The sequence below is a fragment of the Leifsonia sp. NPDC080035 genome (assembly GCF_040050925.1).
In the GTDB taxonomy this organism is placed as follows: domain Bacteria; phylum Actinomycetota; class Actinomycetes; order Actinomycetales; family Microbacteriaceae; genus Leifsonia.
This window is the reverse complement of sequence record NZ_CP157390.1, coordinates 3,199,189-3,312,729: the sequence shown is the minus strand read 5'-3', so window position 1 is coordinate 3,312,729 and position 113,541 is coordinate 3,199,189. Positions and strand designations below refer to the sequence as shown.

Below are 113,541 nucleotides of genomic sequence, written 5' to 3'. Positions count from 1 at the left end.
ACGTCTCCCCATCGCGGGCGAGCGCCCGGCTCTTGCGGAGCGCATCGTCCGCATCCGCCCAGATCGCGAGCCGCGCGTGCGCGACGCCCACGCGCGAGAGCGTGCCGCATCCCTCGACGATCACCGGGGCGGGGCCGACGACCGGATGCCACTCGGCCGGCCGGTCGTCCGCCCAGTCCCAGCGCCGCCAGCGGCCCTCTCCGGTGCGCGCGAGCGGCTCCAGCAGCTCGGCGGCGACCGCCTCGCTCGCCGCGTCCAGACCGTCCCAGCCCGGATAGAGGTCGTCCATGCGCACCAGCGTCGGTGCCGCCGGGCCTGGCCACTCCGCCACAAGGAGATCGGCGAGCGTGCTCTTGCCCGCGCCGCTCGGTCCGTCGATCAGGATCACGGGAGTCTCGCCGTCCGGGACGGCGATCGCCGTCCGCACCGCGGCGAGCAGCGCCTCCCGCGCGGCCGCCGACTCAGGATCCCGGGACATTCCAGCTCCCCACCGCGATCGCAACCGCCGCCGCGGTACCGGCGACGACCGCGGCGACGCCGAGCGCGACCCAGTCCCTGCCGCGGAACTCGGACGGGCGCGCCCAGGTGCGCGCGGTGCCGGTCGCGCCGAATCCGCGCGCCTCCATCGCCGTCGCCAGCTTGCTGCCGCGGCGGATGGAGAGCACGAAGAGGGCGAACGACTGCCCGAGCAGCCGCCGAATGGCGCCGGACTCCGCGACGCCGCGCGCGCGGCGCGCCAGAGTCAGCGCGCGCCAGTCGTCGACGAACAGCCCCACCAGCCGTAGGCCGGCCAGCCCGCCGAGGACGAATCGCGCAGGCAGCCGCAGGATCTGCGCCAGCCCGTCCGCGAGGTCCGTCGGGTCGATGGTGATGAACAGCAGCACGGCCGGCAGCCCGATCGCCAGGATGCGCAGCATCGTCGCGAGTCCGAGCTGCAGCGAGCCCGCGCTCACCTCGACGACCCACCAGTGCACGAACACGGTGCCGCTGGTGCGGCCGTACAGAGCCGTCGTGAGGCCCGCGAGCGGCGCGGCGACGAGGATCGGCGCCAGCCGCGGCAGCAGCGTCCGCACCGGGATGGCCGCGAAGCAGAGCAGCACGAGCTCGAGCCCGAGGGCGACCGCCGCCGACACCGGGTCGATCGAGACGATGAGCACGGCGGTGACGATGAACGCCGCGCCGAGCTTGACGACCGGGTTCAGCGCGGCGAGCGGTCCCTGCCGGACCGGTTCGAGGACGCTCATGCCGCCACCTCCGCGGCTTCGAGGCGCAGCTCGGTCGCACCGACGGCCTCGACGAACTCGGCGTCGTGCGTCGCCGCGACGATCGCGTGGCCCTCCGCGCGCAGCTCGCCGATCATCCGCACGAGCCCGAGCCAGGTGGTGGCGTCCTGACCGAACGTCGGCTCGTCGAGCACGAGCAGGCGCGGGCGGGTCGCCAGCGCGGTCGCGACCGACAGCCTCCGCTTCTGGCCGCCCGAGAGCGTGAAGGGGTTCGCCGCGGCCAGGGCGGAGAGCCCGAGGCGTTCGAGGAGCTCGTCGACCCTGGTGGCCGTCTCCCGATCGGGGAGACGGAGGGCGCGCGGGCCGGCCGCCAGCTCGTCGCGCACCGTGGAGGCGACGAACTGGTGCTCCGGATTCTGGAAGACGCTGCCGATCCTGGTCAGCAGCTCGGTGGAGCGCCAGCGCGACGGCTCCGGGACGGCATCCCCGGCCAGCGCGGGCTCGGCGGCCACGTCGCCGGCCAGCGGGGCCAGCAGTCCACCGAGCGTCAGCGCCAGCGTCGACTTGCCGACGCCGTTGCGACCGGTCAGGGCGATCGCCTCGCCCTCGGCGAGAGCGGTGTCGACGCGCAACGGCAGCGCCAGGGCCCGCGCGCGCTCGGCGGCGCGCGCGACGGCACGGGCGGAACGCCGGCGCGAGATGCCGGGGCCGCGGCCCACCTGGAGCCCGCGCGCGGTCAGCAGCGGCGCGCCCGCGCCCACCGCGGTGGCGGCAGGAACGCGCGACTCCGGCAGCCACACGCCGGCGGCGCGCAGCCGGCCCGCGCTGTCGGCGAGCACGCGGTCGGGGGCTCCATCGGCGAGCACGCCGCCGTCCGCGTCCAGGACGATCACCCGGTCGACGAGGTCGCGCCAGACCGAGACGCGGTGCTCGACGACCACGAGGGTCGCGCCGGTGGACGCGACCGCGGCGCTCACCGCATCCCGCACCTCCAGCACGCCCTCTGGATCGAGGTTCGCCGTCGGCTCGTCGAGCAGCAGCAGCCCCGGGCGCATCGCGAGCAGGCCCGCGAGCGCGAGGCGCTGCTTCTGGCCGCCGGAGAGCCGGGAGGTGGGGCGGTCGGGCGGCAGGTCGAGGCCGACCGCGGCGAGCGACTCCGAGACGCGCCGCCAGATCTCCTGGCGTGGGATGCCGAGGTTCTCGCACGCGAAGGCGACGTCGTCACCGACGCGGGCGAGGATCACCTGGGCGTCCGGGTCCTGCAGCAGCAACCCGGCACGGCCGCGCGAGTCCGTGGGTCGGCCGCCGTCCAGGAGCAGTGCGCCCTCGGTCTCGCCGTCGTCGTCGCCGCCGAGCACGCCGGCGAGGCCGGCGAGCAGGGTCGACTTGCCTGCGCCCGACGCGCCGAGCAGCAGGACCCGCTCCCCCGGCTCGATGGCGAGCGTGAGCCCGCGGGCGGCCCAGGCCCGTCTGCCCGCGTAGCGCCAGCCCCAGTCGTCGACCCGAACGGCGACCGGGGCCGGCCGGCCCGGGAAGGATGCCGTAGAGATGATCAGACCCGCCCCGTGACCTCGCGGCCCGCGGCGAAGCGGCTGAGCGCCCCCGTCCTCGCCAGCGCCTTCACCAGGAGCCACGAGCCGAGGCCCGCGAAGACGACGCCGGAGACGGTCGTGGTGATCGTGTACGTGACCGCGAACGCGGGCGTCGATCCCGGGTAGGAGTAGAGCAGGTCGAGGATGGACTCGGCGAGCCCGGCGCCCGCGCCCGCGATGAGCGCCGGGATCAGTCCCCAGCTCGTGTAGAGGAACAGCGCGAAGACGATCTCGGCACCGAGGCCCTGGACGACGCCGGAGAGCAGAGTGGCGAAGCCCCACTGCGTCCCGATCAGCGCGGAGACCACCGCGGCGACGAGCTCGCCGTAGAGGGCGGCGCCGGGCTTCCGCACGATGAGGGCGGTCAGCACGCCGGCGAACAGCCACGGTCCGTTGAGCAGTCCCTGGAAGCCAGGGAGGACGGCGGTCACCGGACCGGAGATCGGGTTGTAGGCCTGCCCCCAGACCCAGAAGACGACGCCGGCGGCGACGGCGACGACGCTGGCGACGACGATGTCGACGACCCGCCAGCGGAGGACGCGCGCCGGGCGCGCGGAGATGGACGTTGCTGTTGCGTGCACTGTTCGTGCCCCTTCTCTCGAGAAATGAGGGCACGGGATGTGAGATGCCTCCCTGCGCTGGCATGACCCAGATCAGGTTCGACGGTCGAAACTTGGAGAAGCTTCCTCTCAGCCCGGCTCACCGGACTCCCGTGTTCGCCGCCAGTCTAGCGCTTGAGCGCGCGGATGATCCGCGACCACGCGTGACCGGCGACCCACACGAACGGGATGCCGACCGCGAGCAGCGTGATCAGGTTGGGCCGGAAGCGCACGCCGGTCTCGTCGCTGATGTACGCGCCGAACGGGATGGCGACACCGCCGCCGCCCGCTCCGCCCGGCGCCTCCTCGCCGTCGCCGGCCGAGCCGGCGCCGAAGCCGAACTGGGCGGCGGCCACCGGGACGATGGTGGTCCCGTCGACGACGATCGGCTCGCCGTAGACGGACTTGATGCCGGAGGAGCTGATGGTCTCGGCGAGCTTGAGCGAGATGTTCGTCATGGGTTCACCGTACCCGCCCGCTCCCAGGCTGGCCAGGGCAGTTCGCACCCGGTGCACAGCGTTCACGCCGGGTTCTCAGGAGGTCGGCCGGAATAATCGATCGGGTGTCCTCGTCCCGCTCCCGTCGTCGCCCCCGCGGCGTCCTGACCGGGATCGCAGCCCTCGCCGTCGGAGCGCTGCTGCTCTGGCACGGGCTCCTTCCCGACGCGGGCGGGGCGGCGTCGCTGGTGGAGACGTTCCTGCCGTGGGCGGGCGTCGCGCTGGTGCTCCTCGGACTCGCGGCGCTGGTACGGCTCTCGCTGTTCGCGGGGCTGGCGGTCGCGGCGGCGATGGCGGTGTGGTGGGCCTCGTTCGGCACCGCGCTCCTGCCCGCGATGGCGGCGGGGACGCCGCGGTTCACCGTCGTGAGCGAGAACATCCACGCGGACAACCCGCGGGCGGCCGCGGTCGCGAAGGACCTCGCGCAGCGCTCGCCCGACCTCATCGCCCTGCAGGAGCTCGATGCCGCCTCCCGCGACGCCGTCGAGGGAGTCCTCGACGGCGCGTATCCGCACCACCTGGTCGTCGGGACGGTCGGCCTGTGGAGCAGGTACGATCTCCACGACGGCCAGGGTCTCTCGCTCGGTCTCGGCTGGCAGCGCGCGCTGAGCGTGGATGTCGACACCCCGGGCGCGCCGACGCGGGTCTACGCGGTGCATCTCGCCTCCGTCCGGCCGGGCGAGTACGAGCAGCGCGACACCATGCTCGGAGAGCTGGCGAAGACCGTCGCCGCCGACGACGCGGCGCACGTCCTCGTGGTCGGCGACTTCAACGCGGCCGGAAGCGACCGCGCCCTCGCCCCTCTGCTCTCTCGGCTCGGCGAGGCGCCGGACGGCGCGCTCGGCCTCGGCTTCACCTGGCCGGCGGCGTTCCCCGTCGCCCGGCTCGACCACGCGCTGGTCCGCGGGCTCACGACGGCCGAGAGCGAGGTCCTCCCCGCCAACGGGAGCGATCACCGCGGCATCGCGGTCGGCCTGCGCTGACGACCAGGGCGGCGCGCATCCGGCGCCGAGCGGCCGCGACATGCCGCCATGGCACGGCCCAGGCGGCGTGTCGCGACCGGTCGAGGCCTCGGGACGCTAGTCGGTCAGCCAGCGGGGGTTGCGACCGTCGCGGGCGGCCTCGTCCGCGTCGCGGGCGCGGCGGACGAGCGAGGCCGGGCCGATCGCGCCGCGGCCGAACCGCGCACTCACCGCGTCCAGGGTCCGCTCGGTCTCGCGCCACTCCTCGTCCGGATCCCACAGCGCGAGGGCATCGCCGCCCGCGTCGAGCAGCTGCTCCGCGCGCACCCCGATCAGCCGGATCGGCGTCGCGCGCAGATCGATGCCGATCGACTCGAAGACGTCCCACGCCTCCTCGAACAGCCGGCGGCCGACGTTCGTCGGCTCGGCGAGCGTGCGCGAGCGGGTGATGGTGCGGAAGTCCGAGAAGCGCACCTTCAGGGCGACGGTGCGCCCGACCATCCCGTGCGTGCGCAGCCGCTCGCCGACCCGGCCCGCGAGGCGGAGCAGCTCGCGTCGCAGCTGGTCGGCGTCCTCGACGTCGACGCCGAAGGTGTTCTCGTGCCCGATGCTCTTCTCGCGCGTCTCCGTGATCACGCGGCGCGGGTCGCGGCCGTTCGCCAGCTCGTGCAGGCGACGCGCGCTCGCGTCGCCGACCGCGCGCTGCAGCACGGCGAGCGGCGCGTCGGCGAGGTCGGCGACCGTCCGCATCCCCATCCGCTCCAGCGACGCCTGGGTGCTCGCGCCGACGCCCCACAGCGCGCCGACCGGCAGCGGGCGCAGATAGGCGACGGTCTCCGCCGGAGGGATGACGAGCATCCCGTCGGGCTTGGCCCGGCCCGAGGCGAGCTTGGCCATGAACTTGGTGCCCGCGACGCCGACCGAGCAGGTCAGCCCGGTCTCCTCGAAGACGCGGGAGCGGATCAGCTCGGCGATGCGCTGCGGTGCCCCGAGCAGTCTTCTGGCGCCGGACACGTCGAGGAACGCCTCGTCGATGCTGAGCGGTTCCACGATCGGCGTGACCTCGTGGAAGATCTGCATGACCTTCGCCGAGTACTCGGTGTACTTCTCGTAGTGCGGCGGCAGGATGATCGCGGTCGGGCACAGCCGCAGCGCCTGCGACATCGGCATCGCGCTGCGCACGCCGAACCGGCGCGCCTCGTAGGTGGCGCTCGTCACGACGCCGCGGCCGCCGGCGTGCCCGACGATCGCCGGCTTGCCGCGGGCGTCCGGACGGTCGAGGAGTTCCACGGAGGCGAAGAACGCGTCCATGTCCACGTGCAGGATGGTGGCGTCCGCGTCGTCGACGGGCGCGGTCGTCACCCGTCTGTCGCTGCCGTCCGCCTTTCCCACCGTTCAAGGATGCCACCTCCGGCCGACAGCCGTGCGATGGCGGGTAGCGTGATGCCATGGAATTCAGATACCTCGGCAACAGCGGCCTCAAGATCTCCGAGATAATCTACGGCAACTGGCTCACCCACGGCTCCCAGGTGGAGAACGACACCGCGACGCAGAGCGTCCACGCGGCGCTCGACGCGGGCATCACAACGTTCGACACCGCGGACGCCTACGCGAACACCGTCGCGGAGCAGGTGCTCGGCGACGCCCTGAAGGGCCAGCGCCGCGCATCCCTCGAGATCTTCACGAAGGTCTACTGGCCGACCGGTCCGAAGGGGCCGAACGACACCGGCCTCTCCCGCAAGCACATCATGGAGTCGATCGACGGCTCGCTGCAGCGCCTCGGCACCGACTACGTCGACCTCTACCAGGCGCACCGCTACGACCACGAGACGCCCCTCGAGGAGACCATGCAGGCGTTCGCGGACATCGTCCGCGCCGGCAAGGCGCTCTACATCGGCGTGAGCGAGTGGACGGCGGACCAGCTGCGCGCGGGCCACGCGCTGTCGAAGGAGCTCGGCTTCCAGCTGATCTCGAACCAGCCGCAGTACTCGATGCTGTGGCGTGTGATCGAGAAGCAGGTCATCCCGGCCTCCGCCGAGCTCGGCATCTCGCAGATCGTCTGGTCGCCGGTCGCCCAGGGCGTTCTGACCGGCAAGTACCTGCCGGGCGCGCAGCCGCCGGAGGGCAGCCGCGCCGCCGACGAGAAGGGCGGAGCGAACGCGATCAAGGAGTTCCTGCGCGATGACGTGCTGGAGTCCGTCCAGCGTCTGAGGCCGATCGCCGACGAGCTCGGCATCACCATGGCGCAGCTGGCCGTGGCGTGGGCGCTGCAGAACCCGAACGTGGCCGGCGCGATCGTCGGCGCCTCCCGGCCGGAGCAGGTCGCCTCGAACGCGGCCGCTGCGGGCATCCGGCTCTCCGGCGATGTGCTCGCGCGCATCGACGAGGCCGTCGGGGACGTCGCGGAGACCGACCCGGCGAAGACGGTCTCCCCGCCCAAGCGCGTGGCCTGAACCGGCCGCCGGCCGTAACCGCCGTCCCGCTCAGACGAGCGCGGCGACCAGAGGCCGGAACCAGGCGCGGAAGGCGGTCGAGTCATCCCGCATGGTCGTGCTGACCGCGACGGTGTGCGGGCCGACGATCCACGCACCCGCCTCCGCGAGCGGGAGCACGTCGATGTCGAGCCGGAAGTATCCGGCCTGGCGTCGCAGTTCGTGCTCCCGCTCGCGGACGACGTCCACGATGTCGGCGGCCCTGACGGCGTGATGCTCCAGGCTGGCGCGGGCGTACTCGGCGTGCCGGTCGCGCGCCCAGCGAGCCGCGACCTCGTAGTTCGCGATCACGACGTCCTGCAACTCGATCGCGCGATCCAGCGCGGAGAAGTGCGGCGGCTGCAGGAGAGGCGTGAGCGCGCGGTGCTCGCGGTCCGCCGCCGCCTCGAACAGCGCGAGCCACTGCCTCTCGAGCAGATCGCGGCGCGGGCGGGTCGCTGTCATCGTCGATCGCGCGCCGTGCAGGACGGGAACAACGGCGGGCGAGAGCCGCGGAAGCACCGGCTCGCCGATGGCGCCGAGCCCGGCGAGGTCGCGCAGGGCGAGCGCCATCAACAGGTCCCAGGGGCAGTCCTCTGTCACCTGCCATCGAAGGGTGCCTTCGACGAACATGCCGTCATTGTAGGTTTCCCCGCCGCCCAGGAGAAGGGCGTCGGGACGCGCTATCCCCTGCGGTCCAGCTCGGCCAGGATGCGCTGCACGGTCCGCTGGTTCCGAGCCGTGGCGACGGGCCCGAGCGAGCGCCAGAACGACGCGGGCACACGCGACTTCGACACCCCGAGCGGGCACCACTGGTAGACGGCCCGCGTGCCCAGGCGCAGCTCCTCCGGAGCGAGCCCGTCGGGCTCGGGCACGTCGATCCCCCTCGGCACCTCGTGGTCGAGGAAGGTGACGACCAGGCGCGCGTCGTCGTCGCCGCTCAGCGGGTTGGCGGCGGCGATCCTGCGGAATTCCGGTCCGGTCAGCAGCACGACGCCGGCATCGACGCCCGAGCGCCTGCGCAGCTCCGCGGAGACCGTGGCTGCGTCGGCCTCGGTGGGCGCAACGTCCGCGGCGAAGACGACGTTGCCGCTCTGCAGCAGCGTCACCACGTCACGGAAGCCGGCCTGCTCGAACGAGGCCGCGAGGTCCGCCTTCGCCACCCGCGTGCTCCCGCCGACGTTGATGCCACGGATCAGCCCGACGCCCAGCATCGTCACTCCCACTCCCCCGCAGCCAGGTCCCCCGCCGGCTCGTCCGCCACCGGCTCCGCGGCCACGAGCAGCGCCGCCGGGATGGCCGCGCGCTCGAACGGACCGCGCCCGTCACGCGTGCGCTGGGGCTCGGAGAACGCCACGATCCACCGGGTCAGACCGTCCGGCGGCAAGCCGACGGAGCGCAGGCCGCGGTCGCCCGGCGCGACGATGACACCGGTCGGCTCCCCCGGCCAGTCCTCGCCCGTCGCCGGCGTCCGCTCGGTCACGTAGACCTGGACCCCGACGCCGAGCGCCGTGCCGGACGGGTCGTGGACGGGCCGCTCAGCTCTGCGCCGGAACATGCGCGAGGCATCCCATCACGATGGCGTCGACCCATTCGCCCTCCCAGAGCAGCGCATCCCGCCGCCTGCCCTCGGTGACGAAGCCCGCCTTCTCGTAGGCGCGCTGGGCGCGCGGGTTGAACGCGAACACCTCCAGCTCGACGCGGTGCAGGCCAGCCGTCCCGAATGCGTGGTCCAGCACGGCCCGGGTCGCCTCGGTGCCGTAGCCCCGCCCGAACCAGCGCGGCGCGCCCAGGGCGATGCGGAAGCCCGCCGACCGGTTGTCCTCGTCCAGGTCGTTCAGCACCGCCTCGCCGATGTGCTCGCCGTCCTCCGCGCGCAGGATCGCCCAGTCGGCGCGGTCGTCGCGCGAAGCCAGCGAGGAGAGCCAGTCACGCACCCCGTCCTCGGTGAACGCGGCGTGGGTTCCGGTGAGGCGCATCACCTCGGGCTCCTGCAGTGCCGCCCAGGTCCGCGCGATGTGCTCGGGGCCGAGCGGCACCAGCCGGAGGCGCTCGGTGGCGAGTTCCGGGACGGGTGTCAGTGCGATGTCGATGGCTGGGTCCCTCTCCGGTCCGGGTCGAGGACGCGGCGGAGCACGAAGCGCTCCACCACCGTCCACGCTGTCGTGGTCAGAATGTACACGGCCGCGGCCAGCGGCACGAACGCGGCGAACACCACCGTGACGTACGGCAGGAAGGACAGCGCGCGCACCACTCCCGTCGGCGCGGGCGTCCCCTCGGGCCGCGGCAGGGCGAGGACGCGCCGCGACACCGTTGTGACCACCGCGATCAGCGCGAGCACACCGATGTAGACGGTGATGGCGGGCCAGACCGAGGAGCCGAGCCCGGTGAGGGCGACGAAGCTGGTGCCGAGCGGCGCGCCGAGGACCGACTCGCCGAGGAGGGCGTTCGGGTGCCCGGCGATGTTCGCGTGCGTGAACACCGCGTAGACGAGCGTGACGACCGGGATCTGCGCGAGGAGCGGCAGCATCCCGGCGAATGGCGACGTGCGCTCGTCCTGGTAGAGCTCCATCGTCTTGCGGGCCAGCAGCTCGCGGTCGTGGCCGTGCCTGCGCTGCAGCTCCGCGATCTTCGGCGCCAGCCTGCGGCGCGTGTACTCGGCGCGCACCTGGCTGACGCCGACCGGGAGGAGGAGCGTGCGCACCAGCACGGTGAGCACGGCGACGGCGACGAGGCCGGAGGCGGCCCCTGCGAACGGTTCGACGCCCTCGGAGAGGGCGGTGACGACGCGGTAGGCGAAGTCGATGAGGGCCGCGACGGGCGGCCAGGAGAAGAAGTCCATGGGTGTCCCTGCTGTCTGTGAGGAGTCGGCTGACGTCGACCGGCCGCGCCGGCGCGTCGCACGACGCCCGTCACACGGCCGGCAGCAGGATGCCCGGTGCCCTCGGGCGGGGGTGGCCGTCCGCGTCCGGATCGGCTTCGCTCTCCACAAGCCAGCCCGCGGGCGGCTCGGCGGGCGTCGACCAGGACGCGCGCACGCGCAGCGAGGCCGCCAGCGCGGCGACCGAGCGGACCGCGGCCGTCGCGATCGCCGCGACGATGCCGATGGCACCGACGAGACCGGCGAGGGCGACGAGCCCGGAGGGCGAGAGCGTCGACGGCGTGACAGCGGACGCGAAGACGCGCCCGATGAGCTCCAGTACCGCCGACATGGCTCCGACGCTAGTGCATCCCGCCGTCGACGCGCGAGAAGGTTCGCCGTGAGCGGACCGGCGCCGGAGAGGAGCAAGATGGGAGCATGTCACGAATCGCGATCGTCGGAGCCCACGGAAAAGTCGCCCAGCAGCTCATGCGGGTGCTGTACGACCGAGGGGACGACTTCGTCGGCCTGGTCCGGGCCGACGAACACGCGGAAGACGTGTACCGGCTGGGCGGCCAGGGCGTGCTCCTGGACATCGAGCGCGCCGACACGGACGCCATCGCCGCCGCGTTCGAGGGCTGCGACGCAGTCGTGTTCACCGCCGGAGCCGGCGCCGGGTCCGGCATCGAGCGCAAGCGCACCGTCGACTACGAGGGCTCGGTGAAGTCGGCCGAGGCCGCGGCGAAGGCGGGCATCCGCCGGTTCGTCCAGGTCTCGGCGTGGGGCGTCGACGCCCCCCTCCCGGAGGACACGGAGCCGGTCTGGCGCGCCTACGTCGAGGCCAAGCGGGATGCGGACGCCCGGCTGCGCGAGTCCGGCCTCGACTGGACCATCCTGCGACCGGGCGGGCTCACCTTCGACGAGGGCACCGGGCGCGTGCAGCTCGGCGAGAGCGTCCCGCGTGGCTCGATCGCGCGCGAGGACGTCGCGCTCCTGATCGCCGTCTGCCTGGACGAGCCGGCGAGCATCGGCAGGACCTGGGAGGCCGTCTCCGGTGACACCCCGATCGAGGAGGCGGTGCGGTCGCTGACCGCTGCGCCGTAGGCTTCCCGTGTGAGTATCTACAGCGAACGTCCGTGGCTGTCCAGTTACGCCCCGGACGTGCCGGCGGACGTGGACGTGCCGGCCGGATCCCTCGCCCACCTGATCGACGAGTCGGTCGCGACCTACGGCAAGCACGTCGCGCTCGAGTTCTTCGGGGCCACGACGACGTACGCCGAGCTCGGCGATCAGATCGCGCGCGCCGCCGAGGGCCTGCGCAAGCGCGGGGTGCGCAAGGGCGACCGCGTCGCGCTCGTGCTGCCGAACTGCCCCCAGCACGTCGTCGCGTTCTACGCGGCGCTGCGGCTCGGCGCCGTCATCGTGGAGCACAACCCGCTCTACACACCGCGCGAGCTCCGCCACCAGTTCGAGGACCACGGCGCCACCGTCGCGATCGTCTGGGACAAGGTTGCCAAGACGGTCCAGGAGCTTCCGGCGGACCTCGCCGTCACCACCGTCGTCTCGGTGGACATCACCCGAGCGATGCCCGCGAGCAAGCGCTTCGCCCTCCGCCTCCCCATCCCCGCCGCCCGCAAGGCCCGCGAGCAGCTGACCACGACCGTCTCCGGCACGATCACCTGGGAGACGCTGGTCGCCTCGCGCCGGCTGAAGGCGTCCGTCCCCCGGCCGGAAGGCGACGACCTCGCCCTCATCCAGTACACCTCCGGCACGACGGGCACGCCGAAGGGCGCCATGCTCAGCCACAGCAACCTCACCGTGAACGCCGCACAGGCGCGCGCCTGGGTGCCGACGATCGAGCGCGGAACATCGGTGGTCTACGCCGTGCTGCCGCTGTTCCACGCGTACGGGCTGACCCTCTGCCTCACCTTCGCGATGAGCATGGGCGCACGGCTCGTGCTGTTCCCCAAGTTCGACCCCGACCTCGTCCTGGATGTCGTGAAGAAGCACCCGGCGACCTTCCTGCCCGCGGTGCCGCCGATCTACGAGCGGCTGGTGCAGGCGGCGGAGAAGCGCCGGGTCTCGCTGTCGGGCATCCAGATCGCGATCTCGGGCGCGATGAGCCTCCCGCAGTCCATCGTCGACCTCTGGGAGCAGAAGACCGGCGGCTTCCTCGTCGAGGGCTACGGCCTCTCGGAGTGCTCGCCCGTGCTGATGGCGAACCCGGTCGGAGCGACCCGCCGCCCGGGGACGGTCGGCCTGCCGCTCTCCAGCACCGAGCTGCGCGTCGCCGACCCCGACGACCCGTCCGTCGACCGCGCGTTCGGCGAGGAGGGGGAGCTGCTGGCCCGCGGACCCCAGGTGTTCTCCGGGTACTGGCGCCGCACCGAGGAGACGGCGAAGGTGCTCACCGCGGATGGCTGGTTCCGCACCGGCGACATCGTCACGATGGACGAGGACGGCTTCGTCCGCATCGTCGACCGCATCAAGGAGCTGATCGTCACCGGCGGCTTCAACGTCTCGCCGACCGAGGTCGAGGATGCGCTGCGCCCGTTCGAGGGCGTGGAGGATGTGGCCGTCGTCGGCCTCCCGCACCGGCGCGGCGGCGAGGACGTCGTCGCCGCCGTCGTGATGAAGCCCGGCGCCTCCTTCGACGAGGCGGCGATGCGCGCCCACGCCCGCGACTGCCTCACCCCGTACAAGGTGCCCAAGCACATCGTGCAGGTGGACGAGCTGCCGCGCAGCATCGTCGGCAAGGTCATCCGGCGCAAGGTCCGCGATCAGCTGCTGAAGGACCAGCAGGGCTGAACGGCGCACCGCTGACCGGTCGCGACACGCCGCGACGGCTCGTAGATGGCGGCGTGTCGCGACCGCTCGACGCCCCTCCCCAGATTTCGCCCGCCCGTCAGGCGATCGGGAAGACGAGGAGCGAGCCCGTGGCGGTCGCGACCGTCTTGCCGGAGCCGTCCGTCACGACGCCGTCGGCGAAGGCGACCCGGTTTCCCGGCTTCGTCACGGTGGCGACGCAGGTGAGCGGGCCGCTGGTCGCGAAGACCGGGCGCAGGTAGTTGACTTTGATCTCGATCGACGTGTAGCCCTGCCCCTGCGGCAGCGTCGACTGCACCGCGCAGCCGAGCGCCGAGTCCAGGAGAGTGCAGACCAAGCCGCCGTGCACTGTCCCGATGGGGTTGTAGTGTGACTCGTCCGGGTCGCACACGAACACCGCCTTGCCCGGCTCCGCCTCGGTCAGGGTCATCCCCATCAGGCTCGCGATAGGAGGCGGAGGCAGCTCCCCCGCGATCATCCGGTGCAGGTACTCCAGGCCGCTGAGGCTCGGCATCACGGCGACACCCGGCGCCGGGTCCTCCCAGTGCACGGTTCGGCTGCGCTCGGTCACTCGCTCTCCTTCCGCTGCGGGTTCCGCACGGCCGGCGACGGCGTCCCTGCCTCGTCGACCGGTTCGAGCGTATCCTGCCCCTCGCCGGAGCTGCCGGCCAGCCGCGCGAGCCGGCGGCGCGCAGCGAGCTCGGCCTGGGTGTGCTCGCCGAGGAGGACGCCGGCGCCGCGCAGGACGAGGCCGGTCGTGGCGTGCACGGGAAGACGGTCGCGCTCGGGCAGCCCGAGCAGCCGTCGATGCCGGGGTTCGAGCGTGGAGACGGCGGCGCGGAACACGATCCGGTAGGACGGGCGCAGCACCGGGGACAGCGGCGCCCGGCGGATGAAGCGGACGATCTCCTCGACCTCCGCTCCCCCGCGCAGGTCGCCGGTGTCGGTCGCGTCGTCGATGCGGGCCCGGAGCTCCGCGGCCGTCCGCGGCGGGTCCTCGACGCCCATCAGCTCGCCCGCCGTCGCCCACTGCGCCACGTAGCCGTCGGCACCGCCCGGGATCGGCGACCCCCAGTTCTCGTGCGCCGTGAGGAAGGCGTCGGTGAACGCGACGTGGACCCACGCGGCGAGCTCCGGGTCGTTCGCGGCGTAGGGCCGGGTGCTCCCGTGCCCGTCCACGTAGGTCCCGACCACGCTCCTGTGCAGCGTCTTCACCATCTCGGAGCCGGCGATCGCCTGGCCGCGGCTGCCGAAGGTGACAGTGTGGATCCACTGGATGGTGCCCGCGAGCCTGCCGAGCGGGTCCTCCCGGTAGCGGGAGTGCTCGCGGACGCCCGCCAGGGCTCCGGGATGCAGCGCCTGCAGCAGCAGCGCCCGCACTCCGGCGACGAGGGTCGGCATTCCGCCGTGGACGACCCACGGCGCGCTTCCCGGAGCGAAGAACCCCTCGTCCTCGCCGTCCTCGAGCCGGAGCACCCACGACGGGATGCGGTCCGAGCGTCCGGACAGCGTCTCGATGAGCCGCGACCGCACCGGGCCGAGCATCCGGTCCACCTGCGAGGTCACGACGACGGCACCGGAAGGCCGAGACCCTCGACGAGCCGCGCGGACGGCAACTCGCCGAGGAGCCGGCCGGGCAGCAGGATCTTGGAGCGGCGCACACCGGAGCCGATGATCACGACGTCGGTGCCGGCCACGCGCGCGTCGACGAGTACCGGCCACGGCTCGGGGAGGCCGATCGGGGTGATGCCGCCGTACTCCATCCCGGTCAGCTCCACCGCACGGTCCATCGGCAGGAACGAGGCCTTGCGCACGTCCAGCAGGCGCTTGACCGCGCCGTTGACGTCCGCGCGGGTCGTCGCCAGGACGACACAGGCGGCGATCCGCTCGAGGCCCTCGCGTTTGCCCCCGACGACGACGCAGTTCGCGAGGGTCGCGGCGTCCAGCCCGAACCGCTCCTTCGTTGCCGCGGTGTCGGACACATCCGGGTCGATCTCGACGACGCCGACCCTCTCCAGCCAGCCCAGCGCCGTCAGCGCGTCGAGCGCGGCCGGTGCCAGCAGGTCGGTGCGGGATGCGGCGGGCGCGGTGGTCAGCCCGCCGAGAGTGAAGACGCCCATGCGCCTACCGTAGTCCGGCTCCGCCCAGCCGCTTGTACATCAGGGTGGTGGCGCCGAGAGCGCCCGAGGGACGGACCGCGTAGTCCGGGATGGCGCCGGCCGTCTGCCAGCCCCAGCGCGTGTACAGCGACTCGGCGAGGCTCCCGGTCTCGGTGTCCAGCACGAGCAGGGTGAGTCCGGAAGCGGTGGCGTGCGCCTCCAGCGCCGCCATCAGGGCCGGAGCGATGCCGCGTCCCCTGGCGTCCCTGTGCACCATCAGCTTGATCACCTCGGCGCGGTGTGGCCCGTTGCGCTTGCTCGCGCGCACCAGCGTGATGGTGCCGAGCACCCGGTCGCCCTCGCGTGCGATCCACGTCTCGGCGTCCGGGTCCGCCAGCAGCCGCGCCCACCAGGCGGTCGCGTCCTCGTGCGATGGCGGCTCGATCCAGCCGACGCTGGCGCCAGAGGACACCGTGTCGATGAGCACCGGGGCGAGCGCGGCGGCGGTTGCCTCCGCGCTCGCCTCCGTGACCAGCTCGATCACGCCCGACGCGCCATCACTGGGATGCGCGCTCCAGCACCAGCTCGCGCACGCGCGCGGCGTCCGCCTGGCCCTTCATCGCCTTCATCACGGCGCCGATCACGGCGCCGGCGGCCTGCACCTTGCCGTCGCGGATCTTCTCGAGCACGTCCGGCTGGGCGGCCAGTGCCTCGTCGATCGCGGCGATGAGCGCGCCGTCATCGGACACGACCGCGAGCCCGCGAGCGTCGACGACCTGCTGCGGTGCGCCCCCACCCGCGATCACGCCCTCCAGCACCTGGCGCGCCAGGCGATCGGTGAGCGTGCCGGCCTCGATGAGCGCGGCCAGCTCCGCGACGTGCTGCGGGCTCACGAGCGTCCCGGCCGGAACGCCCTGCGCGTTCGCGAGCCGGGCGATCTCGCCGGTCCACCACTTGCGAGCGGCGGCGGGCGTCGCGCCCGCGGCGATGGTCGCCTCCAGCTCGTCGAGCAGGTCGGCGTTCGCGACGTCCTGGAACTCGAGCGCGGTGAAGCCCCACTCGGCCGTCAGGCGCTTGCGACGCACCGCGGGCTGCTCCGGCAGGGTTCCGCGGAGCTCCTCCACCCACTCCCGGCTCGGCGCGACGGGCACCAGGTCGGGCTCAGGGAAGTAGCGGTAGTCGTCGGCGTCGGACTTCGGGCGACCCGCGGAGGTCGTCCCCGTGTCCTCGTGCCAGTGCCGGGTCTCCTGCACGATCGCCCCGCCGGCGTCCAGGATGGCGGCCTGCCGCTGGATCTCGTAGCGTACGGCGCGCTCGATCGAGCGCAGCGAGTTCACGTTCTTGGTCTCGGTGCGGGTGCCGAGCGTGTCCGAGCCGCGGCGGCGCAGCGACACGTTCGCGTCGCAGCGCACGTTGCCCTCCTCCATGCGCGCGTTGGAGACGCCGAGCCCCTTCACGATGTCGCGGATCGCGCGCACGTAGGTGCGGCCCACCTCGGGGGCGTCCGCCTCCGCGCCCTCGATCATCTTGGTGACGATCTCGACCAGCGGCACCCCGCCGCGGTTGAAGTCCACGAGCGAGTGGTCGGCGCCCTGGATGCGGCCGGTCGCGCCGCCGATGTGGGTGAGCTTGCCCGCGTCCTCCTCCATGTGCGCGCGCTCGATCTGGATGGTCAGCTCGCGCCCGTTCTCCAGCTCGATCGTGATCTCGCCGTCGTGCGCGATCGGCTCGTCGTACTGCGAGGTCTGGAAGTTCTTGGCGAGGTCCGGGTAGAAGTAGTTCTTCCGCGCGAACCGGCTCGACTCTGCGATGTCGCAGCCGAGCGCGAGGCCGAGGCGGATGCTCGACTCGATCGCCTTCTCGTTCACCTGCGGCAGGCCGCCCGGGAGACCGAGGCAGGTCGGGCAGGTGTTGGTGTTGGCACCGGAGCCGAACTCGTTCGCGCAGCCGCAGAACATCTTGGTGGCGGTGTTCAGCTCGACGTGCACCTCGAAGCCGAGCACCGGCTCGAACAGCTCGAGGGCCTTGTCGTAGTCCATCAGTGCGACCTTGGCCATCAGACGGCTCCCTCTTCGCTCGCGAACATCTCGGTGGCGCTCAGATCGGGCGCCTGACTGAGCAGCGTGTGCCCCCACTTCTCCTCCAGCAGCCGCTCGAGCGCGGCGCCGATGGTGTAGAGCCGGGCGTCGGCGCGGGCCGGCGCCATCAGCTGCATCCCGACCGGGAGCCCGTCCTCCGGCGCGAGGCCGATCGGCAGGCCCATGCCGGGCACGCCGGCGAGGTTGGCGGGGATGGTGGTGATGTCGTTGAGGTACATCGCCATCGGGTCCGCCAGCTTCTCGCCGAACTTGAAGGCCGTGGTCGGCGCGCTCGGGCTGACCAGCACATCCACCTTCTCGAACGCTGCCGAGAAGTCGCGCTGGATGAGCGTGCGCACCTTCTGGGCGCTGCCGTAGTAGGCGTCGTAGTAACCGGCGCTGAGCGCGTAGGTGCCCAGGATGATGCGGCGCTTGACCTCGGGGCCGAAGCCGGCGTCGCGGGTCGCGGACATCACGCGCTCGACGGTGACCGGGCCGTCGGCGGGGTCGACCCGCAGGCCGAAGCGCACCGAGTCGAAGCGGGCCAGGTTGCTGGAGGCCTCGGCCGGGAGGATCAGGTAGTAGGCGGCGACCGCGTACTCGAAGCTCGGGGCGCTCACCTCCACGATCTCGGCGCCGGCGCTCTCCAGGAGCGCGAGCGCCTCGTCGAAGCGCTGCTTGACCCCCGGCTGGAAGCCCTCGCCGGAGATCTCGCGGATGACGCCGACGCGGACGCCGCGCAGGGCGCCGTCGGCGTGGCCGGCGCGCGCCGCATCCGCCATCGACGGCCAGGTGTCGGTGAGCGAGGTGGAGTCGAACGGGTCGTGCCCGGCGATGACATCGTGCAGCAGACCGGCGTCCAGCACCGTGCGGGAGACCGGGCCGACTTGGTCGAGCGAGCTCGCGAGCGCGATCGCGCCGTAGCGGCTCACGCCGCCGTAGGTCGGCTTGACGCCGACGGAGCCGGTGACGGCGGCGGGCTGACGGATCGAGCCGCCGGTGTCGGAGCCGAGCGCCAGCGGGGCCTCGAAGGCGGACACCGCCGCGGCGGAACCGCCGCCGGACCCGCCGGGGATGCGCTCCAGGTCCCACGGGTTGCGGGTCGGACCGTAGGCGGAGTGCTCGGTGGAGGAGCCCATCGCGAACTCGTCCATGTTGGTCTTGCCGAGCGGCACCAGGTCGGCCTCGCGGAGCTTGCGCACCACGGTCGCGTCGTACGGGGGCACCCAGCCCTCGAGGATCTTCGAGCCGGAGGTGGAGGGCATGTCGTCGGTGGCGAGCACGTCCTTGATCGCGATGGGCACACCGGCGAGCGGGCCGAGCGGGTCGCCCGCGGCGCGGCGGCCGTCGATCTCGGCGGCGGTGCGCACCGCCTTCTCGGCGGCGACGTGCAGGAACGCGTGCACATCCTGGTCCACGGCCTCGATGCGGTCGAGGTGCGCGCGGGTCGCCTCGACGGACGACACCTCGCCCGCGGTGAGCAGGTCGGCGAGCGCGGACGCGGAGAGTCTGATCAGATCGGTCATGGTCTCGCCTACTCCTCGTCCAGGATGGTGGCGACGCGGAACCGGTCGCCCTCGCGCTCTGGGGCTCCGGAGAGCGCCTGCTCGACCGTCAGCGACGGCCGCACCTCGTCGGGCCGGAACACGTTGGTGAGCGGCAGCGGGTGGCTGGTGGCCGGGACCTCGGGACCCGCGACCTCCTGCACCTTGGCGACCGCTTCGACGATCTGACCGAGCTCGCTGGTCAGCGACTCGATCTCTTCCGGGCTGAGGTCGATCCTGGCGAGGTTGGCCAGGTAGGCGACCTGTTCTGCGCTGATCTCGGCAGCGTTTGATTCAGGCACGTGTGCGTCTCCGTGAGATTCTCGGGGTGGACGGTTCCAATTCTAGGGTGAGCCGAAGAGCCCTCGCCCCAGCCTGTTCACGGCGTCGTACGCCTCCTTGTACGTGCGCGGCACCCGATCCTCCGGGCTGCCGTAGCGCGCCGTCAGCAGGCCGACCAGGCCGACCCCGGGCGGACTGAGCGGCCGGTCCTCGTCCCCCGGCGACGGCGCGTCCGCCTCCGGGTTCGCGGGTAGGTACTGGGGATGCGTGTCCGGCCACGTCCCCGGCTGGCGCGGAGTCGACCGGTTGATCGCCGCGTCGACGGTCCGCGCGCCGCGGTCGCGCTCGGTCAGGTGCGGCATCCGGAACTTCCTGCAGAGTGTCGCGATCACCGCCGAGTGGTGCATCTCCTCGTGCAGGATGGTGTTCCGCTCGGTGTACGCGGAGATCGCGATGGCGGGCACGCGGAGGCCGAGCCGGTCGAAGCCGAAGCCGTTCTCGCCGGGTCCGCTGTCGTCCGGGGGCGTCGCCGGGCCCGGCGCGACGTGGTCGTAGGTGCCGCCGTGCTCGTCGAAGGTGACGAGCAGCATCGTGTTCAGCGCGTTGGAGCCGTCGGCGCTGCGGGAGGAGCGGATCGCCGAGTAGACGCGGTGCAGCAGCAGGTCCCCAGCCCGCACGTCGGAGATCGCCCCGCCGACGATCGCGGAGCCGTCGACGTCCTCGTACGTATCCGGACCGCCCGGCGGGTGCATGTCGTTGTGGTCGTACAGCAGCCGGGGCTCCACGAACGCGTAGTCGGGGAGGGTCCCCTCCTCCACGTCCTTGTAGAAGTCCGTCATGGTCCGGAAGTTCGTCTTCCAATACGGCTCGAGCACCGGCGCGTGGATGAAGCCGGTGAGGGAGATCAGCTGGCGGTCGTCGAAGTACACCCGCCAGCTGCGGCCCGCGTCCTCGAGCCTGTTGAAGATCGTCGGGGACGCATTGGCCGGGTCGAACCATTTGCGCAGGCCGCCCTCGCCGCCGTTGTCGACATAGCCATGCGAGGTCGACGCGTGGAAGAACGAGCGGTTGCAGAACGTCTGCGACGGCACGGCGCAGTGCCAGTCGTCCCAGACGGCGAACTGCCGGGCGAGGGTGGAGAACACCGGCAGCATGTCCGGCGTGAACGCGCCCATGATGCGCCGGTACTCCTCCGGCCCAGGCTCCCGGCCGGTGTCCTTGCGGAGCACGCCGATGTAGTCGCGGACGAAGCCCGACATCGTCGGCTTCGCGCCGGCGGGGGGCGCGTTGTACGGCGGCTTCATCTCGCGGAGGTCGGCGTCCGCGTTGGAGGGCGGGTCGACGACGCCGAAGAGCTGCGTGTTCACGTGCGGGTAGAACTCGCCGGGGTCCGGCGACGGCTGGCGCATCACGAAGTCGGTGGTGCCCGTGTACGGATGCACGGGGATCTCGCCGCCGGCGGGATCGGGGTTGGTGTGCCGGCCGAACGCCAGGCCGTCGAAGCGCTCGCCAGCGGGCAGCGTCGACTCGTCGTAGAGGTAGCCGAGCAGGTTGTCGAACGACCGGTTCTCGTACATGAGCACGACGAGGTGGTCGAAGCCGGGCTTCGTCCGCGGCGGCAGCGGCGGGTACTCCTCCCCCGACTCCTCGTGCGCGGAGGGCCGAGCGGCCTGCTGCGCGGCGATCGCGGCCCCGGCTGCTCCTCCCGCCGCGCCGCCGGCGACGGCCCCGGCGGCGACGAGCCCCGCGCTCCGCAGGAAGCTGCGGCGGGATGCGCCGCGCGACTGCTCCGGCTCAGGCTCGACCGCGGGCCGATCGGGGTCGGCGGGAGCGGTGTCGTCCGGCTGCATCGCACCCCATTATGCGCCAGCGGTCAGCGCGCGGACGCGGTGGACGTCTCCGGGGTGTCGGAGGAGCCGGAGGAGCCGAGCACGAGCCGCCCCTGATCGATGCCGATGAGGGCGAGGTTCCGGACGGACTCGGTGCCCGCGGTGAAATACTCGTTGTGGCCGCTGGAGCCGGCGAGCGTGCGGTGCGTGATCGGGTCGACTGCACCCTGCGTCCCCATCGGCTTCGCGCCGTACCGGGGCGATCCCGGGTCGCTGCCGAAGAAGGCGCTGTTGACGATCGGGTCCATCGGCGCCTCGCCGACGAAGACGTTCCCGCCGCGCACCGCGAGGTCGCGCACGGACTGCGCGTCGGAGCCGGGCGAGCCCATCAGCGCCAGCGCGTCGACGGTGACGGTGTGCCGTTCGAGCGCGAGCAGCGCCGCCGTCGAGCCGTACGAGTGCGCGAACACGCTGAGGTAGGGCGGGTCGTCCTGGCGGAGCGCCTGGATGCCCTGCAGCGTGCGCTCCAGGCTGTCCGCGCCCTCTCGTGCCAGCTGCAGGCCGCCGATGTTCATCAGCATCGGGGTCTGGTAGCCGATCCAGGCGACCACCGCCACGCCGGGCGCCGCTGTCGACGACCGCGGACCGAGGAAGCGGGTGAGGAATCCCGTCTCCTGATCGTGGATGTCCTGGGCGACGGCGGCCCACGCCTCGATCTGCTCGCCCACCGACATGTACATCCCCGGCACCAGTACGCTGACGTATCGCGCGGTGCTCAGGTCGCCCACCACGATCGCGGCCTTCGCGTTCTCCGAGGTGTCGAGCGAGACCAGGGTCCTGGCGACGCCGTCCTTCTTCTTCAGCGCGGCCTCGACATTGCCCAGCGTGGTCAGCCGCTGCTTGAGCGAGACGCGCTCCGCCTTGCCGTGCTCGGTCTTCAGCTGCTCCCTCGCGTGCGTCATCGTGCGGGTGAGGTCCAGCGCGTTCGCCTTCCCGCGCACGGCGTACGGGATGCCCTCCAGGTTCCCGACCACGTGCGGCGCCGCGCGCAGCAGTGCCTTCTGCCTTGCCGGGTCGAGCAGGCGCCAGAGGGTGCTGACGTCGGCGGCGGGCGGGGGTGCGCTGAGCAGGCGGTCGAGATCGGCCGTGTGCGCGCCGAGGAACCCGGGAAGCGCGGCGGGGTCGACCGCCTGGATCGAGCCGAGGACCCCGGTCGCCGCGGAGGCGGCGGAGGAACCGGTCCCGCCCGAGCTGGCCGGTGCGTCCCCGACCGAGGTCGGAGAGGCCGAGACGCGCGCGGTTCCGGACGCGTCGACGGCTACCGAGGACGGCGCGAGGTGAGCGTCCGCGGGCATGGCAACGGCCCCGGTGAGTCCGCTGACGACCGAGGTGACGATGGATACTGCCGCAAAGCCGACCAGCACTCCGTCCGGGTCCCTCCGAGAGCGTGCGAGCTATGCCTATCGTGCGCCACGGGCAGCGCACACCTCGACTCTAGCGGTACCTTCACGGGCGTCGGCTGGCCGTTCTACCCCCGATTCAGGGGGAGAATTTGTATCCTGTCCACACAGCGGCGGACCCTAATCCAGGGCGTCCGGTCCCTGTTCCACAAGCAGCCGGAACTGCGCCGCGTCCAGGATCCGGACCCCGAGCTCCTCCGCCTTCGCGAGCTTGGAACCGGCGCCCGGGCCGGCGGCCACGAAGTCGGTCTTCTTGGAGACGCTGGACGCCGCCTTGCCGCCCGCGGCGATGATGGCCTCCTGCGCCCCCTCGCGCGTGTAGCCCTCCAGCGACCCGGTCGCCACGACCGTGAGACCGGCCAGAACACCGCCGCCCTCGGCCGCCTGTCCGGGGCCCGTGTGGCCCGGCGTCGCGAATTGCACGCCGTCGGCGGCCCAGCGCTCGACGATCTCGCGGTGCCAGTCGACCTCGAACCACGCGAGCACCGCGTCCGCGATGATTCCGCCGACGCCGTCCACGGCCGCAAGCTCCTCCCGCGTCGCCGAGCGGATCGCGTCGAGGGACCCGAAGTGATCGGCGAGGGCGCGCGCGGCCACGGGGCCGACGTGCCGGATGTTGAGGGCGACGAGGATGCGCCAGAGCGGCTTGGTGCGCGCCGCCGCGAGGTTGCCGAGCAGCTCCACGGCGGACTTCGACGGCACGAAGGTCTCGTCCCCGGAGAACTCGGCCGCCCCGGGATCGAACACGCCGTCCTTCTTCTGCCGGCGCCGGCGGAAGGGCGTGTCCACCTTCTCGGTTCCGGCGTCGGTGAGCTTCGGCAGCCCGGTCTCGGAGTCCCGGACGACGACCTCGATCGGGAACAGGTCGGCCAGCGTCAGCCCGAACAGTCCCGCCTCGGTCGGCAGCGGCGCCCGCTCCGGGAAGCGCGGCTGGGTGAGGGCCGCGGCCGCGACCTCGCCGAGCGCCTCGATGTCGAGCGCGCCGCGCGAGCCGATGTGCTCCACGCGGCCGCGGACCTGCGCCGGGCAGAACTCGGCGTTCGGGCAGCGGAGGTCGATGTCGCCCTCCTTGGCCGGCGCCAGCCGGGTGCCGCACTCCGGGCAGTTCTCCGGCATGACGAACTCGCGCTCGCTGCCGTCGCGCAGCTCGACGACCGGGCCGAGCACCTCCGGGATCACGTCGCCCGCCTTGCGCAGCACCACGGTGTCGCCGATGAGGACGCCCTTCGCTTTCACCACGTCCTGGTTGTGCAGCGTCGCCTGGCGCACCTCGGAGCCGGCGACCCGCACCTTCTCCATCACCGCGAACGGCGTCGCGCGTCCGGTGCGGCCGACGCTGACGACGATGTCGAGCAGCTTCGTGTTCACCTGCTCCGGCGGGTACTTGTACGCGATGGCCCAGCGGGGCGCGCGCGAGGTCGCGCCGAGCTCGTCGTGCAGGGCGAGCTCGTCCACCTTGATGACGATGCCGTCGATCTCGTGCTCGACGCTGCCGCGGTGCGCGCCGAAGTACTCGATGAACTCGTCCACCTTCTTCGCGTCGTCGAGCACGCGATAGTGCGTCGAGGTGGGCAGCCCCCAGGACTGCAGCAGCTCGTAGGTCTTGGACTGGGAGTCGACCGGCGGGTTCTGCCAGGCGCCGATGCCGTGCACGAGCATGTGCAGGCGGCGGAGCCGGTCGCGCATGAGCGCGAGCTGGGCGGGGTTCTTGCCCTCCGCCTTCTGCCGCAGCGAGCCGCTCGCGGCGTTGCGGGCGTTGGCGAAGACGCGCTCGCCCGCCTCCTGCTGGTGCTCGTTCAGCTCGTCGAACTGGGCGACGGGGAAGAACACCTCGCCGCGCACCTCGACGAGCGGCGGGAACGGGCCGTCGCCCGCCAGCCGCGCCGGGATGGCGGGGATGTAGCGGATGTTCTCGGTGACGTCCTCTCCCACGACCCCGTCGCCGCGGGTGGCGGCGGTCACCAGGACGCCGTTCTCGTAACGCAGGTTGATCGCGAGCCCGTCGATCTTGAGCTCGCACAGGTAGTCGACGCGGCGCCCGGCGTCCCGCTCGACGCGCGCGGCCCAGGCCTCGAACTCCTCGAGCGAGAACACGTTGTCGAGGCTGAGCATCCGCTCGGCATGCTGCACGGGGGCGAACAGGGTGGTCTGGGCACGGCCGCCGACCGTCTGAGTCGGGCTGTCCTGGCTCTGCAGCTCGGGATGCAGGCGCTCCAGCTCCTCGAGGCGCCGCATCATGCGGTCGTACTCCTCGTCGCTGACGAGCACCGTGTCCCGCTCGTAGTACGCGTCACGCAGCTCCAGGATGCGGGTCGTCAGCTGCTGCGCCTCCGCGCGCGCCTGCGCGAGGTCGTCGTCCGTCGTCTCGTTCGCCACGATTGCAAGCCTACCGATCACCCCCGACGGTCCCTGGCCTCCCGCGCCTGCCGGGATTCGTCACGAATCGCGGCCGTTCGTCACGAACGACGGCGATTCGTCACGAACTGTGAGCGGGCCGCGAAGCAGCTGCCGTCTCAGGCGGGGACGGCGGAGACCGTGCGGTCGATCGTGGTCTGGCCGAGTACCCGCGTGCCGACGTAGATCACGGCGGTCTGGCCGGGTGCGACGCCGTCGAGCGGCGTGTCGGGGCGGACGACCAACTCGCTGTCGCGCACCACCGCGACAGCGGGGACGGGATCGGCGTGCGCGCGGATCTGCACGTCGCACGCGAACGGCGCGTGCGCATCCACCGGCGGCTGCCCCGCCCAGGTGAACCGCGACCCGGCGATCTCGGCGATGTCCAGGGCCTCCTTGGGCCCGACGACGACCGTGTTCTCCTTCGGCCGCACCTCGAGCACGAACCGCGGGCGGCCGTCCGGCGACGGGTAGCCGATGTTCAGCCCCTTGCGCTGGCCGACCGTGAACGCGTGCGCGCCCTCGTGCGTTCCGAGCCGGTTGCCGTCTCGGTCGAGGATGTCGCCGGTCTCGGCTCCCACCCGCTCGGCCAGCCAGCCGCGGGTGTCGCCGTCCGGGATGAAGCAGATGTCGTGCGAGTCCGGCTTGTTCGCAACGCTCAGGCCGCGCGCAGCCGCCTCCGCGCGGACCTCCGCCTTCGACGGCGTCGCGCCGAGCGGGAACATCGCGTGCGCGAGCTGCTCGGCGGTGAGCACGCCGAGGACGTACGACTGGTCCTTCGCCCAGTCGCTCGCCCGGTGCAGCTCGCGGTTGCCGTCCGCATCGGTGCGGATGCTGGCGTAGTGGCCGGTGCAGACGGCGTCGAAGCCGAGGTCGAGCGCCTTCTCCAGCAGCGCCGCGAACTTGATGCGCTCGTTGCAGCGCATGCACGGGTTCGGCGTGCGGCCCGCCGAGTACTCGGCGATGAAGTCGTCGACGACGTCCAGCTTGAACCGCTCCGAGAAGTCCCACACGTAGTACGGGATGCCGATGACGTTGGCCGCGCGCTGCGCGTCCATCGAGTCCTCGATCGTGCAGCAGCCGCGACTGCCGGTGCGCAGCGTCCCGGGCATCCTGCTGAGCGCCAGGTGCACCCCGACCACGTCGTGGCCGGCTTCCACGGCACGCGCCGCCGCCACTGCAGAATCGACACCACCGCTCATCGCCGCTAGAACTCGCACCCGGAGATTCTACGCCGGGGCCGCCTGGACGCCCGCCGAGGGCCGAGCGCGCGTGCGCCGCCGCCGGGGCGAGGGCGACGCCGCGTCAGCCGATCCGGGGCGCCCGGTCGGCGAGGCCGGCGCGCGCCGCCTGCGCGTAGGCGCCGGGCAGTGCCGCGAGCAGCGCATCCACATCCGCCTCGGTCGACGTTCGGCCGAGGGTGAAGCGCAGGGCCGAGCGCGCCTCCTGCTCGCTGCGCCCCATCGCCAGCAGCACATGCGACGGCTCGGGGATGCCCGCCTGGCACGCCGAACCGGTCGACACCGACACTCCGGCCATGTCGAGCAGGAACAGCAGCGAATCGCCCTGCGCGCCGGGGAAGACGAAGTGCGCGTTCGACGCGACGCGCTCGCCGGACGCGGGTGCGGGGCCGCTCAGCACGGCCTCCGGCACCGCGGCGAGCACACCGCGGATGAGCCGGTCGCGCAGCGCGGCCAGCCGTATCGGCTCCGTCTCCCGTTCCGCAGCGCTCGCCCGCGCGGCCGCCGCGAACGCCACCGCGGCCGCGACGTCCTGGGTGCCGCTGCGCACCTGGCGCTGCTGGCCGCCGCCGTGGATGAGCGGCACAACGGCCGACGATCGCGCCAGGACGAGGGCGCCGATGCCGACCGGGCCGCCGATCTTGTGGGCCGAGACGCTCAGCGCATCCACGCCGAGCCCGGCGAAGTCGACGGGCAGATGGCCATACGCGGCGACGGCGTCGACGTGCACCGGGACGCCGGCCGCCCGGGCCTCCGCGGCGAGCGCCGCCACCGGCTGCACGGTGCCGACCTCGTTGTTCACCGCGAGCATGGTGAGCAGCGCGACATCCCCGGCCTCAGCGAACGACGGCGGCTCGATGCGGCCCTCCGCGTCGAGCGGCAGCCACTGCGGCCGGGCGCCCTCCGCACGCTCCAGCCACTCGACGGTGTCGACCGTCGCGTGGTGCTCGCCGCCGGGGACCAGGATGCGCGGGCGCGCCGCGTCCGCGTTCCGCGCCCAGTACATCCCCTTGATCGCCAGGTTGATCGCCTCGGTGCCCCCGGAGGTGAACACCACCTCGACGGGGTCGCAGCCGAGCGTCTCCGCGACGGTCTCCCGCGCCTCCTCGAGCATGCGACGTGCCTGCTGCCCCTGGCTGTGGATGCTCGCGGGGTTGCCGACGACGCCGAGCGCACCGGTGAAGGCCTCAACGGCCTCCGGTCGCATCGGCGTCGTGGCTGCGTGGTCGAGGTAGACCGGCACCGCTTCCCCTCCTCGTGCGCCGCGCGGCGCATCCCAGGCCCGAGCGTTCAGGAGCCTGTCACTACTGTAGATCGCATGACCTCCGCCGATCCTCTGCGCAACCTGGGCGTCCGCGTCGGCCCGCACGGCGGCGAGCTCCGGGTGTACTCCGAGAACGCCACCGCGATGGAGCTGTGCATCTTCGACGCCAAGGACCCGAACTGGCTCGTCAAGACCGTGCCGATGACGAAGGACGGCGGGAACGTCTGGGTGGGCCGCTCGCGCACCCTGCAGGTCGGCACCCGTTACGCGCTCCGGGTCACCGGTCCGACGGCGCCGGCGAACGTGTTCAACGCCGAGACCCTGCTGCTGGATCCGTACGCCCGCGGCCTCGTCCGCGTCTCCGCGGAGGAGTGGCGGTCGACGGTCATCGCGGACGGCTTCGACTGGGGTTCGTCGCAGAAGCCGCGGACGCCGCTCGACCACACCGTCGTCTACGAGGCGCACGTCCGCGGCATCAGCCGGCTGAACCCGGACGTCCCTGAGGAGCTGCGCGGGACCTACGCCGGGCTCGCGCACGAGTCGACGATCGCCTACCTGAAGGACCTCGGCGTCACGGCGGTGGAGCTGCTTCCCGTCCACGCGTTCGTCTCGGAGCAGCGCCTCATCCAGCAGGGGCTGACCAACTACTGGGGCTACAACACGCTGAACTTCTTCAGCCCGCACGCGCCGTACGCCTCCCGTTCGGCGCAGGCGGCGGGGCCGGACGCCGTGCTCGCGGAGTTCAAGGGGATGGTGAAGCTGCTGCACGAGGCCGGCCTCGAGGTCATCCTCGACGTCGTCTACAACCACACGGCGGAGGAGGGCATCGGCGGCCCCACCACGAGCCTCCGCGGCATCGACAACGCCACCTACTACCGCCACGACGACGCCGGGGTGTACATCGACGTGACCGGCTGCGGCAACACGGTCGACTTCGGCCACCCGGTTCCGCAGCGGCTCGTGCTGGACTCGCTGCGCTACTGGGCGCAGGAGGTGCAGATCGACGGCTTCCGCTTCGACCTCGCCGTGACCCTCGGCCGCGGTCGGGACGTCTCGTACAGCAGGGAGCATCCCCTCATCAACGCGGTCCTGCACGACCCGGTGCTCGCCGACACGAAGCTGATCGCCGAGCCGTGGGATGTCGGGATGGGCGGCTGGCAGACCGGCAACTTCCCCGGCCCCACCGGCGACCGCGACGGCTGGTCCGAGTGGAACGACCGCTACCGCGACCGCGTCCGCACCTTCTGGCTCGCCGACATCGCGGGCGCCCGGCGCAACGGCCAGGCGCCGATCGGGATCGGCGGCTTCGCCACCCGGCTCGCCGGATCGTCCAACACCTTCTCGCCGGAGCGCGGCCCGCTCGCCTCCGTCAACTTCGTGACGGCGCACGACGGCTTCACCATGGCAGACCTGACCGCCTACGACGTGAAGCACAACCTCGGCAACGGCGAGGACAACCGCGACGGAACGGACAACAACCGGTCGTTCAACCACGGCGTCGAGGGGCCGACGGTCGACGAGCGCATCCTGCTCGATCGGCGGAAGGCGATGCGGAACCTGATGGGGACGCTGCTGCTCTCGGCGGGCGTCCCGATGATCACGGCCGGCGACGAGTTCGGCCGCAGCCAGCGCGGCAACAACAACGCCTACTGCCACGACAGCGAGCTGACCTGGCTGAGCTGGCTGCGCACCCGCGAGCAGCGCGAGATGGTCGACACCACCAAGCGGCTGCTGCAGCTGCGCCGGGAGAACCCGGCACTGCGACCGAGCCGGTTCGCGGTGCTCGGGGAGACCACCCCGAACGCGAGCCACATGGACTGGTACGACGCCTCCGGCGCGTACATGGACGACGAGGACTGGAACTCGCCCGAGAACCGCACCCTGCAGTACCTGGCGGCCTCGACGCCGGACCGAGAGGAGTTCAACCGGGTGCTGCTGATCGTCCACGGCGTCGAGGACGACGTCGAGGTGTCCCTTCCGGTCGCTCCCGGCGTCACGTCGTATCAGCTGCTCTGGGACAGCGCGACCGAGGTGCCGATCGAGGAGGACGGCGCGGAGATCGCACCCGGCGCGACGCGGCTGGTCGGCGGAGCATCCATGCAGCTGTACCGGGCGAACGGGCCGCGGGTGCAGGCGGCCGACGCAACCGGCAGCGGGACGGACGCCGGCACGGACGCCGGGGCGGCGGACGCCGCCTGATGGCCAAGCGCCCCGCCTCCGCCGGCACCCCGGCCACTGTCGCCCTGACCGCCGCGGGCGTCCCGTTCGCCCTGCACCCGTACGAGCACGACCCGGCGGCCCCCTCGTTCGGCCTGGAGGCGGCCGAGGCGCTCGGCGTCGAGCCGGACCGCGTCTTCAAGACGCTGCTCGCGGACACCGAGCTCGGCATCGTGGTCGGCGTCGTCCCGGTGACCGGGATGCTCGACCTGAAGGCGCTCGCCGCTGCCGTCGGCGCCAAACGCGCGAGCATGGCCGATCCGTCCGTCGCCGAGCGCAGGACCGGCTACGTGGTCGGCGGCATCTCCCCCGTCGGGCAGAAGACGGCGCACGTCACCGTGATCGACGAGACCGCACAGCTCTTCGACACCGTCTTCGTCTCCGGCGGCCGCCGTGGGCTCGATATCGAGCTGGCGCCCGGCGACCTGCTGGCCGTCGTCTCCGGCCGCTACGCCGCGATCGCGAAGTAGCGCGACGGCGGGGACGCGACACGCCGCGTCGCGCCCGCGCACACGGCAGGTGGCGTCCCCGCTGTCGTCCGGGTCAGCCGGCGACCGCGACCAGGCCCAGTTCGGCCGGCGAGAGCAGCAGGTCGTTGACCGGCACGACGCGCACGGTGTAGCCGAACGAGCCCGCCCACGTCAGCCGCATGGCCCCGGTGAACTCGTGGGCGACCGACGGGTCGGCGCCCGGGATGCCCGAGTCCACCGTCAGCGGTTCGAAGTGCAGGTCCACCAGCTCGTCGCCGTCGCGGCTGCGCCCGGCGACGAGCTGCACCTGCACATCCTCGGGCTTCAGCCCGCCCAGGTGCACGAGCGCGCGGACGTGCAGCTCGTCGCCGACCTGCGGGACCGCATCCAGGCCGCCCGCGTCAACGTGGGCGACGTTCACGCCGGGCCACGCGGCGCGGACACGGCCCTTCCAGGCGGCGAGCTCGCGCGCCTTGAGGCAGTCGTCCGCGGTCAGGCGCTTCTCGTAGCCCGCGGCCGGCACGTACAGCCGTTCCACGTACTCGCGGACCATCCGCTCCGCGCTGAGCGGCGAGGACAGCGTCGCGAGGGTGTGCCGGATCTGGCCCACCCAGGCAGCGGGCACGCCGTCGGCGTCGCGGTCATAGAACCGCGGCGCGATCTGGTGCTCGATGAGGTCGTACATCGCCTCGGCCTCCAGCGCGTCGCGCTCGGCGCCGTCGCCCGCGGCATCGGCGGACGGGATCGCCCAGCCGTTCTCGCCGTCGTAGAACTCGTTCCACCAGCCGTCGAGGATGGACAGGTTCAGCGCGCCGTTCAGCGCCGCCTTCATCCCGGAGGTGCCGCACGCCTCGAGCGGGCGCAGCGGGTTGTTCAGCCAGACGTCGGTGCCCGGGTAGAGCAGCTGCGCCATCCCGATGTCGTAGTCGGGCAGGAACACCATGCGCGAGCGGATCTCCGGCTCGGAGGCGAACTGCACGAGCTTCTGGATGAGCCGCTTGCCCTCGTCGTCGGCCGGGTGCGACTTGCCTGCGATCACGAACTGGACAGGGCGCTCGGGGTTCAGCAGGATGTTGCGCAGCCGTTCGGGGTCGTGCAGCATCAGCGTCAGCCGCTTGTAGGTGGGCACGCGGCGGGCGAAGCCGATGGTGAGCACGTTCGGGTCGAGCAGGTCCGACATCCACGCTGGCGCGATCCCGCCGGGGTTCTGCTCCTCCCAGGCGGCCTGGAGGCGGCGGCGGGCGTCGCGGACGAGCTGCTCGCGCATCCGGTTGCGCACGCCCCAGAGGTCGAGGTCGCTGACCGCCCCCGCGTTGCCCCAGTCGGCGTGCGTTGTGTCGTCTGTGCCCAGCCGCTCGAGGGCGAGCGCCCGCAGCATCGGGTCGGTCCAGGTCGGGGCGTGCACGCCGTTCGTCACGGAGTCGATCGGCACCTGGTTGCTGTCGAAGCCCGGGTACAGGCCGCCGAACATCTGCCTGCTCACCTCGCCGTGCAGACGTGAGACGCCGTTGGCGTGCTGCCCGAGGCGCAGGCCCATCACCGCCATGTTGAACACATCCGGCGATCCGCCCGGGTAGTCCTCAGCGCCGAGTGCGAGCACCTGGTCAGGTTCGACGCCCGGCAGCAGCGAGGTGGAGAAGTACCGCTGGACCAGCGGGCGGTCGAAGCGGTCGATCCCGGCGGGCACCGGCGTGTGGGTCGTGAACACCGTGCCGGCGCGCACGATCTGGAGCGCCTCGTCGAAGGTCAGGCCATCGCCGATCAGGTCGGAGATCCGCTCCAGGCCGAGGAAGCCGGCGTGGCCCTCGTTGGTGTGGAACACCTCCGCCTGCGGGGCGCCGGTCAGCTCCGTCCAGGCCTTCACCGCGCGCACGCCGCCGATGCCGAGCAGCAGCTCCTGAAGCAGCCGGTGCTCGCCGCCGCCGCCGTACAGCCGGTCGGTGACCGAGCGCAGCCGCTCCTCGTTCTCGGGGATGTCGGTGTCGAGCAGCAGGAGGCGCACGCGGCCGACCGCGGCCTGCCAGACCCTGGCGTGCAGCACGCCATCCGGCAGGGCCAGCGTGATCTGGACGGGCGTGCCGTCCGGGTTGCGCAGCACGCTCAGCGGCAGGCCGTCCGGGTCCAGCACGGGATAGCTCTCCAGCTGCCAGCCGTCGGGCGTGATCGCCTGGGAGAAGTAGCCGGAGCGGTAGAACAGCCCGACGCCGACGAGCGGGACGCCGAGGTCGCTCGCGGCCTTCAGGTGGTCGCCCGCGAGGATGCCGAGACCGCCGGAGTACTGCGGCAGCGCCGCGGCGATGCCGAACTCGGGCGAGAAGTACGCGATCGAGGCGGGTGCGTCCGCACCGAGCGACTGGTACCAGCGCGGATCGTGGATGTACGCGCGCAGGTCGTCGCGGATGTGCGTGGCCCAGTCGACGTAGCCCTGGTCCCCGGCGAGTTCGGCGAGCCGAGCGGGGTCGACGGAGCCGAGCAGCGCGATCGGATCGTGCTCGACCTGCTGCCACAGCTCCGGCGAGATGCGCGCGAACAGCTCCTTGGTCGGCTCGTGCCAGGACCAGCGGAGGTTGCCGGCGATCTCCTCCAGCGCGGAGAGGTTCTCGGGCAGGACGGCTCGGACGGTGAATCTACGGATGGCCTTCACTCGCACGAGCATAAGGGAGGCTCATGGCGAGAAGGTTAATGAGTGTACGGTCTGGGTTGTGGGTAAGAACGCAGCGACCAGACCAGCAGCCGCCGCGGCAGAGGCGGCCGGACCGGAGACCCAGGAACCGCCGACCGCGGTCGACACGGCCTATGAGCCCCTCCTCCCCCGCATCCCGATCCTGGGGCTCTCGCCGCAGGTCGACGAGGGCCACTGGCCGGCGACGGCGTACAGCGGCGAGGTCGTCCCGTTCCGCGCCACGGCGTTCCGCGAGGGCCACGACAGGATCGGCGTCGATCTGCTCCTGCTCGACCCGTCCGGAGTGCAGACCGAGCACAGGATGCACGCGATCGCGCCGGGCACCGACCGCTGGGAGGTGGAGGTCCAGCTGGAGGCGGAGGGCCTCTGGCGCTACCGCATCCAGGCCTACGCCGACGAGTACGCCACCTGGCGGCACAACGCCGAGGTGAAGGTCCCCGCCGGCATCGACGTGGAGCTGATGCTGACGATGGGCCACGACCTGCTGGTGCGAGCCGCGGCGGACAAGCGCCGCAGCACCGCGGAGCGCCGGCACCTCTCCGAGGCGGCGAAGACCGTCGCCGACACCGCGAAGACCGTGGATGAGCGGTTCGCCGCCGCCGTGGACGAGCGGATCGTCCGCATCCTCACCGAGCGCCCTGTCGTCGCCCTGCCGTCGCTCTCCGCCACCCGTGCTGTGCTGGTGGAGCGCACCCGCGCCGGTGTCGGCAGCTGGTACGAGTTCTTCCCGCGCTCCGAGGGCGCGAAGCAGCTCGCGGACGGATCGTGGCAGTCCGGCACCTTCCGGACCGCGGCCAAGCGCCTGCCCGAGGTCGCCGCCATGGGCTTCGACGTCGTGTACCTGCCGCCCATCCACCCGATCGGCCGGACGTTCCGCAAGGGGCCGAACAACACCCTGGACGCGGGCGAGAACGACCCGGGGTCGCCGTGGGCGATCGGCAGCGCGGAGGGCGGCCACGACGCCATCCACCCGGACCTCGGCACCGAGAAGGACTTCGTCTACTTCCTCGGCAAGGCCAAGCAGGCGGGACTCGAGGTGGCGCTCGACCTGGCGCTCCAGGCCTCCCCCGACCACCCGTGGGTCACCTCGCACCCGGAGTGGTTCACGACCCTCCCGGACGGCACCATCGCCTACGCGGAGAACCCGCCGAAGAAGTACCAGGACATCTATCCGATCAACTTCGACAACGACTACGAGGGCCTGCGCGCCGAGGTGCTGCGGATCGTCCGGTACTGGATGTCGCTCGGCGTGCGCATCTTCCGCGTCGACAATCCGCACACCAAGCCGCTGCGCTTCTGGGAATGGCTCATCCACACCGTGAACGCGACCGATCCCGACGTGGTCTTCCTCGCCGAGGCGTTCACCCGGCCTGCCCTGCTGCACACCCTCGCCAAGGCCGGGTTCCAGCAGTCGTACACGTACTTCACCTGGCGGAACACCAAAGAGGAGCTCACCGAGTTCTTCACCGGCCTCGCCGAGGAGACGGCGGACTTCCTGCGCCCGAACCTGTTCGTGAACACCCCGGACATCCTCACCGAGTACCTGCAGTTCGGCGGTCCCGCCGCCTTCAAGATCCGCGCGGCGCTCGCCGCGACCGCGGCGCCGACCTGGGGCGTCTACTCCGGCTACGAGCTGTACGAGAACGTCGCGCGTCCCGGCGCCGAGGAGTACATCGACAACGAGAAGTACGAGTACCGGCCGCGCGACTACGCCAGGGCGCAGGCGCTGGGCCGCTCGCTCGCGCCGTACCTGACGATGCTGAACCGCACCCGCAGCGAGCATCCCGCGCTCCGCCAGCTGCGCAACCTGCGCGTCCACGCGAGCGACGACGACGCCATCCTCGTGTACTCCAAGTACCTGGCCGGCAGGTTCACCCGCAGCGGGAGGCCCGACGCGATGCTGATCGTCGCGAACGTCGACCCGCACTCGGTCCGCGAGACGATGGTCCACCTCGACGTCACAGCCCTCGGCCTGCCGCTCGGCGCGCAGTTCGAGGTCAAGGACGTCGTGACCGGCCAGCGCTGGATCTGGGGCGCCGACAACTACGTGCGCCTGGACGCGTTCACCGAGCCCGTGCACATCCTCGCCGTCAAGCCCCTCGCCGTCGACCCCGTGTCCGTCAACCCCGTGGAGGCCAGCCGATGACCCCGATCCCCGAAGGCGCCGCCGCCGTCGACCTGCCCGCCCTGGACGACGACCTGTTGCGCGCCGTCGCCAGTGGCAGCCACCACGACCCGCACGCCGTGCTCGGTCAGCACCGGGTGAGCGCGGCCGGCGTCGACGACCCGGTCACGGTCATCCGCGCCCTGCGCCCGCTCGCCGAGTCGGTGTTCGCGATCCTGCCGAACGGCGCCCACATCGAGCTGGCGCACGTCGCGCACGGCATCTGGCAGGGCATCGACATCGTCGGCCCCGGCGCCTACCAGCTGGAGGCCCGCTACGGCGACGGCAGCACCTGGACCACCGACGACCCGTACCGCTTCCTGCCCACGATCGGCGAGCTCGACCTGCACCTGATCCGCGAGGGCCGCCACGAGCAGCTCTGGACGGCGCTCGGCGCGCACGTCCGCGACCTCGGCGGCGTGACCGGCACCGCATTCACCGTGTGGGCGCCGCACGCGCGCGCGGTGCGGGTGATCGGCGACTTCAACGGCTGGGACGGCACCATGCACGCCATGCGGAACATGGGCTCCTCCGGCGTGTGGGAGCTGTTCGTGCCGGGCCTCGGCGAGGGCGCGCTGTACAAGTTCGACCTGCTCGCTGCCTCCGGCGAGTGGGTGCGCAAGATCGACCCGATGGCGCAGCTGGCGCAGACGCCGCCGGACACCGCCTCCGTCGTGACGGTCAGCGGGCACGACTGGCAGGACGGCGAGTGGATGCGCGCCCGCGCCGCCACGGACCCGCACGCGGGCCCCATGAGCGTCTACGAGCTGCACTTCGGCAGCTGGCGTCCGGGACTCGGCTACCGGGAGGCCGCCGACCAGCTGATCGACTACGTCTCCGCCCTCGGCTACACGCACGTGGAGTTCCTGCCGCTGGCCGAGCATCCCTTCGGCGGCTCGTGGGGCTACCAGGTGACCGGCTATTACGCCCCCACCAGCCGGTTCGGCTCCCCCGACGACCTGAAGTACCTCATCGACCGGCTGCACCGCGCCGGCATCGGCGTGCTGATGGACTGGGTCCCCGGCCACTTCCCGAAGGACGACTGGGCGCTCGCCCGCTTCGACGGTCAGCCGCTGTACGAGCACGCCGACCCGCGCCGCGGCGAGCACAAGGACTGGGGCACCTACATCTTCGACTACGGCAACTCGCAGGTGCGGAACTTCCTGGTCGCGAACGCCCTGTACTGGCTGGAGGAGTTCCACGTCGACGGTCTGCGCGTCGACGCCGTCGCCTCGATGCTCTACCTCGACTACTCCCGGAACGCCGGGGAGTGGGAGCCGAACATCCACGGCGGCCGGGAGAACCTGGAGGCCATCGGCTTCCTGCAGGAGGTCACGGCGACCGCCTACAAGCGGAACCCCGGGACCGTGATGATCGCGGAGGAGTCGACCAGCTACGCCGGGGTGACCGCACCGACGTCGTCGGGCGGCCTCGGCTTCGGCATCAAGTGGAACATGGGCTGGATGCACGACTCGCTGCAGTACATCCACGAGGACCCGATGTGGCGCAGCTACCACCACAGCGAGATCACGTTCTCGTTCGTGTACGCGTGGAGTGAGAACTTCCTGCTGCCGATCAGCCACGACGAGGTCGTGCACGGCAAGGGATCGCTGCTGAACAAGATGCCGGGAGACCACTGGCAGCAGCTGGCGAACATGCGGGCGTTCCTCGCGTTCATGTGGGCGCACCCGGGCAAGCAGCTGCTGTTCATGGGTCAGGAGTTCGGGCAGCCGTCGGAGTGGAGCGAGGAGCGCGGCCTCGACTGGTGGATCCTCGACCAGCCTGCGCACCGGGGCCTCTGGAACTTCGTAGCCCAGCTGAACGCCGTCTACCGGGCGAACCCGGAGCTCTGGGCCCGGGACAACGATCCGGCCGGCTTCGAGTGGCTGGACGGCTCGGACGCCGCGGGCAACGTCCTCGCCTTCCTGCGCAAGGACGCGGACGGCTCCCCCATCGCGGTGCTGCTCAACTTCTCCGGCACCCCGCACTCCGACTACCGCGTCGGTCTGCCGTTCGCCGGCGAGTGGGAGGAGCTACTGAACACCGACGCCGAGGACTACGGCGGCTCGGGGGTCGGCAACTTCGGCGCGGTCACCGCGGTGGACGAGCCGTGGATGGGGCGCCCCTCCTCCGCGGTGCTCACCCTGCCGCCGCTCGGCGCCCTCTTCCTCCGGCCGCGCCGCTAGCGGCGAGCGGGCGCGACACGCCGCGTCGCCGGCCTGGCGACGGCGTGTCGCGACCGTTTGTCGGCGTTCGCGCGGTGCGTCAGTCGCGAGCGCCGAGCCACGCGTCGTAGCCGAGGCCGTCGAGCGCGTGCTCCGGCGCGAGGTTCCGGCCCGCACGCCATGCCGACCCCAGCGGGCCCGTGAGCCGGACCGGCAGCACCGGCCGCCGCGTCCCGCTCGCCTGCTTCCACTGCCTGGCCAGCGACCGTGCGCTCTCCACGCGGGGGCCGCCGATCGTCACGATGCCGTTCGGCTCGCCGGCGCCCTCCGCCGCATCCACGAGCACGCGCGCCACGTCGTCGACGGCGATCGGCTGGAACCGCGTCCCGGAGGGCGCTGTGACCGTGCCGAACCTGCGGCCGCGCTCGAAGATCGCCGTCACGAAGTCGTGGAACTGCGTGGCCCGCACGATCCGGGTCTCCAGCGCGGAGTCGAGGTGGATGCGCTCCTGCGCGAGCTTGGCCCGGTAGTACGGGTACCGGGCGTCGTCGATGCCCGCGATGGAGAGCAGCACCGCTCGGCCGACGCCGAACCGCGCAGCGGTCTGCACCAGGTTCATCGCGCCGGTGGCGAAGACGTGCGCCGCCCGGCGGCCGGCGCCGTTGCTCGCGTCGATGAGCACGTCCGCACCGTCCACAGCCTCCTCGAGCCCCGCGCCGGAGACGAGGTCGGCGGCGACGTAGACGGCACCCGTGACGTAACCCGGCGCATCGTCGTCGGGGACGCGACGGGAGGCGACGACGACGTCGTGGCCCCTCGCGACGGCGTCAGCGGTGACGGCGCGACCGGCGAGGCCGGTCCCGCCCACGACGAGCACACGAGGCATGTGCGGCCTTCCAGGTGAGGGGATCCGCCACCGGCCGGCGCTCGTGGGGTCGCGTCAGTACAGCAGCGACGCCAGCCTAGCCCTGGCCTTGGCCACCCGCGGGTCCTCCACACCGACGATCTCGAAATAGTCCAGGATGCGCGAGCGCACCGCCTCCTTGCCCGCCGCGTCCAGCGTCGGGAACAGCGAGAGGAGACGGTCGAACGCGTCCTCGACGTGACCGCCGGAGAGGTCGAGGTCAGCGACGCCGAGCTGGGCGTCGACGTCGGTCGGCGCGTCCGCGGCGGCACTGCGGATCTCGTCGGCGGTCTTGCCGGCCAGCCGCGCGAGCAGGCTCACCTGTGCGAGACCGGCGACCGCCATCGCGTCGCGCGGGTCCTGGGCGATCGCCGTCTTGTACTCGGCGATCGCGGTGGCATAGTCGCCGCGCTCGATCGCCGCGTATGCCTCCGCGTGGTGCGGCGGCAGCGGCTCCGGCGCGGGCTCGGCGGCGTCGGCCTCCGCGCCCTCCGGCTGCGCGCCGCCCTCGACCGCGACGGTCCCTGTCACGCCGTTCTGCGCGGCGAGCTCAAGGAGCTGCGCGAACACGTCCCGGATCTCCTGCTCGGGCAGAGCGCCGACGAACAGTTGCACCGGGCGGCCGGCGACGAGCGCGGCGACCGCGGGCACCGACTGCGCCTGGAAGGCCTGCGCGAGCTGCGGGTTCGCGTCGACGTCCACCTTCACCTGCACCAGGCGGCCATCGAGGGACGCGGTCACACGATCGAGCACCGGCGAGAGCTGGGCGCTCGGCTCGGCCCAGGTGGCGGCGAGGTGCACCACGACGGGGACGCGCATCGACAGGTCGATGAAGTCGTTGAAGTTGGCGTCCGTGCCCTCGAAGAACAGGCTCGGCAGCGGCAGCGGCTCCCCCGCCGCCGCGTTCTCGCCACCCGCGGCGGCGCCCGGCGCGGCCGCCTGCCCCGGCGCGGGCCGGTTGACGAGCGCACTCAGGTCGACGGCTCCACGGAGGTTGGTCGGGGTGGGCGGAATCTGGCTCATGCGGTCTCCCTCGGCTGGCGTGGATCGACTTAACAGGATACGCGCGAGCGCTACTTGACTTCCTTCGCAGAGACGAGTCCCTGCGCGAACCCGAGCAGCCGGACCTTCTCGTCCGAGCCGGCCGGCGGAACGTAGAAGGCGAGCTGGTAGCCGTACACCGACTCGATGCCGGTGTTCGACTGGGCGACGCCGCTCAGCGCCGCGGTGGTGGCGCCCGCGATCACCTGCGCCCCGGCCTCCTGCACTTTGTGCAGCTGCACCTCCTCCGGGTTCACCCAGACGATGGCGCCGGAGTCGTTCGTCGCCATCGACAGCAGCGGGCCCGTGCCCTGCCTGCTCGAGAAGGTGAGCGACGACGTGCTGCCGAACTGCTGCTGCAGCCGGGACTGCTCCTGCTGCTTCCAGGCCTTGCCGACCTGCGAGACGAGCTTGTCGTCGGTGAGGTCGAAGCTCGAGGCCCACTTGCTGGCGTCGCCGTTCATCAGGATGTCGCTGTACGCGGCGGAGACCTGGTCGGGGCTGATCTTCAGCAGCTTGGAGTCCGGCCGGACGGCCGCGGCGCCGATGCTCGCCGGGGCGAGGTTCGGCACCTTCACGTTCGGCTCCAGCGCGATCGCGTACTCGACCATGTAGTTGTCGCGAGGCGAATCCTGCACCAGCGCCAGCGCGAGCGGCGCCTGCGCCTTGCCCTTGGCATCGGCCGGCATCTTCACGACGGCCATCACCGTCCGCGGCCAGGTGTCGGTGGCCTGCGGGAGGGACAGCTCGATCGGGCTCGCGGGGATGGCGGGGAGCACCGGCTCGTCCGCCTTCTTGGCCCGGATCGCGTAGTTGGCCTCGCGCAGCTGCAGCGCGGGCCCGGTGAACCGGGTCTTCGCCTGCGCGGCGTCGGCCTTCCCGTCTGCGCCGGCCGCGACGACCGAGATGCGCTTCAGGATGCGCTCCAGCTGCGGAACGGAGACCGCGGGAGGCAGGACGTCGCCCTGCGACGGGCCGCTCGTCGCCGTCGGAGTCGGCGTGCTCGTGGTGTCGGCGAGTGCCGCGCCCGTGCCGATGCCGCTCAGCGCGAGGGCGCCGGCGAGCACGGCGGGCACCATCACGCGGGTGCGACGGCTCGAACGCCGTCCTCGCGACGACTCGATGGATCCGGACGCAGTGGGCTTGTACTTGGGTGCTTTGGGGAGTTTCGGCATCTTGGGTCCGCTCTTGCGTCGTGGCCCGCGCGACCGGCGGTGGGTGTAGAGCCCCCACAGGTAGAGCGCGATTCCGATCACGAGCACCACGAGGCCGCCGATGATGAGCGGGAAGGCCCACGGGGTGCTGGTGTCGACCGGCCAGGTCAGCAGGATCTTGTTCGGTGCTGGCTTCGTCCCGTCGCTGGCCACGATCACGCTCAGGCCGTCCGGGATGTTCATGCGGGTGGTCTGGGCGTCCTGGCCGTCGTACTCCTCCAGCCAGAGGTCGGAACCGGACGGGTTGGGTCCGGGCTTGGCGGCCGACGCGGAACCGGTTGCCGTCGGGGCCGGCGTCGGGGTGGCCGTCGAGCCGCCGGAGCCGCCCTGGTCCTCCGACGACGGCGCGACCGTCTTGGTCTTCAGCCCGCCCGCGGCGGCGTCGTAGCGGACGGCGACATACACCTGGTCGCCGAGCCACGCCTTCACATCGGCGGTGCGGCCGTAGGCGACGACCTGGTGCGCGGGGTCGGGTGCTCCCGAGATCGAGAGCGTCTGCTGGCCGGGATGGGCGTTCAGGACGGCGCTGTCGATGACCACGTAGCGGGTATCGGCAGGGATGGTCGCCGAGGCCGTCAGCTGCGATGGGGGCGCGAAGACCGTGCGCTGGGCGATTCCGGCGACGATCATGACGGCTGCGACCACGAACGCGACGATGGCGAGTACGAAACGCAAACAAACTCCTCGTGAGCCCTACGGGGGAGGGACGGGCACAGTCACACAACGATAGTGGAGCACCCTGAGAGGCATCTAACCGTTCCCTGCACGCTCACGCAGTCCCCCATGCGGGTACCCGGACGCGAAATGTAGGATCGATGCGGCGCGCGCGCGGCTCGCATCCCGAATCCCCCAGGAGTGTTACACAGTGGCCACCGACGAAACCAACTTCACCCAGGTCTTCCGAGGCTATGACAAGGAAGAAGTGGACCAGGCCCTGCAGGAGCTGCGCCGGGACCTGATCAAGTCGAACACCCAGGCCGCGGATCAGTCAAAGGAGATCAAGCGCCTCCAGGCCAGGATCGAGGAGCTGAACGCCGAGATCGAAGAGGTCGGCAGTCCCACATACTCGGGGCTCGGCACCAAGCTCGAGAACACGCTGCGCGTCGCAGAGGAGCAGTCGACGCGACTCATCGCGCAGGCCGACATCGACGCGGAGAAGCTGCGCGCCGGGGTCGCCGCCGACATCGAGAAGATCAAACGGACCGCCGCGCAGCAGGCCGAGCGGGTGCTCGCGGACGCGCAGGCGCGCGCGGCGACCATGCTCGAGGACGCGCAGATCGAGTCGACGGAGCTGCTCGCCAAGACCCGCGCCGACAAGGAGACCCTGCTCACCGACGCGATGCGCGAGGCCGCCGCCATCCGCGGGGCGGTCGCCACCGAGGCCGCCGAGGTGCGCGCGACCAGCAAGCGCGAGGCCGCCGCCGTCCGCGCAGAGGCCGACCGCGAGGCCGCCGAGCTGAAGGCCGTCGCGCTCCGGGATGCGGAGGCCGCGCGCGCCGAGGCCGCCGAGCTCGACCGCACGATCGCCGCTCGGCGCTCCGAGCTCGAGAACGCCCTCGCCGACGACCGCGCCGCGTTCGAGCGCGAGGCGGCGCAGACGCGGCTGGAGCTCGACCGCCGCGTCGCGGAGACCAATGACGAGCTGGCCGCCGAGCAGACCAGGGTGCGCGACGAGCTGGCGGCCGAGGCCGCCCAGGCCCGCGCCGACCTCGCCGCCGAGGTCGAGGAGCAGCGCGCCGCGCTCGCCGCCGACACCGCACAGATCCGCGCCGACCTCGCCGCGGAGGACACCGCCGCCCGCCAGGCCCTCGCCACCGAGGTCGAGCAGACGAAGAAGTCCCTCGCGGCCGAGGTGGAGCAGACCCGCTCCGCGCTCGCCGCCGAGGTCGAGCAGACCCGCGCCCGCCTGGCGGAGGAGGTCACGACCACGAAGTCGGCGCTCGCCGACGAGGTCGAGCGCACGAAGGCGGAGCTCGCCGACGAGGTCACGCGAACGAAGACCGCGCTCGACGACGAAGTCACGACGACGAAGTCCGCGCTCGCCGACGAGGTCACCACCACGAAGTCCGCCCTCGAGGACGAGGTCGCCACCACGAAGTCCGCCCTCGCCGACGAGGTGACGCGGACGAAGGCCGAGCTGGCCGACGAAGTCACCCGCACCAAGGCGGAGCTGGCCGACGAGGTCACCCGCACCACGGCGGAGCTCGCCGACGAGGTGGAGCGCACCACCAAGACCCTGGCGGACGAGACGCTGCAGACCCGCACGACGCTGGAGCGCGAGACCACGGAGACCCGTGCGGCGCTCGAAGCCGACCGGATCGCGTCCGCGGCGAAGCTGACCGCCGACGCCGAGCAGAGCGCCTCCCGGATCGCCGCGGAGGAGGAGCAGACCCGCGCCCGCCTGGCCGCGGAGGCCGATCGGCAGCGCCGCGAGCTCGACGCGGAGGCCGAGCAGCTGCGCGCGGAGGTCGCGGCCGAGGTGGATGCGGCGCGCACGTCGCTCGCCGACGAGCTGGCGAGGGAGCGCAGCGCGCTCGCGGCCGAGGTCGCATCCACGCGCGCCGCGCTCGCCGCCGAGGTCGAGCAGACCACCTCCGCGCTGAACGCCGAGGTGGAGCAGGCGAAGTCCGCCCTCGCCATGGAGGTCGAGCAGACGAAGTCGGCGCTGGAGACCGAGGTCACCACCACGAAGTCCGCGCTCGCCGCCGAGGTCGAGCGGACGAAGTCGCAGCTGGCCGCCGAGGTCGAGCAGACCACCTCCGCCCTGGCGGCCGAGAAGGAGCAGACGGCGTCGCGGCTGGCCGCCGACGTCGAGCAGACCACCTCGCGCCTCGCCGCCGAGGTCGAGCAGACGAAGTCCCAGCTCGCCGCCGAGGTGGAGCAGACGAAGTCGGCATTGGAGACGGAGGTCACCACCACGAAGTCGGCCCTCGCCGCCGAGGTCGAGCAGACGAAGGCGCAGCTCGCAGCCGAGGCCGAGGAGACGCGCTCTCGGCTCGCCGAGGAGACCGAGCGCACCAGGAGCGAGCTCGCGGAGGATGTGCGCCGCACGACCGTCGAGCTCGCGGACCAGCGGGCGACGACCGAGAACGAGCTGACCGCGCAGCGCGAGCAGCAGCGCCTGGAGCTCGAGCGGGAGGCGGAGGAGCTCCGCGTCGCGCTGGCCGACGAGACGCAGCAGGCGCGCGTCGCGCTGGAGAAGGAGACCGCGCAGGCCCGTGCCGAGATCGCCAAGGAGGGCGCGGAGGCGCGCACCGCCCTTGCCGCCGAGCTCGCCGAGCGTCAGGCCGTCTACGACGCCGAGGCCGCGACCGCCCGGGCGGCGCTGGATGCCGAGCTGACGGCCCTGCGCACCAGCACGCTGGAGGAGCTCGACAGGCGCACCCGCGAGGTCGAGCAGGCCCGCATCGACCTCGACGTCGAGCTGCGCGCCCGCCGCGACGAGGCCGAGAAGGAGTACCTCACCCGCCACCAGGAGGCGGTCGCTCAGACGCAGAAGTACCTCGACGAGGCGAACCTCCAGCTCGCCGAGGCGGTCAAGCGGACCGCGCAGGCGCGCACGGAGGCGGAGACCTTCGAGACGGAGGCCAGGGAGACGGTCAAGAACGCCCGCAGCGAGGCCGAGAAGGCCGCGGCGGCGATCGTCCGGGACGCCCAGGAGCGCGCGGACGCCATGGTCGAGGAGGCAGAGGAGCGCACGCAACGCCTGGTCGCGGACGCGGAGGACCGCCTGGCCAAGATTAGGATTGAGCGCGAGGCGGTCGCCGGCTACTTCGAGAACCTGCGGGGCATGCTCCAGCAGGCGGACACGGTGTCGGCCGACCGCGACTGATTTCGAGGGGGAACACGTGAAGATCCAGAACGCTTTCCGCGTCGGACTGATCGGCACCCTCGGTGTCGGACTCGGCATCCTCATCCTCAGCGCGGTCACCAGCCTCGCGACGATCATCACCTACATCGGCGCCGCGCTGTTCCTCGCGCTCGGCATCGAGCCGATGATCTCCTTCCTGGAGCGCAGGAAGTTCCCGCGCTGGCTCGCGCTGGTCGTCGCCCTCGTCGTCATCATCGGCGCGTTCGTTGGGCTGGTCTGGGCGATCGTCCCGGTCGCGGTGGATCAGGCGACCCAGCTGGTCCAGAACACCGTGAAGTGGGTGCAGAACGGCTCCGCGGAGAGCTGGTTCCTGACCCTCCAGCACCAGTTCCCGTCGATCGTGAACCAGCAGAACATCGACGCCGTCATCCAGTGGCTGAACAAGAACCTGCCCGACATCACCTCCAAGGTGCTGCAGACCGGCGTCGGCATCGTCCAGGGCGCCTTCGGGGTCATCATCGTCCTGATCCTGACGATCTACTTCACGGCATCGCTGCCGAGCATCAAGCGGGCCGCGTACCAGCTGGTCCCGGCCTCCCGACGGTCGCGGTTCGCCGACCTCGGCGACCAGATCACCGACTCGGTCGGCAAGTACGTGATGGGCCAGGTCTCCCTCGCTCTCGTCAACGGCGTGCTCAGCGCGATCTTCCTGACCGTCATCGGCGCGAAGTTCCCGATCCTGCTCGCCTCGATCGCGTTCTTCTTCTCGCTGATCCCGCTGGTCGGAACCATCACGGGCTCGGTCATCATCGTCGCCGTCTGCTTCCTCTCCGGGCCGCCGACGGCGATCGCCGCCGCGATCTACTACATCGTCTACATGCAGGTGGAGGCGTACATCCTGAGCCCGCGCATCATGAACCGCGCGGTGGCCGTGCCCGGCGCGCTCGTCGTGGTCGCCGCTCTGGCCGGCGGGACGCTGCTCGGCATCCTCGGCGCGCTCGTCGCCATCCCGTTCGCCGCGGCGATCCTGCTGATCATCAAGCAGGTCGTGATCCCGCGCCAGAACGAGCTCTAGCAGGTCCGCTCAGCCGGCAGGCCACTGGGTCGGCAGCGGGGCCGCGGCGGGGTTGAGGCGCTCGACGATCTCGTCGAGCACGCGCCGGGTCTGGTTCTCCCCCACCCACAGGTGCTTGCCGCCCGCCACGTCGACGAGCTGGATCTGCGGCAGCGGCCGGAACCGCTCCGCCGCCTCCGCCGGCCGCAGGTAGTCGTCGTGCTCCGGGATCAGGGCGACGATCGGGCGGGAGTCCCCCGCCCACGCGCTCAGGTGCTCCGGCTTCGCCCTGTGCAGCGGCGGCGAGAGCAGGATGACCCCGTCGACCGGGCACTCGCGCCCGTACATCAGCGCCAGCTCGGTACCGAACGACCAGCCGAGCAGCCAGGGATGCGGCAGACCGCGCTCGGCGACGAACGCCATCGCGGCCTCCACGTCGTACTTCTCGTCGACACCGTGGCCGAACTCGCCCTGGCTGCGGCCGCGCGGCGACGACGTGCCGCGGGTGTTGAAGCGCAGCACGGCGATGTCCGCCAGGGCGGGGAGGCGGGCCGCCGCCTTCCGCAGGATGTGCGAGTCCATGAACCCACCGCCGGTCGGCAGCGGGTGCAGCGTGACGAGGGTCGCGACCGGCTCACGCTCCAGCGGGCTGGCCAGCTCACCGACGAGCGTCAGCCCGTCGCGGGTGTGCAGCTCGATGTCCTCGCGGCGCGCGGGCAGCTCGACGCCGCCGCGGATCTCGATGGGTCCGGTGGTCACACTCTCTCCTTCACGCGCGGTCCCGGTCACGAGATCCGCCAGCACGACTCGTGCCAATGCCGCCTGGCCGCCAGGTCCGCCGCGTCGCCGAGCACGCCGTCCGCCCGCCACGCGACGAGGTGGGACACTCCCGGCGCGATCTCCCGGCCGCAACCGGGACAGACGTAGCTCTTCTGCGCCTGCAGCGACGAGACGGGCTGCACATTCCATTCGATGCCACGGCGCACCTCGGTGCGCCGCCAACCGGACAGGAGCCGGTCGAGGCCGTTCTCCTCCTCGTCCCCGCGGCCACCCTGGCGAGAGCGGGGACGATTGCTGCGCGGCATGACTCCAGTCTACGAGGGGCCGACGGTGCGCTCACGGTACGACCGACCCCGCACGAGCATGGTCGACACGTACCGGGCAGGCACACTGGAGGATCAGTACCAGCCGGAGGACTCCGAGTGAGACCAGGCGCCGCACGGCGTGCCGTAGCGACCGGTGATGTAGCCGAGGCCCCAGTTGATCTGCGTGCTCGCGCTGTTCTGCCAGTCCGGGCCGGCCGACGCCATCTTGCTGCCGGGGAGCGCCTGCGGGATGCCGTAGGCGCCGCTGCCGGCGTTGTACGCGTACACGTTCCAGCCGGACTCGCGGTTCCAGAGCGAGACCAGGCAGTTGTACTGGTCGTCGCCCATCCCGCGCTCCTGGAGCATCTGGTAGGCGATGGCCTGAGCCGAGCCCGGGTCCGGCGTACCGGCCGCGGGGGCGCCGCTGTCGGCGCTGTCGGAGGACGCGCTGCCGGAGGAGCTGTCCGACGACTCCGTGGGCGTCGGGGTGGGGGTCGGCGTCGGCTTGGGCTTCGGCTTCTCCTTGACGCTCACCGCTTCGCGCGTGACCGTCGCGGCCGACCCGTCGGGAGCCGTGAGGCTCTGCACCGGCGCGGTGCCATAGCGGGAGGTGGTCTGGATGTCCTGCATCGTGTCTGCGTACGCCGGCGTCGCCGCGGACCCGGAGTACGGGTCGACCACGTTCACCAGCGCGAAGCCCACGGCTGCGGTGAATGCGAAGCCCCAAACGGCGGCGCGCGAACGGATGTGCGGACGCCGGGGCCGCTTGAACGCGACTCCGACCGGGTTGGCCGGGGCCAGCGGAATCATCTCTGCTGTTGCTCGTCTACCCACGATCACAGAACCATAACGAACATTTCGCGGGTTTCCAAGAATCCGCGCCCGCACTCAGGGAACCGCCAGGTCATCGGACCGCGAGCATCACGTCCGTCACACTGTCCAGCAGCAGGTCGACCTGCGCCTCCCGGTAGCCTCCGCGCTGCTCGCGGAAGGTGACCGTGCGCACCTCCTCGACGCTCATCGGACGGCCGTCCTGGAAGTAGCGCACGAGACGTCCGGCGAACCGGTCGACGTCCTGGCGGTTGTAACCGAGGGTGAGCAGGCTGACGCGCTGGAACCGCTGGCCCGCGGGCCGCTCGAGCCGGTCGAGGATCGCCTGCGCCGTCGTGCGCGCCTCCTCGTACCAGGCGGCGTCCCCCTTCGCCTGGCGCGCCGCCTCGCTCTCACGGGCGGCGAAGGCGTCCTCGAGGCGCTCCAGCGCGGCGTCGACGTGCTGCGTGGAGTAGCCGCCCTTCGCCATCGAGAAGGCGGTGCGCCGGATGTCCGCCGCCGTGATCGTCGTCGCGGACGCGCCGTCGTCGTCGTAGGCCGTACGCGCTGACTTCAGGAACTCGTCCACCTCGTCGACGTCGTAACCGAGCGTGGACTTGGGGCTCCGCGGGAAGGTGCTCACAACGCCATTGTGTCAGGAGAAGATGAGGAACAGCACGTAGGTGGCCGCCGCCGAGGGGAGGATGGAGTCGAGCCGGTCGAGGAAGCCACCATGGCCGGGCAGCCACGAGCTCATGTCCTTGATGCCGAGATCCCGCTTGATGAGCGACTCCGCCAGGTCGCCCGCGGTGGCCGTCAGCAGGGTGACGACACCGAACACGATCCCGAACCACCACGGCATCCCGATCATGAACACGGAGATCAGCACACCCGCGACGATCGCGGCCACCGCGGCGCCGCCGAAGCCCTCCCAGGTCTTCTTGGGGCTGATGGTGGGCGCCATCGGATGCTTGCCCCAGGACAGGCCGCTGGCGTACGCGCCGGTGTCGACGGCGATGACGACGATGACGAAGCCGAGCACCCACCACTCCCCGCCGTCCTCCGCCAGCAGCAGGATCGCGAAGCTGGCGAGCAGCGAGACGTACATCTGCACGAGGACGCCCCACGTGAGGTCCCTGCCGAGCGCGGACGGGCCGCGTCTGCGGGCAGGCTGCGCGAGCTCCTCGACGAGGCGCCAGACCACGACGAGCACGACGCCCGCCGACAGCGAGATCAGCTGCCCGCCGGCGTGGAAGAAGAACGTCGCCGGCACGACGGCGACGGCCGCGACGACCGTCGGGATGCGCGGCACGCGTCGTGCTGCGGCCCGGAAGGCCTGGGTGAGCTCGAACGCCGCGAAGCCGGCCAGCCCCGCCCCCAGAAGCAGGAAGAGCTCCTTGACGAAGATCAGGCTGAGCACGACGAGCACGCCGACGCCGACGCCGATCAGGATCGCCAGGATGAGGTTGCGCCCGGTCCGGGCCTCGATCTTCTCGTTCGTCGCATCGAGCTGCGCTTTGCGGGCGAGCACCTGGCGCTCGAAGTCCGCTCTCGTCGCCTGCACCTGCGCGCGGATCTCCGCGCGCGAGTGGGATCCCACCCGTTTCCCCGATGCCGGCGTGCGAGGGCCGCCCCCGCTGCTCCCCTCGCTCATCTAGACCTCGAGGAGTTCGGCTTCCTTGCGCTTGAGAGCCTCGTCGATGGCGTCGACGTGCGTGCGCGTGAGCGACTCGAGCTCCTTCTCGGCGCGCGCCACCTCGTCGTCCCCGACCTCCCCCTTCAGCGCGTCCAGGTCGTCCTTGGCCTTGCGGCGGATGTTGCGGATGGCGACCTTCGCGTCCTCGCCCTTGCCGCGGACGATCTTGACGAACTCCTTGCGGCGGTCCTCGGTGAGCTCTGGCAGCGTGACGCGCACGATCTCCCCGTCGTTGCCGACGTTCGCCGAGAGGCTCGGCATGTTGACGATCGCCTTCTCGATCTCCTTGAGCGCCGACTTGTCGTACGGCGTGACGAGCAGGACGCGCGCCTCCGGGTTCTGCAGGCCGGCCAGCTGGGCCAGCGGCGTCGGCGAGCCGTAGTAGTCGACGAGCACCTTCTGGAAGAGTGCGGGATTGGCGCGGCCCGCGCTCACGGTGCCGAAGTCGTCCCTCGCCGCGTCGACGGTCTTGGTCATACGCGCTCGAGCGTCGGAAATCACATCCGCGATCACGGTTTCTCCTTCAGATCGGTGAATCGTTGTCTAGTCTAGAGCCCCGCGCCGCCCGGGCCGGTGCACGCGGCGGCTCAGCCGAGCAGGGTGCCGATCTCGGCGCCGAGCAGCGCCGCGGTCACGTTGCCCGCCGGCTCGATGCCGAAGATGCGCATCGGCATGCCGTTGTCCATGCACAGGCTGAGCGCCGTGGAGTCGACCGCCTTGAGGTTCTGCTTGAGCGCGTCCTGGTGGCTGATGTGGTCGATCTTGCGGGCGTCGGGGTTGGTGCGCGGGTCGTCGTCGTACATCCCGTCGACGCCGTTCTTGGCGACCAGCACGACGTCCGCGCTGATCTCCAGCGCGCGCTGCGCCGCGACCGTGTCCGTCGAGAAGTACGGGAGTCCCGCGCCGGCGCCGAAGATGACGACGCGGCCCTTCTCCAGGTGCCGCTCCGCACGGCGCGGGATGTACGGCTCAGCGACCTGGGTCATGGCGATGGCGGACTGCACGCGCGTCTCCGCGCCCGCCTGCTCCAGGAAGTCCTGCAGCGCGAGCGAGTTCATGACGGTGCCGAGCATCCCCATGTAGTCCGCCCGGCCGCGGTCCATGCCGCGCTGCGAGAGCTCGGCCCCGCGGAAGAAGTTGCCACCGCCGACGACGATCGCGATCTCGACGTCCTCCGCCGCCTGGGCGATCTCACGGGCGATGCTGCTGACGACGTCGGGATTCACCCCGAGTTGGCCGGCCCCGAACGCCTCGCCGGAGAGTTTCAGAAGGACCCTGCGGCGGGGGTTTGATGAACGCTGCTTGACTGCCGACATGCGTGTGTGAGTCCTTCCCTCATCGTTTCGTCAAACCTAATGCGTGCCTTGCTGGCACGCACAGAAAAGGAGTCCGGATCGAGTGGACTCGATCCGGACTCCTTCATGCCTTGATCAGGCGCCGACCTTGAACCGGGCGAAGCCGGACACGGTGAGGCCCGCGTCCTTGACCACCTGGCTGATCGTCTGCTTGTTGTCGCGGGCGTACTCCTGCTCGAGCAGGGCGACCTGCTTGAAGTAGGCGCCGAGGCGACCCTCGATGATCTTCGGGAGCGCGGCCTCCGGCTTGCCCTCGTTGCGCGAGATCTCCTCGACGATGCGACGCTCGTTCTCGACCTCGTCGGCCGGGACGTCCTCACGGGTGAGGTAGGTCGGGTTCGCGAAGGAGATGTGCTGCGCGATGCTGCGGGCGGTCTCCGCGTCGTCGCCGGCGTAGCCCACGACGACACCGACCTGCGGGGGCAGGTCCTTGGAGGTCTTGTGCAGGTAGATCGCGAAGTGCTCGCCGTTCACGACGGCGATGCGACGCAGCTCGACCTTCTCGCCGAGGATCGCGGCCTCGTCACCGATGAGCTCGGCGACGGTCTGCGATCCGGCGGGGGCGGCCAGCGCCTCCTCGACCGTGCTCGCACCGGCGGCAGCGGTCGCGTCGAGCACCTTGTCGGCGAGGGCGATGAACTTCTCGCCCTTGGCCACGAAGTCGGTCTCGCACGCGAGCTCGATCATGGTGGCGGTGCCGTTGCCGTTCTCCTTGGCGGCGACGAGGCCCTCGCTGGTGGAGCGGTCGGCGCGCTTCGCGTTGCCCTTCGCACCCTTCAGGCGCAGGATCTCGGTGGCCTTCTCGATGTCGCCACCGGCCTCCTCGAGCGCCTTCTTGGTGTCGACCATGCCCGTGCCGAGCTGCTCGCGCAGGGCCTTGATGTCAGCGATGCTGATGTTTGCCATGTTCGTAACTGGAACCTTTTGTCTCGAAGATGAGTGTGGTTACTTGGCCTCGGCGTCGGACTCGCCCTCGGCGGCGTCCGCGTCGGACTCGCCCTCGGCGACGACCTCGGCGGAGTCCGCCTTGGCCTCGGCGAGGTCGGCGTCGGCCGCCTTCTCGGTCTCGGCGCTGGACTGGACCTCTTCGGTCGGCTGCGCGAGCAGCTCCTGCTCCCACTCGGCGAGCGGCTCGGCCTGCTCGGAACCCTCCTCGGGCTTCTGGTGGCGCTGGATGAGCCCGTCGGCCGCGGCGTCGGCGACGATGCGGGTCAGCAGCGAGACGGAGCGGATCGCGTCGTCGTTGCCCGGGATCGGGTACTGCACCTCGTCGGGGTCGCAGTTGGTGTCGAGGATGGCGATCACGGGGATGCCGAGCTTCTTCGCCTCGTCGATCGCGAGGTGCTCCTTCTTGGTGTCGACCACCCAGATGGCGCTCGGGGTCTTCGACAGGTTGCGGATGCCGCCGAGCGACTTGTGCAGCTTGTCGAGCTCGCGCTTCTTGATCAGCAGCTCCTTCTTGGTGAAGCCGCTGGTGGTGCCCTCGAAGTCGAGCTCCTCGAGCTCCTTCATGCGGGCGAGGCGCTTGGAGACGGTCTGGAAGTTGGTCAGCAGACCACCGAGCCAGCGCTGGTTGACGTAGGGCTGGCCGACGCGGGTCGCCTGCTCGGCGATCGCCTGCTGGGCCTGCTTCTTCGTGCCGACGAAGAGGATGGTGCCGCCGTGGGCGACCGTCTCGCGGACGAACTCGTACGTCTTGTCGATGTAGGCGAGCGACTGCTGCAGGTCGATGATGTAGCTGCCCGAGCGCTCGGTGAGGATGAAGCGCTTCATCTTCGGGTTCCAGCGGCGGGTCTGGTGTCCGAAGTGGACGCCGCTGTCGAGCAGCTGGCGCATGGTGACGACGGCCATTGCCGTTTCTCCTTCTGTTGCGCATCCCGGCGCTGCCGCTCGGGATGCTGTTCACGGTTGTCGGGACGGCCGGTCGGCCGCCACTCCTGGTGCCCCGCGCTCCCCCGCTCGCGCGAGCCCGCACGGAGGACCGTGAAGGATCGTGGGAGACCGGTGGAGGAGCGCCCCGCCCTCGTGGGAGGGCGTCCGGGCACGCGTAGTCACTCCGACGAGCGGAGTGCGAAGACGATCTTATCAGGCGGACCGGCCCATCAGGTACCGGGGGTCGCCGAGTCGCCGGTGGAACGCACCTGCACGCCGCGGCTGCGGCCCGCGTTGGCGAACAGCGTCTCGGCGTGCTCGAGCGCCATCCCGTTGGTCTCGGGGACCTTGAAGAAGACGAAGAAGAACGACAGCGCGGCGAACACGGCGTACATCCCGTACGTGAACGGAAGAGAGAAGTCGCTCATGGGCGGGAACGACACCGTCACGAGGAAGTTGGCGATCCACTGTGCGGACGCGGCGACACCGAGAGCGGCTGCGCGGATCTTGGTCGGGAAGATCTCGCCGAGCAGCACCCAGACCAGCGGGCCCCAGGACGCGCCGAAGCAGACGACGAAGACGTTGGCCGCGATGAGCGCGATCGGGCCCCACGGGTTCGGGAGGGAGACGGCGCCGTCGTGCTTCGTGGCGAATGCGAACGCGAGTGCCATCGCTCCGAGCGAGATCGCCATGCCGACGGATCCGGTCAGCAGGATGGGACGCCGGCCGACCCGGTCCACGAGCAGGATGGCGACGATCGTCACGACCACGTTGGTCACCGAGGTGATCACGGTGATGAGCAGCGAGTTGCTCTCGGTGAAGCCGACGGCTCTCCACAGCGTCGTCGAGTAGTAGAAGATCACGTTGATGCCGACGAACTGCTGGAAGATGGAGAGGATGATGCCGATCCAGACGATCGGCTTGAGTCCGAAGCGGTTGCCGCGCAGTGTGGCCTTCGCGCCCTCCTTGTCCTCCTCGATGGCGCGCTCGATGTCGCGCACCTGGCGGTCGACGTCTTCCTCCGGGACGAGGGTCGAGAAGATGGCGCGGGCCTCGTCGTGCCGTCCGTTGGCCAGCAGGTAGCGCGGCGACTCGGGCAGGGTGAGCGCGAGGATGCCGTAGATGACGGACGGGATGACGCCGACCAGGAACATCCAGCGCCAGGCCTCGAGGCCGAGCCACAGCTGGTTGGCCGCGGCACCGGCGGCGCCGGCGAGCAGCGCGTCGGAGAGCAGGGCGACGAAGATACCGATCGTGATGGCGAGCTGCTGCAGGGATGCCAGTCCGCCGCGACGCTGCTTCGGGGCGATCTCCGCGATGTAGGCGGGCGCCACGACCGAGGCGATGCCGATGCCGAGGCCGCCGATCACGCGCCAGAGGCCCAGGTCCCACACCGAGAACGCGAGTCCGGCCCCGATCGAGCTGACCAGGAACATGACCGCACCGAGCAGCATCACCTTCAGGCGGCCCCAGCGGTCGGCGAGACGGCCGGCGATGAATGCGCCGACGGCGCAGCCGAGCAGCGCGATCGCCACGATGAAGCCGGTCACGAACGCGTTCAGCGCGAAGTGGTGCTGGATCGAGTCGACGGCCCCGTTGATGACCGAGGAGTCGAACCCGAACAGGAAGCCGCCGACCGCCGCGGAGACCGCGAGCCCGACGACCTTGCGCCTCATCGCGGCCGTGGGCTGCGGGACGTGCTCGTCATCGGTGTCGGAAGTGTTGCTGCGTTGTTCAGACATGTCATCCCTTTTTCGATTGTGTGCTGCGGCCCCCGTCCCGACGGATCGCACCGGAATCGAGGCGCGCGGATCACGGTACGCCGGAGGGGTGCGTTTGTGGAGGGTGGCGTCGGGCCGGGCGCGCCGCAGAGCGCGGGCTCCTGCACGAGCGAGTGGACAACAGGAGTTGTCCCCATCTGGACGCGATCGCCCCACGCGGGCGTCGTGATGCGGGAGGGTCGGCTGACGACGAGGAGAGGAGGTCGCGCGTGGTGAGACCGGTCGTGCTGACTGTCGCCGCGGTTGCCGCCGCCGTCATCGCCATGTTCGGGGCGGTCGCAGGAGCGGCGGGATGGGCGTCCGCGGCGGTCGAGAGCTCCGTCTCGGCAGCGGCGGCGGCTCCGGCTCGCTCGTCGCCGAGGGCGGAGCCGGCCGCGCTCGCCGGGCCCGCGCCGCGCTGGCTCTGGCCCGTGACACCGGCGCGGCTGACCAGCGGCTACGTCGCGCCTGCGAACGCGTACGCGGCCGGCCACCGCGGGGTCGACCTGGCGGCCACACCCGGCGTCGAGGTCCGCGCCCCTGCTGCGGCGACCGTGCGCTTCGTGGGGGTGGTGGTCGACCGCCCGGTGCTGACGCTCGACCACGGTGGCGGCGTGCTCTCGAGCTACGAGCCCGTCGCCTCGACGCTGGCCGTCGGCGCCGTGGTCGCGGCCGGGGACGTCATCGGCGTGGTGGACGCGGGAGCGCACTGCAGCGGCACGTGCATCCACGTCGGCGTCCGCATCGACGGCGAGTACGTCTCCCCGCTGCTGTTCTTCGACCGGGTCAGGCCGTCGGTGCTGCTGCCGTTGCACCCGAGGGCGTCAGGCGCGGGGATGCGCGATCCGGTAGGTCTCCTTGAGCCGCTCGGCCGAGACGTGCGTGTAGATCTGCGTGGTGCCCAGGCTGGCGTGCCCGAGGATCTCCTGCACGGCGCGCAGGTCCGCTCCCCCGTCGAGCAGGTGGGTGGCCGCGGTGTGCCGCAGGGTGTGCGGGCCCGCGGGCCCCCCGCCGGGGATGTCGGCCAGCAGGCTCGCCACCAGCTGGTACACGGCGCGCGTCCCGAGCCGTCCGCCACGCGCACCGAGGAAGAGCGCCGGCCCGGACCGTTCGGCCGCGAGCAGAGGACGTGCACGAGCGAGGTAGCCGCGCAACGCGGCGAGCGCCGGGACGCCGAACGGCACGACGCGCTCTTTCGACCCCTTGCCGAGCACGCGCAGGGTCAGCCGTTCCAGGTCGACGTCGTCCACGTCGAGCCCGGTCAGCTCGCTCACGCGGATCCCCGCCGCGTACAGCAGCTCGATCACGGCGACGTCGCGAACCGCGCCCGGCTCACCGTCCGCTGCCCGCGCGGCGAGTGCCGTCAGGATGCCGTCCATCTGGGCGCGGGTGATGACCCGCGGCAGCGTCTTCTCCGCCTTCGGCGCGCGCAGCCGCGCGGCGGGGTCGGGGCCACGGTCGCCGCTCTCTGACGCGGGGGCCGCGTGGTCAGTGGTCGTGGCGGATGCCGGTGTGACGCCCTGCGATGCCGGATCGTCGATGGAGCGGGCCACCCAGGCGCTGAACCCGCGGGCGGCGGCGGAGCGCCGTGCGAGCGTTGCACGCGCGAGCCCCTGCTGCGACGCATCCCAGAGCCAGTCACGGTAGAGATCGAGGGTCAGCTCACTCGTCTCGCCGACACCGCGCGAGGCCACGAAACTCCGCAGGGCCGCGAGGTCGGACCGGTAGGCCCGCACGGTCTGCGGCGAGTACCCGCGCTCCACCTCGAGGTGGCGCGCATACCCGTCGATGGCCGCCTGCAGTTCCACTCCCCCAGCTTCGGCCAGCCGACGCCACGTCGCCGGGCGACGCTCCGGTTTCCTCCGATCGCGTTTGCTGTGCCACGCTGTTCCGTCCGCGTTTGTCCCACGCGCTTCCGATCGCGTTTCCTCTCCGCGCTGCGCCGATCGCGCGTGCAATGCGACCAGGCGGTCATTCCACCAGCCGGTGCCAGCCGTCGCCGGACTCCCGTACCCGCCCCAGCGCCTCCAGCCGCCCGAGTTCGGACTGGACGCTCGAGGCGTTCAGCCCTGTCGCGGCCATCAGCTCGCGGAGGGTGCGCCCCGACCGGATCCGGAGCGCGCCGAGCACGTCGTCCGAACGCAACACCTCTCCGTCGATATCGGCATCCGCCCCCTGCCCGATGGGCTCGCACAGCTCGGCCATCTCGTCTGGAGTCGTCACGCAGACCGCATCGTATTCGCGGATCAGCCGATGACACCCGGCGGACGCCGGAGACGTCACCGGTCCTGGCACGGCCCCGAGCGGTCTGCCCAGCTGCGCGGCGTGGCCGGCGGTGTTCAGGCTGCCCGATCGGCTCCCGGCCTCGATCACGACCGTCGCCTGGGCGGCCGCCGCGATCAGCCGGTTGCGCATCAGGAAGCGCCACCGCGTCGGCGCGGAACCGGGAGGCAGCTCGCTGACGACCAGTCCGGTCTCGATGACCCGGTGCAGCAGGGTCGCGTTGCCGGACGGGTAGAGGCGGTCGACGCCACCGGCGAGGAATGCGACGGTCACCTGTCCACTCGCGACCGCCGCACGGTGCGCCGCGGCATCGATGCCGTACGCGCCGCCGGAGACGACGGCGAACCCGCGATCGCTGAGCGCGGCGGCCGACTCCATCGCGACATGCGTTCCATACCCGGTGGCGGCGCGGGCACCGACCATGGCGATCGACCGATCGAGCGTCGTCAGGCGGCGGGTGTCGCCACGCACCCAGAGGAGGAGCGGGCACCCGCGCTGGAGGTCATCCAGCCCGCGCGGCCAGAGAGGATCACCCGGCGGGACGAGCGTCGCGTGCAGATGTGCAGCCCGCTCGAGCACGCGTTCGGGATTCGACTGCTCTCTGCGGCTCCGCCAGCGCGCCAGCGCCGCATCGAGCCGTTCCGCGGTCGGGAGTTCCGCGCCGGCCGAGCGTTCCCGCAGGAGGGCGAGCAGGCGGTCGCCGTCGCCGTCGTCCATCAGGAAGGTCGCGGCGAGCTCGACACCCAGGACCTCGACCAGCAGACCGGCGTCCATATCCCCCGGCTCGATGAGCGCGGACACCGCCACCGACGCGAGCAGTCCTCTGATCGCCCGCTCATCCCCGAGATCGGTGGACGGCGTGACCAGGGGCCGGAGCAGCCGCTCTGCGACGGAGAAGGTGCACCCGAGCAGGTGATCACTTTCCCGCATGGCACGTCCCTCCTGCCGCCGCGAGAGCCACGGGCAGGCCGCGACGGGATCGCCGTCGGGGCAGCATCGCAAGTGGGCAGTCCGCGCAGGCTCCGGTCGGCCCGTCCTCACGCGGTTCGCCACCGGAGGCGGCGTCGACCGGGGCGGCAGCAGCGGCGAGGTCGTCCCGGTCCGCGACGGCGAGGTCGCCGCGCCAAGCGCCGACCAGGCCGCCGCGCCAAGCGCCTACCTCGACGCCGCGCCAAGCGCCGACCAGGCCGACGCGCCAAGCGCCGACCTCGACGCCGCGCCAAGCGCCGACCAGGCGGTCGCGCGCCGCCCCGGAAGCACCGGCGTCCCGATCCCCGCCGACTCGCCGCGTCACAGTCCCATCCCCCGCCGCAGGAAGAGCGCACGACCGACGTGGTCGGCAGTCGGGGTCTGCGCGCCATCCAGGTCGGCGAGCGTCCAGGCGACGCGGAGGGTGCGGTCGTAGCCGCGCATGGTGATACCGCCGCGCTCGAGTGCCCTGTCCAGGGTGGCGAGGGACGCGGGTCCCAGCCGACGCGGTCCTGCGCGCAGCCAGGTGCCGTCCACATCCACGTTCCGCCGCCACGGCGTGGCGTTCAGACGCTCCGCGGCGGCCGCTCTCGCCACGAGCACGCGTTCACGCACGACCGCGCTCGACGGACCGGGAGGTCCGCCGTCCCTACCCGCCCGCAGTGCTCCGAGCCCGAGCCTGCGAACGGCGATCCGCACGTCGACGCGGTCCATCAACGGCCCCGACATGCGGGCCAGGTAGCGACGGCGGGCGATCGGCGAGCACGTGCACTCCTCGTCCGCCGAACCGTACCGGCCGCACGGGCACGGGTTGGAGGCGAGCACGAGCTGGAACCGCGCTGGGAACGTCGCTGCGCCGCTCGCGCGGTGGATGCTGATCGTGCCGGACTCCAGCGGCTGACGGAGCGCGTCCAGCACGCTCGGGGGGAACTCGGCCGCCTCGTCGAGGAACAGCACGCCGTTGGTCGCCCGCACGATCGCGCCGGGGACGATGCGGCCGCTGCCTCCGCCGACGAGTGCCGCCGCCGATGCCGTGTGGTGGGGCGCCTCGAAGGGCGGACGCCGCAGCAGGCCGCCGCTCACGCCGAGACCCGCGAGCGACCGGATCGACGTCGTCTCGAGGGCCTGCTCGGCGCTGAGGTCCGGCAACAGCGACGGCAGCCGGCGTGCGAGCATCGTCTTGCCCGCACCCGGCGGCCCGACCATCGCCAAGTGATGGCCGCCCGCCGCCGCGGCGACGAGGGCGTCCACGGCCTCCTCGTTTCCCGCGACGTCGGAGAGGTCGGGGTCGGCCGGTGTCTCGCCCGCCTCGTCCGCCTCCCCCACCACCGGCTCCACCTCCACCGGGTCGAGGGCGGCGCCGTGCGCAATCGCCGCCGCGCGCAGGCTGGGCAGGGCGAGGATCTCGATGTCGTCGACGAGCTCGGCCTCCCCGGCGTTGGCCGTCGGCACGAAGACCCGCCGGAACCCCGCACTGCGTGCGGCCAGCACCGCCGGCAGGACACCGGGCACCGGGCGCAGCCGACCGTCCAGACCAAGCTCGCCCAGGTGCACCGCCCGCGCCACCGACGCGGCCGGCACATCGCCGGAGGCGGCCAGGGCCGCGATCGCGATGGCGAGGTCGAAGGCCGAGCCCTGTTTCCGCAGCGACGCCGGCGACAGGTTGACCGTCAGCTTGCGCTGGGCGATCGGCAGCCCGGCGTTGACCGCCGCCGCGGTCACGCGCTTTCTCGACTCCCCGAGGGCCGCATCCGGCAGCCCGATCAGCACGAATGCCGGAAGGCCGGCCGCGATGTCGGCCTCCACCTCGACGACGTCGCCGCGGACGCCGGTGAGCGCGACGGCGAACGTCCTCGCGAGCGCCATCAGGCCACCCCGCGCAGGTGCTCGACGGTCGGCGCCGCGCTCCACGCGTCGAGCACGGCGACCGCGTCGATGCGCACCTCACCGGGCACGGGCCCGTTCGCGTGGCACCATTCCGCCGCCAGCCGACGCAGCCGCAGACGCTTCTCCCGTGTGATCGCCTCGAAGGGATGCCCGTACGCCAGCGAACTGCGCGTCTTCACCTCCGCGAACACCGTGGTGGATCCGGTGCGCAGGATCAGGTCAATCTCGCCTGCCGCACAGCGCCAGTTCTTCCCCAGCAGCACGAAACCCCGCGCCTCGAGCCACTTCGCGGCCACGATCTCGCCGCGCCTGCCCAGTTCGTCTTTGGATGCCATCGTTCCTCCCGCATCCAGCCTCAGCGAGGCGGACAAGCGGGAGACGGCGGCGGCCGAATCTGTGGAGAGGTCACCCGCGGAAGCGGGGTGTGGAGGAGGCTATGGCCTACTCGTCGAGCGCGAGCTCCTTCGGGAGCTCGAACTCCTTGCTCGAGAGCTCCTCGATGTTCACGTCCTTGAACGTGAGCACCCGGACCGACTTCACGAAACGGTCGGCGCGGTACACGTCCCACACCCACACGTCGTTCATCGTCAGCTCGAAGTAGAAGTCGTGCTCCGTGTCGCGACGCACGAACTCCACCTCGTTCGCGAGGTAGAAACGGCGCTCCGTCTCGATCACGTACTTGAACTGCGAGACGACGTCCCGGTATTCACGGTACAAAGCCAGCTCGACCTCGCGGTCGTAGTCGTCGAACTCGTCCTCATCCATCGTCCGTCAAGTCTAAGCCGGATACGACGCTATGTCGGCATGTCCAGCATCGCGGTCTCCTTCAGCCAGGTGAGGCGGTGCAGGGCACTCGGCCCGAGATCGGCGATCGCGGCGAAATGCTCCGGCGTCGAGTAGCCCTTGTTGGTCGTCCAGCCGTAGCCGGGGTAGTCGGCGTCGTGGCCGATCATCAGCCGGTCGCGGTGCACCTTGGCGATCACCGAGGCCGCAGCGACGGACGCGCAGTCCCTGTCCGCCTTGATGCGGGTGACGACGCGCGCCGGGCGCATCAGGGCCGGGTTGAGGTAGTCGTAGTTGCCGTCCAGGATGAGCGTGCTCTCGCGGACCTCTGCGCCCTGCTCCTCGAGCTGCGCCATCGCGCGGGCGCCGGCCAGGCCGAGGCAGCGCATGATCCCGAGCGAATCGACCTCCGCAGCGGAGGCGAGGCCGACGGCATGGAACAGCGACCAGCGCCGGCACGCGGGCTCCAGCGCCTCGCGCACGGGCTCCGGCAGCAGCTTGGAGTCGCGCAGTCCCGGCGGGATGCGCTTCACCGCGGTGTCGATCACGACCATCCCGACCGCGACCGGGCCGGCAAGCGCGCCGCGCCCGACCTCGTCGACGGCGACGATCGACGTCACGCCGTCGCGATAGAGCGCCTTCTCGAACCGCAGCGACGGCGCCACCGGGGTCATCATTCCTTGTTCTCCTCCACACCGCGGAAGACTTCAGGATAATCGCCCAACCAGGACCAGCGCTGAACCGGCCAGCTGATCACGAACGCCCGGCCGACGACATGGTCGAGCGGGACGAAACCGTGTCCGGGAAGACCCTGATTCCGCGACGAGTCCTGCGAGTTGTAGCGGTTGTCCCCCATCACCCAGATGCGTCCGGCCGGCACCGTGACCGCGAACGGGACCGTCGCCGCGTTCTTCTGGCCCGACTGGATGATCGTGTACGGCTCGTCGATCGCGACGCCGTTCACCGTGAGCCGCCCGGACGCGTCGCAGCACGACACCCGGTCACCGGGCAGGCCGATGAGCCGCTTGACGAGGTGGTCGTCGCTGTCCGACGCCGACAGTCCGACGAAGGTGAGCGCGGTGTCCACGGCAGCGGCCACCGGGTTCCGCTGCACGGGCGTCTTGGGCGGAAGCCAGCCGCCCGGGTCGCGGAACACGACGACGTCCCCCCGGCTGAGCGGGAAGACGGAGGGCTGCAGTTCGTTGACGATGATCTTGTCGTCCACCTGCAGGGTGTTCTCCATCGATCCGGACGGGATGTAGAAGGAGCGGACGACGAAGGTCTTGATCAGGAACGACACCAGGAGCGCGATCACGACGATGATCAGGAGGTCGCGGAGGAGCAGCGCCACACCGCGCCGCTTGCGCTCGGAATCCGCCACGCGGTCCGGCCGGGTGGGCAGCGTCTCGTCTGTCATTCAACCGCCTGAGCTTAAAAGCCTGAGCTCCCGGTTCAAGTGTAGGACCGGGAGCTCAGGGACGATGTGCGGGACGCGCGTCAGTTCTCGCGCTTCTCCTTGATCTTCGCCTTCTTGCCGCGCAGCTCGCGCAGGTAGTAGAGCTTGGCGCGACGGACGTCACCGCGGGTGACGACCTCGATCTTGTCGATGACCGGGGAGTGCACGGGGAAGGTGCGCTCGACGCCGACCTGGAAGCTGATCTTGCGGACCGTGAAGGTCTCGCGGACGCCTTCGCCCGAGCGGCCGATCACGACGCCCTGGAAGACCTGGACACGAGAGCGCGTGCCCTCGATGATGTTGACGTGCACCTTGACGGTGTCGCCGGCGCGGAAGGCCGGGATGTCCTGCTTGAGGGACGCGGCGTCCACCTGGTCGAGGATGTGCATTCTTGTTCGCTCTCTGTACCCGCCGACAGGTCGGGGACGGATTCGGGGCCGGGCGCCGTGACGCACGGCCGGGATTCGGTATGAGGTGTGTCCGCGAGAGATGCTGGCTCCCCTGTGGCAGAGCCTGGCCGCGGCACAAGCGTTAATTCTGCCATGCCGGGCGGGTGTTTGCCAAAGCGTGCCGCTACTTCTCGCGCCGCTCCTCGATGATGATGACCTCGGCGTCGTCCGCCGGTGTGCGCGCAGGGTTCTCCTGTTGCGGCACCTGCTGCGGGCGGGCAGCCCGCTCGTAGGCGGCGAACGTCTGCTCCACGCGGCCGCGCAGCTCCCGCATCAGCTCCCAGAGCCCCAGCCAGAACGTGCCGAGGAAGAACAGGACACCGAGCACGGCGAGCCAGCCGGTGACACCGGGCGGGAAGAAGCCGAAGGCGATGATGGACGCGCTCCAGCCGGCGAGCATCCCTGCGTCGTACCAGGACACGGCGCGTGCCTCGCGGACGCTGCGCCGGGAGAAGAGGATGCCGCCGACCACCAACAGGGCGACGAACAGGATCGGGCACAGCACGAGCAGGCCGAGGAACGACCATCCGCTGCCCTCGTGGAACGCGGCCCAGCCGACCAGCAGCCACACCGGGAGCACCACGGCGGACGGGAACAGCCACCAGTAGAACGCCTTCCGGATGATCACGCGACCAGCGTAGCCGCGCGCGGCTGGGGAGCGGCTGCGGGTTCGCCGAGGGCCGAACCGCACCGGCAGGCGCGCGCGAGCATGGAAGACTTGGACCGATCCGGCAGGAGAGAAGAGGACGCGCGTGATCGAGTTGAGGACACCGACGGAGATCGAGCAGATGCGGCCCGCCGGGCGCTTCGTCGCCGAGGTGCTCGGCGCGACCGCGGCCGCCGCGAAGGTCGGCGTGAACCTGCTGGAGCTTGACGCGCTCGCCCACCGGATGATCCGGGAGCGTGGCGCCGAGTCCTGCTACATCGACTACCATCCCTCGTTCGGCGCGAGCCCGTTCGGCAAGGTGATCTGCACGTCGGTGAACGATGCCGTCCTGCACGGCCTCCCCCACGACTACCGGCTGCAGGACGGCGACCTGCTGAGCCTGGACTTCGCGGCGAGCGTCGACGGCTGGGTCGCGGACTCGGCGGTCAGCCTCGTCGTCGGCTCGGCCCGCGACGAGGACCTGCGGCTGATCGACACGACCCGCCGTGCGCTGGCGGCCGGCATCGCCGCCGCGCAGCCCGGCGGCCGCATCGGCGACATCTCGGCGGCGATCGCCGCTGTCGCGCACGGCGAGGGCTACAGCGTCAACACGCAGTTCGGCGGCCATGGCGTCGGCCGTACCATGCACGGCGACCCGCACGTCCCGAACGACGGCCGCCCGGGGCGCGGCTTCCCGCTGAAGCCGGGACTCGTCATCGCGATCGAGCCGTGGTTCCTGGAGACGACGGACGAGATCTACACCGACCGCGACGGCTGGACGCTCCGCGCAGCGGACGGATCGCGCGGCGCGCACTCCGAGCACACGGTCGCCATCACCGACGACGGCCCCATCATCCTCACCGCCCCGGCGTCCTGACCCGGCGCCGGGCCGCCGAGCACAGGAAAAAGGTCCGGGATCCGCGCGATTCCGGACCTTTTTCCTGTGCTCGGCGACTCTGGGCGAGACTACGGCAGGAGGTCGGGACGCACGCGGGCGGTACGGGCGACCGACTGCTCGTGCCGCCACGCGGCGATCGCGCCGTGGTTGCCCGAGAGCAGCACGGGCGGGACCTCGTGGCCGCGCCAGACCGCGGGCTTGGTGTACGACGGGTACTCGAGCAGGCCGCCCTCGTGCGACTCCTGCACCAGGGACTCCGGGTTGCCGACGACGCCAGGGATGAGCCGGCCGATCGCCTCGATCATCGCCATGGTGGCGACCTCGCCGCCGTTGAGCACGTAGTCGCCGATGCTCACCAGGCGGACACGCGCCCGCGCCTCCGTGTCGTCGAACACCCGCTGGTCGATCCCCTCGTAGCGTCCGCAGCCGAAGACCAGGTGACGCTCGCCGGCCAGCTCTCGCGCCATCGCCTGCGTGAACACCTCTCCCGCCGGCGACGGGAAGATCACCAACGGGTCCTCGTCGCCGGAACCCAGGATGCCGTCGAGCGCCTCGCCCCACGGCTCCGGCTTCATGACCATGCCGGCTCCCCCGCCGTACGGGGTGTCGTCGACGGTGCGGTGCCTGTCGTGGGTGTGGTCGCGCAGGTCGTGGACGCCCAGCCGGATGATCCCGGACTGCCTGGCCTTGCCGAGCAGCGAGATGTCCAGCGCATCGAAGAAGGTCGGGAAGATCGTGACGATGTCGATGCGCATGCAGTGGAGTCTATTCGGGGACGACCGCGAGCTCCCGATCCCGCGGGACGAGCGGGGTCGCCACCGCGGGGCAGAGGGCGATCACCGCGAAGGCGACCGGGTAGCCGACCCAGCCGATGAGGGCGCCGACCGCGGGCCCGACGACGGACGCCGCCAGGAACTGCCCGGTGTTCTGCGCACCGAGGGCCCTGCCCGACCAGAACGGCCCGGCGATCTCGGCCACGGAGGTGTACGCGAGTCCGTTGTCGGCGACCGTGACGACGGCGGCGACGATCAGGATGATCGCCGCGGGGACGGAGCCGAGCGCGGACGCTGCGGCCATCAGCAGCATGACGGCGACGGCGGCGAGCGACACCCAGCGCAGCGGTCGCAGATGACTGCCGACCCGGTCGCTCAGCACGCCGATACCGATCCGGCCGATCGCGCCGGCGAACTGGCTCACGCCGATGACGACGCCGGCGACCAGTGCGGGCATCCGCAGCTCGGTCACCAGCCAGACCAGGCCGAAGGTCGACACGGTGAACTGCGGGATCACCAGCAGCATCGAGACGCCGTGGATGCGCCAGAGCAGCGAGGTCTGCCGGTACGGGCGCCAGGTCGTCTGCGGGTGCGCGGCCTCACCGGCCGCGGTCCGGCGCGGCGGACGCGGCGGGTCCACGATGCCGATCGCGCACAGCGCGGCCGAGACCGCGCACAGCACCGCCGGCACGAGCAGGGCGGCCGCGACGCCGCCGCTCGCCGCCAACACGGGGATGCTGACCGCGGCGACCGCGACACCCAGCGGCTGGCACATCTGCCGGATCCCCATCGCGAGGCCGCGGCGCTCCTTGGGGAACCAGCCGATCACCACCCGGCCGCTGGCCGCGTTGGGGCTCGCCGCCGCCATCCCGCCCAGGAGGAACAGGACGCCGAGCGCGAGGTACGAGGAGACGAACATCGCGCCGAAGGCGGCCAGGGCCGTCACGGCGAGACCGGAGGCGATGACCCAGCGCTCGCCGATCCGGTCGCTCAGCCACCCCCACGCGATGAGTGTGAGCACCAGGCCGAACGTCGGCGTCGACGCCAGCAGGCCCGCCTGGGCCAGGCTCAGTCCGCGCTCGCTGTGCAGCAGCGGGATCAGGAACGCCGGCGTGGAGACGAAGACGGTCGAGCTCGCCTGGCCGAGCACCCCGAAGGCGAGCATGAGCCACGGCCGGGGCGTCCGGGTGGATGTTCTCGGCTGCGCTACGGTGGGAGTGCTCATGCGGTATACCCTAGCGGTATACCGCCTCGGTATACCAAAGGAGCCCCGTGTCCGAGCCGAACACCGCCTACGAACGGCTGCGCAGCCAGATCCTCGACCTGGAACGCGTGCCGGGCTCACGCCTCACAGAGCGCGGACTGGAGACGGAGCTCGGCGCCTCCCGCACCCCCCTGCGCGCGGCGCTCATGCGCCTGCAGGCGGACGGGCTCGTCGCGCGCGACGGCCGGGCCTGGCAGGTCTCCCCCATCGACCTGGGAGAGATCGCCCGGCTCAGCGAGCTACGGGACGCGGTGGAGACCGCGGCGGCGCGGCTGAGCTGCGCGCGCGCGACGGACGACGACATCGACGCGCTCTCCGCGCGGCTGGATGCGGTGGACCCGGACCGCGGGGCGGAGGAGAACGTGCGCGCCGGCACCGACTTCCACGTGGCCCTCGCCGGCCTGTCCGGCAACCACTTCTTCGCCGACGCGGTCGCCTCGGCGATGACCCGCCTGGAGCGATCGCGCTGGCTCGTGGCCCGCAGCGAGGAGGCGTGGACGGAGCACCGGGAGATCCTGGACCTCATCGCGGCGCGGGACGCCGACCGCGCGGCGGAGCGCATCCACCGGCACGTCGTAGGCACGCACGAGCACCTGCTCGCGGCCCTGGACGCCGACGCCCGCGTGCTGCGGGCACGCGGGCTGTCGATCGTCCGCTAGGACGGGTCCGGCTCGGAGGACTCGGAGCGAGCCTCCGGCTCGGCGGGAGCCTCTGGCTCGGCGGGAGCCTCTGGCTCGGCGGGAGCCTCTGGCTCGGCGGGAGCAGCCTCCGGCTCGTCGTCCGGCAGGTCCTCGAAGAGGCCGGTCGGCGGCGTCAGTGTGAGGGTGCCTGCCACGACATCCACCTCGGGCACGATCGCCTTCACGAACGGCACCAGGACCTCGTCATGACCGGTCTGGATGGCGAGCAGGTCCTGGGCGGGCAGGTGGTCGACGCGGGCGACCGTGCCGACCTTCACGCCATCGCGCATGGCGGCCAGCCCCACCAGTTGATGGTCGTACCAGGCGTCGTCCTCGTCGGGAAGCTGACGGGCGTCCTGGCTCACCCAGAGGATGGCCTTGACCAGCGTCTCCGCCTCTGTCCGGTCGTCGACGCCGGCGAAGAAGCCGACGGGATGGCCGTTGTACCAGCGCAGTTCCTTCAGCTCCAGCGACTTTCCGTGCCACTTGGACGCGGTCGGAACCTGGAGGGTGAAGACGGCGCCGGGAACGAACCGCTTCTCCGGCTCGTCGGTGTAGAGCTCGATCTTGATGGCGCCCTTGAGGCCGTGGGCCTTGGTGAGCCGACCGACGCGCAGCTCGGTCTGGTCCGGCCGCGGGGCGACATCCTTGCGGGGCAGCTTGTGGTCGGCCACCTCAGTCGTCGACGACGTCGACGCGGACGCGACGGCCGTCGGCCAGGGCGGCGACGAGCGTGCGCAGGGCCTTGGCCGTACGACCGGAACGGCCGATGACCCGGCCGAGGTCCTCGGGGTTCACGCGAACCTCGAGGACCTCGCCACGCGGGGAGCCCTTGGCAACGACATGCACGTCGTCCGGGTGGTCGACGATGCCTTTGACCACGTGGGTGAGCGCGGGTGCGAGCAAGGTGTTACGCCTTCTCGCCGTCAGCGGCCTCGGCGGTCGCCTCCTCGGCCTCGGCGACGACCTCGGCCTCAGCGGCCTCCTCCGCCTCGACCTCGGCCTCGACGACGGCCTCCGCCTCGGCGGCGACCTCGGCCGGCTTCTCGGCCTTGGGCTTCAGCACCGGCTTCTTCTTGGTGTCGGCGACGAACGCCTCCTTGCCCTCCGCGACCTTGACGGTCGAGACGGCGTCCTTGTCGCCCTTGAACTTGCCCCAGTCGCCGGTGAGCTTGAGCAGCACGAGCACCTGCTCGCTCGGCTGGGCGCCGACGCCGAGCCAGTACTGAGCGCGGTCGGAGTCGACCTCGATGCGCGAGGGCTCCTCGGTCGGGTGGTACAGACCGATCTCCTCGATCACGCGACCGTCGCGCTTGGTGCGCGAGTCGGCCACGACGATGCGGTAGTACGGAGCGCGGATCTTGCCGAGGCGCTTCAGACGGATTTTGACAGCCACAATTCTCCTGTGTCGATGAGTGAGTTTTGTCGAACTGACTGCCGTGGGCGTGGGGGCACACTCGGCAGGAGGTCTATGTTCATCCCATCGCACCGGATAGAGGGTCGGGTACGACGGAACTCAACTAGCTATTCTGTCAGATACTGCCCTGCTTTGAACAATCGGACGGACGGACCCTCTCGTGCAGATCGAATTCGCTCCTTCCGAGCGCTCCACCATCGGCGTCGAGTGGGAGCTCGCCCTGGTCGACTCGGCCACCGGCGACCTCGTCCAGGTGGCCGACGAGGTGCTGCGCGAGGTCGGGACCGCCGACGGCGAGGAGCACCCGCAGATCACGCACGAGCTGCTGCTGAACACGGTCGAGCTCGTCAGCAGGGTGCACCACACGGTGCCGGCCGCGATCACCGACCTGCAGGAGCTGATCGGACTGGTCCGGGAGGTGACCGACCCGCTCGGCATCGAGCTGATGTGCGCGGGGACGCATCCCTTCGCACAGTGGTTCGACCAGAAGATCACGCCGAACGAGCGCTACGACCGGCTGCTCGACCGCACGCAGTGGTGGGGCAGGCAGATGATGATCTGGGGCATCCACGTGCACGTCGGGATCGACGAGCGCGACAAGGCGCTGCCCATCGTGAACGGCCTGCTCACCTACTATCCGCACCTGCAGGCGCTCAGCGCGTCGAGCCCGTACTGGGCGGGCGCGCACACCGGATACGCCTCCAACCGCGCCCTGATGTTCCAGCAGCTGCCGACGGCGGGACTGCCCTGGCAGTTCGGCAGCTGGGCGAACTACGAGGAGTACGTGCAGGATCTGGTCACCACCGGCGTCGTGACCGATCACAGCGAGGTGCGCTGGGACATCCGCCCCTCGCCGAAGTGGGGGACGGTGGAGATGCGTGCCTGCGACGGCCTCTCCACCGCCGACGAGGTCGGCGCGGTCGCCGCCCTCATCCACTGCCTGACCGACCGTATGTCCGGGGACCTGGACGATGGCGTCGAGCCGGTCACACTCCAGCCCTGGTTCGTTCGCGAGAACAAGTGGCGCGCCGCCCGCTACGGGCTCGACGCGGAGATCATCGTCGCGCCGGACGGGCGCGAGCGACTCGTCCGTGAGTCGCTGCTCGAACTGGTCGACGAGCTCGCCCCGATCGCCGAACGGCTCGGCTGCCCTGAGGAGCTGCGCACGGTGACGACGATCCTCGAGAAGGGTGCGAGCTACCAGCGGCAGCTGGCCGTCGCGCAGGCGAACGGCGGCAGCCTCCAGGCGGTGGTCAGCTCCCTCGCCCACGAGTTGCGGGACGGCCTCGGCCGTTAGCGGCACCGAGCCGATGCATAGGGTGCGCCCCTAAACTGGAGGCCATGCACTCCCACCGTCCGCTCGCGACGGCCGCAACGGCGCTCACGGCGCTCCTGCTCGGAGCCCTGGCGCTCGGCGGCTGCACCTCCTCCGCATCGACCCCCTTCGCCGTCGGCCCCGCCATCAGCGGCGACGACCACCCGACCGTCGCGGTCATCGGCGACTCCATCGAGTCGGGGATGGGGCTGGACCCCGACGAGGCCTGGCCGGCGCTCGTCGCGATCGATCGACGCTGGGGCGTGCAGAACTACAGCGTTCCCGGCGCCGGCTTCCTCGCCCCCGGGCCGGACGGGCAGTCCTTCGACGCCCAGGTCGACCGCGCGATCGCGATCAAGGCGGACGTGGTCCTGATCGGAGCGTCCGACAACGACCTCGGGCAGGACCCCTCCGCCGTCGCCTCGGCCATGGCGAAGGCGGTCGAGCGCCTGCGCGACGCGCTCCCGAAGGCGCACATCCTCGGATTCAACGCCCTCACCGGCGAAGCGAGCGACGACGACCTCGCCCCGCTGGACCACGCGCTGCGCACCGCCGTCGCCGCGGTCGGCGGCCACTGGCTCGACCTCGGCCAGCCCTACCGCGGCCAGGCGGGACTGGTCCAGGACGACGGCGAGCACCCGACCCCGGCCGGCCAGCAGGCCATCGCGGCGGCCGTGCTGGAGCGCCTCGACACCCGCGTCTGAACGGACGCATTTCCGCGTTCGGCGCGGCGCACAGCATTCCCTCAGTCTCGGCGGTCTACCCTCACTCCGTGCCCACCCGGAAACCCGCCATCGCGCTCGCCGCGCTCGGTCTCGTCGCGCTTGCGCTCGCCGGCTGTTCCGCCGCCGCTCCCGCCCGCCCGGTCGCCGCTCAGGGGACCGCCGCCGCGGCGCCCGCCGCCCCCGCCGACAGCGCCCGGCCGCAGGTCGTCGCGATCGGCGATTCCATCGCGTTCGGCAAGGGCGTCCGCCCCGACGAGGCGTGGCCCGCACTCATCGCACGCCAGCACGGCTGGCAGCTCACCGACCTCGCCGTCTCCGGTTCCGGGTTCGTCAAGCCGGGCTGGAACGGCACCACCTACCGCCAGCAGGTGGACACGGCGCTCACGCTGAAGCCCGAGTACATCCTGATCGCCGCGACCCGCAACGACAGGAACGAGGCGCCCGCCGCCGTCACCGCGTCGGCGACCGAACTGCTCGGCGAACTGCGCGACGCGTTCCCCAAGGCACAGATCATCGGCATCACCGCGGTGTGGGGATCGGACCAGCCTCCCGCGACCATCGACACGGTCGACGCGATCGCCGAGAAGGCGGTCACCGACGTGGGCGGAACCTTCCTCGACATCGGCTTCCCGCTGGTCGGCCACCCCGAGCTGCTTCAGGCGGATGGCATCCACCCGAACGCGGCGGGCGACCGGACGGTCGCGAAGGTGATCGAGGACCGGCTGGCCCCTGCGGGCAAGACGTCCTGATCGCCTCGTCCGCGGACGGCCGGAACCGCGCCGCCTAGCGGTTCAGGAACTTCTGCAGCGCGGCCATCTCCTCCTCGGAGGGACCACCCTGCTGACCCTTCGGCGCACCGCCGAGGCCGAAGCCGCTGCCGCCCGCCGCGCCGGACCCGGCCGGCTTGACGCCGGCGGCGAGAGCCGCGTTCTCCGCGGCACGCTTGGCCGGGTTGCCCGAACGCGAGCCCTTCTTCTTCTTCGCCTGCTGCTTGCCCTTGCCCGCGTACGATGCGCCGGGGATCGGACCCATGCCGGGGACGTTGGGGACGCCGCCCTTGGCGACGGTCTTCATCATCTTGGCGGCCTGCTCGAACCGGTTGACCAGCTGGTTGACCTCGGTCACCGTCGTGCCGGAACCCTTCGCGATGCGCAGGCGCCGCGAACCGTTCAGCAGCTTCGAGTTCGTGCGCTCGGCCTTCGTCATCGACTGGATGATCGCCTCGGTGCGCACGATCTCGGCCTCGTCGAAGTTGTCCAGCTGCTGCTTCATCTGACCGGCACCGGGGAGCATGCCCATCATCTTCTTGATGGAGCCCATGTTCCGCAGCTGCTGCATCTGCTTGAGGAAGTCGTCGAGCGTGAAGGTGTCCGTCGCGAACTTCTCCGCGACCTTGCGCGCCTCCTCCTCGTCGAAGGCCTCCTGGGCCTGCTCGATGAGGGTGAGGATGTCACCGAGGTCGAGGATGCGCGAGGCCATGCGGTCGGGGTGGAACGGCTCGAAGTCGTCCAGCCCCTCGCCGGTGGAGGCGAAGATGATCGGGCGTCCGGTGACCGAGGCCACCGAGAGGGCGGCGCCGCCGCGGGCGTCGCCGTCGAGCTTGGAGAGCACGACACCGGTGAAGTCGACGCCGTCCTGGAACGCCTTCGCGGTCGCGACGGCGTCCTGACCGATCATCGCGTCGATGACGAAGAGCACCTCGTCCGGGTCGGTCGCCTTGCGGATGTCGGCGGCCTGCTTCATCAGCTCGGCGTCGACTCCGAGCCGGCCGGCGGTGTCGATGACGACGGTGTCGTACTGCTTGGTCTCGGCGAACTTCAGCGCGTCCTTGGCCACCTTCACCGGGTTGCCGACGCCGTTGCCGGGCTCCGGGGCGAACACGGGGACGCCCGCCTGCTCGCCGACGATCTGCAGCTGGGTGACCGCGTTGGGTCGCTGGAGGTCGGCGGCGACGAGGATCGGCGTGTGACCATCCTTGACCAGCCACTTGCCGAGCTTGCCGGCGAGCGTGGTCTTGCCTGCGCCCTGGAGGCCGGCGAGCATGATGACCGTCGGCGGACGCTTGGCGAACTCCAGGCGGCGCTGCTGACCGCCGAGGATGCCGATGAGCTCCTCGTTGACGATCTGCACGACCTGCTGCGCCGGGTTCAGGGCCTTGTTGACCTCGTCGGACAGGGCGCGCTCGCGCACCCTGCCCGTGAACTCCTTGACGACCTCGAGCGCGACGTCGGCGTCGAGCAGCGCGCGCCGGATCTCGCGCACGGTGCCGTCGACGTCGGACGGCGAGAGCTTGCCCTTGGTGCGGAGGTTCTTGAAGGTATCCGCGAGACGGTCGGAGAGAGAACCGAAAGTAGCCATGATCGGACAAGTCTATCGGGCGGAGCCGACCGCCCGCCGTGCGTCAGCCCTGCGTCTCCACCGCGACGACGTCGCCGCGCACGTCGAAGGAGACGGTGAGGATCGCGTCGGTCTCGTCCGGGCTGATCGAGTAGTCGAAGGTGGCGAACACCTCGTCCTCGTCGGCGTGGTCCGGCTGCACCGTGACGCGCAGCAGCTGCAGCGAGCGGAGCACATCCACGGCGATGTCGCCGGAGTTGTGGACGAGCAGGTCGAGCAGCGTCTCACCGAGCCGGTCGACGTGCTCGTCGATGTAGCTCGTCGTCGCCGACTGGCGGGAGCTGAGCTCGGCGATCAGCGCATCCCTGGCCCGGGCGTCGAAGCCCTCGAGCGCCTGGATGAGCGCGGCGGCGGCATCCACCGCGAACTCGGGGACGGCCGTCTCGTCGTCGGCGAGCAGCTCCACCTCGACGACCTGGTCCGCCAGCTCAACGGCGTCGGCCCAGGCGAGGCCGCCGGAGGCCGTCTCGTCGATGACGCCGAAGAAGTCGTGCTCGATCGCCATGCTGTCCCCTAGCCGACCAGCTGCTGGGCGAAGACGTGCGGCGTGAAGCCGGTGAGGTCGTTGATGCCCTCTCCCTGCCCGACGAGCTTGATCGGGATGCCGGTGCGCTCCTGCACGGCGAGGACGAAGCCGCCCTTGGCCGAGCCGTCAAGCTTGGTGAGGACGAGCCCGGTGACCCCGGCGTGCTCGAGGAACGCCTCCGCCTGCGCGAGGCCGTTCTGGCCGGTGGTGGCGTCGAGCACCAGCAGCACCTCGGAGATGGGCGCCTGCTTCTCCACGACCCGTTTGATCTTGGACAGCTCGTCCATCAGGCCGCCTTTGGTCTGAAGCCGCCCGGCGGTGTCGATGATGACGATCTCGGTGCCGTTCTGCTTGGCCTTCTCGACCGTCTGGAACGCGACGGACGCCGGGTCCTGGCCCTGCTGCTGCGGCCGGACGATGTCCGCCCCCGCGCGCTCTGCCCAGGTGGCGAGCTGCTCCACCGCCGCGGCGCGGAAGGTGTCGGCCGCGCCGACGACGACCGAGCGGTCGTAGGTGCGCAGGAAGCGCGCGAACTTGCCGATGGTGGTCGTCTTGCCGACACCGTTCACGCCGACCACGAGCACGATCGCGGGACGCTCGCTGAGCTTGAGGGTGGTGTCCAGCTTCGAGAGCCGCTCCTCCAGCGTTTCGCGCAGCATCCGCTGCAGGTCGGCCGGGTCGGTGGTGTGGTAGCGGTCGACCTTCGCGCGCAGGTCGTCGACGATGGCCTCGGTCACGTCCGGACCGAAGTCGGCGGTGATGAGCGCCGTCTCGAGGTCGTCCCAGGTGGTGTCGTCGATGGTCTTCTTGGCGAACAGCCCGCGCAGGGCGCCCGACAGAGACCAGGGGGTGCGATCTGCCATGACATTCACCCTAGTTGCTAGCGTGTCACCATGTTCTCCCTGGTGGCGGTGTCGGCGCAGCTCGCCGAGCAGCTGGTCGCGGTCGAGACGGGCGGCGAGGATGCCGTGCACCAGGCCCGCACGCGGGTGCGCAGGCTGCGCAGCATCCTCGGCGTCTACAAGCGCGCGTTCGACGCCGAGCAGAACCGGCGGATGCGGGACCGGTTGAAGGGGCTGGGCGACCGGCTCGGGGCGGTGCGCGACCTGGAGGTCCGGGCCGCGGCGCTGGACGACCTGCTGGAGGTGGACGACGACCCCGAGGTCATCGAGGCCGTTGAGGCGTTGGCGTCGGAGCACCGCGCCGCCCACGACGCTGCGCTCTCCGGGCTCATCCGCCACCTCGACACCCGGGGGCACCGCCGGCTGATGGCGGACCTCCAGCTCTACGCGGCGGAGCCTCCGCTGCGCGGCCGCGGCCGGAAGCACCCGCGGCGCGTGACGAAGCGCGGCCTGAAGGCGGCGACGGCGCGCGTGCTCGCGGAGCGCGACGACAGCCTGGAGTCGCTGCACGCGACACGGAAGGCCGCCCGCCGGCTGCGCTACGCCGCCGAGGCGGTCGTCGACGACCTCGGCAGGCGCGCCGTGCGGCTCGCGGCCGACGCGGAGTCCATCCACGACGCCCTGGGCGACCACCGCGACGGGATGCTGCTGGCCCGGCTGCTGCGCGAGCGCGAGCTCCCCGGGCCTGCCGCCCGCGCCGAGCGCGCCGCCCAGACCGCGCTCGACCGCCTCGACGAGTCCCTCGACGCCCTGCGCCCCTGATCGGGCCCGTCCGGCCGCCGGGTACGAAGATCCCCTCCTTACTCGCGTGGACTCGTGCGGGTTTCTCCGAGCTCGCGGGCTCAGGGGGCGTCGGGAGGGGTGCTGCCGTCGCCGCGGAGGCGGAAGGTGTGCTCGGGGGCGCGTTCGATCAGGCGCTTCAGGTAGGCCATCACGATGCCGGCGGCGATCATCGCGACGCCGACCAGCGGTGCGACGCCGGTGAGCAGTCGCACCGCCGTCTCGAGCAGGACCAGCATCCCCTGATCCATCGCGGCCCCAGGAGTCTGCTGGTTGTACAGCAGCCACGGCAGCGCGAGGCCGAGCACGACGCCCAGCACCGTGAGGCCGATCCCCCACCACAGCACGACTGCGGGTCGCAGCATGATCCCCCCTCGTGTTCCTCTCGGTCCGCTAGGACGCCTGCTCCTGCGCGACGCGCTGGCCGACGACGGCGGACACCCCATCCTGACGCATGGACACCCCGTACAACGCGTCGGCGATCTCCATCGTCCGCTTCTGGTGCGTGATGACGATGAGCTGACTGCTCTCGCGAAGATCCTCGAAGATCGTCAGCAGCCGTCCCAGGTTCGCGTCGTCGAGCGCCGCCTCCACCTCGTCCATGATGTAGAACGGGCTGGGGCGCGCCTTGAAGATCGCGATCAGCAGCGCAACGGCCGCGAGCGACCGCTCGCCGCCGGAGAGCAGCGAGAGCCGCTCGATTTTCTTGCCCGCCGGCTTCACCGAGACCTCGATGCCCGTGGTGAGCAGGTCGTCCGGGTTCGTCAGCTCGATGCTGCCCGTGCCGCCGGGGAACAGGATCGGGAACACCCGCCCGAAGGCCTCCTTGGTGTCGGCGAACGCCGACTCGAAGATGGTCTGCATCTTCGTGTCGATCTCCTCGATGATCGTGAGGAGGTCCTTGCGGGTGTTCGTGAGATCGGTCAGCTGCTCGGTCAGGAACTTGTGCCGCTGCTCGAGCGCGGCGAACTCCTCCAGGGCGAGCGGGTTCACGCGGCCGAGCTGGGCGAGCTTGCGCTCGGCGGAGGCGAGCCGCTTCTGCTGCTGTTCGCGGACGAACGGGATGCCGACGGGCTCGTCGGGCTCGTCGGAGTCGTCGGCGCGGTCGGCCGCCTCGTCCTCCGCGTCGTCCGCGCGACGGTCCGGCGGGACCGGCACATCCGGCCCGTACTCGGCCACGAGCACGTCCTCGACCAGTCCGAGCTCGCTGCCGACGCGCTCCAGCAGGCTGGAGAGGTGCAGCTTCTTCTCGTAGATCTGCAGCTCGAGGCCGTGCACGCTCTCAGTGATGGTGTGCAGCCGCTCCCGGATCGCCGACTCCTCCCGGCGCACGGCCTGGAGCTCCTCGTTCTGGCTCGCGCGCTGCGCCTCGGCCGTAGCGAGCTCCACGCGGGCCTGGGCGAGCGAACGGTCGGCGGATGCCAGCACGGCGGGCAGCGCATCCACGACGCCCTGCGCCGCGTCGAGCTGGCGGCGGCGGATCACCGCGCGCCGTGCCGCCTCCTCCGCGGCCGCCCGCTCGGCGTCGAGCTGGCGGGCGAGCGCTTCGCCGCGGGCCTGCTCGGCACGCACCCGCTCCCGCGCGGTCTCGACGGCCAGACGGGATTCCACCTCGGCTTCGCGGGCGGCGTCCAGCTCGGCGGACAGGCCGTCACGCGCGGAGGCGTCCAGGATAGGCCGGGGCCGCGAGCGCGCCGCCTCCAGCTCCGCCTTCGCGGACTCCGCGGCGGCCTCGGCCTCGGCCACCCGTTCGGACGCCTGCTCGACCCCGGCGCTGAGCCGGTCGAACTCGGCCTGCGCGGCCTCCAGTTGCACCTTGACCCGGTTCAACTGCTCGGTCTGCGCGGCGAGCCGCGCGTCGAACTCGCGGAGGGAGGCCAGAGCGGCCTGCGACTGCTCCTTCGCCACCTGGAGCACGCCGCGCTGCTCGGCGAGGGCGAACCGTGCTCGATCGATCAGCGAGGTGACCTCGCCGAGCCGGTCCTGGGCGGCGTCCCTGTCGGCGATCAGCTCGATGCGGCTCTGCTTCGCCCCGGAGCCGCCGCGCAGGACGAATTCGGTGAGCACCTCGCCCGCGCGGGTGATGAGGGTGACCGGGCCGCCGAGGTCGCGAGCGCGGAAGGCGTCGGCCGCGGCGCGCGCCGCATCCAGGTCGTCGGCGATCGCGGTGAAGGCGAGCAGGCCGAGCACGCCGGACGGCGCATCCACGACGGAGCGTGCGGGGACGACGCCCGCGACGCCGGTGAGGTCGACGTCGGCGGCGGGAGCGTCGGCGACGACGACCTCCACGCGCCCGAGGTCCTCGCCCGCGGCGTGTGCGACGGCCGCGAATGCGGCGTCCCTGTCGTCGGCGAGCACCGCGTCCGATAGCGTGCCGAGGGCCGCGGCGATCGCGGCCTCGCTGCCCGGGTGCACGCGGACGTGCTCGGCCACGAGACCGCGCACGCCGGGGAGCCGTGCGGCGACGAGCGCCGCAGACCCGTCCTTCTGATCGAGCGCCATCGACAGCGCGGAGGTGCGGGCGGCGAGGGCGTCGCGTTCGCGCTCGAGCGTGTGCAGCTCCTCGCGGAGCCGTTCGATCTCGCCCTCCGCCTCGAACACGTCCGCCTGCGCGAGCTCGTAGGCCTCGTCGAGGTTGCCCTCGCCCGCATCCGCGGTGGCGGCCTCCGCCTCCCGCGAGGCGAAGTCGGCGCGGGCCTTCTCGCGCCGCTCCACCGCGGCGTCGAGCGCGTTCTGCTGGCGCAGCACCTCGCCGCGGACGGCTGCGAGCCGCTGGGAGGCGGCGTCGGCCTGGCCGGTCAGCTTGCTGATCTCCAGGTCGTGCTTGGAGACGAGCGCGCTCTGGGCGGCGATCTCCGTATCGACGGAGTCCAGGCGGTCCCGCGCCGCGCGCGTCGCCGCCTGGGCCGCCTGCCATGCCGCCTCGGCCTCCGCGACGGAGCCGCGCAACCGCTCCACCTCGTCCGCCGCATCGCGCACCATCTGCGGGCTCACCCGCGGACCGTCGTCCGGCGTCTCGGCCTGGCTGCCGAGCAGCGCGAGCCGCTGGGTGGCGAGCGTGTAGAGGCCGCGGAGCCGGTCCTGCGCCTGCTCCAGGGCGAACGCCGTGCTGCGGGCCGCGTCGACCGCATCGCCGATCTGCGCCTGCTCCAGCCGGGTGCGGCGCAACTGCTTCTGCTCCAGCTGCTCCTGCAGCACGATCTGCTCGGTGTGGCGCTCCGCCTCGGTGCGGGTGTGATCGTCGAGGCTCCGCCGCAGCGCGACGACCTCGTCCGCGAGCAGTCGTGCGCGCGCATCCCGCACGATCGCGGCGATCGACTGCGCCTCCCTGGCGATCTCGGCCTGGTGCCCCAGCGGCTTCAGCTGCCGGCGCACCTCGCCGGCCAGGTCGCTCAGCCGGGTCAGGTTGGTCTGCATCGCCTCGAGCTTGCGGAGCGTCTTCTCCTTGCGGCGGCGGTGTTTGAGGATGCCTGCCGCCTCCTCGATGAAGCCGCGGCGGTCCTCGGGGCTCGCGTGCAGCACCGCATCCAGCTGCCCCTGGCCGACGATGACGTGCATCTCGCGGCCGAGGCCCGAGTCGCTCAGCAGCTCCTGCACATCAAGCAGCCGGCAGGACTGCCCGTTGATGGCGTACTCGCTGCCGCCGTTGCGGAACAGCGTGCGCGAGATGGTGACCTCGGAGTACTCGATCGGCAGGGCGCCGTCGGCGTTGTCGATGGTCAGCTGCACCTCGGCGCGACCGAGCGGGCCCCGGGTGGAGGTGCCGGCGAAGATGACGTCCTCCATCTTGCCGCCGCGGAGAGTCTTGGCGCCCTGCTCGCCCATCACCCAGGCGAGAGCGTCGACCACGTTCGACTTGCCGGACCCGTTCGGACCGACGACGCAGGTGACGCCCGGCTCGAAGGCGAACGTCGTCGGCTGCGCGAACGACTTGAAGCCCTTGAGCGTCAGACTCTTCAAATACACGTTCGCGAATTTACCGTACGGTCACCTCTCCACCACGCAGTCAAGGGGCACGTCGTCGTGGCTTTCGAACGCGAAAAAGCGACGACGACGTGCCCCTCGGCGAAGGCGGGGCGAAGGCGGGGTGGAGGAGAGGTCACGGCGTCAGGCGACGCCGAGGTAGGCCTCCTTGATGGCGGGGTCCGCCAGCAGCTCCTTGCCCGTGCCTGCGCGGGTGATGTTGCCGGTCTCCAGCACGAACGCCCGATGTGCGCGGGCCAGCGCCTGGTTGGCGTTCTGCTCCACCAGCAGGATGGTCGTCCCCTGCTTGTTGATCTCCGCCACGATCGTGAAGATCTGACGGATGAACTGCGGCGCGAGTCCCATCGACGGCTCGTCGAGGAGCAGCAGGCGCGGGTTCGACATCAGCGCACGGCCGATGGCGAGCATCTGCTGCTCGCCGCCGGACATCGTGCCGCCGATCTGCGTCTTGCGCTCGGCGAGTCGCGGGAAGAGCGAGAACACGCGATCGAAGTCCTCGCCCATCTTCGAGCGGTCCTTGCGCCCGAACGCGCCCATGTCGAGGTTCTCCATCACCGTCATGCCCGGGAAGATCCCGCGGCCCTCGGGCGCCTGGGAGATGCCGCGGATCACCCGGATGTGCGCCTTCATCTTCGTGATGTCCTGACCGTCGAAGTGGATGCTCCCCTTCGACGGGTTCAGGATGCCGGAGATGGTCTTCATCGTCGTGGACTTGCCGGCGCCGTTCGCACCGATCAGGCTGACGATCTCCCCCTCCTCCACGGAGAACGACATGTCGTGGATGGCCTCGATGCGGCCGTAGGACACGCTGATGTTCTTCAGCTCAAGCAACGTCATCTTCGGGCTCCCCGAGGTAGGCGGCGATCACACGCGGGTCGTTCCGGATGGCCTCCGGCACGTCGTCGGCGAGCTTGCGCCCGAACTCCAGCACCACGATGCGATCCGTCACCCCCATCACCAGCTTCATGTCGTGTTCGATCAGGAGGACCGTGTACCCGTCCGCACGGATGGTGCGGATGAGCTCCATCAACTCCTCCTTCTCCGCCGGGTTGAAGCCGGCGGCCGGCTCGTCCAGGCAGAGCACCTTGGGGTCGGTCGCGAGCGCCCGCGCGATCTCCAGGCGGCGCTGGTAACCGTAGGGCAGCGATCGCGACAGCGAGCCGGCGTGGTCGGCGATGCCGACGAACTCGAGCAGGGCCATGCCGCGCTCGATCGAGGACTTCTCCTCGCGCTGGTGCCGCGGAAGCCGCAGCAGGGCGCCGGGAACCGACGTCCTGTGCCGCGCATCCAAGCCGACCACCACGTTCTCCAGAGCGGTCATCTCGCCGAACAGGCGGATGTTCTGGAACGTCCGGGACAGTCCCATCCGGGTGATCTGATGCTGCTTGCGTCCCTTGATCGTCTGTCCCTCCAGCAGCACGTCGCCGCTGGTCGGCTTGTAGACGCCGGTCATCGCGTTGAAGCAGGTGGTCTTGCCTGCCCCGTTCGGACCGATCAGGCCGAGGATCTCGCCGCGGCGGATGTCGAACGTCACATCGTCGAGTGCGGTCAGACCGCCGAACTTCACGGTGAGGTTGCGCACCTCCACGATGTTCTCCCCGACCTCGACCGCGATCTCGCGGTCCGGGGCCGCGGCCTCTGCGACGTCCAGGTCGATGCCCGCCGCCTCCAGCTCGCCCTCGTTCGCGCCGAGGGCCGGTTCCTCCTCCGGAACCGTGTTGCGTGCGTCCGTCATCGTGCGCCTCCCTTCGCGCCGTCACCGTCGAGGGCGCCGGCGTCGACGACCGGAGTCGCCGCCGTCGGGCTGCCGGGCCGTCCTCTCGTCGCCGCGTCCGCTACCCAGCGATAGGCGTTCCTCCCGTATGCGAGCAGCTTCTGCCGCGCCGGGAACAGGCCCTGGGAGCGGAAGATCATGATCAGCACGAGCGCGATACCGAAGATCAGGTACTTGTAGTCGGCGATCACGGTGAATCGGAGCGGGATGTAAGCCACGATCGCACCACCGAGCATCGCGCCGACCTTGTTGCCTGCACCGCCGAGGACGACGGCTGCGAGGAACAGGATGGAGGTCTGCACGTCGAACTTCTGGTTGTTGACGAAGCCGACCTGGCCGGCGAACAGCGCGCCGGAGAGGCCGCCGACGCCGGCGCCGATCGCGAACGCCCACACCTTGTACTTGAAGGTGGGGACGCCCATGATCTCGGCCGCGTCCTCGTCCTCGCGGATGGCGACCCAGGCGCGGCCGACACGGCTGCGCTCCAGGTTGCCGACCAGCAGCAGGATGACGATGATCACGGTCAGCGTCAGCCAGTACCAGGGCACACCGTTCGAGTTGGAGAAGATCGGTACGCCGTCGGCGTTCTCTCCCGGCGGGTGGCCGACGTTCTGGAAGCCGACCTGGCCCTTCATCGCCGGGATGATCGTGGCGAGGATGCGGACGATCTCACCGAAGCCGAGCGTCACGATGGCCAGGTAGTCGCCGCGCAGGCGCAGCGTCGGCACGCCGAGGATGATGCCGAACGTCATCGCCACCGCGATGGCGACCGGGATCGTCCACAGGTACGGGATCTTGAGGAACGGCGAGTCGGGGCTGGTCAGCATGGCCGCCGTGTACGACCCGACGGCGAAGAACGCCACGTAGCCGAGGTCGAGCAGACCGGCGTAGCCGACCACGACGTTCAGGCCGATCGCGATGAGCGCGTACACGGCCATCGAGAAGCAGGCCAGCGCCCAGTCGTTGCCCGGCGCAGTGCTCAGCGGGAAGAAGTCCAGATACGGCAGCGCGTACGCGATGGCCACCACGATGAGCAGCCACAACCACTGGATCGGGCGGGGCAGGCCGTTCCACCGGTCGCGCAGCTGCTGGAACGGGCCGTTGCCGCGCTTTCCGCGACCGGCCTCCAGCGCGTCGACCGCCTGTTCTTCGCGCCCGTCGGGGAGGACCCGGGGACCTTCTGTCATGCTCATGCGCGGCTCCTTCCGAGCGAGGTACCGAGGATGCCGCTCGGCTTGACCAGGAGCACCAGGACAAGGACGACGAAGGCGACGACGTCGGTCCATTGCGAGTCACCGAGCAGGATCTGACCGTAGTTGCCGATCACGCCCAGCAGCAGGCCGCCGAGGAGTGCGCCCCGCACGTTGCCGATGCCGCCGAGGACGGCCGCCGCGAACGCCTTGACGCCGAGGATGAAGCCGCCGTTGTAGATGACGCCGGACGGGACCAGCATCACGTAGAAGAGCGCCGCAGCACCGGCGAGGATACCGCCGGTGATGAAGGTGATCTGGATGATCTTCTCCTTGTTCACGCCCATCAGGGTGGCCGTGTCCGGGTCCTGAGCGACGGCACGGATGCCGCGGCCGGTCCGGGTGCGCCGGATGAACCAGTCCGTCGCGACCATCAGGACGATCGAGGCGATGACGATGATCAGCTGCTGGCTCGTGACGATCGTCCCGAACACGTCGAAGATCGGCTGCGGGATGAACATCGTCACCGCCGGCATCGCGTTCGCCCCGACGCCGGGGATCAGGAAGATCAGGTACTGGATGGTGAACGAGGCACCGATCGCAGTGATCAGGAACACCAGGCGCGGCGCATTCCGTTTCCGCAGCGGACGGTAGGCGACGCGTTCCAGGATCCACGCGGTGGCCCCGGACGCCAGCATGCCGACCAGGAGGGCGAGTATCAGGTCGCCGATCAGGGCGGCCGGGCCGAGGGTCGGCGCGCTCGGACCGAAGCCGAGCGAAGTCAGCGTGACGACGACGCCGTAGGCGCCGACGATGAACACCTCGGAGTGGGCGAAGTTGATGAGGTTCAGCACGCCGTAGACGAGCGTGTAGCCGACGGCGATCAGGCCGTAGACGGCCCCGAAGGTGAGTCCGTCGAAGGTGGCGCTCCAGAAGTTCTGGACGAGGGCGCCGACATCGAAGTTGATCCAGGAGTTGTCGAGGACGGGATGGAGGGCGAGCAATTCGAGCATTCGTGCATCCAGTGGTCAGTGCCGGATCGACGGTGATCCGGTCATGTGCGGATGAGGTGCGTGGAACGCAAGGATGCCGCGGGCCACGGTGGCCCGCGGCATCCTCACGGTGACGCGTTATCCGATGGTGCCGATCGGGACGATCTTGCCGCCCTCGACCTTGTAGCCGTAGACGGTCGGCGCCTGGAGCTCACCGGTGGAGTCCCACTTGTAGTGCTTGCTCAGGCCGTCGGCGTTGTAGTTCTTCACCCAGTCGACCAGGTCGGCGCGGGTCGTCTTGCCCTTGTCGATGCCGGCGAGCAGGACGGTCGTGGCGTCGTAGCCCTCGATCGAGTACGTACCGGGCTCGGCGTTGGCGAGCTTCTTGTACGCGGACTCGAAGTCGGGGATCAGCTCGCCCGGGATGCAGGGGCAGGTGAAGTACGCGTTGCTGGACGCGTCACCGGCCAGCTTGATGAACTGGTCGTCCTTCACGCCGTCCGGGCCGACGAACGTGCCCTTGTAGCCCTTGTTGACCAGCTGCTGGTCGAACGGGGCGCCCTCGGCGTAGTAACCGGCGTAGTAGACCGCGTCGGGCTTCGCGTTGATGATCTTGGAGATCACCGCGGAGAAGTCCTTCTGGCCGGTGGTCACCTTGTCGGTGCCGACGAGCGCGTCGCCGAGCGCCTTGGAGGTCTGGGTGCCGAGGCCGATGCCGTAGTCGGAGTCGTCCTGCACCAGGTACACCTTCTTGGCCTGGAGCTTGCCGGTCAGGAACTTCGCCGCCGCCGGGCCCTGCACGGCGTCATTGCCGAGGCCGCGGAAGAAGGTCTTCCAGCCGTTCTGCGTCAGCGCCGGGTTGGTGGCCGACGGGGTGATGTGGACCAGTCCCTGCTGTTCGAAGATGTTGCCGGTGGCCTTCGACTCACCCGAGAACGGGAGGCCGACGACGCCGACGATGTCCTTCTCGTTGACCGCCTGGGTCACAGGTCCCGTGGCCTTGTTCGGGTCGCCCTCGGTGTCGAACTTCTTGAAGTTCACCTGGCAGCCCTTGTTGGCCTCGTTGTGCTGGTTGATCGCCAGCTGGATGCCGTTGTAGATGTTGATGCCGAGCTGGGCGTTGGCGCCCGTCTCCGCACCGACGTAACCGATGGTGAGCCCCGCAGGACAGGTGGCCTTTCCATCGCCCGCGGGGAGAACGGCATCCTTCGGCGTGTCCACCGACGTGATGGCGGGGATGTCGACCTTGGAGCTCCCGTTGGTGGATCCCCCGTTGGACGGCTGGTTGGCACATCCCGCGAGGAACAGTGCGACTGACGCTGCAACAGCCGCACCGATGGTGACTTTCTTCCGTAGCATCTTCTGCCTCTCGACGTGAAATCCGTGTCGAACGCGGCGTGGTCGCCTCGTCGCACCACGAATATGTGTGCTGAGACTACATGCAACGCAAGCATTTGCAACGCGTTTTTGAACGCAGATTTACACGATCGAAACCAAACGCTGCGGCGCCCTTCACAGCCGGCCGCGGGCAGGTTATGTTGGTTTGTTCCAGCTCCAGGAGGTCACCGGTGCGCATCGCCCGCCTCACGCCGCCGACCGCACTCGGCACGCCGGAATCGGCCGCGTTCGAGGAGCTGGTGGGCGTCCTCAACGGGATCAGTGTGGCCCTCTGGGACTCCGACGACTTCGTCGAGACGGCCGAGGAGGCGCTCGCCTCGCTGCGTGCGCAGGACTACCAGGAGAAGATCGTCCTGGTCGCCATCGAGGACGACGCGATCGTCGGCCGGGTGCAGGCATCGTTCCCGCTGGACGAGGACGCCGAGACGGTCAGCCTGCTCGTGGATGTCGCCCCCGCCGTCCGCGGGCGCGGCATCGGCAGCGCGCTGCTTGCCGCGGGCGAGGAGCTTGCCGCCGAGGGCGGCCGCCGGGTCGTCAGCGCCTACACCGAGCATCCCGCGCACACGCTCGAGGCGGGCGGACCGGTGGTCCGCGCGGTCGCGGGCTCCGCGGGACTCCCCGCCGATGCCGGTGACGTGCGCTTCGCCCGCAGGCACGGCTACCAGCTCGGCCAGGTGGAGCGCTCGAGCGAGCTGCTCCTGCCGCTCCCCCGCGAGCGCGAGGCCGGACTCGCCAGCACCGCGGACACCGCGGTCGGCTACCGCCCGGTCTCCTGGTTCGGGCACGCGCCGGACGAACTCCTTGGCGCCTTCGCGGCGCTGAAGGCCCGGATGGCCACCGACATCCCGCAGGACGGCATCGCCGTCGACCGCGAGGAATGGACGGGTGACCGCGTGCGCGCACAGGAGTCCGAACTCGCCGCGCGCGGGGAACCGCTGCTGGTCACGGCCGCGCAGCATCTGGCGAGCGGAGAGCTGGCCGCCTACACCGAGATCGCGGTGCCCGCGGACGGCGCCAAGGCCGAGCAGTACGACACGCTCGTCGCCGCACCGCACCGCGGCAACCGGCTCGGGACGCTGGTGAAGCTGCACAACATCCGCGAGCTCGCGGTGCACGCCCCGCACATCACCCGACTGCTGACCTGGAACGCCGACGAGAACGTCCCGATGCTCGCCATCAACCGCGCCTTCGGTTTCCGTCTGCACGCGCTCACCGGCCACTGGCAGAAGACGCTGGACTGAGCGACCTGGGTTCGTTCACCAATCGGGCTCGTTCGCGACGAGCGGCCGGAGTTCGTGACGAATCCCGCGAGCGAGGTCGGCCTCAGGCGCGTGGGAGCCGCAGCCGCTGGCAGTGCGGGCAGAAGTGCGAGGAACGGTTCATGAACTTCTCGCGCACGATCGGCGTGCCGCAGCGCGGGCACGGCTCGCCCTGCCGGCCGTAGGCGTTCAGGCTGTGCGCGAAGTAGCCGGAGTTGCCGTTCACGTTCACGTACTGGGCGTCGAAGCTCGTGCCACCCTCGGCCAGCGCCTTCTCGAGCACGTGCCGCACCTCGGCGAGCAGCGTGCGGACCTTCGCGCGGCTCAGCGAGTTCGCCGGCTGCTCGTAGTGGATGCGCGCCGCCCACAGCGACTCGTCGGCGTAGATGTTGCCGATGCCGCTGACGACCGTCTGGTCGAGCAGCACGCGCTTGATGCCGCTGCCGCGCTTGGCGAGCGCCGCGGCGAAGGCCGCGTCGCCGAACGCCGGGTCGAGCGGATCCCTGGCGATGTGCGCGACCTGCGTCGGGATCAGCGGCTCGTCGGTGCCGAGACCAGCGGGCGCGCCGTCGGGGGTCGGCACGAGCGCATCCACGGCCATCGATCCGAAGATCCGCTGGTCGACGAAGTGCACCCACAGCTCGCGGTGGTCGCCGTCGAGCGTCGGAGCCGTCTCGATGTGCAACCGGATGCGCAGCAGCCCGGCCTCCTGGACCCCGGGCTCGCGCAGCAGGATCTGCCCGCTCATCCCGAGGTGGGCGACGATCGCGCGACGCGGCGTGCCCTCCAGCGGGATCCAGAGGAACTTCCCGCGCCGGGCCGGGGTCTGCATGACGCGGCCGGTCAGCAACGTCTCGAACGCGCCGGCCACGGGATCGTGGCGCTTCAGCGAGCGGGGCTCGAACACCTCGACACCGAGGATGGTCGCACCGCTGACGGCGGCCGCGAGGCCCGCGCGGACGACCTCAACCTCGGGAAGCTCGGGCACGGCGGTTCGTCAGCTCCGTCCAGGCGGTGAGCGCGGCGGCCATCTCGGCCTGCTTCTTGCTCGTGCCCTCACCGGTCGCGGTCACGAGGCCACCCACCTCGACAGTGGCGTGGAAGGTCTTGGAGTGGTCGGGACCGGTATTGGTCACCGTGTAGACCGGCAGGCCCGCGCCGCGGTGCGCGGCGGCCTCCTGCAGGCTGGTCTTCGGGTCCATCGCAGCGCCGAAGCGCTCCGGGTCGGCCATCAGCGGGTCGATGAGGCGCAGCACCAGGGCCGTCGCCTCATCACCGCCGGCATCCAGATACGCGGCGCCGATGATCGCCTCGACCGTGTCCGCGAGGATGGACGCCTTCTCCCGGCCGCCGCTCTGGTTCTCCCCGCGCCCCAGCCGGAGGTACTCCCCCAGCCCGATGCTGCGCGCGACCTCGGCGAGGGCGACCGAGCTGACGAGGCTGGCACGCCGCTTCGCGAGCTCGCCCTCGTCGAGGTCCGGGTTCTCGCGGAACAGCTTCACGGTGACCGCCTGCCCCAGAATGGAGTCGCCGAGGAACTCGAGACGCTCGTTGTTGGGGATGCCGCCGTTCTCGTACGCGAACGAGCGGTGTGTCAGCGCAAGCTCGAGAAGCTCGGAGTCGATGTCGACTCCGAGCTTCTCCAGAAGTGCGCTGCGGTCAGTGTTCTCGCCGACCATACAGTGTCACCGACCCTTCGGGTCGATCAGACGTCGGCGACCTTGCGGCCCTTGTACTCCATGAAGAGGGCGGTGCCCGCGGAGTCCTCGACGACCTTGGCACGGTGCGGCAGGCTGTAGGTGACCTTGCCGTTCTCGATGGTCTTGACGAGCGTGGGGACCTCGGCCTTCCACTGCGAACGACGGGCGTGCGTGTTGGCGCGAGACTGCTTCCGCTTCGGAACGGCCATGACTATCTCTCTTCTCCGGACCCGGTCGCCGGGCCAGTAGGGGTGGACATTGTGCTTGTGGATTCGGTGTCGGAAGCCTGGAAACCCGCAAGCGCAGACCAGCGAGGATCGACGGTCTGCTCGGGTTCACGCTCCGGTAGATCCGCCAGCCTCTCCCCGGTCTCGGGGTCGAGACCCGGGCAGTCCGGCCGGCACACCGGCTGGAACGGCAGTGCCAGCACCACCGCATCCCTGATCAGAGGTTCAAGATCCACGTGGTCGTCGTGAACCTCATAATCGAAAGCTTCCTCAGCAGGATACGCGAAAAGTTCCTGGAAATCGACTTGGACAGGCTGCTCGATGTCGATCAGGCACCGTCCGCAGACCCCGGTCGCGGTCGTCTCCGCCTCCGCGGTGACCAGGATGCCCTCGTGCATCGACTCCATCCGCAGGTCGACGTCGATGGTCGCGCCCTCCGACACGGCGAGCAGTCCCTCCCCCAGTTTCTCGGTCACGGGGATGCTGAGCCGCTGCTCCTTCATCTCGCCGGGACGGCGCATGAGGTCGTACACGCCGACGGTGTACGGGGTGTTTCTGAACGTGGTCACGGTCGGCTATTTTACGCGGGTCTCCCGGCGTTCGCGGCCGACGGCCAGGCGGCTGGCAGCAAGGACACAGGAATCAGCGCCGCCTTCAGCCGGATCGCCCGCCCCGCTCGAGCCTGGAGCGCATCGATCACGCGGACCAGATCGTCGGCCAGACCGACGGCGACGGCTCGGGTCGGCGGACCGAACGCGTCGCGCTCGCGGACGGCGAGCAGGCGCAGCACCGCCTCCTCCCCCTCCGTCCCGGCGACCGCGGCGGCGATGCGTCCGGCGAAGGCGCGGGGCGTCTCGGTGTCCGGCGCCGACCAGCCCAGGTCGCGGGCGGTGTCGCGCAGCTCGTCCCAGACGACGGACGCGCCGCCCCAGGACTCGCCGAGACGCCGCAGCCGGTTCCGGCGGCGCACCCGGCGGAGGACGGCAGGCGTCAGCAGCACCGCGAGCACGAGCACCGCGACTCCCAGCCCGGAGAGCACCGGCTGCAACGGCGACGGCGGTGCGGTCGAGGAGGCGCCGGCGACGTTGGCAGGGTCGGTCGGCACCACGCGCTTGGGCGCGGACGTCGCTCCGCTCGTCGCGCCCGGCACCGGGACAGTCGTCGTGGTCTCCGGGCGCGTGTACGCGGGAACGGTGCCCCGGCCGACGGTCGGCTCGAACGGCACCCAGCCGACGCCCGCGAAGTAGAGCTCCGGCCAGGCGTGCAGGTCGTCGCTGGTCACGGTGTACTCACCGGGGTTGTTGGCGGTGCCGCCGCTGCTCGCGCCGGGCAGGTAGCCCTCCGCCACCCGGGACGGGATGCCGAGACTCCGCGCCATCAGGGCCATCGCGGAGGCGAAGTGCACGCAGTATCCGCTCTTGACGTCGAGGAACGTCGCGATGACGCGTGCGCCGTCCCCGTCGTATCCCTGCTTGAGCGGCGTCTGCGTCGAGTAGACGAAGCCGTTGTCGCGGAAGTAGTCCTGAAGCGCGACCGCCTTGTCGTACTCGGAGATCGCACCCGCGGTGGCCTCCACCGCGGTCTTCCCGATGATCGCCGGCGTGTTCGGCGGCAGGAACAGGTCGCGCTCCACATCGGCGGGGACGATCCCGCCGGCCGCCTTCAGCTGGTCGGCCGTGGGCTGCAGCAGCAGGCTGGACGCGGTGTACTTCTGCCCCTGCGTCGTCGCGTTGATGCCGCCGATCGTCAGATCGTCCGGGTCCCAGGACCAGGTGCCGTTCAGTCCCTTGACCGACTGGACGGGGTAGGGAGCGGGGAGCCACCGGCTCGTCATGTCGTCGATCTGCACGGTGGTCTGGATCTTCACCGTCTTGACCTGGTCGGAGAGTCCCGCGACCGGTCCGATCGTCGCGCCGTCGGAGAGCCGCTTCGTGTCCCGCTCCCTGTGCTTCCAGACGGAGCCGGTGAACTGGTCGAGCGATGCGAGCTTGAGGTACTGTCCGGCGGCGGCCGAGGTCGTGTAGCTGAGCGCCCGTACCGCCGCCGGGCGGCGCAGGTCCTTGCCGAGGTCGATCAGCGGGGTGACGGTGCCGCCGATGGAGATGCCGCCCGCGGTGAACGACGCCGCGCCGCCGCGGTCGAACCCGGGCGCGGTGCCCGCGAGCAGCACCGCGACGACGATCGCCGACGCGCCGACGGACAGGGCGGCGCCCGGTCGCGGCGTGCCCGGCCGGCGGGTGCGGACGTCGCAGCGCAGCACCCAGAGGAAGGCGGCGGCGGACGCCGCGAGCGAGATCGGGTCGAGGCCGTCGCCGAGCAGGGCACCGGGGACGACGAGAACGGCGATCACGCCGATCGCGGTGAACGCCGGCGTGCGAAGCGCGATCGCCGTCGTGTCGAGGATCACCGCGAGCAGGCACGCGCCGCCGACGACGAGGAAAAAGAACTCGGGCAGCGCCTCGGCCGGTGTGCCCTGCTGGTAGATCGAGAGCATCGCCTGCTGCCCGTACGCTCCCCAGCGCTGCACCGTCGCCGGAGTCGGGATGAGCCCGAGCAGGCCCGTCCCCCCGCCGAACGCAGCGGTCATGATCAGTGCCGACAGCACCAGTTGCAGGACGGGCACGAGGCCGCGCGCGACGCCGATGGTCCGCAGCGCGGCGCCGGCGACGAGCAGGAACGCCGACGGCAGCATGAGGGCGAACCACCAACCGGGGCCCTGGATGAGGCCCAGCAGGGCGAAACTCACGGCGAGCACCTGCACCACGAGCGCACCGGTCAGGCGCCAGTAGCCGAACCGGCGCCGGGCGACCGCAGGCACCCCGACGGCGAGCGTCTCGCTAACCATGGGTCACCGCCGCCCTCTGCCGCAGCGCAGCGCGCTGCCACGCCTCCGCCGGGTCGGCGCCGGTCTCGAAGGAGACGCAGAGCCAGCCGGCATCCGCGAGCACCTCCTCGACGTCCGGATCGACCGACGGGCCGAGGAAGGCGACCGCCGGGTCGCCCATCCCGCGCAGAGCAGCCAGCGCGCCGAGCTCGGGCGTCGTGCAGAGCAGCACCGCGAACACCGGGACCGGCCGCCCCGCCCGGCGCAGGCCGGCCGCGAGCTCGGCCACCGCGTCGTCGCGAGCCGCGGCCACCGCATCCACTGCGGCCAGGTCCGCGAGCAGCAGGCGGTCGGCGCTGCCGACGTCGTACGTCGGGGTCGACGAGCCGAGAGTGCCGGAGCGCCCGGCGCCGCTGCGGCCGCCGAGCTGCCGCTCCCCCGTCTCGACCACGCTCACCACGAAGCCGTTGTCGAGCAGGTGCACGCCGATGGAGGCGATGAACTCGACGAGCGTCTCGAAGGCGTCCTCCGTCGCCTCGCCCGCGCGGGTGTCCATCAGCAGCCACGCCTCCGGGTTGCTGCGCTGCTCCTCCTGGCGGACCATCAGCTTGTCGTGCCGGGCGGTCGCGCGCCAGTGCACGCGCCGCAGCGGGTCGCCCGGCCGGTACTCCCTGGCGATCAGCTCGTCCGCGCTCGGGATGCTGTGCCGCTGCAGCTCGTGCTCCGTGCCCTCGCTGTGCGCGACATCCAGCTCGCCGCGCCGCAGCGGCACCACACGCGGGGTCACCAGCAGCTGCCGAGGCTGGCCGATGGCGTACTCCGCGTAGGCGATGCCGAAGGTGTCGGTCCGGCTGACGATCAGCGGTCCGACGGCGTGCGAGCCGCGGCGGGCGGCGACGATGTCCTGGCGCAGGACCACCGTGTCCCTGCCGTGCGAGACATTCAGCTGGTGCGGGCCGAGCCGCGGGAAGGGCGCGGACGGCTGCACCTGGATCGCGTCCGGTGCGAACTCCCGCCAGCGCGCGGCCGGACTGGGTCGGGAGGACAGGTTGCGGGCCGTGGTGACGATGGTCGCCTTCTCCCCCACGGCGACCACGTCCGGGTGGAAGCTGCGGGCGACGGTCAGCCGCGGCCGGTCGACCGTGACGGAGATCATCGCGGCGAGCACGATCACCGTGAAGAACACGCCGACGAACAGCACGTCCGTCCGGCCGAAGAAGGCGGAGGCCGCCAGCGTGACGACGCCGACCGCGCCGAACGTCCAGCCGCGCGCGGTGGGGCGCGGCTTCTTCAGCGGCGACGCCGCACGCCCGCGACCGGCCACCGCTACTCCCTACCGCCGCCGATCGCGCCCGACCCGACCGGAACCGGGGTCGAGGCGACGATGCGCCGCACGATGTCCGCGATCACCGGAGCGCTCTCGTGGTGGTGGCCGAGCGCCCGGCTGGTCGGCAGCAGCCGGTGGCCGAGCACGGGGACCGCGAGAGCGTCGATGTCGTCAGGGAGCACGAAGTCCCGTCCGTCAAGGGCGGCCATCGCCTTCGCCGCGCGCACCAGCTGCAGGGTCGCGCGCGGGCTGGCGCCGAGCCTCAGGTCGCGGTCCTCGCGGGTGGCGCGCACAAGATCCACCGCGTACTGCTTCACGGGTGCGGACGCGAACACGCTGCGCGCCGTCGTCATCATCGAGCGGAGCTCTTCGGAGGTGACCACCGGCCCGATCCGCGAGAGCGGGCTGGAGGTGTCCCGCGTTGTGAGCATCGCGAGCTCGGAGTCCTCGTCCGGGTAGCCCATCGCGATGCGAGCCATGAACCGGTCCCGCTGCGCCTCCGGCAGCGCGTAGGTCCCCTCCATCTCGACCGGGTTCTGGGTCGCGACGACGATGAACGGGGCGGAGAGCGGATACGTCGATCCGTCCACGGTGACCTGGCGCTCCTCCATGCACTCCAGCAGAGCGGACTGCGTCTTCGGGCTCGCGCGGTTGATCTCGTCGCCGATCACGATGTTCGCGAACACAGCGCCCGGCTTGAACTCGAAGCGCCGCTCCGCCTGGTTGTACACCGAGACGCCGGTGACGTCGCTCGGCAGCAGGTCCGGCGTGAACTGGATGCGGCTGACCGTGCAGTCGACCGACTTGGCCAGCGACTTCGCCAGCATCGTCTTGCCGACGCCGGGCACGTCCTCGATCAGCAGGTGGCCCTCGGCGAGCAGGACGACGAGGGCGGTCTGCACGGCGTCGTGCTTGCCGTCGATCACGGACTCCACGTTCGTGGTGATCTGCTCCGCGGCGCGTCTGAGCTCGTCCAGGTCCATCCCGGGCGCGGCCCGGCCCACCTCCTCCGGGGCGACAGAGGATTCCGTCGGCTGACGCGTCGCGTAACTGTTCATGTCTCCTGCAAATAGTCGTAGACGGCGGCGGGGACGTACGGGCTGACGTCACCGCCCAGGGCGGAGACCTGGCGGACGAGCGAGCTGGAGACGTGGGCGTTCGCGGGATTCGGCAGCAGGAACACCGTCTCGACCTCGGCGAGATGCCGGTTCACGATCGCCATCGGCGTCTCGTAGGCGACATCCACCTGGGAGCGGATCCCCTTCACCAGAACATGTGCGCCGACGTCCGTGCAGTAGTCGACGAGGAGGCCGACCGACCACGATGCGACGACGATGTTCCCGACGATCCCGGCGTCCTCGATGGACTTCTCCAGCAGCGCCACCCGCTGCGCGATGGGCAGCAGGGCGGACTTGTCCGGGTTGTGGACCACCAGCACGTGGACCTCGTCCCACATCCCCGCGGCACGCTCGATCACGTCGAGATGCCCCAGCGTGACCGGGTCGAACGATCCAGGGACTACGGCGATCCTGTTCATAGGGCACCAGACTATCCCGCGATAACCGTCATTTCGTTGTGAATCCGTTATCTCCCAGCGTCGGCGCGGCGCGCTCCGGCGGGCGGGTCAGGAGCGGCCGAGGAAGGCTCGCTCGGTCTCGTCGAGGCGGCGGGCAAGGGCGGCGGCGAGGGCGGGATGCGCGGCGAGGCCGCCGTCGCCGGACAGGGTCTCCTCCGCGGCGACGCGCGCCTCGGCGATCAGCTCGCCGTCGCTGACCACCCGCAGCAGCCGCAACGACGAGCGGCCGCCCGACTGGCGGCTCCCCAGGACGTCGCCCTCGCGGCGCAGCTCGAGATCGACGTTCGCCAGCTCGAAGCCGTCCAGGGTCGCGGCGACCGCCTCCACCCGCTCGCGGGCGAGGCTGCCCTGCTCCGCGGCTGTCACCAGCAGGCAGAGGCCGGGGATGTCCCCGCGGCCGACGCGCCCGCGCAGCTGGTGCAGCTGCGAGACGCCGAAGCGGTCAGCGTCCATCACGACCATCGCCGAGGCGTTGGGGACGTTCACGCCGACCTCGATGACGGTGGTCGCGACGAGCAGGTCGATGTCGCCCGCCGCGAACGCGCGCATCACCTCGTCCTTCGTCTCGGAGGGCAGCTTGCCGTGCAGCACGCCGATCCTCTTGCCGGCGAACAGCGGGTCGGCGCGCACCTGGGCGGCGACGGACTCGACGCTCGCCACGGGCCGCGCGGGCGCCGACGGATCGGCGTCCGCGTCCGCCGGCTGCTCCTCGGCGTCGTCCTCCGCATCCTTGCCCGCGATCGCCGGGCACACGACGAAGACCTGGCGACCCTTCGCGATCTCCTCCGAGGCGCGCTCCCAGATGCGGCGCTCCCAGCCGGGCCGATCGGCCAGCGGGACGACGAAGCTCTCGATCCCCTGCCTCCCCGCGGGCAGCTGGGCGATCGTCGACACGTCGAGATCGCCGAACACCGTCATCGCGACCGTACGCGGGATGGGCGTGGCCGTCAGGACGAGCACGTGCGGAGGCGTTCCGCCCTTCGCGCGCAGCGCCTCCCGCTGCTCGACACCGAACCGGTGCTGCTCGTCCACGACGACGAGACCGAGGTCGAAGAAGGTGACGGCGTCGCCGAGCAGGGCGTGCGTGCCGACGACGATGCGCGCCTGGCCGGACACCGTGCGCAGCAGCGCGCGCTTGCGCTCCGCGGCGGAGAGCTGGCCGGTCAGCAGCGTCGGCATGAGCTGGGCGGACAGGTCGGGGCCGAGCATCGCGGCGATGGAGCGCAGGTGCTGCGCGGCGAGCACCTCGGTGGGCGCGAGCAGGGCCGACTGGCCCCCCGAGTCGGCGACCGCCAGCATCGCCCGCAGCGCGACCAGGGTCTTGCCCGAGCCGACCTCGCCCTGGACCAGGCGGTGCATCGCCGCCTCGGAGTCGAGGTCGCTGCTGATCTCGCGCCCGACCACGACCTGATCCCCGGTCAGCTCGAACGGGAGCGCGGCGTCGAAGCGGGCGAGCAGTCCGTCCGGTGCCGCGCGGCGCGGGGTGGCGGCGGCCTCTCGGGACGCGGCGCGCTGCTGGAGCAGCGCGGTCTGCAGCACGAACGCCTCCTGAAAGCGCAGCGCATCCCGCGCACGCTGCCATTGCGCGTCCTTCTGCGGCCGGTGGATGCCCTCCAGCGCGTGACGGAACGACAGCAGCCCGCGCTCGGCGACCACCGCGTCCGGCACCGGGTCCGGCGTCGGGCCGAGCGCGTCCAGCACGATCCCGACCGCCTTCTGCACCTGCCAGCTCGCGACCGTCCCCGTCGCCGGGTAGATCGGGATCGGGGTCTGCGCCCACTCCTTCGCCGCGGCTCCGCCCGGGAGCACCGCGTCCGGCGAGTCCGGCTCGAACAGCTCGTAGTCGGGATGCGCGAGCTGCAGCGCGCCGCGGTACGCGGACACCTTGCCGGCGAAGATGCCGCGGACCCCGGGCACCAGATCCTTCGACCGCCACGCCTGGTTGAAGAAGGTGAGGGTGAGGATGCCCTCGCCGTCCGAGATCTTGACCTCGAGGATGGAGCCGCGCCTGGCCCGCATCGGCCGCTCCTGCACCCGGAGCACCTCGGCGATGATCGTGACGTTCTCGTCCAGCGGGAGGTTCGCGAGCGCCGTGAGCTCGCCCCGCTTGGCGTACCGACGCGGGTAGTGGCTGAGCAGATCGGAGACCGTCCGCATCCCGAAGGCCTTCTCGAACGCGGAGGCGGTGCGCCCGCCGAGCACGCCGCTGAGCTTGGAGTCGAGCGTGACGGCGCTCTCGACGGCCGGAGCGGTGGCAGAGGTCATGGTTCGATCGTAGGCGTCGCCTCCGTCAGCGCGTGCAGCTCCGCGACCACGTCGGGGTCGTCCGGGCGCTCGGCGGCGAGGCTGCGCTGGATGACAAGGGCCGCCTCGCTGCGCCCGAGCTCGCGGAGGCAGCGGGCGAGGGACCAGCGCGCGACGAACCCCTGGTCGGCGGTGCCGAACCGCTCCGCCGCCGCGAGGGCGTCCTCGAAGGCGGCCAGCGCGCCGGTGAGGTCGCGCGCGTCGAAGCGCGCCCAGCCGCGGTTGTTGTGCAGGGACACGGCCCAGCGGAGGGTCCGCGGGTCGTCCGTCCCGTCGAGGTCGGCGAACGCCTCGTCCGTCCACTGCTCCGCCCGCGGGCGGTCGGCGATCGCGAGCATGTGCGCGGCGTCCACGGCGAGGTACGTCTCACCCTCCCGCCTCGCCGCCTGCAGCGCCTCCTCCAGGAGCGGGATCGCCGCCTCCTGCTCGCCCTCGGTGTTCCGCAATCTCCCGCGCTCCAGCAGGATGCGCACGGCGAGCGTGCCGATGGCGGGTTCCAAGGACTCGAGCAGGGCGTCCGCTTCCGCGAACCGGCCCTGCAGTCCGAGGGCGCGGGCGCGCTGGGTCTCCAGCTCGGCGCGCACGAGCTCCGAGCGGTCGGGCTGGGCAGCGGCGATCGCCAGTCTTTCGGCGGAGACGTACGGGTCGTCGAACCGCCACAGGGCGTCGAGTTCCGCCTGTTCGAGGCGTTCGTCCATCCCTCTATCTTGCGAGAACCTGGCCCGTGACCGCTATAGGCTCGAGAGGCCATGACCCGTATCGTCTCCGGATTCGCCGGCTCGCTCGCCCTCCAGGTGCCGAAGAGCGGGACGCGACCCACGAGCGACCGCGTGCGCGAGGCGATCTTCTCTGCCCTCGACGCGCGCGACGCCGTCCGCGGCGCACGTGTGCTCGACCTGTACGCGGGGTCGGGGGCTCTGGGGCTGGAGGCGGCCAGTCGCGGCGCCGCGTCCGTGACGCTCGTCGAGAAGAGCGCGGCGGCGGCCGCCGTCTGCCGCCGGAACGCCGCCGCGGTCACCCGCGCGGCGCCCGCCGCCTCGCATCCGACGGTGGATGTGCGCGCCGCCTCGGTGCAGTCCGCTCTCGCGTCGGTATCGGGGCCGTTCGACCTGGTCTTCCTCGACCCGCCGTACGACCTACCGGACGCGGAGCTGCTCGGGGCGCTGCAGACGCTGGTCCCGCTGCTGGCGGAGGACGCGACGGTGTGCATCGAGCGCAGAACGCGCGACGGCGAGCCGACGCTTCCCGACGGCCTCGAACTGCTGCGCTCGAAGGCGTACGGCGAGACCGCCGTGTATTACGCCGTCCCCGCTTGAGCGGACCGAGTCCGTCGTCCCCTCGCCCCGCGTTCGCCGAAGGGCACGTGGTTGTCACTTTTCGCGCCCGAAAGCGACGACAACGTGCCCCTCGGCGGAGCGATGCGCTCAGCCGGCGCGGCCGTCCCACTCCAGGTAGGGATCCCAGCCGCCGCGCTCGTCGAAGGGATGCCCGCCGACCAGCAGTCCGGCGCCCTCGCGCACGGCGCCGATGCGGCGGAACCCGCCCGGCAGCGTCGCACCGGCGGGGAACGCGGCGAGGAGGCCGTGGTCCTCTCCCCCGGTGAGCGCCGTCCGCGGGTCGTCGCCGAGGGCATCCCGCTCGATGTCGACCGCGACGCCGCTCGCCTCGGCCATCCGGCGGGCGTCGAGCGCCAGACCGTCGCTCAGGTCGAGCATCGCGGTCGCGCCGGCCGCCGCCGCCAGCGGGCCGTCCGCGACCGGAGGCCGCGGACGCAGCTGGGCTTCGACCAGCGCGGGATGCTCGGCCGCCACCCGCGCGAAGCGCCCGGCGTCGGGATTCCCGTCGTCGTCGACCGCCTCGGTGAAGAGCAGGCGAAGACCGGCGGCGGCCGCTCCCAGCGCACCCGACACCGCGAGCACGTCGCCCGGCCGTGCGCCGCTGCGCAGCACCGGAGCACGGCCCTGCAGGTCGCCGAATGCCGTGACCGCGACGGTCAGCGTCTCCGAGACCGACAGATCGCCCCCGACGACGCCGCAGCCGGGGGCGAGCAGCGCGCACGCCGTGCGGAACCCGTCCGCGATCTGCTCGAGGCCCGCGACCGGGAAGTCGGCCGGTGCGGCGATGGCGACGACGAGCGCGGTCGGCACGGCGCCCATCGCGGCGACGTCGGACAGGTTGGTCGCCGCCGCCTTCCAGCCGAGGTCCTCCGGCGAGGTCCAGGCGAGGCGGAAGTCCGGACCGTGCACCATCATGTCCGTCGTCACGACGTACCGGCCGTCCGGCGCCGCGAGCACCGCCGCATCGTCGCCAGGCCCCACGAGCGTCGCGGCGGACTCCGGCAGCCGCGGGAAGATGCGCTTCAGCGCCTCCCGCTCGCTCGCTTCGCCGATCGTGGCGCCGTGCTCGCTCTCAGTCAGTCCCATGTCTCAAAACGGTAGCCTGAAACCGATGTCCTCTCGCCGCACCGCCGTCAGCGCGGTCCTCGCCACCGTCCTCGCCGTCGCCGCGCTCGCGCTCACCGGCTGCGCCCCGACCGTCTCGCTCGACGCCGCCGCGGACGCGAACGACCCGGGATGCGCGCAGATCAGCGTTCGCCTCCCCGATTCGGTCGCCGGAAAGGCGCAGCGCGAGACCGACGCGCAGGCGACCGGCGCCTGGGGCGACCCGGCGGCGGTCCTGCTGCGCTGCGGCGTCCCGCCGCTCGGCCCGACGACGAAGCCGTGCGTGAACGTCAACGACATCGACTGGGTGCTCATGTCAGACCCCGCCGCGAAGCAGGTCGTGTACCAGACCTTCGGGCGCACCCCTGCGACCGAGGTGATCATCGACCACGTCTCCGGCGCCTCCGACGCCGCGGTTCTCCCCGAGTTCGCCTCCGCGATCGCCACCGTGAAGCAGACGCAGAAGTGCCTGTCCACCCTCGACACCAGCCTCACTCCCACGACGACGGCGACGCCGAGCCCGACGCCGTCGAAGTGACGACGAGGGTCAGGCCCTGGCCAGGGCGACCTGGATCAGCTCGTCGATCAGGTCGGGATAGCTCAGCCCGGACTCCTGCCAGCAGCGCGGGAACATCGAGATCGGCGTGAAGCCCGGCATCGTGTTGATCTCGTTGACGACGAAGCCGTCCGCGGTGAGGAAGAAGTCCACCCGCGACAGGCCCTCGCCGCCGATGGCGTCGAACGCACGCACGCCGAGGTCGCGCATCTGCGCAAGCTCGGCCTCGGTCAGATCCGCCGGGCAGACCAGATCGATGCCGGGGGCGTCGAGGTACTTCGCAGCGAAGTCGTAGAAGTCGCGCCCGGAGACCACGATCTCGCCCGCCACCGACGCCCGGGCCGGCTCGCCGGGACGGCCGCCGAGCACAGCGATCTCCACCTCGCGGCCCGCGACGCTCGACTCGATGAGGATGCGGTCGTCCTCGGCGAACGCCGTCTCGATGGCCGCGTCCAGCTCCGACCAGTCCTTGACCTTGCTCACGCCGACGCTCGACCCGGCTCGCGCCGGCTTGACGAACGCGGGAAGGCCGAGCTGCGTCGCCGCGGAACGGACGTCGTCCGGAGCGGCACGCCACTCGAACGCGGTCACCGTCGTCCACGGCGCGACGGGGATGCCCGCCTGACGCAGCACCGTCTTCGTGAAGTGCTTGTCCATCCCGAGGGCGCTGGCGAGCACGCCGGAGCCGACGTACGGCAGCCCGACGAGCTCGAGCATGCCCTGGATGGTGCCGTCCTCGCCCCAGGGCCCGTGCAGGATCGGGAAGACGATGTCGACCTCGCCCAGCGACTGCGTCGACCCGTCCGGGCGGGTGACGGTGAGCTCCCGGGAGCCGGCCACCTCCGGCCAGCGCACGCGCGTGCCGTTGTCCTCGACCCGCGGCAGGTCGTCCGCGTTCAGCGCGAAGCGTGTCGCGTCGTCGGGCTGCAGCGTGAAGGCGCCTTCCGGAGTGATGCCGACGGGGATGACGTCGTACTTCTCACGGTCGATCGCCGCGAGCACCCCCGCCGCCGTCGCGCAGCTGATCGAATGCTCGCTTGAGCGACCCCCAAACAGAAGCGCGACTGCGACCTTTTCCGTCATCCGTTGTCCTTTCGCCTTGCGGCTCGTCGTCCTCCGTCGTGAGGTGCGGAGCGATGTCCTTGGGTTGCAGTGTGCCGGCGAGCACCTGGCTGACCTGGCGCACGATCGGCATCTCGACTCCGCGCGCCTCCGCCAGGCTGAGGATGGGCGCCACCGAGGCGAGGCCCTCCGCCGTCTGGTTCATCTGCTTCACCACGTCGTTGAAGCCGTAGCCCTGGCCGAGCAGCCTTCCGGCGGTGTTGTTGCGGCTGAGCGGAGACTCGCACGTGGCGATCAGGTCTCCCAGGCCCGCGAGCCCCGACAGCGTCTGCGGCTCCGCGCCGTACGCCACCGCGAAGTCGGTCATCTCGACCAGACCGCGCGTGATGATCGACGCCTTGGTGTTCTCGCCGTAGCCGACGCCGTCCACGATGCCGATGGCGACCGCGATGAGGTTCTTCAGCACGCCGCCGAACTCGGTGCCGATCACGTCGGTGTTGACGAAGCTGCGGAAGTAGCGGTTGGTGGCCGACATCGCGACCGCCTGCGCGGTCTCCAGGCTCACCGAGGAGACCACCGCGGCCGTCGGCTGCTCGCGGGCGATCTCGAGGGCGAGGTTGGGACCGGAGGCGACGGCGATCCGCTCCGGCTCGATCGGCAGCCCCTGGGCGATCACCTCGCTCATCCGGAGGCCCGTGCCCTTCTCCACGCCCTTCATCAGGCTGACGACGACCGTCGACGGGCCGAGGTACGGGATCATCGCGTCCAGGTTGGAGCGCAGCGTCTGGCTCGGGATGGAGACGAAGACCTGCTCCGCATCGCGCATGGCCTCGCCGAGCCGGGAGGTCGCGCGCAGATTGCGTGGGAGGTTGATGCCCTCCAGGTAGTCGCTGTTGCGCTTCACCTCGTTGATCTCGCGGGCGAGTTCCGGGCGCCGCGCCCACAGCACGACGTCCGAGCCGCCGTCGGCGAGGATCTTGGCGAAGGTGGTCCCCCAGCTGCCGGCGCCGAGGACGGCGATGCGGCGTGCGGGGGCTGGCTTACGGACCTGTGCTCTAGCCATCGAAGCGGCCGGTCTCCTTCTGGTTGTGCTGGCTCGGGTCCCACCGCTTCTCGGGGGCCTCCTCGCCGCGCAGGTCCTCGAGCAGCGCCGTGATCGCGTCCATGATCACGGCCGTCGCCTCCGTCAGCGTCGCCGCGTCGAGGTTGCGCCCGCGGAAGGCGGACAGGTCGACGGGGTCGCCCACCTTCACCGCGATGGTCTTGCGGGGGAAGAGGCTGATCTTCTTGGCGTAGCGAGCCATCACCTGCTGGGTGCCCCAGTGCGCCATCGGGATGACCGGGATGTCGTGCTCCAGCGCCATCCTCGCCGCGCCGGTCTTGCCGCGCATCGGCCACATGTCCGGATCGCGGGTCAGGGACCCCTCCGGGTAGATGACGACGACGCGGCCGTCCTCGACGATCTTCTGCGCAGCGTCCAGCGGTGCGGAACCGCGAGCCGAGCCGCCTCGCGCGACCGGCACCTGGCCGGACCTGCGCAGGAACCAGCCGAGCACCGGCACGTGGAACAGGCTCTCCTTGGCGAGGAACCGCGGCAGGCGCCCGAGCTTCCAGATCGCGATGCCCATCATCACGGGGTCGATCTCGCTGTAGTGGTTGGGCGAGATGATGTAGGCGCCGTGCCGCGGCATCTTCTCGCCGTCCACGATGCGGAACCGGGCGAGCAGACTGCCGATCGGCACGAGGATGCCGGCGAGGACCCAGAAGATCGAGGGGCGGCTCTTCTCGGAGCGCTCGCGGCGCGCGGGCGGGTTCACGGTCTCATCGGGATGGGGCACCATCCCATTATCCAGGCCTCCGCTCATCGCGGGACCACGACAGGTCGCGGACCGCGCGCATCGGTGCCGTCGGCGACGGTCATCCCGCCACCGTCACGGGACGCACGTCGAGCCCCTCGATGTCCCGGAAGTCCGCCGGGTTGCAGGTGTGCAACGGCAGCCCGCGGGAGATGGCCGTCGCCGCGATCAGCGCGTCGAAGGCGCGCGCGGCGGGCTTGCGGCCGGCCGCCCGGAACGACGCTGCGACGCCCGCGAACGCGCGCGCCGCGGCCTCGTCGAACGGGATCGGCGCGAAGTCGGACTCCGCCAGCTGCAGGTGCGCCTGGCGCGCCGCGCGTTCCGCGTCGGTCGACGCCACGAGCGGCCCCACCGACAGCTCGGCGAGGGTGACGGCGCTGATCGAGGGGACGTCGGGCAGCGTCGACGGGTCGGCGACGCGTCCCAGCAGGATGAGCGTCGAGGTGTCGAGCAGGCCGGCGTTCATCACCACGACTGGTCCACCAGCTCGTCGATGTCGGCCAGCAGCGCCGTCGGGTCGATCTCGGGCAGGCGTGCCCGCCGATCCATCAGCACCGACAGCGACGTGGCCGGAGCGGGCAGTGGCGAAAGCTCCGCCACCGCCGCCCCGTCACGCGTCACTGTCAGGCGCTCGCCACGCGCCACCCGGTCCAGGATCTCTCCGCCATGATTTCTGAGGTCTCTCACGGTTACAGCCTTCATGAAGGGACTGTATCACCGGTGAGACAGGAGGGGATCTGTGGAACTAGGGTGAGTTCGGCGGGCTGTGGAGGAGTCAGCCCTCGAGCACGAAGTCGGCACCGAGCTGCTCAAGCTTGGTGATGAACCTCTCGTAGCCGCGGGAGATGATGCCGACGTTGCTGACGGTCGAGCGTCCCTCGGCGGTCAGCGCCGCGATGAGGTGGCTGAAGCCGCCGCGCAGGTCGGGGATCTCCACATCCGCCCCGTGCAGGTCCACCGGACCCATGATGACCGCGGAGTGGTTGAAGTTGCGCTGGCCGAAGCGGCAGTCGTGACCGCCGAGGCACTCCTTGTGCACCTGGATCTTCGCACCCATGTCGATGAGCGCGTCCACGAAGCCGAAGCGCTGCTCGTACACGGTCTCGTGCACGATCGACACGCCGTTGGCCTTGGCCAGGGCGACGACGAGCGGCTGCTGCCAGTCGGTCATGAAGCCGGGGTGCACGTCGGTCTCGATCACGACGGGCTTCAGCTCACCGCCCGGGTGGAAGAAGCGGATGCCGTCGTCGTGGATCTCGAACGCGCCGCCGACCTTGCGGAAGACGTTGAGGAAGGTCAGCATCTCGGGCTGACGTGCGCCGCCGACGTAGATGTCGCCGTTCGTCGCCAGGGCCGCGGCCGCCCAGCTGGCAGCCTCGTTCCGGTCGAACAGGGCGGTGTGGCTGTAGCCGACCAGCTTGTCGACGCCCTCGATGCGGATGACGCGGTCGGTGTCCACCGAGATGATCGCGCCCATCTTCTGCAGGACGTTGATCAGGTCCATGATCTCGGGCTCGATCGCCGCGCCTTTGAGCTCGGTGATGCCGTCCGCGCGGACCGCGGTCAGGAGCACCTGCTCGGTGGCGCCGACGCTCGGGTACGGGAGCTCGAGCTTCGCGCCGTGCAGGCCGTTCGGGGCCGACATCCGGATGCCGCTCGGCAGCTTGTCCACGACGGCGCCGAACTTGCGAAGCACCTCGAGGTGGTAGTCGATCGGGCGGTCGCCGATCCGGCAGCCGCCGAGGTCGGGGATGAACGCCTCGCCGAGACGGTGCAGCAGCGGCCCGCAGAACAGGATCGGGATGCGGCTCGAGCCGGCGTGCGCGTCGATGTCGGCCATGTGCGCCGACTCGACCGCGCTCGGATCGAGCAGCAGCTCGCCCTCCTCGGCGCCGTCGGTGACCTTCACGCCGTGCACCTCGAGCAGCCCGCGCACCACGCGGACGTCCGAGATGTCCGGAACGTTCCGCAGCACGCTCGGGCCTTCACCGAGGATGGCGGCGACCATCGCCTTCGTGACGAAGTTCTTGGCGCCGCGGACCTCGATGCGGCCCCGCAGCGGGATGCCGCCGTTGATCGTGATGCGGTCGCCCTTGAGGCCGACGCGCGCTCCTGCCGCCTGAGCGTCCTGAAGAAGTGAGTTCAAAGTTTCACCGGGAGGGTCTTGGGCCGCCAGCTCGCGCGGCCGCTTTCGTATTCGGAGATGCGCGCCTCGTCGCGCAGGGTCAGAGCGATGTCGTCCAACCCTTCGAGCAAACGCCAGCGAGTGTAGTCGTCGATGTCGAAAGACACCTGGACCTCACCGACGGTCGCGGTCTTGGAAACCAGATCCACCGTCGCGGTTATTCCCGGCTCGGCCTCGATGGCCGCCCAGAGACGCTCGGCGTCCTCCTCGGTGATCACACCGGTGAGCAGGCCCTGCTTGCCGGAGTTGCCACGGAAGATGTCGGCGAACCGCGGGCTCAGCACCACACGGAAGCCGTAGTCGCGCAGCGCCCAGACGGCGTGCTCGCGGGACGAGCCGGTGCCGAAGTCGGGGCCGGCGACCAGGACGCTCGCGCCCTGGTACGGCTCCTGGTTGAGGATGAAGTCGGGGTCCTTGCGCCACTCGTGGAACAGGGCGTCGTCGAAGCCGGTCTTGGTGACGCGCTTCAGGAACACGGCGGGGATGATCTGGTCGGTGTCGACGTTCGACCGGCGGAACGGGACGGCGACGCCGGTGACGGTCTCGAACTTCTCCATCAGGCGCCCACCTTCTCTCCGGAGTTCGTATCGACGTCCTCGTGCTCCAGGTCCCACGGGCTGGACAGCGTGCCGCGGATGGCGGTCGCAGCGGCGACCAGCGGCGACACCAGGTGGGTGCGGCCGCCCTTGCCCTGGCGTCCCTCGAAGTTGCGGTTGGAGGTGGAGGCGCAGCGCTCCCCAGGGGCGAGCTGGTCGGGGTTCATGCCCAGGCACATCGAGCAGCCGGCGAACCGCCACTCGGCGCCGAACTCCTCGACGATCTTGTCGATGCCCTCGGCCTCGGCCTCGATGCGCACGCGCGCCGAGCCGGGGACGACCATGACGCGGACGCCGTCGGCCTTCTTCCGGCCCTTGATGATGGACGCGAAGGCACGCAGGTCCTCGATGCGGCTGTTCGTGCACGAGCCCATGAACACCGCATCCACAGGGATGCTCTTCATCGGCGTGCCCGGAGTCAGGTCCATGTACTCGAGAGCGCGCTCGGCCGCGGCGCGGGCGTTCGGCTCGTCGATCGCGGCCGGGTCCGGCACCTCCTGGCTGAGCGAGACGCCCTGGCCGGGGTTGGTGCCCCAGGTGACGAACGGCTCGATCTCGTCGGCGTCGAGATAGACCTCGGCGTCGAACACGGCGTCGTCGTCCGTCTGCAGCGTCTTCCAGTACGCGACGGCCTCGTCCCAGTCTGCGCCTTCCGGGGCGTGCGGCCGGCCCTTCAGGTACGCGAAAGTGGTCTCGTCCGGCGCGACCATCCCGGCGCGGGCGCCGGCCTCGATCGACATGTTGCAGATCGTCATCCTGCCCTCCATGGAGAGCGAGCGGATGGCGCTGCCGCGGTACTCGAGCACGTAGCCCTGGCCGCCGCCGGTGCCGATCTTCGCGATCACGGCGAGGATGATGTCCTTGGCCGTCACCCCGGGACGCAGCTCGCCCTCGACGGTGATGGCCATCGTCTTGAACGGCTTCAGCGGCAGCGTCTGGGTGGCGAGCACGTGCTCCACCTCGCTGGTGCCGATGCCGAAGGCCATGGCGCCGAACGCGCCGTGCGTCGAGGTGTGCGAGTCGCCGCAGACCACGGTGATGCCCGGCATGGTGAGGCCGAGCTGCGGGCCGACGACGTGCACGATGCCCTGCTCGATGTCGCCGAGGGAGTGCAGGCGGATGCCGAACTCCTCGGCGTTCTTGCGCAGCGTCTCGATCTGCGTGCGGCTGGTGAGGTCGGCGATCGGCCGGTCGATGCCGATGGTCGGGGTGTTGTGGTCCTCGGTGGCGATGGTGAGGTCCGGGCGGCGCACCGGGCGGCCGGCCATGCGCAGGCCGTCGAACGCCTGCGGGCTGGTCACCTCGTGCACGAGGTGCAGGTCGATGTAGATCAGGTCGGGAGAGCCGTCTTCGCCCTTCGCGACCAGGTGGTCCTGCCACACCTTCTCCGCCAGGGTCAGCGGGGTGGAATCGGTGGTCATCTGCGTTGAACTCCTTGAGCTTCGGTTACGGATCAGCCGTCGACGGACTCCGCGGCGAGGGTGGCCGTCTTCCCGGAATGAGGAACCGAGAGCTAGGACTCGCCGCGGCGGCTAAGGAGAAGCAGACCCGCGAACACGTTGTCAGGGTATCACCCGTGCAGGGGTGGCGACCGTCAGGCGCGCTCCACGCCGATGCGCAGATCGCCGAGCCGCAGCGCGCCGCCCTGCTCCACCTCGGCGGGGACGCCGGGCTGCAGCATCCGCTCGCCGGACGCGGGCGAGAGCACGACGACGCCGTTCGTCGAGTGCAGGTCGGTGACGGTCAGGACGTCGCCGGCCGCGGACACCGCGGCGTGGGTCTTCGAGACGGTCGAGGTGGGGTCGTCCAGCGGGACGAGGTCGGCGGGGCCGTTGTGCGCGGCGGCCGCCGGGTTCCGCCCGAGCAGCACCGTCCCCGTCACCGGGATGCGGGCGCCGCCCGGCACGACGAGGCGCCACACGGGGGCGGGCCGTGGCGCCGGCGCGCCGGGAGCGGACGGCGGAAGGAACGCGGGAAGCGCGACGGGCTCCGGCGCACGGGCCGGCACCGAGGCGGCCGCGCGGTCCGGGATGAGTCCGGGCGGCGGCACGATGAAGCCGGGCCGGTCGCGTACGGTGTCGTCGTCCTGGGTCCCCACGCGTCCACTCTACGGAACGGGCTTCGCCGAGCGGGAGACCGCTCGTGTGCGTCAGCGGCGACGACGGCGGCGACGGTAGCGGAACGCCGCCAGCCGGGCGCGCAGCGGGCCGGCCGCCTCCGTCGCTCCGTCGACCGCCGCGTCCGCGGACGACCAGGCCTCGTCGACGCGCTCGTCGGAGACATCGCTCCCGTCGAACACGGCCGCGTCCACGTGCCTGGCCAGGGTCGCGAGGCCCCCGCCCTGCACCGTGAGGCTCTGGGCGCGCGACTGCTCCTCGAGGGCGGATGCGGTCTGCAGCCGCGTCGCGCGCTCGGGGACGGCCAGGCCGAGCTCCGCATAGCGGTCGGTGAGCTCGTCCCACGCGCCGGCCGCCCGGCGGTCGGGCGGGCCCTGCGACGACCGCACGCGCCGGCGCCGGCGCTTGAGCGCGCCGATGATGAGGAGCGGGACGAAGTACGCCAGCAGCGGGATGCCGACGACGCCCGCGACCACCCACACCCAGGCCGGAAGGGCGAACGGGGTCGTCGGGTCCTTCTTCTCGGTGTCCTTTGTCTTCACCGGGGTGAGCAGTTCGTCGGCGCGCGGATCCGCGGGCGGGGGCTGGCGGACCTGCGGCTGGGGCTCGAGCTTGGGCTTCGTCGTCTGGTTCTTGGGGGCGTCGGTCTTTGTCGGAGTCGGGAAGAACGGCACCCAGCCGACACCATCGAACGGCACCTCCACCCAGGCCGTCACGTCGTCCCCGGTGACGGTGGTCGTGCCGGAGGTCGCCTTCGGGGCGAACCCCATCACGACGCGCGCCGGGTAGCCGAGGTGCCGCGCCATCAGCGCGAAAGCGCTGGCGTACTGCTCCTGGTCCCCGACCATCGGCGCCTTGGCGAGCAGATCGGTCATCCGGTCTGCCCCCTCGCCCGCGCGGGAGGGAACGGGATCGGACGCGCGCCCGTGGCTCAGGTAGCCGAGCGCCTTGAGCGAGCGCTCGATGTTCCGCAACTTCTGGATGGCCGTGTCCGCTGATCCCGCGTACTCCTCGGCCTTCGCCGAGACGACGTCCGGCACGTTGTCAACGGGCGGCAGCGTCACCTTCGCCGGCGCGGCCGTGGCGAGCCGCCGGTCGTTCGGGATCTTCTGAGCGGTCGCCTCGATCGTGTAGCGCAGGCCCTCCCGAACGCCGCTGGTGACGGCGCTCGTGCCGGTCACCGTGTTCACACGGACGGTCTCCGCCGGGTCCTGGCCGCGGTGCGCGTCGAACGCCAGCCTGTCGACGTAGCCGAGGGTCGGCAGCCAGACATCCGAGTAACCGAGCACGTCGATCGTCGCCGTGGTCCTCGCCCCGGCGGTGAACAGCGGCGGACGCGGGATGGTGCTGCCGAGCAGCTCGAAGCCGCCGGAGGAGTCCGCCTGGGAACCGGGCGCGGTGACCGACCAGACGACGCCGTCATAACTGTCCATCGTGGCGAGCCGGATCACCTGGCCGGACGTCAGGCCGGAGACGGTGAACAGCTTCGTCTTCTGCAGGTCCTTGGTGTATTTGCGGAACCCGGCGAGCGGGCTCGGGTAGTCGAGCGGGTCGAACGGCGGTGTCACCTCGTCGCGCACCACGAAGCGGGAGGCGGCGGGCGGGGCGAGGAACGATCCGGCGATGGCGCCGACCAGCACAGCGCCGAGGACGACGACCGCCCCGCCGATGAGGCGGGACCTCCGGACGCCCGTGTCAGCGGCGAGCACGTCGCGGCTCGCGCGACCGCGCCGCCAGGCCAGCCAGAGCAGGGCCACAGCGGCGAAGAGCACGCCGCGCACGCCCGCGAAGTACGCGTCCCGCGTGCCGAGCAGGATCCCGGCGAGGAACAGCAGCACCGGCCCGGTCAGCAGCACGGCCGCGCGGGCGACACCCGGTCGCTTCACGCGGGGCAGCCAGCGCACCGCGAGCGTGACGCAGACCAGCGAGACCAGCCAGCCGCCGACATACGGGACGACCGCGACGTAGGGAGGCGCCTCCAGAGGCGCCTGCAGGGTCACCGCGTCCGACCAGCCGAAGACCGCGCCGATGACGAGGCCGGAGAGACTGTCGAGCGACGGCAGCACGCCGAAGAGCGCGAGCCCGGGCAGCGCGAGCGGCGTGCCGAACAGGAGGTACGCCGCAAGCGCGATCACCACGGTCAGCGGCACCGACAGGCGGAAGAGCCGGCCGAGCACGGCGACCCCGCCGCCGACGACCACGCCGCCGATCGCGGCGGAGAGGAACGCGTAGTGGCCGAAGGCCGGGGCGAAGCCGGCCACGGCGATCAGGCTCAGCCCGGTGAGCACGGCCACGTCCACCCACGTGGTGGTCGTGAGCCGGTCGGTCACCGGGGAGGCGGGCCGGCGAGAGGAGGCGCGGCTCGAGGCGCGCGTTGCGGCGGTCGTCATCGGCCCGCCCGCTTCAGGAGGGCGGGCAGCTCCTCGAGCCGCGCCAGGGTGATCAGAAGGGTGCGGCCGAGGCGGGTCACGCGCGACTCGGCCGACTCGTCGACCCGGACGGTGATGGTCTCGGTGTCCGTCCCCCAGAGCGCCGCGGCCGCGCGGAGCTCGGCGGCGGGCACCTGCGAGCCGACCACGGTGATCGCGAGGCTCGGCGCCGCCATCCGCAGCGTCGCCTGGCGCAAGAACCCCCGCAGGCCGCTCTGCGCGGGAGCGACGGGCTGGATGCGGCAGGAGTCGTCGAGGAGGGCGGTCGGCGTCCCGACGCGCAACGCCCCGCCCTGCCAGAGGGCCGAGACCTGCGTCTCCTCGCGGATGACGTGGCAGCCGATGGAGGCGAGCACAGAGACCGCGAGCTCGAACTCATCCTCCGACGCGAACCGGGAGCCGTCGCCGTCCAGCGCCAGCAGCAGCTGCGAACGCCGCGTCTCCTGGTACTGCCGGACCATCAGCTGACCGGTGCGCGCCGAGGTGCGCCAGTGCACGTTGCGGATGTCGTCGCCCGCCTCGTACGTGCGCAGGGCGTGGAAGGCGAGGTCGGAGTCGGTGATGACCTTGGTCGTCTGTCCCTCGAGGTCGCGGACGAGGCCGCGTGCGGTCGCGGCCAGGCGCACGGTGCGGGGATGCACGAACAGCTCCACCTGGTCGCTCCAGCGCGTCGTGCGCCGGAGCAGCCCGAGCTGATCGCCGCGGACCGAGATCGCCGGGCCGGCCAGGATGAGCGCGCGGCGCGCGGTCGGAACGGCGAACAGTTCCTCGGTCTCCACGTCCGGCGCGAGGCGGGGCACGGTGAACTCGGCGACACCCTCCCCCACCGGCAGCTCCATCCGGGTGGGGAGCACGGGGCGCTGGCCACTGTTGCGCACGGTCAGCCGCCCGTAGGCGCGCTCCCCGGCGACGACGCGGCGCGGGGTGAGCTCGACGCCGACGGCGTACGTCGAGCGGCCGATGACGAAGCCGATCGCGATCAAGAACGCCGCGAGCAGCGTCACACCGAGGAAGGCGAACTCCGCCCAGCCGAACCAGAACGCGAGGACGAGGGACACCGCGGAGGCGGCGAGCACGATCCAGCCGAGGGTGCTCACCGTCCTCGTCACGGGCGCGATGCGGGCGAGGACGGCGCGGAACGCCGGCGCGACGCGCTCGGCGAGCCCGTGCAGAGACCGGGCGAGCTGCGCGCCGGCGATCCTGGCCTGCTCGGAGCCGCGGCGCACGGGAGCCGCCGCACGGCGTCCCGATCGCGCCGGCGGCCCTTGAGCGGGCGAGGTCTGCGCCGTCATGCTGCGCGGTAGGCGGGCGGTGTCGCAGCGGCGACCGAGCGGGCGACGATGTCCGCCGCGCTCACCCCTGCGAACTCCGACTCCGGGTCGACGATCACCCGGTGGGCGAGCACCGGCTGTGCGAGCTCGCGGATGTCGTCCGGCGTCACGTAGGTCCGCCCGGCGGCGATCGCCCAGGTCTTGGCGGCCCGCGCGAGGGCGAGGGCGCCACGGATGCTCACGCCGAGCGCCGAGTCCTTGTCGTCGCGGGTCGCGGTGACGATCTCGCTCAGGTAGCCCATGACCGACGCGTCGGTGTGCACCTCGGAGGCGAGCTGGGCGAGCGTCGTGACCGAGTCCGCCGCGATGATCGGCCGCACCGAGGAGGCGCGCGCCCGGTTGGAGGAGTCGAGCAGCAGGTTCACCGTGGTCGCGTGATCCGGGTAGCCGAGCGAGGTCTTGATGAGGAAGCGGTCGAGCTGCGCCTCGGGCAGCGAGTAGGTTCCCGCCTGCTCGACCGGGTTTTGGGTCGCGATCACGAGGAACGGCGCCCCGACGGGATGGCCGACGCCGTCCACCGTCACGACTCCCTCCTCCATCACCTCCAGGAGCGCGGACTGGGTCTTCGGGCTCGCGCGGTTGATCTCGTCCGCGAGCACCACGGAGGCGAAGATCGGGCCGGGGTGGAACTCGAACCGGCCGCTCGACTGGTCGTAGATGGTGACGCCGGTCACGTCGGACGGCAGCAGGTCCGGAGTGAACTGGATGCGCGACTGCGTGCCCTCGACCGTGTTGGCGAGCGCCTTCGCCAGCACCGTCTTGCCGGTGCCCGGCACATCCTCGAGCAGCACGTGGCCGCCGGAGAGCATGGCCGTGACGACCAGCCGGATGCTGTGCTCCTTGCCGAGGATCGCCTTGTCGACGTTCGCGACGAGCTGCGCGAACGCGCCGGCGAACCAGTCCGCCTGTTCCTGGGTCACTGCCACGGTCGGGGGTTCCTTACTCTGTGTCGGTCGGGGGTGGGGGCGGGGTGGATCACGGCGACCAGTCCTGCACGCTCGACTGCACGCCGTTGACGACGACGTAGGCGCCCGTGTAGCCGCAGAACGGGTGCATCTTGTCCGTCGCTCCCCGGTAGTGCGCGTAGCCGTTGCCGTCCGTCGAGATGTCGGGCGCCCACAGCGTGCTCCCGTTGCAGTGCGCCTGCATCGAGAACGTCCGGTTCGCGGGGAAGTTGCGCAGCGTGACGTCGTACGTGAACGAGTGCGGATACCCGGGCATCTTGTTGCCCTGCGCCAGATCGACGGACGGCTGCGGGTCCGGCTTCTTCGAGACCTGGCGTGACCCGGAGGTCGCGTGCGGCCCCGGCTTGCCGTTCCCGTCGTTCGTCGCGTACACCTCGAACGAGTAGGTGCCGACGCCCTGGTTGCCCGCCTTCGCGCTCGTGCCGGAGGTGCTCTGCCACGACCCACCATTGAGCCGGTAGTGGTAGGTGACGGAGCCGCCGCCGGTGCCGCTCGGGTTGCGCAGCGCATCCCAGCTCATCGACACCGTGGCGGGTGCGTACTGGTCGGCGTCGATCGAGAGCCCGGTGACCTGCGTCGGCGTGCCGTACGGGGTGACGGCGGCGCTCTCGGCGGAGACCGGACTCCAGCCGTCTGCGTTGTGCGCGCGCACCGCGAACCGGTACGAGGTGCCGTTCGTCAGCCCCGTGATGTCCACCCGGCCGATGTTCGCGACCGTCACCGGGCTGGGCCCGCCGGTGACCTCGTACTGGTCGATCGGCTTGCCGTTGTCCGCCGGGGCGGCGATCGTCACGCTGGCCTTGCCGTCGCTGGCGGACGCGTCGGTGGGCGCCGCCGGCTTCGACGGGATGTCGTGGATGACCACGCGGTACTGGCCGATCGCCGCCGCCGTGCGCTTGGGGTCCTTCGTCGCGTCCTCGACGTGGTACACGATGTTGACGGCGCCGATCGCGGCCCCGGACGCGGCGCTGACGGTGATCGAGCTCGCGGTGTGCGTCACGGTTACGCCGGCGGGCGCGCTCTGCGCCCGCGCATCCGTGATCGTCAGCGGTTTGCCCGGGAACGGGTTCACCCAGGCGGAGTCGGAGGCGGCGCCCGTGAGCGTCCCGGAGTGCGCGCGCTGCAGCTCCGAGGTCTGCGGCGGGTTCTTCTGCGTCGCGACCGGCCGGGAGGAGCTGACGACCTGCACGTTCACCGTGCCGGTGATCGTGTGCGCCCCGGAGCTGATCGTGACGGTGACGGCGGTGGACTCCCCCGCCTGGACCCCCAGCGGCGCGGAGAGCGAGAGCGTCGACCCGCTGAGCGACACCTGGATCTTCGTGTTCGACCACTGCGGATTCGCATAGCTGAGCTTCGCGAGGATCGCCGGGTTCGGGTGGAAGCTCGACGCGCGCAGGTCGACCGCGAGCGGCGCCTCCCCCGGCTCGATCTTCTCCGAAGGCGACGTGAACGTCGGCGGCACGTCCGCCTGCTCCGGGTCGCCGACGGTGATCGGGAGGACGAGCGTCGTCACGCGATCGGAGGACTGGCCCGCGTCCCTGCCGTCGTTGACGGCCAAGGTGATCGCGGCCGGTCCCCGGTAGTCCTTCGCGGCGTGGAACGTCAGCGTGCCATCGCCGCCGAACGACGAAGCGCCGTCGCTGTGCGTCGCGCTCACACCGGAGGCCCCGGTCAGCTTCACGCTGCGGCCGGAGGGGACCGTCAGGATGTCGCCGAGCGACCAGCTCTTCGAGCCGTTCATGGAGACGATCTGCTGCGGCAGCCCGTCCTTGATCCGCGGCGGAGCGGTGGCGTCGCCCTTCGGCGGCACGACGATGAAGGCCTCGCCCGCGAGCCCGGTGACCTCGTCGGTCACCGAGTAGGCGATCGCGATCCGCTTGTCCGTTGGATGCACGGTGATCACGCCGTTCGACGCCACGTCCGCCGCCGAGGCATGCGGTCCCTTCACGGCCACCTTCAGGTCGCCGACCAGGCCGGACGGGTTGACCGCGCCGTCGAGCGCGTTCACCTTCACGCTGGTCTTGTTCGCGACCGCAGCCGGTTCGAGCACGTGGTCGACGGCCGAGGGGGGCACGTCCTTCGCGTTCTTCGTCACCGTCAGCTGGATGAACGCGCTGGCGACGCCGCCCTGCCCGTTGCCGATCTGGTAGCGCACGATATAGGAGCCTTCGCGCTGGGGAGCGGCGACCAGCACGATCTTGCCGTGCACGGACGCGCGCAGCCCCTCGTCCACCTGGAGCAGCTTCTTCCGGAGCGCGATCGTGTAGCCGTTGGGGTCTGAGTCGTTGTCGAGCACGGGGACGGCGATGCTGCGGCCGGGCTTCACCTGCACGGGGTCGTTCACCGCGATCGGCGGCCGCACCTGGCTCGGCCGCGGGATGACGCCGATCGTGACCGTGCCCGTCGCCGTCTTGCCGTAGGTGTCCTTGACCGCGTAGGTGAACGTGTCCGTGCCGGCGGAGTCCGGATAGGCCTCGTAGGTGAAGGAGGTGCTGTTGGACGCGGAGATGCGTCCGAGCGTCGGCTGGCTGGCGAGGCCGTTCAGCACGACGGAGTCGCCGTCCGGGTCGATGCCGTCCAGCGGCACGTTCACCGGCACGGACGAGCCGGCGAAGGCGCGCACGGTCAGCGGCTGCGGCTGCGGCGCCCGGTCCGAGCCCTTGTCCGGCGCGGTGACGACGAACGTCACGGTCGCCTGCGCCTTCTGGCCGTACTTGTCGGTGATCCCGTAGACGACGCTGTACTGCCCTGGTGCGGACGGCGCCTGGTAGCGCACGGTCTTCCCGCTCACGAAGGCGGTCGCACCGGATCCCGCCGACGCGGTGTCGCGCAGCTGCGGGTCGAGCGAGAACGGCGCGTTGTCGGGCGAGGAGTCGTTGTCGAGCACGGGCGCTGTCACCACATCGCCCGCGCGCACGCTCACGGTGTCGTCGACGGCGACCGGCGGCTGGTGAACGACGAGCGGCGGCACCGGCACCACCGTGATGCCCGCCGTCGACTCGTGGATGCCGTCCGAGACGGTGTACTGCAGCTGCACCTGACTGGTCAGCACGGTGGACGCTGTGATCTTCACGACCGCGTTGTCGAGCACCTCGACGTCGAGGTCGTCGGCGCCCGGCCCCGGCGTCACCTGGCGCACGACGAGGACACGTCCTGACGGCGAGACGTCGTTGTCGAGCACCGCCACCGACGTCGGCTCCCCCGGACGCACGTACGCACGATCGGTCACCGCGACCGGGGGCGCGTCGGAGGCGCCCTGCTCCGCGATGTCGAACCGGACGATCCCGGTCGTCGTCTTGGGTCCGGCCCCGAGCGTGTAGACGGCGTAGTACTCGCCTGCAGCGTTCGTCTTCAGCGTGATCGTTCCCTTGCCGGGGTCGGCGGTCAGCTGGGCGCCGCCCGTGCCCTCCAGCGACGTCCCGACGAGGGTGAGCGGCTCGCCCGACGGCGACTGGTCGTTGTCGAGCGGGTGCACGACGACCGGGCGGCCCGTGAAGCCGTCCCCGAAGTCGGGCACCGCGACCGGGTCGAGCGAGCCCGACGGCTTGACCGTCACGATCAGGCTGCCGGTGGCGGACTTGCGCCCGTCGGACACCGTGACCCGCACCTCCTTGGAGCCGGCCTGACCGGTCTTGCTGGTGAAGGTGACGTCGCCGTCCGGTTTGAACTGCACGGCGTCGTCCGTCGTCGCGGTGGCCGAGACCAGCGACAGATCGTCGCCGTCCGGGTCCAGCCAGTCGTTCAGCACGTTGTAGACGACAGACTGCCCGACCTCC

Annotated in this window: 105 protein-coding genes, 1 pseudogene and 1 riboswitch (2 of these 107 cut by a window edge); of the genes and pseudogenes, 20 read left to right on the top strand and 86 right to left on the bottom strand. The window is 71.3% G+C overall.

From position 1 onward, the window contains the following. The 5 genes from AAME72_RS16045 to AAME72_RS16025 all read right to left on the bottom strand — a co-directional run. Positions 1-478: the 5' portion of an ATP-binding protein gene (locus tag AAME72_RS16045; protein WP_348787543.1), read on the bottom strand. Its footprint begins 152 nt before the window's first position; 478 of the gene's 630 nt are visible here — the first part of the coding sequence; it begins with the start codon at positions 476-478; the stop codon falls past the left edge of the window. Beyond that, positions 462-1,244 carry an energy-coupling factor transporter transmembrane component T gene (locus AAME72_RS16040; protein WP_348787542.1) on the bottom strand — a complete coding sequence of 261 codons (783 nt, stop codon included), beginning with the start codon at positions 1,242-1,244 and terminating at the stop codon, positions 462-464. Before AAME72_RS16040 ends, AAME72_RS16045 begins: the two co-directional genes overlap by 17 nt. Beyond that, positions 1,241-2,776 carry an ABC transporter ATP-binding protein gene (locus AAME72_RS16035; RefSeq protein ID WP_348790158.1) on the bottom strand — a complete coding sequence of 512 codons (1,536 nt, stop codon included), beginning with the start codon at positions 2,774-2,776 and terminating at the stop codon, positions 1,241-1,243. Before AAME72_RS16035 ends, AAME72_RS16040 begins: the two co-directional genes overlap by 4 nt. Continuing rightward, the gene (locus tag AAME72_RS16030) at positions 2,776-3,396 is read right to left on the bottom strand and encodes an ECF transporter S component (RefSeq protein WP_348787541.1); all 621 of its coding nucleotides are present in this window, start codon (positions 3,394-3,396) and stop codon (positions 2,776-2,778) included. Before AAME72_RS16030 ends, AAME72_RS16035 begins: the two co-directional genes overlap by 1 nt. Positions 3,397-3,428: 32 nt before the next feature. After that, positions 3,429-3,530, bottom strand: a riboswitch (TPP riboswitch). A 12-nt stretch (positions 3,531-3,542) separates the two neighbouring features. Continuing rightward, the gene (locus AAME72_RS16025; RefSeq protein ID WP_348787540.1) at positions 3,543-3,872 is read right to left on the bottom strand and encodes a spore germination protein GerW family protein; all 330 of its coding nucleotides are present in this window, start codon (positions 3,870-3,872) and stop codon (positions 3,543-3,545) included. A 104-nt stretch (positions 3,873-3,976) separates the two neighbouring features. On the opposite strand from AAME72_RS16025, the gene AAME72_RS16020 reads away from it, so the two are divergent. After that, positions 3,977-4,894, top strand: a complete 918-nt coding sequence (locus AAME72_RS16020; protein ID WP_348787539.1) for an endonuclease/exonuclease/phosphatase family protein — start codon at positions 3,977-3,979, stop codon at positions 4,892-4,894. Between the two features lie 96 nt (positions 4,895-4,990). Here AAME72_RS16020 and AAME72_RS16015 read toward each other — a convergent pair whose 3' ends face one another. Continuing rightward, positions 4,991-6,265 (bottom strand): DNA polymerase IV, encoded by a 1,275-nt coding sequence (locus tag AAME72_RS16015; protein WP_348787538.1) that lies wholly within the window; start codon positions 6,263-6,265, stop codon positions 4,991-4,993. 56 nt (positions 6,266-6,321) lie between these two features. Between AAME72_RS16015 and AAME72_RS16010 the strand changes: the two genes are divergently transcribed. Continuing rightward, positions 6,322-7,326 (top strand): aldo/keto reductase family protein, encoded by a 1,005-nt coding sequence (locus AAME72_RS16010; protein ID WP_348787537.1) that lies wholly within the window; start codon positions 6,322-6,324, stop codon positions 7,324-7,326. A 30-nt stretch (positions 7,327-7,356) separates the two neighbouring features. On the opposite strand, the gene AAME72_RS16005 is transcribed toward AAME72_RS16010, so the two are convergent. From AAME72_RS16005 to AAME72_RS15980, 6 genes are all read right to left on the bottom strand, one after another. Then, positions 7,357-7,977 (bottom strand): hypothetical protein, encoded by a 621-nt coding sequence (locus AAME72_RS16005; RefSeq protein ID WP_348787536.1) that lies wholly within the window; start codon positions 7,975-7,977, stop codon positions 7,357-7,359. A 50-nt stretch (positions 7,978-8,027) separates the two neighbouring features. Beyond that, a complete protein-coding gene (locus AAME72_RS16000) occupies positions 8,028-8,558 on the bottom strand; it encodes a DUF1697 domain-containing protein (RefSeq protein WP_348790157.1) in 531 nt (176 codons plus the stop codon). 2 nt (positions 8,559-8,560) lie between these two features. Continuing rightward, positions 8,561-8,902, bottom strand: coding sequence for a hypothetical protein (locus AAME72_RS15995; protein ID WP_348787535.1), 342 nt, complete (start codon positions 8,900-8,902; stop codon positions 8,561-8,563). Beyond that, positions 8,883-9,383 (bottom strand): GNAT family N-acetyltransferase, encoded by a 501-nt coding sequence (locus AAME72_RS15990; RefSeq protein WP_348787534.1) that lies wholly within the window; start codon positions 9,381-9,383, stop codon positions 8,883-8,885. Before AAME72_RS15990 ends, AAME72_RS15995 begins: the two co-directional genes overlap by 20 nt. Positions 9,384-9,421: 38 nt before the next feature. Then, complete coding sequence (gene yidC / locus AAME72_RS15985; protein WP_348787533.1) at positions 9,422-10,186, bottom strand: membrane protein insertase YidC; 765 nt, start codon at positions 10,184-10,186, stop codon at positions 9,422-9,424. 70 nt (positions 10,187-10,256) lie between these two features. Next, on the bottom strand, positions 10,257-10,556 hold the full coding sequence (locus tag AAME72_RS15980) for a DUF6412 domain-containing protein (RefSeq protein ID WP_348787532.1): 300 nt from the start codon (positions 10,554-10,556) through the stop codon (positions 10,257-10,259). 86 nt (positions 10,557-10,642) lie between these two features. Between AAME72_RS15980 and AAME72_RS15975 the strand changes: the two genes are divergently transcribed. Together AAME72_RS15975 and AAME72_RS15970 are read left to right on the top strand one after the other, a co-directional pair. Continuing rightward, a complete protein-coding gene (locus AAME72_RS15975) occupies positions 10,643-11,308 on the top strand; it encodes an SDR family oxidoreductase (protein ID WP_348787531.1) in 666 nt (221 codons plus the stop codon). A 9-nt stretch (positions 11,309-11,317) separates the two neighbouring features. Continuing rightward, positions 11,318-13,012 carry a long-chain-fatty-acid--CoA ligase gene (locus tag AAME72_RS15970; RefSeq protein ID WP_348787530.1) on the top strand — a complete coding sequence of 565 codons (1,695 nt, stop codon included), beginning with the start codon at positions 11,318-11,320 and terminating at the stop codon, positions 13,010-13,012. Positions 13,013-13,109: 97 nt separating this feature from the next. Here the strand turns inward: AAME72_RS15970 and AAME72_RS15965 are convergent, their stop codons facing one another. The 12 genes from AAME72_RS15965 to AAME72_RS15910 all read right to left on the bottom strand — a co-directional run bounded on the left by AAME72_RS15965 (position 13,110) and on the right by AAME72_RS15910 (position 27,200). Further along, complete coding sequence (locus tag AAME72_RS15965) at positions 13,110-13,544, bottom strand: PaaI family thioesterase (RefSeq protein ID WP_348790156.1); 435 nt, start codon at positions 13,542-13,544, stop codon at positions 13,110-13,112. A 53-nt stretch (positions 13,545-13,597) separates the two neighbouring features. Further along, a complete protein-coding gene (locus AAME72_RS15960) occupies positions 13,598-14,575 on the bottom strand; it encodes an oxygenase MpaB family protein (protein WP_348790155.1) in 978 nt (325 codons plus the stop codon). 17 nt (positions 14,576-14,592) lie between these two features. Beyond that, on the bottom strand, positions 14,593-15,150 hold the full coding sequence (locus tag AAME72_RS15955) for a YbaK/EbsC family protein (RefSeq protein WP_348787529.1): 558 nt from the start codon (positions 15,148-15,150) through the stop codon (positions 14,593-14,595). Between the two features lie 4 nt (positions 15,151-15,154). Next, the gene (locus tag AAME72_RS15950; protein WP_348787528.1) at positions 15,155-15,673 is read right to left on the bottom strand and encodes a GNAT family N-acetyltransferase; all 519 of its coding nucleotides are present in this window, start codon (positions 15,671-15,673) and stop codon (positions 15,155-15,157) included. Positions 15,674-15,686: 13 nt separating this feature from the next. Continuing rightward, positions 15,687-17,186 carry an Asp-tRNA(Asn)/Glu-tRNA(Gln) amidotransferase subunit GatB gene (gatB, locus tag AAME72_RS15945; RefSeq protein ID WP_348787527.1) on the bottom strand — a complete coding sequence of 500 codons (1,500 nt, stop codon included), beginning with the start codon at positions 17,184-17,186 and terminating at the stop codon, positions 15,687-15,689. After that, a complete protein-coding gene (gene gatA / locus AAME72_RS15940) occupies positions 17,186-18,733 on the bottom strand; it encodes an Asp-tRNA(Asn)/Glu-tRNA(Gln) amidotransferase subunit GatA (RefSeq protein WP_348787526.1) in 1,548 nt (515 codons plus the stop codon). Before gatA ends, gatB begins: the two co-directional genes overlap by 1 nt. A gap of 8 nt (positions 18,734-18,741) precedes the next feature. Further along, complete coding sequence (gatC, locus tag AAME72_RS15935; protein ID WP_348790154.1) at positions 18,742-19,029, bottom strand: Asp-tRNA(Asn)/Glu-tRNA(Gln) amidotransferase subunit GatC; 288 nt, start codon at positions 19,027-19,029, stop codon at positions 18,742-18,744. A gap of 66 nt (positions 19,030-19,095) precedes the next feature. After that, positions 19,096-20,883, bottom strand: coding sequence for an alkaline phosphatase family protein (locus tag AAME72_RS15930; RefSeq protein WP_348787525.1), 1,788 nt, complete (start codon positions 20,881-20,883; stop codon positions 19,096-19,098). A gap of 23 nt (positions 20,884-20,906) precedes the next feature. After that, positions 20,907-22,286, bottom strand: coding sequence for an alpha/beta hydrolase (locus AAME72_RS15925; protein ID WP_348787524.1), 1,380 nt, complete (start codon positions 22,284-22,286; stop codon positions 20,907-20,909). A gap of 156 nt (positions 22,287-22,442) precedes the next feature. After that, positions 22,443-24,698, bottom strand: coding sequence for an NAD-dependent DNA ligase LigA (gene ligA / locus AAME72_RS15920; RefSeq protein ID WP_348787523.1), 2,256 nt, complete (start codon positions 24,696-24,698; stop codon positions 22,443-22,445). A 137-nt stretch (positions 24,699-24,835) separates the two neighbouring features. Continuing rightward, positions 24,836-25,936, bottom strand: a complete 1,101-nt coding sequence (gene mnmA, locus AAME72_RS15915) for a tRNA 2-thiouridine(34) synthase MnmA (protein WP_348787522.1) — start codon at positions 25,934-25,936, stop codon at positions 24,836-24,838. 85 nt (positions 25,937-26,021) lie between these two features. Next, positions 26,022-27,200: a cysteine desulfurase family protein gene (locus tag AAME72_RS15910; protein WP_348787521.1), complete on the bottom strand. Its 1,179-nt coding sequence runs from the start codon at positions 27,198-27,200 to the stop codon at positions 26,022-26,024. Positions 27,201-27,275: 75 nt separating this feature from the next. Between AAME72_RS15910 and glgX the strand changes: the two genes are divergently transcribed. Then, positions 27,276-29,420 (top strand): glycogen debranching protein GlgX, encoded by a 2,145-nt coding sequence (gene glgX, locus AAME72_RS15905; protein ID WP_348787520.1) that lies wholly within the window; start codon positions 27,276-27,278, stop codon positions 29,418-29,420. Further along, positions 29,420-29,908 carry a Cys-tRNA(Pro) deacylase gene (gene ybaK / locus AAME72_RS15900; protein WP_348787519.1) on the top strand — a complete coding sequence of 163 codons (489 nt, stop codon included), beginning with the start codon at positions 29,420-29,422 and terminating at the stop codon, positions 29,906-29,908. The genes glgX and ybaK overlap by 1 nt, the downstream gene beginning before the upstream one ends. Before the next feature lie 73 nt (positions 29,909-29,981). On the opposite strand, the gene glgP is transcribed toward ybaK, so the two are convergent. Further along, complete coding sequence (gene glgP / locus AAME72_RS15895) at positions 29,982-32,552, bottom strand: alpha-glucan family phosphorylase (protein WP_348787518.1); 2,571 nt, start codon at positions 32,550-32,552, stop codon at positions 29,982-29,984. A gap of 172 nt (positions 32,553-32,724) precedes the next feature. Between glgP and AAME72_RS15890 the strand changes: the two genes are divergently transcribed. Both AAME72_RS15890 and glgB read left to right on the top strand, forming a co-directional pair. Beyond that, positions 32,725-34,737, top strand: coding sequence for an alpha-1,4-glucan--maltose-1-phosphate maltosyltransferase (locus AAME72_RS15890; RefSeq protein WP_348790153.1), 2,013 nt, complete (start codon positions 32,725-32,727; stop codon positions 34,735-34,737). Then, positions 34,734-36,941 carry a 1,4-alpha-glucan branching protein GlgB gene (gene glgB, locus AAME72_RS15885; RefSeq protein WP_348787517.1) on the top strand — a complete coding sequence of 736 codons (2,208 nt, stop codon included), beginning with the start codon at positions 34,734-34,736 and terminating at the stop codon, positions 36,939-36,941. Before AAME72_RS15890 ends, glgB begins: the two co-directional genes overlap by 4 nt. A gap of 79 nt (positions 36,942-37,020) precedes the next feature. Here glgB and AAME72_RS15880 read toward each other — a convergent pair whose 3' ends face one another. From AAME72_RS15880 to AAME72_RS15870, 3 genes are read right to left on the bottom strand one after another with little or no spacing between them, the layout of a single operon-like run. After that, a complete protein-coding gene (locus AAME72_RS15880) occupies positions 37,021-37,806 on the bottom strand; it encodes an NAD(P)H-binding protein (RefSeq protein ID WP_348787516.1) in 786 nt (261 codons plus the stop codon). 54 nt (positions 37,807-37,860) lie between these two features. Next, the gene (locus AAME72_RS15875) at positions 37,861-38,847 is read right to left on the bottom strand and encodes a tetratricopeptide repeat protein (protein ID WP_348787515.1); all 987 of its coding nucleotides are present in this window, start codon (positions 38,845-38,847) and stop codon (positions 37,861-37,863) included. A 50-nt stretch (positions 38,848-38,897) separates the two neighbouring features. Next, a complete protein-coding gene (locus AAME72_RS15870; protein ID WP_348787514.1) occupies positions 38,898-40,754 on the bottom strand; it encodes a hypothetical protein in 1,857 nt (618 codons plus the stop codon). Between the two features lie 190 nt (positions 40,755-40,944). On the opposite strand from AAME72_RS15870, the gene AAME72_RS15865 reads away from it, so the two are divergent. Continuing rightward, positions 40,945-43,911, top strand: coding sequence for a DivIVA domain-containing protein (locus tag AAME72_RS15865; RefSeq protein WP_348787513.1), 2,967 nt, complete (start codon positions 40,945-40,947; stop codon positions 43,909-43,911). A gap of 16 nt (positions 43,912-43,927) precedes the next feature. Beyond that, on the top strand, positions 43,928-44,965 hold the full coding sequence (locus tag AAME72_RS15860; RefSeq protein WP_348787512.1) for an AI-2E family transporter: 1,038 nt from the start codon (positions 43,928-43,930) through the stop codon (positions 44,963-44,965). 9 nt (positions 44,966-44,974) lie between these two features. Here the strand turns inward: AAME72_RS15860 and AAME72_RS15855 are convergent, their stop codons facing one another. From AAME72_RS15855 to AAME72_RS15810, 10 genes are all read right to left on the bottom strand, one after another. Further along, a complete protein-coding gene (locus AAME72_RS15855) occupies positions 44,975-45,688 on the bottom strand; it encodes an alpha/beta hydrolase (RefSeq protein WP_348790152.1) in 714 nt (237 codons plus the stop codon). A 41-nt stretch (positions 45,689-45,729) separates the two neighbouring features. After that, positions 45,730-46,029 (bottom strand): hypothetical protein, encoded by a 300-nt coding sequence (locus AAME72_RS15850; RefSeq protein WP_348787511.1) that lies wholly within the window; start codon positions 46,027-46,029, stop codon positions 45,730-45,732. A gap of 93 nt (positions 46,030-46,122) precedes the next feature. Next, a complete protein-coding gene (locus tag AAME72_RS15845; RefSeq protein WP_348787510.1) occupies positions 46,123-46,839 on the bottom strand; it encodes a lytic transglycosylase domain-containing protein in 717 nt (238 codons plus the stop codon). Between the two features lie 94 nt (positions 46,840-46,933). Beyond that, a complete protein-coding gene (locus AAME72_RS15840) occupies positions 46,934-47,482 on the bottom strand; it encodes a DivIVA domain-containing protein (protein WP_348787509.1) in 549 nt (182 codons plus the stop codon). A gap of 12 nt (positions 47,483-47,494) precedes the next feature. Continuing rightward, on the bottom strand, positions 47,495-48,439 hold the full coding sequence (locus tag AAME72_RS15835) for a phosphatidate cytidylyltransferase (RefSeq protein ID WP_348787508.1): 945 nt from the start codon (positions 48,437-48,439) through the stop codon (positions 47,495-47,497). 54 nt (positions 48,440-48,493) lie between these two features. Further along, a complete protein-coding gene (gene frr, locus AAME72_RS15830) occupies positions 48,494-49,048 on the bottom strand; it encodes a ribosome recycling factor (RefSeq protein ID WP_348787507.1) in 555 nt (184 codons plus the stop codon). A gap of 74 nt (positions 49,049-49,122) precedes the next feature. Next, positions 49,123-49,851 carry a UMP kinase gene (gene pyrH, locus AAME72_RS15825; protein ID WP_348787506.1) on the bottom strand — a complete coding sequence of 243 codons (729 nt, stop codon included), beginning with the start codon at positions 49,849-49,851 and terminating at the stop codon, positions 49,123-49,125. Between the two features lie 114 nt (positions 49,852-49,965). After that, positions 49,966-50,796, bottom strand: coding sequence for a translation elongation factor Ts (gene tsf / locus AAME72_RS15820; RefSeq protein ID WP_348787505.1), 831 nt, complete (start codon positions 50,794-50,796; stop codon positions 49,966-49,968). Between the two features lie 39 nt (positions 50,797-50,835). Next, positions 50,836-51,741, bottom strand: a complete 906-nt coding sequence (gene rpsB / locus AAME72_RS15815) for a 30S ribosomal protein S2 (protein ID WP_348787504.1) — start codon at positions 51,739-51,741, stop codon at positions 50,836-50,838. A gap of 251 nt (positions 51,742-51,992) precedes the next feature. Continuing rightward, positions 51,993-53,504, bottom strand: a complete 1,512-nt coding sequence (locus AAME72_RS15810; RefSeq protein WP_348787503.1) for a sugar porter family MFS transporter — start codon at positions 53,502-53,504, stop codon at positions 51,993-51,995. A 302-nt stretch (positions 53,505-53,806) separates the two neighbouring features. Between AAME72_RS15810 and AAME72_RS15805 the strand changes: the two are divergent. Next, positions 53,807-54,229 (top strand): annotated as a pseudogene (locus tag AAME72_RS15805) (M23 family metallopeptidase); the annotation flags it as partial. Between the two features lie 117 nt (positions 54,230-54,346). Here AAME72_RS15805 and AAME72_RS15800 read toward each other — a convergent pair. From AAME72_RS15800 to AAME72_RS15760, 9 genes are all read right to left on the bottom strand, one after another. Next, positions 54,347-55,330 carry a tyrosine recombinase XerC gene (locus tag AAME72_RS15800; RefSeq protein ID WP_348787502.1) on the bottom strand — a complete coding sequence of 328 codons (984 nt, stop codon included), beginning with the start codon at positions 55,328-55,330 and terminating at the stop codon, positions 54,347-54,349. Between the two features lie 163 nt (positions 55,331-55,493). Continuing rightward, positions 55,494-56,735, bottom strand: coding sequence for a DNA-processing protein DprA (dprA, locus tag AAME72_RS15795; protein WP_348787501.1), 1,242 nt, complete (start codon positions 56,733-56,735; stop codon positions 55,494-55,496). Positions 56,736-57,095: 360 nt separating this feature from the next. Further along, positions 57,096-58,640, bottom strand: coding sequence for a YifB family Mg chelatase-like AAA ATPase (locus AAME72_RS15790; protein WP_348787500.1), 1,545 nt, complete (start codon positions 58,638-58,640; stop codon positions 57,096-57,098). Further along, positions 58,640-58,996 (bottom strand): YraN family protein, encoded by a 357-nt coding sequence (locus AAME72_RS15785; RefSeq protein ID WP_348787499.1) that lies wholly within the window; start codon positions 58,994-58,996, stop codon positions 58,640-58,642. The genes AAME72_RS15790 and AAME72_RS15785 overlap by 1 nt, the downstream gene beginning before the upstream one ends. A 106-nt stretch (positions 58,997-59,102) precedes the next feature. Continuing rightward, complete coding sequence (locus AAME72_RS15780; protein WP_018190696.1) at positions 59,103-59,426, bottom strand: DUF2469 family protein; 324 nt, start codon at positions 59,424-59,426, stop codon at positions 59,103-59,105. Between the two features lie 29 nt (positions 59,427-59,455). Further along, positions 59,456-60,121 carry a ribonuclease HII gene (locus AAME72_RS15775; protein WP_348787498.1) on the bottom strand — a complete coding sequence of 222 codons (666 nt, stop codon included), beginning with the start codon at positions 60,119-60,121 and terminating at the stop codon, positions 59,456-59,458. Further along, complete coding sequence (lepB, locus tag AAME72_RS15770; RefSeq protein ID WP_348787497.1) at positions 60,118-60,861, bottom strand: signal peptidase I; 744 nt, start codon at positions 60,859-60,861, stop codon at positions 60,118-60,120. Before lepB ends, AAME72_RS15775 begins: the two co-directional genes overlap by 4 nt. 80 nt (positions 60,862-60,941) lie before the next feature. Then, entirely contained in the window at positions 60,942-61,289 is a 348-nt protein-coding gene (rplS, locus tag AAME72_RS15765) for a 50S ribosomal protein L19 (protein WP_348787496.1), read from the bottom strand. 184 nt (positions 61,290-61,473) lie between these two features. Next, positions 61,474-61,977, bottom strand: a complete 504-nt coding sequence (locus AAME72_RS15760) for a hypothetical protein (RefSeq protein ID WP_348787495.1) — start codon at positions 61,975-61,977, stop codon at positions 61,474-61,476. Positions 61,978-62,101: 124 nt separating this feature from the next. Here AAME72_RS15760 and map point away from each other — a divergent pair, with 124 nt between their 5' ends. After that, a complete protein-coding gene (gene map / locus AAME72_RS15755) occupies positions 62,102-62,872 on the top strand; it encodes a type I methionyl aminopeptidase (RefSeq protein WP_348787494.1) in 771 nt (256 codons plus the stop codon). An 89-nt stretch (positions 62,873-62,961) separates the two neighbouring features. Here the strand turns inward: map and trmD are convergent, their stop codons facing one another. Then, a complete protein-coding gene (gene trmD / locus AAME72_RS15750) occupies positions 62,962-63,648 on the bottom strand; it encodes a tRNA (guanosine(37)-N1)-methyltransferase TrmD (RefSeq protein ID WP_348787493.1) in 687 nt (228 codons plus the stop codon). 10 nt (positions 63,649-63,658) lie between these two features. Then, a complete protein-coding gene (locus AAME72_RS15745) occupies positions 63,659-64,891 on the bottom strand; it encodes an MFS transporter (protein WP_348787492.1) in 1,233 nt (410 codons plus the stop codon). Positions 64,892-64,938: 47 nt separating this feature from the next. Here AAME72_RS15745 and AAME72_RS15740 point away from each other — a divergent pair, with 47 nt between their 5' ends. Further along, the gene (locus AAME72_RS15740; RefSeq protein WP_348787491.1) at positions 64,939-65,589 is read left to right on the top strand and encodes a GntR family transcriptional regulator; all 651 of its coding nucleotides are present in this window, start codon (positions 64,939-64,941) and stop codon (positions 65,587-65,589) included. On the opposite strand, the gene rimM is transcribed toward AAME72_RS15740, so the two are convergent. Genes rimM through rpsP form a run of 3 tightly spaced genes read right to left on the bottom strand, consistent with a single transcriptional unit; the run spans position 65,586 to position 67,006 of the window. Continuing rightward, the gene (gene rimM, locus AAME72_RS15735; protein ID WP_348787490.1) at positions 65,586-66,284 is read right to left on the bottom strand and encodes a ribosome maturation factor RimM; all 699 of its coding nucleotides are present in this window, start codon (positions 66,282-66,284) and stop codon (positions 65,586-65,588) included. The two genes, AAME72_RS15740 and rimM, sit on opposite strands and share 4 nt — an antisense overlap. Position 66,285: 1 nt before the next feature. Continuing rightward, the gene (locus AAME72_RS15730) at positions 66,286-66,516 is read right to left on the bottom strand and encodes an RNA-binding protein (protein WP_314147717.1); all 231 of its coding nucleotides are present in this window, start codon (positions 66,514-66,516) and stop codon (positions 66,286-66,288) included. 4 nt (positions 66,517-66,520) lie between these two features. Further along, the gene (gene rpsP, locus AAME72_RS15725) at positions 66,521-67,006 is read right to left on the bottom strand and encodes a 30S ribosomal protein S16 (protein ID WP_348787489.1); all 486 of its coding nucleotides are present in this window, start codon (positions 67,004-67,006) and stop codon (positions 66,521-66,523) included. A gap of 181 nt (positions 67,007-67,187) precedes the next feature. On the opposite strand from rpsP, the gene AAME72_RS15720 reads away from it, so the two are divergent. From AAME72_RS15720 to AAME72_RS15710, 3 genes are all read left to right on the top strand, one after another. Further along, positions 67,188-68,324: a glutamate--cysteine ligase gene (locus AAME72_RS15720; protein ID WP_348787488.1), complete on the top strand. Its 1,137-nt coding sequence runs from the start codon at positions 67,188-67,190 to the stop codon at positions 68,322-68,324. Positions 68,325-68,368: 44 nt separating this feature from the next. Further along, positions 68,369-69,046, top strand: coding sequence for an SGNH/GDSL hydrolase family protein (locus AAME72_RS15715; protein ID WP_348787487.1), 678 nt, complete (start codon positions 68,369-68,371; stop codon positions 69,044-69,046). A 68-nt stretch (positions 69,047-69,114) separates the two neighbouring features. After that, on the top strand, positions 69,115-69,816 hold the full coding sequence (locus AAME72_RS15710; RefSeq protein WP_348787486.1) for an SGNH/GDSL hydrolase family protein: 702 nt from the start codon (positions 69,115-69,117) through the stop codon (positions 69,814-69,816). Positions 69,817-69,850: 34 nt separating this feature from the next. On the opposite strand, the gene ffh is transcribed toward AAME72_RS15710, so the two are convergent. The 3 genes from ffh to ftsY are packed head-to-tail and all read right to left on the bottom strand — an operon-like array spanning position 69,851 to position 72,853. Continuing rightward, complete coding sequence (ffh, locus tag AAME72_RS15705) at positions 69,851-71,425, bottom strand: signal recognition particle protein (protein ID WP_348787485.1); 1,575 nt, start codon at positions 71,423-71,425, stop codon at positions 69,851-69,853. A gap of 43 nt (positions 71,426-71,468) precedes the next feature. After that, entirely contained in the window at positions 71,469-71,969 is a 501-nt protein-coding gene (locus tag AAME72_RS15700) for a DUF2004 domain-containing protein (protein ID WP_348787484.1), read from the bottom strand. Positions 71,970-71,977: 8 nt separating this feature from the next. Then, positions 71,978-72,853 carry a signal recognition particle-docking protein FtsY gene (gene ftsY / locus AAME72_RS15695; protein ID WP_348787483.1) on the bottom strand — a complete coding sequence of 292 codons (876 nt, stop codon included), beginning with the start codon at positions 72,851-72,853 and terminating at the stop codon, positions 71,978-71,980. A gap of 30 nt (positions 72,854-72,883) precedes the next feature. Between ftsY and AAME72_RS15690 the strand changes: the two genes are divergently transcribed. Further along, on the top strand, positions 72,884-73,654 hold the full coding sequence (locus tag AAME72_RS15690) for a CHAD domain-containing protein (RefSeq protein WP_348787482.1): 771 nt from the start codon (positions 72,884-72,886) through the stop codon (positions 73,652-73,654). Positions 73,655-73,734: 80 nt separating this feature from the next. Here AAME72_RS15690 and AAME72_RS15685 read toward each other — a convergent pair whose 3' ends face one another. The 7 genes from AAME72_RS15685 to AAME72_RS15655 all read right to left on the bottom strand — a co-directional run bounded on the left by AAME72_RS15685 (position 73,735) and on the right by AAME72_RS15655 (position 82,971). Further along, positions 73,735-74,037 carry a hypothetical protein gene (locus tag AAME72_RS15685; protein WP_348787481.1) on the bottom strand — a complete coding sequence of 101 codons (303 nt, stop codon included), beginning with the start codon at positions 74,035-74,037 and terminating at the stop codon, positions 73,735-73,737. Between the two features lie 28 nt (positions 74,038-74,065). Next, the gene (smc, locus tag AAME72_RS15680; RefSeq protein WP_348787480.1) at positions 74,066-77,638 is read right to left on the bottom strand and encodes a chromosome segregation protein SMC; all 3,573 of its coding nucleotides are present in this window, start codon (positions 77,636-77,638) and stop codon (positions 74,066-74,068) included. A 141-nt stretch (positions 77,639-77,779) separates the two neighbouring features. Further along, complete coding sequence (locus tag AAME72_RS15675) at positions 77,780-78,493, bottom strand: ABC transporter ATP-binding protein (RefSeq protein WP_348787479.1); 714 nt, start codon at positions 78,491-78,493, stop codon at positions 77,780-77,782. Then, on the bottom strand, positions 78,480-79,391 hold the full coding sequence (locus AAME72_RS15670; RefSeq protein WP_348787478.1) for an ABC transporter ATP-binding protein: 912 nt from the start codon (positions 79,389-79,391) through the stop codon (positions 78,480-78,482). The genes AAME72_RS15675 and AAME72_RS15670 overlap by 14 nt, the downstream gene beginning before the upstream one ends. Then, complete coding sequence (locus tag AAME72_RS15665; RefSeq protein WP_348787477.1) at positions 79,388-80,623, bottom strand: branched-chain amino acid ABC transporter permease; 1,236 nt, start codon at positions 80,621-80,623, stop codon at positions 79,388-79,390. Before AAME72_RS15665 ends, AAME72_RS15670 begins: the two co-directional genes overlap by 4 nt. Further along, positions 80,620-81,633 carry a branched-chain amino acid ABC transporter permease gene (locus AAME72_RS15660; protein ID WP_348787476.1) on the bottom strand — a complete coding sequence of 338 codons (1,014 nt, stop codon included), beginning with the start codon at positions 81,631-81,633 and terminating at the stop codon, positions 80,620-80,622. The genes AAME72_RS15665 and AAME72_RS15660 overlap by 4 nt, the downstream gene beginning before the upstream one ends. A 117-nt stretch (positions 81,634-81,750) precedes the next feature. Further along, entirely contained in the window at positions 81,751-82,971 is a 1,221-nt protein-coding gene (locus AAME72_RS15655; protein ID WP_348787475.1) for a branched-chain amino acid ABC transporter substrate-binding protein, read from the bottom strand. A gap of 209 nt (positions 82,972-83,180) precedes the next feature. Here AAME72_RS15655 and AAME72_RS15650 point away from each other — a divergent pair, with 209 nt between their 5' ends. Then, complete coding sequence (locus AAME72_RS15650) at positions 83,181-84,251, top strand: GNAT family N-acetyltransferase (protein ID WP_348787474.1); 1,071 nt, start codon at positions 83,181-83,183, stop codon at positions 84,249-84,251. Positions 84,252-84,333: 82 nt separating this feature from the next. Here the strand turns inward: AAME72_RS15650 and mutM are convergent, their stop codons facing one another. From mutM to AAME72_RS15600, 10 genes are all read right to left on the bottom strand, one after another. Beyond that, the gene (gene mutM, locus AAME72_RS15645; RefSeq protein WP_348787473.1) at positions 84,334-85,257 is read right to left on the bottom strand and encodes a bifunctional DNA-formamidopyrimidine glycosylase/DNA-(apurinic or apyrimidinic site) lyase; all 924 of its coding nucleotides are present in this window, start codon (positions 85,255-85,257) and stop codon (positions 84,334-84,336) included. Further along, positions 85,235-85,948: a ribonuclease III gene (gene rnc, locus AAME72_RS15640; RefSeq protein WP_348787472.1), complete on the bottom strand. Its 714-nt coding sequence runs from the start codon at positions 85,946-85,948 to the stop codon at positions 85,235-85,237. Before rnc ends, mutM begins: the two co-directional genes overlap by 23 nt. 26 nt (positions 85,949-85,974) lie before the next feature. Then, the gene (gene rpmF, locus AAME72_RS15635; RefSeq protein WP_348787471.1) at positions 85,975-86,178 is read right to left on the bottom strand and encodes a 50S ribosomal protein L32; all 204 of its coding nucleotides are present in this window, start codon (positions 86,176-86,178) and stop codon (positions 85,975-85,977) included. 2 nt (positions 86,179-86,180) lie between these two features. Beyond that, a complete protein-coding gene (locus AAME72_RS15630) occupies positions 86,181-86,699 on the bottom strand; it encodes a DUF177 domain-containing protein (RefSeq protein WP_348790151.1) in 519 nt (172 codons plus the stop codon). Between the two features lie 77 nt (positions 86,700-86,776). Beyond that, complete coding sequence (locus AAME72_RS15625) at positions 86,777-89,041, bottom strand: DUF3488 and transglutaminase-like domain-containing protein (protein ID WP_348787470.1); 2,265 nt, start codon at positions 89,039-89,041, stop codon at positions 86,777-86,779. Next, entirely contained in the window at positions 89,034-90,344 is a 1,311-nt protein-coding gene (locus AAME72_RS15620; RefSeq protein ID WP_348787469.1) for a DUF58 domain-containing protein, read from the bottom strand. Before AAME72_RS15620 ends, AAME72_RS15625 begins: the two co-directional genes overlap by 8 nt. A 2-nt stretch (positions 90,345-90,346) precedes the next feature. Beyond that, the gene (locus tag AAME72_RS15615) at positions 90,347-91,405 is read right to left on the bottom strand and encodes a MoxR family ATPase (protein WP_348787468.1); all 1,059 of its coding nucleotides are present in this window, start codon (positions 91,403-91,405) and stop codon (positions 90,347-90,349) included. Next, positions 91,402-91,884 (bottom strand): pantetheine-phosphate adenylyltransferase, encoded by a 483-nt coding sequence (coaD, locus tag AAME72_RS15610; protein ID WP_348787467.1) that lies wholly within the window; start codon positions 91,882-91,884, stop codon positions 91,402-91,404. The genes AAME72_RS15615 and coaD overlap by 4 nt, the downstream gene beginning before the upstream one ends. A gap of 87 nt (positions 91,885-91,971) precedes the next feature. Then, positions 91,972-94,188, bottom strand: a complete 2,217-nt coding sequence (locus tag AAME72_RS15605) for an ATP-dependent DNA helicase RecG (protein ID WP_348787466.1) — start codon at positions 94,186-94,188, stop codon at positions 91,972-91,974. Beyond that, a complete protein-coding gene (locus tag AAME72_RS15600; RefSeq protein ID WP_348787465.1) occupies positions 94,185-94,925 on the bottom strand; it encodes a hypothetical protein in 741 nt (246 codons plus the stop codon). Before AAME72_RS15600 ends, AAME72_RS15605 begins: the two co-directional genes overlap by 4 nt. A 51-nt stretch (positions 94,926-94,976) precedes the next feature. Here AAME72_RS15600 and rsmD point away from each other — a divergent pair, with 51 nt between their 5' ends. Next, on the top strand, positions 94,977-95,543 hold the full coding sequence (gene rsmD / locus AAME72_RS15595; protein ID WP_348787464.1) for a 16S rRNA (guanine(966)-N(2))-methyltransferase RsmD: 567 nt from the start codon (positions 94,977-94,979) through the stop codon (positions 95,541-95,543). A gap of 108 nt (positions 95,544-95,651) precedes the next feature. Here rsmD and thiL read toward each other — a convergent pair whose 3' ends face one another. Further along, on the bottom strand, positions 95,652-96,650 hold the full coding sequence (gene thiL / locus AAME72_RS15590) for a thiamine-phosphate kinase (protein WP_348787463.1): 999 nt from the start codon (positions 96,648-96,650) through the stop codon (positions 95,652-95,654). A gap of 25 nt (positions 96,651-96,675) precedes the next feature. Between thiL and AAME72_RS15585 the strand changes: the two genes are divergently transcribed. After that, the gene (locus AAME72_RS15585; protein WP_348787462.1) at positions 96,676-97,206 is read left to right on the top strand and encodes a DUF3515 family protein; all 531 of its coding nucleotides are present in this window, start codon (positions 96,676-96,678) and stop codon (positions 97,204-97,206) included. Between the two features lie 9 nt (positions 97,207-97,215). Here the strand turns inward: AAME72_RS15585 and AAME72_RS15580 are convergent, their stop codons facing one another. From AAME72_RS15580 to AAME72_RS15520, 13 genes are all read right to left on the bottom strand, one after another. Beyond that, entirely contained in the window at positions 97,216-98,307 is a 1,092-nt protein-coding gene (locus AAME72_RS15580) for a D-alanine--D-alanine ligase family protein (protein ID WP_348787461.1), read from the bottom strand. After that, entirely contained in the window at positions 98,204-99,349 is a 1,146-nt protein-coding gene (locus AAME72_RS15575; protein WP_348787460.1) for an NAD(P)H-dependent glycerol-3-phosphate dehydrogenase, read from the bottom strand. Before AAME72_RS15575 ends, AAME72_RS15580 begins: the two co-directional genes overlap by 104 nt. Beyond that, positions 99,342-100,127 carry a lysophospholipid acyltransferase family protein gene (locus AAME72_RS15570; RefSeq protein WP_348787459.1) on the bottom strand — a complete coding sequence of 262 codons (786 nt, stop codon included), beginning with the start codon at positions 100,125-100,127 and terminating at the stop codon, positions 99,342-99,344. The genes AAME72_RS15575 and AAME72_RS15570 overlap by 8 nt, the downstream gene beginning before the upstream one ends. Before the next feature lie 76 nt (positions 100,128-100,203). Further along, positions 100,204-100,608, bottom strand: a complete 405-nt coding sequence (locus AAME72_RS15565; RefSeq protein WP_348790150.1) for a type II toxin-antitoxin system VapC family toxin — start codon at positions 100,606-100,608, stop codon at positions 100,204-100,206. Further along, positions 100,608-100,844: a type II toxin-antitoxin system prevent-host-death family antitoxin gene (locus AAME72_RS15560; protein ID WP_348787458.1), complete on the bottom strand. Its 237-nt coding sequence runs from the start codon at positions 100,842-100,844 to the stop codon at positions 100,608-100,610. The genes AAME72_RS15565 and AAME72_RS15560 overlap by 1 nt, the downstream gene beginning before the upstream one ends. A 73-nt stretch (positions 100,845-100,917) precedes the next feature. Next, complete coding sequence (gene murA / locus AAME72_RS15555; RefSeq protein WP_348787457.1) at positions 100,918-102,288, bottom strand: UDP-N-acetylglucosamine 1-carboxyvinyltransferase; 1,371 nt, start codon at positions 102,286-102,288, stop codon at positions 100,918-100,920. Next, positions 102,285-102,884, bottom strand: a complete 600-nt coding sequence (gene leuD, locus AAME72_RS15550; RefSeq protein ID WP_348787456.1) for a 3-isopropylmalate dehydratase small subunit — start codon at positions 102,882-102,884, stop codon at positions 102,285-102,287. Before leuD ends, murA begins: the two co-directional genes overlap by 4 nt. Next, positions 102,884-104,344 carry a 3-isopropylmalate dehydratase large subunit gene (gene leuC / locus AAME72_RS15545; RefSeq protein WP_348787455.1) on the bottom strand — a complete coding sequence of 487 codons (1,461 nt, stop codon included), beginning with the start codon at positions 104,342-104,344 and terminating at the stop codon, positions 102,884-102,886. Before leuC ends, leuD begins: the two co-directional genes overlap by 1 nt. Positions 104,345-104,517: 173 nt before the next feature. Further along, positions 104,518-105,021, bottom strand: coding sequence for an FHA domain-containing protein (locus AAME72_RS15540; RefSeq protein ID WP_348787454.1), 504 nt, complete (start codon positions 105,019-105,021; stop codon positions 104,518-104,520). A 51-nt stretch (positions 105,022-105,072) separates the two neighbouring features. Beyond that, positions 105,073-107,430 (bottom strand): transglutaminase-like domain-containing protein, encoded by a 2,358-nt coding sequence (locus AAME72_RS15535; protein WP_348787453.1) that lies wholly within the window; start codon positions 107,428-107,430, stop codon positions 105,073-105,075. Further along, complete coding sequence (locus tag AAME72_RS15530; RefSeq protein WP_348787452.1) at positions 107,427-108,761, bottom strand: DUF58 domain-containing protein; 1,335 nt, start codon at positions 108,759-108,761, stop codon at positions 107,427-107,429. Before AAME72_RS15530 ends, AAME72_RS15535 begins: the two co-directional genes overlap by 4 nt. Beyond that, complete coding sequence (locus AAME72_RS15525) at positions 108,758-109,720, bottom strand: AAA family ATPase (RefSeq protein WP_348790149.1); 963 nt, start codon at positions 109,718-109,720, stop codon at positions 108,758-108,760. The genes AAME72_RS15530 and AAME72_RS15525 overlap by 4 nt, the downstream gene beginning before the upstream one ends. Before the next feature lie 55 nt (positions 109,721-109,775). Next, positions 109,776-113,541 carry the 3' portion of an Ig-like domain-containing protein gene (locus AAME72_RS15520; RefSeq protein ID WP_348787451.1) on the bottom strand. 1,505 nt of this gene lie beyond the right edge of the window, so 3,766 of the gene's 5,271 nt are visible here — the last part of the coding sequence; its start codon lies off the right edge, out of view; its stop codon occupies positions 109,776-109,778.

What these genes read in the sequence shown, in the direction of transcription:
- AAME72_RS15955 (WP_348787529.1), bottom strand. Translation starts at nt 15,150, where the DNA reads ATGGGCGTCTTCACTCTCGGCGGGCTGACCACCGCGCCCGCCGCATCC.
- AAME72_RS15600 (WP_348787465.1), bottom strand. Translation starts at nt 94,925, where the DNA reads ATGGACGAACGCCTCGAACAGGCGGAACTCGACGCCCTGTGGCGGTTC.
- AAME72_RS15965 (WP_348790156.1), bottom strand. Translation starts at nt 13,544, where the DNA reads ATGCCGAGCCTCAGCGGCCTGGAGTACCTGCACCGGATGATCGCGGGG.
- AAME72_RS15670 (WP_348787478.1), bottom strand. Translation starts at nt 79,391, where the DNA reads ATGACGGACGCACGCAACACGGTTCCGGAGGAGGAACCGGCCCTCGGC.
- AAME72_RS16005 (WP_348787536.1), bottom strand. Translation starts at nt 7,977, where the DNA reads ATGTTCGTCGAAGGCACCCTTCGATGGCAGGTGACAGAGGACTGCCCC.
- AAME72_RS15535 (WP_348787453.1), bottom strand. Translation starts at nt 107,430, where the DNA reads ATGACGACCGCCGCAACGCGCGCCTCGAGCCGCGCCTCCTCTCGCCGG.
- glgX (WP_348787520.1), top strand. Translation starts at nt 27,276, where the DNA reads ATGACCTCCGCCGATCCTCTGCGCAACCTGGGCGTCCGCGTCGGCCCG.
- AAME72_RS15630 (WP_348790151.1), bottom strand. Translation starts at nt 86,699, where the DNA reads ATGAAGGAGCAGCGGCTCAGCATCCCCGTGACCGAGAAACTGGGGGAG.
- AAME72_RS15700 (WP_348787484.1), bottom strand. Translation starts at nt 71,969, where the DNA reads ATGGCGATCGAGCACGACTTCTTCGGCGTCATCGACGAGACGGCCTCC.
- leuC (WP_348787455.1), bottom strand. Translation starts at nt 104,344, where the DNA reads ATGACCACCGATTCCACCCCGCTGACCCTGGCGGAGAAGGTGTGGCAG.
- AAME72_RS15745 (WP_348787492.1), bottom strand. Translation starts at nt 64,891, where the DNA reads ATGAGCACTCCCACCGTAGCGCAGCCGAGAACATCCACCCGGACGCCC.
- AAME72_RS16010 (WP_348787537.1), top strand. Translation starts at nt 6,322, where the DNA reads ATGGAATTCAGATACCTCGGCAACAGCGGCCTCAAGATCTCCGAGATA.
- AAME72_RS15875 (WP_348787515.1), bottom strand. Translation starts at nt 38,847, where the DNA reads ATGAGCCAGATTCCGCCCACCCCGACCAACCTCCGTGGAGCCGTCGAC.
- leuD (WP_348787456.1), bottom strand. Translation starts at nt 102,884, where the DNA reads ATGGAGAAGTTCGAGACCGTCACCGGCGTCGCCGTCCCGTTCCGCCGG.
- AAME72_RS15790 (WP_348787500.1), bottom strand. Translation starts at nt 58,640, where the DNA reads ATGGCGCTCGCGAGGACGTTCGCCGTCGCGCTCACCGGCGTCCGCGGC.
- pyrH (WP_348787506.1), bottom strand. Translation starts at nt 49,851, where the DNA reads ATGTCGGCAGTCAAGCAGCGTTCATCAAACCCCCGCCGCAGGGTCCTT.
- AAME72_RS15845 (WP_348787510.1), bottom strand. Translation starts at nt 46,839, where the DNA reads ATGATTCCGCTGGCCCCGGCCAACCCGGTCGGAGTCGCGTTCAAGCGG.
- AAME72_RS15715 (WP_348787487.1), top strand. Translation starts at nt 68,369, where the DNA reads ATGCACTCCCACCGTCCGCTCGCGACGGCCGCAACGGCGCTCACGGCG.
- gatB (WP_348787527.1), bottom strand. Translation starts at nt 17,186, where the DNA reads ATGGCCAAGGTCGCACTGATGGACTACGACAAGGCCCTCGAGCTGTTC.
- AAME72_RS15780 (WP_018190696.1), bottom strand. Translation starts at nt 59,426, where the DNA reads ATGGATGAGGACGAGTTCGACGACTACGACCGCGAGGTCGAGCTGGCT.
- rpmF (WP_348787471.1), bottom strand. Translation starts at nt 86,178, where the DNA reads ATGGCCGTTCCGAAGCGGAAGCAGTCTCGCGCCAACACGCACGCCCGT.
- AAME72_RS15980 (WP_348787532.1), bottom strand. Translation starts at nt 10,556, where the DNA reads ATGTCGGCGGTACTGGAGCTCATCGGGCGCGTCTTCGCGTCCGCTGTC.
- rpsB (WP_348787504.1), bottom strand. Translation starts at nt 51,741, where the DNA reads ATGGCCGTCGTCACCATGCGCCAGCTGCTCGACAGCGGCGTCCACTTC.
- AAME72_RS15605 (WP_348787466.1), bottom strand. Translation starts at nt 94,188, where the DNA reads ATGACCTCTGCCACCGCTCCGGCCGTCGAGAGCGCCGTCACGCTCGAC.
- AAME72_RS15850 (WP_348787511.1), bottom strand. Translation starts at nt 46,029, where the DNA reads ATGCCGCGCAGCAATCGTCCCCGCTCTCGCCAGGGTGGCCGCGGGGAC.
- lepB (WP_348787497.1), bottom strand. Translation starts at nt 60,861, where the DNA reads ATGACAGACGAGACGCTGCCCACCCGGCCGGACCGCGTGGCGGATTCC.
- trmD (WP_348787493.1), bottom strand. Translation starts at nt 63,648, where the DNA reads ATGCGCATCGACATCGTCACGATCTTCCCGACCTTCTTCGATGCGCTG.
- ybaK (WP_348787519.1), top strand. Translation starts at nt 29,420, where the DNA reads ATGGCCAAGCGCCCCGCCTCCGCCGGCACCCCGGCCACTGTCGCCCTG.
- AAME72_RS15685 (WP_348787481.1), bottom strand. Translation starts at nt 74,037, where the DNA reads ATGCTGCGACCCGCAGTCGTGCTGTGGTGGGGGATCGGCCTCACGGTG.
- AAME72_RS15775 (WP_348787498.1), bottom strand. Translation starts at nt 60,121, where the DNA reads ATGATGACCCCGGTGGCGCCGTCGCTGCGGTTCGAGAAGGCGCTCTAT.
- AAME72_RS16025 (WP_348787540.1), bottom strand. Translation starts at nt 3,872, where the DNA reads ATGACGAACATCTCGCTCAAGCTCGCCGAGACCATCAGCTCCTCCGGC.
- gatA (WP_348787526.1), bottom strand. Translation starts at nt 18,733, where the DNA reads ATGACCGATCTGATCAGACTCTCCGCGTCCGCGCTCGCCGACCTGCTC.
- AAME72_RS15575 (WP_348787460.1), bottom strand. Translation starts at nt 99,349, where the DNA reads ATGGCTAGAGCACAGGTCCGTAAGCCAGCCCCCGCACGCCGCATCGCC.
- rnc (WP_348787472.1), bottom strand. Translation starts at nt 85,948, where the DNA reads ATGGTCGGCGAGAACACTGACCGCAGCGCACTTCTGGAGAAGCTCGGA.
- AAME72_RS15960 (WP_348790155.1), bottom strand. Translation starts at nt 14,575, where the DNA reads ATGCTCGGCCCGGTGCGGTCGCGGCTCATCGAGACGCTGTCCGGACGC.
- AAME72_RS15660 (WP_348787476.1), bottom strand. Translation starts at nt 81,633, where the DNA reads ATGCTCGAATTGCTCGCCCTCCATCCCGTCCTCGACAACTCCTGGATC.
- AAME72_RS15570 (WP_348787459.1), bottom strand. Translation starts at nt 100,127, where the DNA reads ATGGTGCCCCATCCCGATGAGACCGTGAACCCGCCCGCGCGCCGCGAG.
- AAME72_RS16040 (WP_348787542.1), bottom strand. Translation starts at nt 1,244, where the DNA reads ATGAGCGTCCTCGAACCGGTCCGGCAGGGACCGCTCGCCGCGCTGAAC.
- rplS (WP_348787496.1), bottom strand. Translation starts at nt 61,289, where the DNA reads ATGCACATCCTCGACCAGGTGGACGCCGCGTCCCTCAAGCAGGACATC.
- yidC (WP_348787533.1), bottom strand. Translation starts at nt 10,186, where the DNA reads ATGGACTTCTTCTCCTGGCCGCCCGTCGCGGCCCTCATCGACTTCGCC.
- coaD (WP_348787467.1), bottom strand. Translation starts at nt 91,884, where the DNA reads ATGAACAGGATCGCCGTAGTCCCTGGATCGTTCGACCCGGTCACGCTG.
- AAME72_RS15880 (WP_348787516.1), bottom strand. Translation starts at nt 37,806, where the DNA reads ATGCCTCGTGTGCTCGTCGTGGGCGGGACCGGCCTCGCCGGTCGCGCC.
- AAME72_RS15930 (WP_348787525.1), bottom strand. Translation starts at nt 20,883, where the DNA reads ATGCAGCCGGACGACACCGCTCCCGCCGACCCCGATCGGCCCGCGGTC.
- AAME72_RS15810 (WP_348787503.1), bottom strand. Translation starts at nt 53,504, where the DNA reads ATGTCTGAACAACGCAGCAACACTTCCGACACCGATGACGAGCACGTC.
- AAME72_RS15995 (WP_348787535.1), bottom strand. Translation starts at nt 8,902, where the DNA reads ATGTTCCGGCGCAGAGCTGAGCGGCCCGTCCACGACCCGTCCGGCACG.
- AAME72_RS15615 (WP_348787468.1), bottom strand. Translation starts at nt 91,405, where the DNA reads ATGAACAGTTACGCGACGCGTCAGCCGACGGAATCCTCTGTCGCCCCG.
- glgB (WP_348787517.1), top strand. Translation starts at nt 34,734, where the DNA reads ATGACCCCGATCCCCGAAGGCGCCGCCGCCGTCGACCTGCCCGCCCTG.
- dprA (WP_348787501.1), bottom strand. Translation starts at nt 56,735, where the DNA reads ATGCGGGAAAGTGATCACCTGCTCGGGTGCACCTTCTCCGTCGCAGAG.
- AAME72_RS15665 (WP_348787477.1), bottom strand. Translation starts at nt 80,623, where the DNA reads ATGAGCATGACAGAAGGTCCCCGGGTCCTCCCCGACGGGCGCGAAGAA.
- rsmD (WP_348787464.1), top strand. Translation starts at nt 94,977, where the DNA reads ATGACCCGTATCGTCTCCGGATTCGCCGGCTCGCTCGCCCTCCAGGTG.
- AAME72_RS15785 (WP_348787499.1), bottom strand. Translation starts at nt 58,996, where the DNA reads ATGGCATCCAAAGACGAACTGGGCAGGCGCGGCGAGATCGTGGCCGCG.
- AAME72_RS15675 (WP_348787479.1), bottom strand. Translation starts at nt 78,493, where the DNA reads ATGACGTTGCTTGAGCTGAAGAACATCAGCGTGTCCTACGGCCGCATC.
- AAME72_RS15530 (WP_348787452.1), bottom strand. Translation starts at nt 108,761, where the DNA reads ATGACGGCGCAGACCTCGCCCGCTCAAGGGCCGCCGGCGCGATCGGGA.
- AAME72_RS16000 (WP_348790157.1), bottom strand. Translation starts at nt 8,558, where the DNA reads ATGCTGGGCGTCGGGCTGATCCGTGGCATCAACGTCGGCGGGAGCACG.
- AAME72_RS15625 (WP_348787470.1), bottom strand. Translation starts at nt 89,041, where the DNA reads ATGGTTAGCGAGACGCTCGCCGTCGGGGTGCCTGCGGTCGCCCGGCGC.
- AAME72_RS15560 (WP_348787458.1), bottom strand. Translation starts at nt 100,844, where the DNA reads ATGAAGGCTGTAACCGTGAGAGACCTCAGAAATCATGGCGGAGAGATC.
- AAME72_RS15585 (WP_348787462.1), top strand. Translation starts at nt 96,676, where the DNA reads ATGTCCTCTCGCCGCACCGCCGTCAGCGCGGTCCTCGCCACCGTCCTC.
- thiL (WP_348787463.1), bottom strand. Translation starts at nt 96,650, where the DNA reads ATGGGACTGACTGAGAGCGAGCACGGCGCCACGATCGGCGAAGCGAGC.
- AAME72_RS15655 (WP_348787475.1), bottom strand. Translation starts at nt 82,971, where the DNA reads ATGCTACGGAAGAAAGTCACCATCGGTGCGGCTGTTGCAGCGTCAGTC.
- AAME72_RS15690 (WP_348787482.1), top strand. Translation starts at nt 72,884, where the DNA reads ATGTTCTCCCTGGTGGCGGTGTCGGCGCAGCTCGCCGAGCAGCTGGTC.
- tsf (WP_348787505.1), bottom strand. Translation starts at nt 50,796, where the DNA reads ATGGCAAACATCAGCATCGCTGACATCAAGGCCCTGCGCGAGCAGCTC.
- ftsY (WP_348787483.1), bottom strand. Translation starts at nt 72,853, where the DNA reads ATGGCAGATCGCACCCCCTGGTCTCTGTCGGGCGCCCTGCGCGGGCTG.
- AAME72_RS15565 (WP_348790150.1), bottom strand. Translation starts at nt 100,608, where the DNA reads ATGAACGCCGGCCTGCTCGACACCTCGACGCTCATCCTGCTGGGACGC.
- ffh (WP_348787485.1), bottom strand. Translation starts at nt 71,425, where the DNA reads ATGGCTACTTTCGGTTCTCTCTCCGACCGTCTCGCGGATACCTTCAAG.
- AAME72_RS15975 (WP_348787531.1), top strand. Translation starts at nt 10,643, where the DNA reads ATGTCACGAATCGCGATCGTCGGAGCCCACGGAAAAGTCGCCCAGCAG.
- AAME72_RS15580 (WP_348787461.1), bottom strand. Translation starts at nt 98,307, where the DNA reads ATGACGGAAAAGGTCGCAGTCGCGCTTCTGTTTGGGGGTCGCTCAAGC.